Annotated in this window: 85 protein-coding genes, 1 other RNA gene and 1 pseudogene; 27 read left to right on the forward strand and 60 right to left on the reverse strand. The window is 42.1% G+C overall.

Features of this window, described 5'->3' with window-relative positions:
- Nucleotides 1-675 precede the first annotated feature (675 nt).
- The gene (locus tag HUS62_RS13570) at nt 676-2,826 is read left to right on the forward strand and encodes a TonB-dependent receptor domain-containing protein (protein ID WP_175079966.1); all 2,151 of its coding nucleotides are present in this window, start codon (nt 676-678) and stop codon (nt 2,824-2,826) included.
- A 455-nt stretch (nt 2,827-3,281) separates the two neighbouring features.
- Here HUS62_RS13570 and nagP read toward each other — a convergent pair whose 3' ends face one another.
- From nagP to HUS62_RS13595, 5 genes are all read right to left on the reverse strand, one after another.
- Nucleotides 3,282-4,586: an N-acetylglucosamine MFS transporter NagP gene (gene nagP, locus HUS62_RS13575; protein ID WP_269408838.1), complete on the reverse strand. Its 1,305-nt coding sequence runs from the start codon at nt 4,584-4,586 to the stop codon at nt 3,282-3,284.
- Between the two features lie 208 nt (nt 4,587-4,794).
- The gene (locus tag HUS62_RS13580) at nt 4,795-5,961 is read right to left on the reverse strand and encodes an FAD-dependent monooxygenase (RefSeq protein ID WP_175079968.1); all 1,167 of its coding nucleotides are present in this window, start codon (nt 5,959-5,961) and stop codon (nt 4,795-4,797) included.
- Nucleotides 5,958-7,139 (reverse strand): 2-octaprenyl-6-methoxyphenyl hydroxylase, encoded by a 1,182-nt coding sequence (ubiH, locus tag HUS62_RS13585; protein ID WP_175079969.1) that lies wholly within the window; start codon nt 7,137-7,139, stop codon nt 5,958-5,960. Before ubiH ends, HUS62_RS13580 begins: the two co-directional genes overlap by 4 nt.
- 8 nt (nt 7,140-7,147) lie before the next feature.
- Complete coding sequence (gene pepP / locus HUS62_RS13590; RefSeq protein ID WP_058585641.1) at nt 7,148-8,473, reverse strand: Xaa-Pro aminopeptidase; 1,326 nt, start codon at nt 8,471-8,473, stop codon at nt 7,148-7,150.
- Nucleotides 8,474-8,493: 20 nt separating this feature from the next.
- Entirely contained in the window at nt 8,494-9,057 is a 564-nt protein-coding gene (locus HUS62_RS13595; protein WP_175079970.1) for a UPF0149 family protein, read from the reverse strand.
- A 194-nt stretch (nt 9,058-9,251) separates the two neighbouring features.
- On the opposite strand from HUS62_RS13595, the gene ssrS reads away from it, so the two are divergent.
- Nucleotides 9,252-9,435: non-coding RNA, 6S RNA (ssrS, locus tag HUS62_RS13600), on the forward strand.
- A gap of 117 nt (nt 9,436-9,552) precedes the next feature.
- On the opposite strand, the gene HUS62_RS13605 is transcribed toward ssrS, so the two are convergent.
- The 11 genes from HUS62_RS13605 to rppH form a co-directional block, all read right to left on the reverse strand.
- Nucleotides 9,553-10,218, reverse strand: coding sequence for a FlgO family outer membrane protein (locus HUS62_RS13605; protein ID WP_175079971.1), 666 nt, complete (start codon nt 10,216-10,218; stop codon nt 9,553-9,555).
- A 3-nt stretch (nt 10,219-10,221) separates the two neighbouring features.
- Nucleotides 10,222-10,896 carry a FlgO family outer membrane protein gene (locus tag HUS62_RS13610; protein WP_058586441.1) on the reverse strand — a complete coding sequence of 225 codons (675 nt, stop codon included), beginning with the start codon at nt 10,894-10,896 and terminating at the stop codon, nt 10,222-10,224.
- Nucleotides 10,897-10,910: 14 nt separating this feature from the next.
- Nucleotides 10,911-11,504: a FlgO family outer membrane protein gene (locus tag HUS62_RS13615; RefSeq protein ID WP_058586442.1), complete on the reverse strand. Its 594-nt coding sequence runs from the start codon at nt 11,502-11,504 to the stop codon at nt 10,911-10,913.
- A 182-nt stretch (nt 11,505-11,686) separates the two neighbouring features.
- Nucleotides 11,687-12,043 (reverse strand): SPOR domain-containing protein, encoded by a 357-nt coding sequence (locus tag HUS62_RS13620; protein ID WP_175079972.1) that lies wholly within the window; start codon nt 12,041-12,043, stop codon nt 11,687-11,689.
- Nucleotides 12,044-12,183: 140 nt separating this feature from the next.
- Nucleotides 12,184-12,753 (reverse strand): SPOR domain-containing protein, encoded by a 570-nt coding sequence (locus HUS62_RS13625; protein ID WP_175079973.1) that lies wholly within the window; start codon nt 12,751-12,753, stop codon nt 12,184-12,186.
- A gap of 350 nt (nt 12,754-13,103) precedes the next feature.
- A complete protein-coding gene (gene galU / locus HUS62_RS13630; protein WP_175079974.1) occupies nt 13,104-13,985 on the reverse strand; it encodes a UTP--glucose-1-phosphate uridylyltransferase GalU in 882 nt (293 codons plus the stop codon).
- 26 nt (nt 13,986-14,011) lie between these two features.
- A complete protein-coding gene (locus HUS62_RS13635; protein ID WP_175079975.1) occupies nt 14,012-14,863 on the reverse strand; it encodes a thymidylate synthase in 852 nt (283 codons plus the stop codon).
- Between the two features lie 13 nt (nt 14,864-14,876).
- Nucleotides 14,877-15,680, reverse strand: a complete 804-nt coding sequence (gene lgt / locus HUS62_RS13640) for a prolipoprotein diacylglyceryl transferase (protein ID WP_054562237.1) — start codon at nt 15,678-15,680, stop codon at nt 14,877-14,879.
- A 14-nt stretch (nt 15,681-15,694) separates the two neighbouring features.
- The gene (locus HUS62_RS13645; RefSeq protein WP_054554352.1) at nt 15,695-16,504 is read right to left on the reverse strand and encodes a sulfite exporter TauE/SafE family protein; all 810 of its coding nucleotides are present in this window, start codon (nt 16,502-16,504) and stop codon (nt 15,695-15,697) included.
- Nucleotides 16,505-16,842: 338 nt separating this feature from the next.
- Nucleotides 16,843-19,119: a phosphoenolpyruvate--protein phosphotransferase gene (ptsP, locus tag HUS62_RS13650; RefSeq protein WP_062566761.1), complete on the reverse strand. Its 2,277-nt coding sequence runs from the start codon at nt 19,117-19,119 to the stop codon at nt 16,843-16,845.
- Between the two features lie 33 nt (nt 19,120-19,152).
- Nucleotides 19,153-19,671, reverse strand: coding sequence for an RNA pyrophosphohydrolase (gene rppH / locus HUS62_RS13655; protein ID WP_054562240.1), 519 nt, complete (start codon nt 19,669-19,671; stop codon nt 19,153-19,155).
- A 540-nt stretch (nt 19,672-20,211) separates the two neighbouring features.
- Between rppH and mutH the strand changes: the two genes are divergently transcribed.
- Entirely contained in the window at nt 20,212-20,883 is a 672-nt protein-coding gene (mutH, locus tag HUS62_RS13660; RefSeq protein ID WP_175079976.1) for a DNA mismatch repair endonuclease MutH, read from the forward strand.
- Between the two features lie 50 nt (nt 20,884-20,933).
- Here mutH and eno read toward each other — a convergent pair whose 3' ends face one another.
- From eno to rlmD, 5 genes are all read right to left on the reverse strand, one after another.
- On the reverse strand, nt 20,934-22,232 hold the full coding sequence (eno, locus tag HUS62_RS13665; RefSeq protein ID WP_175079977.1) for a phosphopyruvate hydratase: 1,299 nt from the start codon (nt 22,230-22,232) through the stop codon (nt 20,934-20,936).
- A gap of 100 nt (nt 22,233-22,332) precedes the next feature.
- Nucleotides 22,333-23,967: a CTP synthase gene (locus tag HUS62_RS13670; protein WP_054562242.1), complete on the reverse strand. Its 1,635-nt coding sequence runs from the start codon at nt 23,965-23,967 to the stop codon at nt 22,333-22,335.
- A 157-nt stretch (nt 23,968-24,124) separates the two neighbouring features.
- Entirely contained in the window at nt 24,125-24,925 is an 801-nt protein-coding gene (mazG, locus tag HUS62_RS13675; RefSeq protein WP_175079978.1) for a nucleoside triphosphate pyrophosphohydrolase, read from the reverse strand.
- Entirely contained in the window at nt 24,925-27,084 is a 2,160-nt protein-coding gene (relA, locus tag HUS62_RS13680; RefSeq protein WP_055197911.1) for a GTP diphosphokinase, read from the reverse strand. The genes mazG and relA overlap by 1 nt, the downstream gene beginning before the upstream one ends.
- A gap of 7 nt (nt 27,085-27,091) precedes the next feature.
- Nucleotides 27,092-28,417, reverse strand: a complete 1,326-nt coding sequence (gene rlmD, locus HUS62_RS13685) for a 23S rRNA (uracil(1939)-C(5))-methyltransferase RlmD (RefSeq protein ID WP_175079979.1) — start codon at nt 28,415-28,417, stop codon at nt 27,092-27,094.
- Between the two features lie 80 nt (nt 28,418-28,497).
- Here rlmD and barA point away from each other — a divergent pair, with 80 nt between their 5' ends.
- The 3 genes from barA to HUS62_RS13700 are packed head-to-tail and all read left to right on the forward strand — an operon-like array spanning nt 28,498 to nt 32,118.
- Nucleotides 28,498-31,266 (forward strand): two-component sensor histidine kinase BarA, encoded by a 2,769-nt coding sequence (gene barA / locus HUS62_RS13690; RefSeq protein WP_175080013.1) that lies wholly within the window; start codon nt 28,498-28,500, stop codon nt 31,264-31,266.
- 36 nt (nt 31,267-31,302) lie between these two features.
- Nucleotides 31,303-31,779, forward strand: coding sequence for an energy transducer TonB (locus tag HUS62_RS13695; RefSeq protein ID WP_175079980.1), 477 nt, complete (start codon nt 31,303-31,305; stop codon nt 31,777-31,779).
- Between the two features lie 12 nt (nt 31,780-31,791).
- Nucleotides 31,792-32,118, forward strand: coding sequence for a hypothetical protein (locus tag HUS62_RS13700; RefSeq protein WP_175079981.1), 327 nt, complete (start codon nt 31,792-31,794; stop codon nt 32,116-32,118).
- Nucleotides 32,119-32,186: 68 nt separating this feature from the next.
- Here the strand turns inward: HUS62_RS13700 and pdxJ are convergent, their stop codons facing one another.
- From pdxJ to rpoE, 10 genes are all read right to left on the reverse strand, one after another.
- The gene (gene pdxJ, locus HUS62_RS13705) at nt 32,187-32,918 is read right to left on the reverse strand and encodes a pyridoxine 5'-phosphate synthase (RefSeq protein WP_175079982.1); all 732 of its coding nucleotides are present in this window, start codon (nt 32,916-32,918) and stop codon (nt 32,187-32,189) included.
- Nucleotides 32,919-32,961: 43 nt separating this feature from the next.
- Entirely contained in the window at nt 32,962-33,648 is a 687-nt protein-coding gene (gene recO / locus HUS62_RS13710) for a DNA repair protein RecO (RefSeq protein WP_175079983.1), read from the reverse strand.
- Nucleotides 33,649-33,665: 17 nt separating this feature from the next.
- On the reverse strand, nt 33,666-34,598 hold the full coding sequence (gene era, locus HUS62_RS13715; RefSeq protein ID WP_054554338.1) for a GTPase Era: 933 nt from the start codon (nt 34,596-34,598) through the stop codon (nt 33,666-33,668).
- Complete coding sequence (rnc, locus tag HUS62_RS13720; protein ID WP_054554337.1) at nt 34,588-35,265, reverse strand: ribonuclease III; 678 nt, start codon at nt 35,263-35,265, stop codon at nt 34,588-34,590. The genes era and rnc overlap by 11 nt, the downstream gene beginning before the upstream one ends.
- A gap of 2 nt (nt 35,266-35,267) precedes the next feature.
- A complete protein-coding gene (gene lepB / locus HUS62_RS13725; RefSeq protein ID WP_175079984.1) occupies nt 35,268-36,203 on the reverse strand; it encodes a signal peptidase I in 936 nt (311 codons plus the stop codon).
- 26 nt (nt 36,204-36,229) lie between these two features.
- Nucleotides 36,230-38,017 carry a translation elongation factor 4 gene (gene lepA / locus HUS62_RS13730; protein WP_175079985.1) on the reverse strand — a complete coding sequence of 596 codons (1,788 nt, stop codon included), beginning with the start codon at nt 38,015-38,017 and terminating at the stop codon, nt 36,230-36,232.
- Nucleotides 38,018-38,087: 70 nt separating this feature from the next.
- Nucleotides 38,088-38,537 carry a SoxR reducing system RseC family protein gene (locus HUS62_RS13735; RefSeq protein WP_054554334.1) on the reverse strand — a complete coding sequence of 150 codons (450 nt, stop codon included), beginning with the start codon at nt 38,535-38,537 and terminating at the stop codon, nt 38,088-38,090.
- Nucleotides 38,538-38,540: 3 nt separating this feature from the next.
- The gene (locus HUS62_RS13740) at nt 38,541-39,494 is read right to left on the reverse strand and encodes a MucB/RseB C-terminal domain-containing protein (protein WP_054562253.1); all 954 of its coding nucleotides are present in this window, start codon (nt 39,492-39,494) and stop codon (nt 38,541-38,543) included.
- 4 nt (nt 39,495-39,498) lie between these two features.
- A complete protein-coding gene (locus HUS62_RS13745) occupies nt 39,499-40,125 on the reverse strand; it encodes a sigma-E factor negative regulatory protein (protein WP_175079986.1) in 627 nt (208 codons plus the stop codon).
- 1 nt (nt 40,126) lies between these two features.
- A complete protein-coding gene (rpoE, locus tag HUS62_RS13750; protein ID WP_036969086.1) occupies nt 40,127-40,708 on the reverse strand; it encodes an RNA polymerase sigma factor RpoE in 582 nt (193 codons plus the stop codon).
- A gap of 393 nt (nt 40,709-41,101) precedes the next feature.
- Between rpoE and nadB the strand changes: the two genes are divergently transcribed.
- The gene (nadB, locus tag HUS62_RS13755) at nt 41,102-42,724 is read left to right on the forward strand and encodes an L-aspartate oxidase (protein ID WP_054554331.1); all 1,623 of its coding nucleotides are present in this window, start codon (nt 41,102-41,104) and stop codon (nt 42,722-42,724) included.
- On the opposite strand, the gene HUS62_RS23515 is transcribed toward nadB, so the two are convergent.
- Both HUS62_RS23515 and HUS62_RS13760 read right to left on the reverse strand, forming a co-directional pair.
- Complete coding sequence (locus tag HUS62_RS23515; protein ID WP_404936073.1) at nt 42,699-43,106, reverse strand: protein YgfX; 408 nt, start codon at nt 43,104-43,106, stop codon at nt 42,699-42,701. The genes nadB and HUS62_RS23515 overlap by 26 nt on opposite strands.
- Nucleotides 43,099-43,350, reverse strand: a complete 252-nt coding sequence (locus HUS62_RS13760) for a succinate dehydrogenase assembly factor 2 (protein ID WP_054562257.1) — start codon at nt 43,348-43,350, stop codon at nt 43,099-43,101. Before HUS62_RS13760 ends, HUS62_RS23515 begins: the two co-directional genes overlap by 8 nt.
- 120 nt (nt 43,351-43,470) lie before the next feature.
- Between HUS62_RS13760 and ygfZ the strand changes: the two genes are divergently transcribed.
- Both ygfZ and HUS62_RS13770 read left to right on the forward strand, forming a co-directional pair.
- Complete coding sequence (ygfZ, locus tag HUS62_RS13765; protein ID WP_175079987.1) at nt 43,471-44,382, forward strand: tRNA-modifying protein YgfZ; 912 nt, start codon at nt 43,471-43,473, stop codon at nt 44,380-44,382.
- Between the two features lie 12 nt (nt 44,383-44,394).
- Nucleotides 44,395-44,880, forward strand: a complete 486-nt coding sequence (locus tag HUS62_RS13770) for a peptidylprolyl isomerase (protein ID WP_054554327.1) — start codon at nt 44,395-44,397, stop codon at nt 44,878-44,880.
- A gap of 37 nt (nt 44,881-44,917) precedes the next feature.
- Here the strand turns inward: HUS62_RS13770 and HUS62_RS13775 are convergent, their stop codons facing one another.
- The 5 genes from HUS62_RS13775 to HUS62_RS13795 form a co-directional block, all read right to left on the reverse strand.
- Nucleotides 44,918-45,388 carry a hypothetical protein gene (locus HUS62_RS13775; RefSeq protein WP_175079988.1) on the reverse strand — a complete coding sequence of 157 codons (471 nt, stop codon included), beginning with the start codon at nt 45,386-45,388 and terminating at the stop codon, nt 44,918-44,920.
- Nucleotides 45,389-45,402: 14 nt separating this feature from the next.
- Nucleotides 45,403-46,197 (reverse strand): YdiY family protein, encoded by a 795-nt coding sequence (locus tag HUS62_RS13780; protein ID WP_370316364.1) that lies wholly within the window; start codon nt 46,195-46,197, stop codon nt 45,403-45,405.
- A 59-nt stretch (nt 46,198-46,256) separates the two neighbouring features.
- Nucleotides 46,257-46,577, reverse strand: coding sequence for an HI1450 family dsDNA-mimic protein (locus HUS62_RS13785; protein WP_054554325.1), 321 nt, complete (start codon nt 46,575-46,577; stop codon nt 46,257-46,259).
- 118 nt (nt 46,578-46,695) lie between these two features.
- Nucleotides 46,696-49,809, reverse strand: coding sequence for an efflux RND transporter permease subunit (locus HUS62_RS13790; RefSeq protein ID WP_175079989.1), 3,114 nt, complete (start codon nt 49,807-49,809; stop codon nt 46,696-46,698).
- A gap of 9 nt (nt 49,810-49,818) precedes the next feature.
- On the reverse strand, nt 49,819-51,021 hold the full coding sequence (locus HUS62_RS13795) for an efflux RND transporter periplasmic adaptor subunit (RefSeq protein WP_252949105.1): 1,203 nt from the start codon (nt 51,019-51,021) through the stop codon (nt 49,819-49,821).
- A gap of 258 nt (nt 51,022-51,279) precedes the next feature.
- On the opposite strand from HUS62_RS13795, the gene HUS62_RS13800 reads away from it, so the two are divergent.
- The 7 genes from HUS62_RS13800 to HUS62_RS23375 all read left to right on the forward strand — a co-directional run bounded on the left by HUS62_RS13800 (nt 51,280) and on the right by HUS62_RS23375 (nt 57,453).
- The gene (locus HUS62_RS13800; RefSeq protein ID WP_063706431.1) at nt 51,280-52,071 is read left to right on the forward strand and encodes a crotonase/enoyl-CoA hydratase family protein; all 792 of its coding nucleotides are present in this window, start codon (nt 51,280-51,282) and stop codon (nt 52,069-52,071) included.
- A 69-nt stretch (nt 52,072-52,140) separates the two neighbouring features.
- Nucleotides 52,141-52,494, forward strand: a complete 354-nt coding sequence (locus HUS62_RS13805; RefSeq protein ID WP_175079990.1) for a CidA/LrgA family protein — start codon at nt 52,141-52,143, stop codon at nt 52,492-52,494.
- Nucleotides 52,484-53,194, forward strand: coding sequence for an LrgB family protein (locus HUS62_RS13810; protein WP_175079991.1), 711 nt, complete (start codon nt 52,484-52,486; stop codon nt 53,192-53,194). Before HUS62_RS13805 ends, HUS62_RS13810 begins: the two co-directional genes overlap by 11 nt.
- A gap of 33 nt (nt 53,195-53,227) precedes the next feature.
- Complete coding sequence (locus HUS62_RS13815) at nt 53,228-54,067, forward strand: mechanosensitive ion channel family protein (protein ID WP_054562265.1); 840 nt, start codon at nt 53,228-53,230, stop codon at nt 54,065-54,067.
- A gap of 101 nt (nt 54,068-54,168) precedes the next feature.
- Nucleotides 54,169-55,320 carry a PepSY domain-containing protein gene (locus HUS62_RS13820; protein ID WP_175080015.1) on the forward strand — a complete coding sequence of 384 codons (1,152 nt, stop codon included), beginning with the start codon at nt 54,169-54,171 and terminating at the stop codon, nt 55,318-55,320.
- Nucleotides 55,320-55,790 (forward strand): hypothetical protein, encoded by a 471-nt coding sequence (locus tag HUS62_RS13825; RefSeq protein ID WP_175079992.1) that lies wholly within the window; start codon nt 55,320-55,322, stop codon nt 55,788-55,790. The genes HUS62_RS13820 and HUS62_RS13825 overlap by 1 nt, the downstream gene beginning before the upstream one ends.
- 250 nt (nt 55,791-56,040) lie before the next feature.
- Nucleotides 56,041-57,453: a family 43 glycosylhydrolase gene (locus HUS62_RS23375; RefSeq protein WP_175079993.1), complete on the forward strand. Its 1,413-nt coding sequence runs from the start codon at nt 56,041-56,043 to the stop codon at nt 57,451-57,453.
- A gap of 32 nt (nt 57,454-57,485) precedes the next feature.
- Here HUS62_RS23375 and HUS62_RS13835 read toward each other — a convergent pair whose 3' ends face one another.
- Together HUS62_RS13835 and HUS62_RS13840 are read right to left on the reverse strand one after the other, a co-directional pair.
- Nucleotides 57,486-58,235 carry an RIO1 family regulatory kinase/ATPase gene (locus tag HUS62_RS13835; RefSeq protein WP_175079994.1) on the reverse strand — a complete coding sequence of 250 codons (750 nt, stop codon included), beginning with the start codon at nt 58,233-58,235 and terminating at the stop codon, nt 57,486-57,488.
- Between the two features lie 86 nt (nt 58,236-58,321).
- Nucleotides 58,322-58,786 (reverse strand): MarR family winged helix-turn-helix transcriptional regulator, encoded by a 465-nt coding sequence (locus tag HUS62_RS13840; RefSeq protein WP_062566738.1) that lies wholly within the window; start codon nt 58,784-58,786, stop codon nt 58,322-58,324.
- A gap of 127 nt (nt 58,787-58,913) precedes the next feature.
- On the opposite strand from HUS62_RS13840, the gene HUS62_RS13845 reads away from it, so the two are divergent.
- From HUS62_RS13845 to HUS62_RS13855, 3 genes are read left to right on the forward strand one after another with little or no spacing between them, the layout of a single operon-like run.
- A complete protein-coding gene (locus tag HUS62_RS13845) occupies nt 58,914-60,065 on the forward strand; it encodes a hypothetical protein (protein WP_175079995.1) in 1,152 nt (383 codons plus the stop codon).
- A gap of 48 nt (nt 60,066-60,113) precedes the next feature.
- Nucleotides 60,114-61,004 (forward strand): dienelactone hydrolase family protein, encoded by an 891-nt coding sequence (locus HUS62_RS13850; RefSeq protein ID WP_175079996.1) that lies wholly within the window; start codon nt 60,114-60,116, stop codon nt 61,002-61,004.
- Nucleotides 61,005-61,052: 48 nt separating this feature from the next.
- A complete protein-coding gene (locus HUS62_RS13855; RefSeq protein ID WP_054562273.1) occupies nt 61,053-61,268 on the forward strand; it encodes a hypothetical protein in 216 nt (71 codons plus the stop codon).
- Between the two features lie 77 nt (nt 61,269-61,345).
- Here the strand turns inward: HUS62_RS13855 and HUS62_RS13860 are convergent, their stop codons facing one another.
- The 7 genes from HUS62_RS13860 to HUS62_RS13890 form a co-directional block, all read right to left on the reverse strand.
- Nucleotides 61,346-62,053: a TorF family putative porin gene (locus HUS62_RS13860; RefSeq protein ID WP_175079997.1), complete on the reverse strand. Its 708-nt coding sequence runs from the start codon at nt 62,051-62,053 to the stop codon at nt 61,346-61,348.
- 11 nt (nt 62,054-62,064) lie between these two features.
- Complete coding sequence (locus HUS62_RS13865; RefSeq protein ID WP_058586477.1) at nt 62,065-63,282, reverse strand: choline transporter; 1,218 nt, start codon at nt 63,280-63,282, stop codon at nt 62,065-62,067.
- Between the two features lie 130 nt (nt 63,283-63,412).
- On the reverse strand, nt 63,413-65,083 hold the full coding sequence (gene betA / locus HUS62_RS13870; RefSeq protein ID WP_175079998.1) for a choline dehydrogenase: 1,671 nt from the start codon (nt 65,081-65,083) through the stop codon (nt 63,413-63,415).
- Nucleotides 65,083-66,546 carry a betaine-aldehyde dehydrogenase gene (gene betB / locus HUS62_RS13875; protein WP_054554308.1) on the reverse strand — a complete coding sequence of 488 codons (1,464 nt, stop codon included), beginning with the start codon at nt 66,544-66,546 and terminating at the stop codon, nt 65,083-65,085. Before betB ends, betA begins: the two co-directional genes overlap by 1 nt.
- 1 nt (nt 66,547) lies before the next feature.
- Nucleotides 66,548-67,138, reverse strand: a complete 591-nt coding sequence (gene betI / locus HUS62_RS13880) for a transcriptional regulator BetI (protein ID WP_055020667.1) — start codon at nt 67,136-67,138, stop codon at nt 66,548-66,550.
- Between the two features lie 293 nt (nt 67,139-67,431).
- Entirely contained in the window at nt 67,432-67,899 is a 468-nt protein-coding gene (locus tag HUS62_RS13885) for a nuclear transport factor 2 family protein (protein ID WP_175079999.1), read from the reverse strand.
- An 88-nt stretch (nt 67,900-67,987) separates the two neighbouring features.
- Nucleotides 67,988-69,169 carry an MFS transporter gene (locus HUS62_RS13890; protein WP_175080000.1) on the reverse strand — a complete coding sequence of 394 codons (1,182 nt, stop codon included), beginning with the start codon at nt 69,167-69,169 and terminating at the stop codon, nt 67,988-67,990.
- 110 nt (nt 69,170-69,279) lie between these two features.
- On the opposite strand from HUS62_RS13890, the gene HUS62_RS13895 reads away from it, so the two are divergent.
- Both HUS62_RS13895 and HUS62_RS13900 read left to right on the forward strand, forming a co-directional pair.
- The gene (locus HUS62_RS13895; RefSeq protein ID WP_175080001.1) at nt 69,280-70,167 is read left to right on the forward strand and encodes a LysR substrate-binding domain-containing protein; all 888 of its coding nucleotides are present in this window, start codon (nt 69,280-69,282) and stop codon (nt 70,165-70,167) included.
- A 99-nt stretch (nt 70,168-70,266) separates the two neighbouring features.
- A complete protein-coding gene (locus HUS62_RS13900; protein WP_175080002.1) occupies nt 70,267-71,358 on the forward strand; it encodes an alkene reductase in 1,092 nt (363 codons plus the stop codon).
- A 4-nt stretch (nt 71,359-71,362) separates the two neighbouring features.
- Here HUS62_RS13900 and HUS62_RS13905 read toward each other — a convergent pair whose 3' ends face one another.
- Both HUS62_RS13905 and hrpB read right to left on the reverse strand, forming a co-directional pair.
- Nucleotides 71,363-71,800, reverse strand: a complete 438-nt coding sequence (locus HUS62_RS13905; RefSeq protein WP_175080003.1) for an acyltransferase — start codon at nt 71,798-71,800, stop codon at nt 71,363-71,365.
- A 151-nt stretch (nt 71,801-71,951) separates the two neighbouring features.
- Nucleotides 71,952-74,372: an ATP-dependent helicase HrpB gene (hrpB, locus tag HUS62_RS13910; protein WP_175080004.1), complete on the reverse strand. Its 2,421-nt coding sequence runs from the start codon at nt 74,370-74,372 to the stop codon at nt 71,952-71,954.
- Between the two features lie 169 nt (nt 74,373-74,541).
- Here hrpB and HUS62_RS13915 point away from each other — a divergent pair, with 169 nt between their 5' ends.
- Nucleotides 74,542-75,309 carry an ABC transporter substrate-binding protein gene (locus tag HUS62_RS13915; protein WP_252949113.1) on the forward strand — a complete coding sequence of 256 codons (768 nt, stop codon included), beginning with the start codon at nt 74,542-74,544 and terminating at the stop codon, nt 75,307-75,309.
- Nucleotides 75,308-75,424: pseudogene (locus HUS62_RS23135) on the forward strand (CsbD family protein); the annotation flags it as partial. The gene HUS62_RS13915 and the pseudogene HUS62_RS23135, both read left to right, overlap by 2 nt.
- 40 nt (nt 75,425-75,464) lie before the next feature.
- Here HUS62_RS23135 and HUS62_RS23380 read toward each other — a convergent pair.
- The 4 genes from HUS62_RS23380 to metA all read right to left on the reverse strand — a co-directional run bounded on the left by HUS62_RS23380 (nt 75,465) and on the right by metA (nt 81,328).
- A complete protein-coding gene (locus HUS62_RS23380) occupies nt 75,465-76,505 on the reverse strand; it encodes a GGDEF domain-containing protein (RefSeq protein WP_175080005.1) in 1,041 nt (346 codons plus the stop codon).
- 178 nt (nt 76,506-76,683) lie between these two features.
- A complete protein-coding gene (metH, locus tag HUS62_RS13925) occupies nt 76,684-79,314 on the reverse strand; it encodes a methionine synthase (RefSeq protein ID WP_220095032.1) in 2,631 nt (876 codons plus the stop codon).
- 9 nt (nt 79,315-79,323) lie between these two features.
- Nucleotides 79,324-80,391: a homocysteine S-methyltransferase family protein gene (locus HUS62_RS22905; protein ID WP_220095033.1), complete on the reverse strand. Its 1,068-nt coding sequence runs from the start codon at nt 80,389-80,391 to the stop codon at nt 79,324-79,326.
- On the reverse strand, nt 80,381-81,328 hold the full coding sequence (gene metA, locus HUS62_RS13930) for a homoserine O-succinyltransferase (protein WP_062566720.1): 948 nt from the start codon (nt 81,326-81,328) through the stop codon (nt 80,381-80,383). Before metA ends, HUS62_RS22905 begins: the two co-directional genes overlap by 11 nt.
- 199 nt (nt 81,329-81,527) lie before the next feature.
- Here metA and ettA point away from each other — a divergent pair, with 199 nt between their 5' ends.
- The 3 genes from ettA (at nt 81,528) to HUS62_RS13945 (ending at nt 84,644) form a co-directional block, all read left to right on the forward strand.
- A complete protein-coding gene (gene ettA / locus HUS62_RS13935) occupies nt 81,528-83,201 on the forward strand; it encodes an energy-dependent translational throttle protein EttA (RefSeq protein ID WP_054562291.1) in 1,674 nt (557 codons plus the stop codon).
- 115 nt (nt 83,202-83,316) lie between these two features.
- Nucleotides 83,317-83,682 carry a PilZ domain-containing protein gene (locus tag HUS62_RS13940; protein WP_175080006.1) on the forward strand — a complete coding sequence of 122 codons (366 nt, stop codon included), beginning with the start codon at nt 83,317-83,319 and terminating at the stop codon, nt 83,680-83,682.
- 53 nt (nt 83,683-83,735) lie between these two features.
- Entirely contained in the window at nt 83,736-84,644 is a 909-nt protein-coding gene (locus tag HUS62_RS13945) for a histone deacetylase (RefSeq protein ID WP_175080007.1), read from the forward strand.
- An 82-nt stretch (nt 84,645-84,726) separates the two neighbouring features.
- On the opposite strand, the gene cyoE is transcribed toward HUS62_RS13945, so the two are convergent.
- The 6 genes from cyoE to HUS62_RS13975 all read right to left on the reverse strand — a co-directional run bounded on the left by cyoE (nt 84,727) and on the right by HUS62_RS13975 (nt 90,305).
- Entirely contained in the window at nt 84,727-85,611 is an 885-nt protein-coding gene (gene cyoE, locus HUS62_RS13950) for a heme o synthase (RefSeq protein WP_054554292.1), read from the reverse strand.
- 141 nt (nt 85,612-85,752) lie between these two features.
- On the reverse strand, nt 85,753-86,112 hold the full coding sequence (gene cyoD / locus HUS62_RS13955) for a cytochrome o ubiquinol oxidase subunit IV (protein ID WP_175080008.1): 360 nt from the start codon (nt 86,110-86,112) through the stop codon (nt 85,753-85,755).
- Nucleotides 86,112-86,747 carry a cytochrome o ubiquinol oxidase subunit III gene (cyoC, locus tag HUS62_RS13960; protein ID WP_054562296.1) on the reverse strand — a complete coding sequence of 212 codons (636 nt, stop codon included), beginning with the start codon at nt 86,745-86,747 and terminating at the stop codon, nt 86,112-86,114. Before cyoC ends, cyoD begins: the two co-directional genes overlap by 1 nt.
- Complete coding sequence (gene cyoB / locus HUS62_RS13965) at nt 86,744-88,732, reverse strand: cytochrome o ubiquinol oxidase subunit I (protein ID WP_054554289.1); 1,989 nt, start codon at nt 88,730-88,732, stop codon at nt 86,744-86,746. Before cyoB ends, cyoC begins: the two co-directional genes overlap by 4 nt.
- Nucleotides 88,733-88,734: 2 nt before the next feature.
- Entirely contained in the window at nt 88,735-89,649 is a 915-nt protein-coding gene (gene cyoA / locus HUS62_RS13970; RefSeq protein ID WP_175080009.1) for a ubiquinol oxidase subunit II, read from the reverse strand.
- Nucleotides 89,650-89,885: 236 nt separating this feature from the next.
- Nucleotides 89,886-90,305 carry a hypothetical protein gene (locus HUS62_RS13975; RefSeq protein ID WP_175080010.1) on the reverse strand — a complete coding sequence of 140 codons (420 nt, stop codon included), beginning with the start codon at nt 90,303-90,305 and terminating at the stop codon, nt 89,886-89,888.
- Nucleotides 90,306-90,721: 416 nt separating this feature from the next.
- On the opposite strand from HUS62_RS13975, the gene HUS62_RS13980 reads away from it, so the two are divergent.
- Complete coding sequence (locus HUS62_RS13980; protein WP_175080011.1) at nt 90,722-92,077, forward strand: M14 metallopeptidase family protein; 1,356 nt, start codon at nt 90,722-90,724, stop codon at nt 92,075-92,077.
- A 67-nt stretch (nt 92,078-92,144) separates the two neighbouring features.
- Here HUS62_RS13980 and HUS62_RS13985 read toward each other — a convergent pair.
- Nucleotides 92,145-92,804 (reverse strand): transposase (locus HUS62_RS13985; RefSeq protein ID WP_175080012.1); only part of this gene is annotated, 660 nt, incomplete at its 5' end.

The raw sequence follows: 92,804 nt of genomic DNA on the forward strand, positions 1-92,804 counted from the left end.
ATGGACTCCCATAACATTTTGGTCTGCTAACTTAAATGTTAGTCCAACCTTCGGTGGTTGGGGGAGTCCAATTATCTTTAGAGGAAAGTAATTATTAGTTTTATTGGGTTACTCATTCACTTCTCATTGTTTTCTCTTTGTGCAAAAAAAAGTGAAACGTTGGGTTTCGCTCCGCTCTTCCCAACCTACGAGTTAATGAATCAAGCACTGTAAGTCGTCATTTATGGCGACACATAATAGTTAAAATTGACGGGCTAAAGCCCGACCTACATCTTGCTTCTGTGGTTTAGATAAGCATCGCGCGAAATAAATTTCACGCCTACAGGTATGCATTTCACTGAGACTGCGTGCAGGCTGATCTGACTTATAGCTTAAAGCTTCTTTCCCCTTTACTCTTTCTAACTTGCTAACTTTCAATCTGATAGCTGATGGCTCCAAACGTTGGGTTTCGCTTCGCTACCCAACCTACGAGCTGATGGCTCCGACCTGTTAAGTTTTACTTAATACCACTCAAAACCCCTGACTAGTATTACAATACTACTATATTCATTATATTTGATTTATTTCAAAAACTTACAGTTCATACTTGTTTTATTACAAATAGGATTGATTCGCATTATTTTACATGTTTTAATTGCGCCGGTTAAAAAAATCTAAACATATACAGGACACACAATGACACCTAAGTTTATTGTTTCTACGCTTTCGACTGCGGTCGCTTTATCTTTAAGCGCTAATGCTTTTGCAAAAGATGTAACTAAAGAAGAGAAGAACTTCGAGCAAATCACTGTAATTGGCTCTGCATCTGCAATTAACGATATTCCTGGCTCTGCTACTTTTATTGATGAGCAAGAACTAGAAAAGTTTGAATATACTGATATCTCACGTGTTTTAAGTGCTGTACCGGGTGTATATGTACAAGAAGAAGACGGCTACGGCCTTCGCCCTAACATAGGTATGCGTGGTACGGGTACAGGTCGTAACGACAAAATCTCAGTAATGGAAGATGGTGTACTTGTAGCACCAGCACCTTACTCAGCGCCTTCTGCTTACTACTTCCCTACTATGGGTCGTATGGAGTCTATCGAAGTACTTAAAGGTGCAGCTTCTGTAAAGTATGGCCCGCGTACAACAGGCGGTGTTTTAAACTTAGTTTCTCGTAGCTTACCAACTGAAGGGTCTAAAGGTTTACTTAACGCCGAGCTTGGTAGCGATGGTTTCTACAAAGGTCATGCTTACTTCGGTAAAAAGAAAAACAATGCTGCGGGCCTTGTAGAAGTATTTACTTACGGTGCAGATGGCTTTAAAGATTTACCTGTAGGTAGCGACAACACAGGCTTTGAAAAGAATGATTTCTTATTAAAGTTTGGCTTTGACTTTGGTGATAACGAAGCACACAGCCTAGAAATGAAATTAAAGTACTCAGACGAGCGCTCTGACGAAACTTACATGGGCTTAACTGACGCTGATTACCAAGCAAACCCTTACCGTCGTTATGCTGCATCGCAAAACGATGAAATGAACACACAACACAATGCATACCAAATCAACTATGCATACCGCTTTGGTAAAGGTTACGAGCTACTTGCTACAGCTTACCTAAACGATTTCCACCGTAACTGGTACAAAGCAAGCAAAGTAAGCAGCAGCTACCTTGAGCAATACAGCGAGTTTGAAGCAAACCCAACGAGCGAAGGTATTGAAGGTGTTGGCGTAAAAGCGAATAACCGTGATTACCAAGCGAAAGGCTTACAAACTGAATTCCATATCCCAGCGGGCAACCACTACATCACTGTTGGTGCACGTTACCACGAAGATGAAATGGATCGTTTCCAATGGGAAGACAAGTACACGCTTAACCAAGACCTATCAATGACGCTTACAGAAAAAGGTGTTCCAGGTTCAAACAGCAACCGTTTAGATAGCGCAGAAGCGACTACCCTATTCATTCAAGATGAGTGGTCACTTGATGCATTAGTTATTAGCGCAGGTCTTCGCTACGAAGACATCACAATCAAACGTGTTGAATGGGCTAAGTCTGATCCTAACCGTGAAAATGGCTTAACAAAAGATATCAGCAACGACACTGAGATCTTAGTACCATCACTAGGTGCGACTTACACTGTAAGCGATAACCTAACGCTTCTTGCTGGTATTCAAAAAGGTTACGCACCAGCAGCCCCAGGTAATGCGGATCAAGAAGAAGAAGAGAGTGTTAACATTGAGCTAGGTGGTCGTTACGATTACGCGGGTATTCAAGGTGAAGTAATTTACTTTAACTCTGACTACACAAACATGCACGGTAACTGTACTGCGGCTGTAGGTTGTAGCGATGACAACATTGGCGACCAATACAACTACGGTGAAGTATCTGTGTCTGGTTTTGAGCTAAGCGCAGGTAAAGTATTTGCTACTAATGCAGCTTCGTTCCCAGTTCGCTTAACTTACACTTACACGGATTCTGAGTTCGACAACGCGTTTGAATCAGATCTTTGGGGTAGCGTAGAAAAAGGCGATGCAATGCCATACGTGCCTGAAAACCAATTAGCGCTTTCAGTGGGTGCTGAGTTCTCAAGCTTCGTATTCGATACGCAAATGCGTTATGTGTCTGATGCACACGCAGACTTAACTAGCTCAGGTCGCAATGCAATCGACAGCCGCGTTGTATGGGATTTAGCGGCTAAATACCTAATCGACGACAAACAAAGAGTATACCTAACAGTAGACAACCTGTTTGACAAAACCTACGTTGCAAACCGTGCAAATGGTGGTATTCAACCAGGTAAACCACGTACCCTACAACTAGGTTACAGCTACTCGTTCTAATAAAACGACTTAGCGAAATATCAAAAGCCGTGTGATGATAATCCCACGGCTTTTTTGTGGGTGTGAGTTAGCAAGATAGTAGCCGCGATTTAATATCGCGTAATTCAATGGATGCTCACAAAGAGGATAAGAGGCGCTGCGCTTTAGAGGAAAAACTACATAGCTTTATGGTCTTTCTCATTCTTTTCTCATTGTCCTCTCTTTGTGCAAAAAAATAGTGAACCACAGAAAAAACAGTAAATTACGCGGGGTAAACCCGCTGCTACGAATTCGACGTTAAAATCCTCCTACAACTCGCATCTCGCAAACTTTCCCCTTTACTCTATACCCTTGTAACTCGCTAACTTTGAATCTGATAGCTGACGGCTGAAAGCTGTTAGCTTTAGTTTAAGATCAAAAAAGCCGCGGTGATGGGCGTACCGCGGCTTTGCCTAACTTGAAAATAATCTACTGGGTTATTTCCAGCTTCTCATCTTATGGCCTTTTAAGGCATAGAATAAAATGAATACATAACTTGGGATCATAACAACATAAGCGCCTTGTGCGCCTAGGCCTGCTACGTTTCCTAAACCGATTAATAATGGGCCGAGTGCACCACCAGCAATACCCATGATCAATAAGCCTGATGCAGTGCCTGTTAAGCGACCTAAGCCAGCTAAAGCCAGTGGCCAAATTGCAGGCCAAACCATGGCATTAGCAAAGCCTAATAACGCAATGCATAACAATGGGTCTGGTAATTGTGGGCCACCAAATGGCACTAATAATAGGTTTGAAATAATGAACGAGTCATTACTGCCAAGCACCACTAACAACACGGTAATAATACCGGCAATACCCGACATTAATAACGCTGTTTGTTGGCTCATAAAGCGTGGAATAGTCAAAATACCTATCGCGTAACCAATCAACATACACGCCATGGTGTAAGAGGTCATAACTGAGTAATCAGCAACGCCAATTTGTAAAGCGTACGAGCCAATGGTATCTGCTGCAATAACTTCAACAGCAACATATAGCGCAATCCCCACTACACCTAAAACTAAGTGAGGGTGTGCTAGGGTTTCTTTAATTTCACCTTTGCCGTTTGATGTTTCATCTTCATCAAATACTAAATCAGGTAATGGTGCGAATTTCGCAAATGCTGCAAATAACATAATTAAAGCGGCAATCAACACATAAGGCATGATAAGGCTATTTGCCATAATGTCTTTTTGTTCTTGCGATAATTTACCTGCGCCATCAACAACACCGCTTACAACTACAGCGGCAAAAATAACAGGCACGATTACACCCGCAAATTTGTTTAATAAGCCCATGATACACACGCGCACAGCGGCTGATTTTTCAGAGCCCATTTTCACCACATATGGGTTAACAGCGGTTTGTAGCACGGTTTGCCCAACACCTATCATTAACTGTGCGAATAGGAAAATTTCGATCATTTGCAGTTTCGCAGCAGGAATATACATCAGCGCCGATAAAGCCATAATCGCACAGCCAATTGCCATACCATTCTTATAACCAACGCGCTTTATCAGCATAGCCGATGGGATACCGGCAACTGTTACCGCAATATAAAAAGAAGAGATGATAAACGAAGCTTGTAACGGCGAAAGCTCAAGCATTTGCTGCAAAAATGGTGTAATTGCACCATTAAGCCACGTTATACACCCTAAGATAAAAAACATTGAGCCGGCCAATACCATTGGCAGCCAGATGCTTTGTTTTGTGTTGTTGTCACACTCAACCGTTGCTTCCATAATTGTTCTCTTAGTTTGATTATTTTTATTTGGTTGGAATCTAGTATACAACTCAACAAAGCTGTTTAATTTCCATACCAATCACAAAAATTTAATCATACACTAACAAAAATGACAGCGCTATCATTTTACATTCATGTAAGTGCAAAAAAGCCGCAGCTAATTGCTTAGCTGCGGCTTAAACTAAATAGTAACAACTAGTTAGGTGTTATTTACCGATAGCTTCTTTTGCGAACAAATGTTTAATTGGACCAAGGTTGTCTACAAGGCTTAAACCAACACCACGTACAAGCTTTTTCAGTGGGTTAGCGCCTGCAAATAGCTCTTTTAAGCCTTGCATCATGGCAATATGTTTTTGTGCATCAAGCTTACGAGTACGTTCATAATCACGCAGCGTGCGTGCACTTGCAAACTCGCCTTGCTCATTACTTAATAGCTCAATTAAATAAGCGGCGTCTTTTAGGCCAAGGTTCATACCTAAACCAGCTAATGGATGAATGGTATGCGCTGCATCGCCCATTAATACTACTTTGCCCGACACCCACTGCTGGGCATAACGCATCTTAAGTGGAAACGCCATGCGCTCACTTTGCACTTCACATAAACCACATTGGCCATCAAGGGCTGCCATAACCGCTTTATTAAAGTTGTTATCATCAAGCGCTAAAAGTGTGTCGCAATGCTCTGGGCTTGTTGACCAAACAATTGAGTGCGTATGTTTATCTGGCAAGGGTAAAAACGCCAGCGGCCCGGTTGGCAAAAACACTTGGCGTGCTGTGTTGTTATGCTCATCAGCGGTTTTAACCGTGGCAACAATAGCGTGATGGTCATAATCTTTGAAGGTAATTGGCATGTTGAACTGCTTGCGAATAGCCGAGTTAGCCCCATCTGCCGCCACTAATAGTTTAGCAATCACAGGCTCGCCGCTTTCAAGAGTAATAAACACATCAGAGTCGGTTTGATGAATTTGCTGATAGCGGGTTTCGAACAGTAAAGTAGCATTACTTTGCTTTTCAAGTTCGCTAATTAAAGCGTAGCGAATAATGTCGTTTTCGACGATATGACCGAGCTGCGGTAAGTCGAGATCGTTATGATCAAAATGAATCTTACCAAAGCTGTCTTGATCACGTACATCCATCGAGGTATACGGTGTAGCACGTTGTTTAATGATCTCTGGCCATACATTTAAAGACTCGAATAAGCCCTGACTAGCTAAGCTTAATGCGCTCACGCGAAGTGCGTAATCATCACCTGGTAAGGTTTGATTTTTACTCGCGTCAATCACCACAACGCTGATATCTGCTTTTGCTAAACCTAGTGCTAGCGTAAGACCAACACAGCCACCACCGACAATACATACTTGTGCTTGTTTCATATCCGTTTACCTTGCTTAACCTGACCCATAAGCTGTTTTGCCAGCGGGGTTTTTAACGAGGAGAATAAATCCATTGAGAAAAGGCCTATGCTGCGACCCAGCGCGAGCAATCGTGATGAGTTAGAGAACAAACGCACTAGGCTGTCTGTGAGTGTCATCACGGTCGTAATATCTTTACTGCGAGTTTGGCTGTAATAACGGGTAAAGGCGTAATCACCAACGTCGTCTCTATTTGCCATATCACACAGTAGTTGCACATCACGCAGGCCTAAATTAAAGCCCTGCCCTGCAATTGGGTGAATAGCATGCCCTGCATTACCAATTAATACCGTACGGTGGCTGCTCAGTGATTCTGCTTTACCGTACACAAGCGGATAACTTGCACGCATACCCACTTTGCTAAATGCGCCGCCGCAGTAACCAAATGCTTTTTGCAACTCAGCCAAAAAGGCATCGTCTTCAAGCGCCATAGTGTGCTCAATTTGCTCAGGCTCCATACACCACACCAGTGAGTATCGGTTATTACTCATTGGCAACAGTGCCATTGGGCCGTGCTCAGTAAAACGCTCAAAGGCATGATTATGATGACCACCAGCCACTTCGATGTTAGCAATAATCGCCGCTTGCTGATAAGCGCGAGTATTAAACTCAATATTAGCCAGTTTACGGCTTTGCGAATGAGCACCATCGGCAATCACCACAAGCTTCGCGCTTAACTGCTCGCCCGAGCTTAGCGTGATATTGGCAAAGTCGCTTTGGTATTCAAGCTTGGCAACCTTATCAGGGCAAAACAAACTAACATCAGTACGCGTAAGTTGCTGATGAAGGCTGCGCCCAAATGGGTTCACTTCGACCACATAACCAAGGGCATCATGACCATATTCTTGGCAATCAATATGTGTTTTACCAAAATGGCCACGGTCAGATACAGTTACTTTTTTAATCGCTGCTGCAAATGGCGCTTGGCAATCAAACGCATTGATTGATTTTAAGTACTGAACAGACTGCTGAGCCAGCGCAATGCTTCTATCATCAAAGCTTGGGTGATAGTCTGCGCTTACTTCATTTGCTTCAATTACAGCGATTGATAACTGCTTATTGCTCTGTTTTAGGCCTAGGGCACAACTTGCACCCGCCATTCCACCGCCGATAATGACAACATCAAACTGCTTTGCCACGCTTGCTCCTAGCCTTTGTTTGCTTGCATCACTGCTTCAATGTCACTAACGGTTTTAGGAACCGAAATGGTCAGGTTTTCATGGCCATCTTGAGTGACAAGTAAGTTATCTTCGATACGAATACCGATGCCTTTATATTGCTCTGGTGCTTTTGCATCTTCGCTAATATATAAACCCGGTTCGATTGTGAGCACCATGCCCGGCTCAAATACGCGCTCTTTTTCATCAAGCTTATATTCGCCAACATCGTGTACGTCTAACCCTAGCCAGTGACCAAGGCCATGCATGTAAAATGCTTTGCAGGCTTGGTTTGCCATTAGTTCATCAAGCTCACCAGTTAAAATGCCTAAATCAATAAGCCCTTGCGTTAATACCGTTGAGGCCAGTTCATTCGCTTTCGATAAACTACCGCCCGGCTTTACTTGGCTGAATGCTGCTTCTTGAGCTGCTAATACAATGTTGTAAAGCGCCGCTTGTGGTTCGCTAAACTTGCCATTGATTGGGAAAGTACGTGTGATATCTGCCGCATAACCTTCAAGTTCACAGCCAGAATCAATTAACACTAAATCGCCATCTTTTAGCTCAGCGTCATTTTGTGTGTAGTGTAAAATGTTGGCGTTGTCGCCACTGCCGACAATCGTGCCATAAGCAGGATGACGGGCACCATTCATTGCATAATGGTGGTGAAGCTCTGCCTCTAATTGGTATTCAGTTGCGCCAGGTTTGGCAAACTGCATAGCGCGAATATGGCCTTGCGCACTAATTTCGCAAGCTGTGCGCATAATGTTTAATTCTGCGTCAGATTTAAACAACCGCATTTCATGCACTAAACCACGAATATCTTTAATGGTATGCGGTGCTTTATAGCCCTTTTTAGGTGCGCCGCGAAGTGTGTTTAATAAGTCCCAAACCTTTGCATCGAAATTTGCGTAAGTGCCTTGAGCATAAAATAAAATCTGCTGGCCGTTCACCAAATCTAATAATTGTTCATCTAGTTCACTAAGTGGGCAAGTTGCGTCGAATAAGTACTCAGATTTAGCTTTTTCGAAGCCAATTCTTCGGCCATGCCAAATTTCAGCTAGTTTGTCTTTGTTGCGGCAAATAAGCGTACTTGGTGTATCGCTTGACGGGCAAAGCACTAAAACTGCATCTGGTTCGTTAAACCCTGTTAGGTAGAAAAAATCACTGTCTTGACGAAATGCATATTCAGTATCACGGCTACGTGTTACTTCTCCTGCCGCAGGAATAATAGCCACGCTATTTTTATCCATCATCGCAAGCAAGCGCTCGCGGCGGGCTTTAAATTCAGCTTTATCGATTGCAATAGACGACATGCTAAACCTCTGTAATTTGATTAGTGAAGGGTCTTCTTAGAGTTTTTATCTGTAGGTTCTTTACCTAGCTCAGCAAAACATAACAGAGCAGAAACACGCACATACTCAATCACTTCGTGCAGTGCTTGGTTGTCTTCTTCGGTCTCTTCAAACATGGTGTCTAGGCGGGTAATTTCACTAAAATCGCTGATCACTTCTTTCACATCAGCAGATAACTTGCCGTAATCTTTTTGTTTTAAACCAAAACCAAGCATAAAACCCGATACCCAAGATACTAAGCCATTGGCTAAATCGATCAGTGTTTCGTCGTCGCTTGGTAAAAATAGGTCAAATTGAAATTCTTCATCGCTAAAGCTGGCAACAACCTGAGAATACACGTCAGCAAAAAATGCTTTTAAATCTTTATTAAAGGCTAAGCCATCATTGAATACATCGCTTAATAAACCTAAGTATTCGTCGGCTTCGATATTGATGCCACAGGCTAATAAACCACTGATCACACCATGGGCTTCAGCTGGTGCGACAAAAATTTCATTCTTTTCTAATAACAATTGGGCTTGTTGGTAATCAGGTAACGTGCTCATAACTTTTTCTTTGTTCGGCTAAGTAACGCCATGCTACCACTCGATAAATCGCAACTCCAATTAATTGTATGATTGAGGTCAAAAAGCAATCTGAAAAGTAAATAAGCAGTTAAAGGTGGGGAAAAACTACCCGAACGATCCGCTTTTTTTACTTCTATGGTTTAAGGATTGAAACTTGTCTTATATACTGAAGGTGTTCCCTAGGGTGCAGGAGCTTGGTTAAGTCCCTGAGCCGATAAATTTTATGTTAGGGTTTCTGTTCGTCTACTATTGTGCAAGCTCGGCATGTACCGAGAAGCCTACGGTAAACCGCAGATCCCCGCCCTGAAACCTCAAGGTTTCAGGACTGACACCGGGCACCGCATACTTGGGGAACACCCTTTTTTATTTATCAGGCAGCATTGCAGCTTACAGAAAATTATAACGGGCTAAAACTTTGGTTATCAAGAGAATAACCCTCGACTTGATAGTAAGTCGATTTGTTTAGTACTACTGTTAGTTAACACTAGCAGTTGCTGATTTGATTGACTCATTCTTTAGCACAAAATAAGGAATCACTTTTTGTGCGCTGGCAATAACCAGCTTTGAGTTTAAATTAATTACTCGAGCATTCACTTCTACACCATTAGGGCGATATATAAGCGTGCCAGTGAGTACATGGCTGGCAATGCGACGCTCGGCTAACTCTTCTACATCACGCGACATCACAAAATCACCACGTGAGGTCACACTAATGATATCCATCGCTTTAAAATCAACAACGCCAAAGCCAAATTTTTGCAGCTGGTGCATCATTGTTTCCGATAGCTGATTACCAAGTTGAGAGCTATTTTTTAGGCTCGCATCTAAATTAACAAAGCTAGTAATGGCTATTCCTAGCTCGCTTTCTTGTTGCATGGTATCCACTAAATCAAGCGCCATTTGCTCGACATAATTAACAATTGTCTTGTGATGTTGATAAGGCACAAATAAACGATGGTTAGCGTTATCCTGCTGCATATCTTTTTGCTCAAGCGCTTGCAGCATAGCAACGTAATCGACTTGAGTACTCGCTGATGCAGGTGCATTTTGAGCTGTATTTTGCGGCTCTGCTGATTGCTCTGGCAGCAATTGGCAGCCAGATAGTGCGAGCGTTAACGATGCTAAAATAAAACCTTTCATAGCTTACTCACTTGCTTGTTTTAGTGTAATACCATCACTGCGGTTGGTACTATCAAGGGCATCAACCACTGATTGCGGGATAAAACCTTGCGCTGAACCTACAACTGCTTTGCTTGCTAAACCAACAATTCGGGCATTAACGAGCACACCACTTTGATGATTAACCAAAGTACCTGCCAATACATAATTGAAGTTTTGATCTTGGCTTAGCTCTAAATAGTCACGACTGAAAACATAGTCACCAGTTGGCGTGACACGCATATAATCAGTGGTTTTAAAATCAATGACAGGTACACCAAATGCGTGAAGCTCATGAATGAAACTTTCGGCAATTTGATTACCTAGCAAATTCGTTGAGTTGTAATCTGCATCAAGGTATATAAAGCTTGAAACAGCAACCGGCGTGCTATCGCTAACATATTGCAAGTTTTCAACAAGATCCTGCATGATGCCACGCACATAGTGATTAATATTTTTACGCGTTGGTGCTGCTGTAAAGGTGCTGTTATTCATCACCGCCTGATTGGTTTGAAACACACTGTCGTTACTATGTGGCGCGGCGACTTCTCTTTGCGCAGCTAACTGAGGATCATTATCGTGTTGTGTTACATCACCAGTTAACATTGATGAGCAACCAAAGCCAAAAGGCAAACATAAAGTTAAAATTAAACGTTTCATTAAATGAGTTCCTCTTAATATTCGCTTCGATACAACTGGCCATCACGTTGCTGAACTTTTTCAGCGCCCCACATCACATTGATAGGGATCTCGGTGCTTGCTGCTGATACTATTCGCAGATCTTTGGTATTTACCAATCGGGCGTTAACTATGTAGGCATGTTGTTGCCGCGTCAGTGTGCCGGTAATAACAAAGTCAATATTCTGACGTTGACGCAAGGTATTTACATCACGACTAAGAACACTATCGGCCGATTGCTGCAAATTTAAAGTCTTTTCTAATCGATACTCTATGGTATGAAAACCAAGCTGAGTAAATTGCGTTAATAAACTTTCTTGAATTTGCTGACTCAAGCCACTGCCCTGATCTTCTGCTAAATCAGTACCTAAGCCATCAGCCATATAGAAACTGGTCACAGCAATACGTGCATTGCCTTTGTAAGGGCCTTGAATACGGCTCAGCTGACTACTTAGATCAGCAACGTATTGATGCACCGTATAAGGTGCCATCGGCGATTTTGGGGTTTCTCTAGGGGGCGCTTTTTGTGGCTCTTCAGTTAAGCTACAACCCACCAACACTAAAAAAACTGAATAAAATAACAGGCGCATAATTGCCATCCTCACTAAACTTAGTAAGTACAAAGCAATAATTATGCCTAAGTATTATTATAAACGGGATATACCAAGATAATCGTGAAACAAGAGGCTCTGATATATGCTATGAGCTAGTCTTTTTGCTTTAAGGCCTCTTTTAATCTCTAACTGCTGCTGATTGTTATTTAGTTCAAATGCTATAGCATCTGCCCAACAAAATGGGCTGTAACACAAGTTTGCCCTACTTTTTTTACTATCTCACAAAATGCAGTGGCTTGAGTGTAATTTGCAAATGGGCCAGCTCTTAAACCATACAAGGTTACGCCTTTTTGATCACGTTGTTTAAAGCGAAAATCTAGACCATGCAAGATATCAGGATAGTCACGCTTTAGCTCTAATACACGGTGAGCTACTTTATTAGGTGTTAGATATAAACCTAATTGCACTCCAGGCTCTTCAGCTTTATGTACTTCAACAGCTGAACTTTGTGACTGCATTGATGATTGTTGCACTAACTGCTCATTATATACTGGCTGACTTTGTTCTTGGCTCATCATGCATGCTGGTAGAGCAGTGAGGCATATGATTATCAAAAGGTATTTGGAGAAAGTAGAAAAGTGCATGATGACGTCGACTCTAAAAAATAGACTTAAATTCAGCAATAAAAATGCCAGCTGTAGAGCGAAATTTTACACTAAAAATATACTCGGTTGTCAGTGTAATTACCAACCCAGCAATCAATGCCTTGGCGCTTAATCGCCTCACAATCGGCTTTCGCATTTTTTAAATACTTATAACGGCCAAACTTAAGACGATAATAAGTATGCTCATTTACCTGTGCGACTTCAACATTGAGTATCGGTTTACCTTGAAAGATACTTGGAGCACGCCTAACCATTTTTTTAAATGAATAAGCAAGACCTTCTTCAGATTCAACAGATATAAGCTGTAAAGCAAAACTATAACTATGATCAGAAAGCTCAGTATTTGTCGATGACTCTGACACAGAGCTAAGTTCTTTATCTGGGGTCTGCTGAATATTTCCAACTGATTTATAGTTTGTGGTTACTCTGTCAGGGCTCGCTTGTATTTGCACATGATAAGTACTTGGCTGACTGAACGCTTTACTTAAAAGAGAGGAAAAATCTAAGTTTAGAGTTTTATTTTCAAAGATATAAGACAATGAATTATGACTGCAACCGGATACAGCTAGTAACACCACGAGGTATAAACTGTAACGTAAAAGCTTTGAGCAACATTTCATAATCAGGATTCTTTAAAGTACCATTAAAAACAACTTCTCATCCAAAGAAGAACATACTGTTAGTACTTACCTGTACATCAACACTTAAAAAGATAATTTGAGATATAAAACGTAATCACTAACGTATTAACGTTTCGACGGTAACCATTTGTTTTAGTTATTTATTGGAAGAACAACTACACACGAAACAATTAATTTACATTCAATAGTAACAATGTGTTAAGACAAAGGTATATCAGAAAAATCCTTTATTGGATAATAATCGACAATTGGGGGGAACATGTAAATAACAAAAAAGTGCCATATAGGCACTTTTTTTACATAATTTTTAACTAGATGGTTTGCATTACTTATTTAACCAGCGACTTAATGAAGTCTGTTAGCTCACCTTTGAATTCATCACGACGCAGTGCAAATTCAACAATGGCTTTTAAATAACCAATTTTGCTACCGCAGTCATGGCTTTTACCCTTCATTGAGTAAGCATCAACAATTTCTTTTTCCATTAGCATAGCAATGGCATCTGTTAATTGGATTTCATCGCCTGCACCAGCTGGGGTTTTTGCTAGTAATGGCCAAATATTTTTGCTCAATACATAACGACCCACAACGGCAAGATTTGATGGTGCTTGATCAACTGGAGGCTTTTCAACCATATTCAGAATAGCTGCACTTTCACCCTGATTGATTTTTACATCACCTAAGTCGACAACACCGAACTTGTCTACTTCGTTTTGAGGCACAGGCTCAACCATAATTTGGCTTTCACCCGTACTTTCAAAACGCTGGATCATTTCAGCTAAGTTATCTTTTTTAAGGTCGCTTGCTACATCATCGATGATCACATCCGGTAAGATAACAACAAACGGTTCATTGCCTATAATTGGCGCTGCACAGTTAATAGCATGGCCAAGACCTTTCGCTTCACCCTGACGAACTTGAATAATCGTGACATCTTTCGGGCAGATTGATTGTACTTCTGCAAGTAATTGGCGCTTAACACGTTTTTCAAGCGTAGCTTCTAACTCAAAACTGGTATCAAAGTGGTTTTCAATTGAGTTTTTACTTGAATGCGTTACTAAAACAATTTCTTTAATTCCTGCTGAAATTGCTTCATTTACAACGTACTGAATCAACGGGCGGTCAACAATAGGAAGCATTTCTTTAGGAATTGCTTTTGTTGCAGGTAACATACGCGTGCCAAGACCAGCAACTGGGATCACTGCTTTCATTGATTTCTCCTTAAATTTTATTGTTCTTACACTGAAAACGGATACTTAATTGCATCGTGACACTGATAACCTACTACTTCAAAATCGTCTTTTGTAACCCAGGTTTCAATGTCTTCTAGTGATTTAATATTTGGGTTTATTTTTAATTCTGGCGACGCGAAAGGCTCACGCTTAAGCTGCACATCACGCATCAACTCAAGTTGGTTTTCATAAATATGCGCATTCGCTATTTTATGATACGCCTTACCCGGTTTGTGGCCGGTGATTTGTGCAACTATAGCAAGTAACACAAAACATTGAATTTGATTAAAGTTCAAACCCAGCGGCACATCGCAGCTACGTTGGTATGATGTTAAGTATAGAGTATCGCCCAACAAAGAAAAGGTGTGCGTGTGCATACAAGGGCGTAAACAGCCTAACTCAAACTCACCTGGGTTATAAAAAGTGACGATTTCACCGCGATCATCAATCCCTTTTGATAAGTTATCGATAACTTTTTTAAGTTGATCAAGGTGGCTGCCATCCGGACGTTGCCAACTGCGGCCTTGCACACCATACACTCGACCCATATCATCTTCACCACGACGATGTGGGTTTTCTAGCCAAGCTTTGTTTTCGTTTGCGTTAGCATTCCAAGTCATACAGCCGATATCACGAAACTGTGCAGCGCTGTCGTAACCACGTAAATAACCCAGTAACTCCGCTATCGCCGCTTTATAAAAGCTCTTGCGCGTTGTAATTAGCGGAAACTTATTATTTGCCACATCATATTCAAGATCGGCATTAATTACGGTTAAACATTTGGTCCCTGTGCGCTTGTTCTCAACCCACACACCTTCGTCAACAATGCGCTGACATAAATCTAAATACTGTTTCATTAATTTGCTCTTGTTATGCTTTACTTGCCACGCTGTGTTGCGGCTTTTTATAGGCCCATATTAACAAACCAAGGCCACCAATTACCATCGGCAATGACAGTATTTGCCCCATCGAGATAAAGCCTGCGAATAAACCTAAATGAGCATCTGGCTCACGGAAATATTCAACAATAAATCTAAACACGCCATAGCCAAGTAAGAACACCCCAGCAACACTACCCGCTGGACGAGGCTTTTTGATAAACCATTGTAAGATCAAGAACAGCACCAAACCTTCTAAAAAGGCTTCGTATAATTGTGATGGATGACGAGGCTCTGGGCCACCTGATGGGAAAATAAACGCCCAAGGTACATCAGTCACTCGGCCCCATAACTCGCCATTAATAAAGTTACCAATACGCCCTGCTAACAAACCGAGCGGCACCAGTGGCACCACAAAATCGCCCACTTCAAATAGTGATTTTTTACGTGTCCAGGCAAAAATAGCAATGGCTGTAATCACACCTAGCGTACCGCCATGGAACGACATGCCACCTTGGTCAATTCTGAATAAGTACAATGGGTTTTCAATAAAGTAGCTAAACTGATAAAACAATACATAACCAATACGACCACCGAGTATTACCCCGAGCATGCCGTAAAATAATAAGTCACTAACTTGTTCTTTTGTCCAACCTGAGTTTGGTTTTTCTGCTTGACGATTAGCAAGCCACATCGCCAAAGCAAAACCAATTAAATACATTAAACCGTACCAACGTACGCTGAGCGGGCCTACCGAAAAAATAACCGGATCGATATCTGGAAATTGAAGAGCCATAAAAATAAAAACCTTTAACTAAACACCATTTTAAGCGCAATTATGACAAGTAATAGCGCGAATACTTTTTTTATTGTTGCCACAGGCAAGTAATGCGTGGCCTTGGCACCTATTGGCGCAATGAGCGACGAGGTAACCACAATCCCGACTAACGCAGGTAAATACACAAATCCGGCAAATCCATCACTGAAAGATGTTAATTGCCACCCAGCAGATACGTAACCCACTGAGCCGAACAGCGCAATGACAATACCACATGCAGCAGCACAACCAATGGCCTTTTTAATATCAACGGAAAAATAATGCAGTAGCGGCACAATAAGCGCCCCACCACCAATACCAATTAGCCCTGACAGCGCCCCCATTATGGCACATAAAAAGCCAAGAATAGGCCCTGATGGAAGCGGCTTTTCACTGGCGGCTTTTTTACGTGTCGATAACACCATTCTAAGTGCGATAAACACCACGCTACCGGCAAAAACAAAGCGCAGTAGCTGCTCTGGGATAAAGCTTGCTGCAAAGCCACTGATCAATGCGCCAAGGCCAACGCCAGTCATAACCCAAGGAGCAATCTCCCAAGGCACGTTAGCATTACGATGATGAGCAAAGGCTGAAGACGTCGAAGTAAAAATAATGGATGCTAACGAGGTTGCTATCGCGATAACTAATACATGGCTTGGGTCAGCAACATTAAACGACACTAATAACGCACTAAGTACTGGCACGATTATAAGACCGCCACCAATACCTAATAATCCTGCTAAAAATCCAACCACGCTGCCCAAAATTGCGCAGTACACCATTAAAAGTATTACGTCATGCATAGCACACTCATATATTCAATTTGTTATATACATATACTAAACTAATATATATACCCAAACCACCTCAAGATGCGAGTTTCAGTTGGAATTAAAAGCGATTTAGGCAAGGCATTGATTGCAAGTAATAGTGGTTCTATTGTTAAAATCAATAACGCAGTATAAATCGCTTTTAAACCAACCCTTTGGGCGTTTCACAGGCACTTACTCTCATCGTTGTTACTTCTTAAAAGGGACTGCCATTGTTGCAAAGTAACGCCTTGATATTAAGCACCTGTGAAACGCTGAATTCTACATCTTGAGGTGGCTTGGGTATAAGTGCTTCACAGCACAATTTCCCCTCATGATTGACCTTGGCTTGGGGTGTAAAATAGCTCACCGAGTTGATGTTCGATCATAAAGTTACGCGTTAACCTAAGTACATGTTTTGCAGTGGGTTGTAATAAACACTCTGCAAGTAACTTTTCCATATCACTGACATTTAATCGTCTAAGCACAAACTTAATTTTACTAATCGAAGCGTAGTTCATGCTCAAGCTTCGATACCCCATCGCAATAAGCAGTAACGCTCCTTCTGGGTCGCCCCCTAACTCACCACACAAACTAAATGGCAACTCATGTTGCTGACACTCTTGTGCTATTTTTAACAGCACTCTAAGTACACTTGGGTGATAAGGATTAAATAGCTCAGCAACACGGGCATTAGAGCGATCAACTGCCAGCATATACTGGGTTAAATCGTTGCTACCTACAGAGCAAAAATCGACCTTTTGCGACCACTCTTCAAGCATAAATACACTCGAAGGTACTTCTAACATCACGCCGATTTCAGGGCGCTCAATGGCTTGTTCAGGATATTGTTCACTTAACTCAAAGTAGGCTTGTTCGAGCAGTTTTAACGATTCGTCCACTTCTTCTGAGCCACTGATCATCGGCAGCATGATTTTTAAATTACCCAACCCAATGTTGGCTTTTAACATTGCCTTGAGCTGATCTAAAAATAGCTCTGGGTGATCTAAGGTCACTCGAATACCACGCCAACCTAAAAATGGATTTTCTTCTGTTATATTGAAGTAATCTAAAACTTTATCGCCACCAATATCGAGTGTACGCATCACCACAGGGTTGGGGTGATAACTAGTGAGCACTTCGCGATACCAGCTTTCTTGTTCTGACTGTGAAGGAAATTGGCCTTTTTGCATAAACCAGGCTTCGGTGCGATAAAGACCTACCCCATCGCAAAATGGCTTATTGTCATGCTCCGTATTTAATTCAAGACCCGCGTTAAGTAATAAGCTAATGTGTTCGCCATCTTTAGTGATGGCATCTAGGTTTTGCTCTGCTACAAAGCGGTCGTTCAATAAGGCTTCTTGATATTTGAGCTGACTGTATTCCTCTTGCAGCATTTGTGAAGGAGAAATATATAAACGCCCTGCATAGGCATCTAAAATCATTTGCTTGCCTTCAAATTGCAATAACGGCACATCTTCAATGCCCCAAATAGCAGGGATCCCCATAGCACGAGTTAATATAGAAGCATGACTATTTGCCGCACCATTAACACTCACAACCCCAGCGAGGTGCCCTTTAGGTACTTCAGCAAGCATTGCGGGGGTTAATGTACCGGCAATTAAAATAGTGTCTTTAGGGTAAGGTTTTGCCGCATGCTCAGTATTAACTAAGTGATGTAAAACCCGTAAACCAATATCTTTAACATCAACAGCACGCTCTTTAATGTAAGGATCTTGCATGGCATTGAATTGAGTCACCAATTTCTCAATTACAATTTTCAGGGCGCTTTTAGCATTCCAGCCTTGTTGTAATTGCGCTTCAACATTTTGACCAAGACTTTTTGCATCAAGTAACTGCTGATAAACATCAAATACCGCCAGTGCCTCTTGCGGAATAGAGTCGCTCAGAGTCATAGATAAGGTATTAAACTCGTTACGCGTCGCAGCCACAGCTTGGGTAAATAGCTTACGCTGGGTGCTCACATCGTCGTCTTTTTGCAGTTCAATGGAACTGAAGTCAAGTTTAGGGATCACCACAAAGGCTTCACCTATGGCAATACCTGGTGCACTTGATACCCCTTTTAGTACTGAGGTTTGGTGGGAAAACTCATCAACGCGTAATATTTCTTTTATTTCTGCATGAGCTAACTGAGAAGCTAGCTGTGCCGAGAGCGTAATTAAGAATGACTCTTCGTCAGGGCTAAAAACACGGGCTAGTTTTTGTTGAACAACAATAACGCCTAAAACCTTTTTCTGGTGCACGACTGGCACAGATAAGAACGCGTTATAGCCTTCTTCATTGACTTCAGGTGAGAGTTTAAAGCGAGGGTGAGACTTAGCAAAAGCAATATTGATAGGCTCTTCACGCTGAGCAACAAGACCAACGAGACCTTCAGTAAAGCCTATACGAAACTTACCCACTGCATCTGGGTTGAGGCCTTGGGTGGCCATCAATACAAAGTTATCTTGGCTATAATCTGCAAAATAAATCGAGCAGCACTGTGTTTGCATGGCATCTTTTACCATTTGCACAAAACACCCCAGCGCACTATTTAAGTCCGCCTGTTGCGACACTGCCTCAGCAATTGATCTGAGCGTGGCTAACATGATGCTGCTCCTTTGATTTAAATAAGGTTGCCCTTATCGTTTATGTCGCCAATGATCTTTGTGTTGCTCTCGTTTATTAAACGGCATTGCAAACGGAGCAAACTCTTTCATTACTCGACGATATACATCGCGCTTAAACGAAACAACTTGCCTAACCGGATACCAATAACTCACCCATCGCCAATCATCAAACTCGGGGTGATGAGTTTTAAGTAAATCTACATCTTCATCTTTACAACGAAGTTTCAGTAAAAACCATTTTTGTTTTTGCCCAATACACACAGGACTTGAGTCTCTGCGAATTAAACGCTTGGGTAATTTATAGCGTAACCAATGTTTAGAACTTGCGACGATCTCAACGTCTTCAGGAAGCAAGCCCACTTCTTCGTGTAATTCTCTGTACATGGTTTGCTCTGCTGTTTCGCCGTCATCAACACCACCTTGGGGAAATTGCCAAGAGTGCTGACCATAGCGACGAGCCCAAAATACTTGTCCCTGATTATTGCAAATTACAATTCCGACATTGGCACGAAAACCTTCGGCATCAATCACCTTAGTGCCTCATTTGTAAGTCGATTTTTATTGATTGTTCCACATAACCTGCGATACAGCAAACACTTTACACCTAAGCCTAAATTAGATTGGAAATTTATTTTTTAACAAACATGTTTAATCAAGATGTTACGAAGTAATTATTATAAAAATGTGCAGTTTGATTAAAAAAACTATTTACAACCGTATTTTTATCACCTTACCCACAGCTTGTGCATAACTTTTATAAATCATGCCTAAATTGCAAACAAATCCACAATCCACAGTTTAAATATCCACTTTCTCCACAGAAACTGTGGATAAACATGTTTATATATCTGTATTTATACAAACAACTGTTTAATTAATGAAATAGAAACAACATAAAAAAACATTAAATTAATTTAATATCAGTTAGTTACAACCAAACCATCGAAAATAAAACTGATTATTTTTAGCCCACTCTTAACGTGCGCAAAAAACACCCAAACACAAAGATATCCACTAAGGCACGCATTTGCTATCATGAACCGGATAAATAGACAATCAAATAAACGCCTTATGCGACCAATAAAACCCGCTTCTATAAACGAATTAATGCAACGTGTTGATGCTATTGCTGGCCTAACCTTAGGGCAGCTAGCCGAGCAATATAAGTTTAAAACCCCTGACGATTTACTACGTGAAAAAGGCTGGACCGGGCAACTTATCGAATATGTACTTGGTGCAACAGCAGGCTCAAAACCAACACCTGATTTTGAAGAGTTAGGCATTGAGCTAAAAACCCTACCTATTTCATTTAAAGGCAAACCTCTCGAAACAACCTTTGTTTCGGTAACACCGCTATTAAATGTAACCGGAATGACTTGGCAGCAAAGTACGGTTCGTAAAAAGTTGAATCATGTTTTGTGGTTACCGATTTTAGGCGAGCGCGAGATACTACCTTTTCACCGTACCATAGGCAGTGGCTTTTTATGGCAGCCAAGTGCAGAGCAAGATGCCCTTTTACAGCGTGATTGGGAAGAACAAATGGAGCTAATTGCCCTTGGTCGCGTAGATGAAATTTCTGGGCATTTAGGTGATGTAATGCAAATAAGGCCAAAAGCTGCCAATAGCAAAGCGCTGACTGATGCAATTGGCCCGAATGGCCAGATAGTACAAACTTTACCTCGCGGCTTTTATCTAAAAACCAGCTTCACCGGCGAGATCCTAAAACAACAATTTCAGCTATAAAAAAACCTCCCGAAGGAGGTTTTTTAAAGTCTTGATGAAGCTAAGCCAGATTACTGACCTTTAACCTCTTTAAGACCGTTGTAAGGTGCTTTCTCACCTAATACTTCTTCAATGCGAAGTAGTTGGTTGTACTTAGCAATACGGTCAGAACGGCTTAATGAACCCGTTTTGATTTGACCAGCTGCAGTACCTACTGCTAAATCAGCAATTGTCGCATCTTCAGTTTCACCTGAACGGTGTGAGATAACAGCTGTGAAACCAGCATCTTTAGCCATTTTGATAGCAGCAAGCGTTTCAGTTAATGAACCGATTTGGTTGAACTTGATTAGGATTGAGTTAGCAATACCGTTATCAATACCACGCTTTAAGATCTTCGTGTTAGTTACGAAAAGGTCATCACCTACTAATTGTACTTTGTCGCCAATTAGTTGTGTTTGGTGTGCGAAACCATCCCAATCAGACTCATCTAAGCCGTCTTCAATTGAAACAATTGGGTATTGCTCAGTAAGGCCTTTAAGGAAGTGGTTGAATTCTTCAGAAGTGAATTTTTTACCTTCGCCTTTAAGGTCGTAGATATTCGCTTCTTTGTCGTAGAACTCAGATGCCGCACAGTCTAGAGCTAGAGTGATATCTTTACCAAGCTCATAACCTGCATTTGCAACAGCTACCTTGATTGCAGCAAGTGCCGCTTCGTTTGATTCAAGGTTAGGAGCAAAACCACCTTCATCACCTACTGATGTAGAGTGACCTTCAGCTTTAAGTACTTTTGCTAAGCTGTGGAAAACTTCAGCGCCCATACGTAACGCTTCACGGAAGTTTGAAGCACCAACTGGTTGGATCATGAACTCTTGAATATCAACAGAGTTATCAGCGTGCTCACCACCATTGATGATGTTCATCATAGGTAATGGCATTGAGTAAACACCTGGCGTGCCGTTTAGGTCTGCGATGTGCTCATAAAGCTCAACGCCTTTTGAGTTTGCAGCCGCTTTAGCTGTTGCTAAAGACACAGCTAAGATAGCGTTAGCACCTAGTTTTTCTTTGTTTTCAGTACCATCTAAGTCAAGCATTACTTGGTCAACAGCTTTTTGGTCAACTGCGTTTTGGCCTTTAAGCGCTTCAGCGATTTCGTTATTGATATAGCCTACTGCTTTTAAAACACCTTTACCTAGGTAACGTGCTTTATCACCATCACGTAATTCAAGCGCTTCGCGAGTACCTGTTGATGCACCAGATGGTGCTGCAGCACGGCCCCATGAACCATCAGCTAAATGTACATCAGCTTCAACAGTTGGGTTACCACGCGAGTCCATGATTTCGCGACCAATCACTTTTACGATTTCTGACATCTTGATTCCTCTTTTCCCGAAAATGGTGAGTTAGTGCCAGCTTTATTCCTGCTGGCTTTTTAAAACAAATAAGCCGTGCATAAAGCACGGCCTATTTAAATTACGATGACGCTTTTTGGTGAGTGTGTGCAGCTGCAACAAACCCTTCAAATAGCGGGTGACCATCACGTGGTGTTGACGTGAATTCCGGGTGGAATTGCGCGGCAATAAACCAAGGGTGATCTTTATTCTCGATAATTTCGACTAGTTTCTTATCTTCAGATAAACCAGTGAAACTTAAGCCTGCTTTTTCAAGCTGCTCTACAAAGTGGTTATTCACTTCGTAACGGTGACGGTGACGTTCAACAATTTCGTCACTACCGTATACTTCACTTACTTTAGAACCCGGTGTTAAGTGACACTTCTGTGCACCTAAACGCATAGTACCACCTAGGTCAGATTGCTCATCACGGATTTCAACGTTACCGTCAGCATCTTGCCATTCAGTGATTAAACCAACAACTGGGTGTGCTGATTTAGCGTTAAACTCTGTTGAGTTTGCATCTTCAAGGCCAGCAACGTTACGCGCATATTCAATAAGCGCTACTTGCATACCTAAACAAATGCCTAAGTAAGGAACTTTGTTTTCACGTGCATATTTAGCCGCTAAGATCTTACCTTCAACACCACGGCCGCCGAAGCCACCTGGAACTAAGATAGCATCAAGGTGAGAGAGTAACTCAGTACCTTTGCTTTCTAAGTCTTGTGAATCAACGTATTCGATGTTCACAGTTAAACGGTTTTTCAGACCTGCATGCTTTAATGCTTCGTTTACTGATTTATATGCATCTGGTAGTTCGATGTACTTACCAACCATACCAATTGTCACTTCACCTGTTGGGTTAGACTCTTGGTATAACACTTGTTCCCACTCAGATAAATCTGCTTCTGGACACTCAAGATAGAAACGACGACATACGAAGTTATCTAATTCTTGTGACTTAAGTAACGCAGGGATCTTATAGATGCTTTCTACGTCTGGTAATGAAATAACAGCTTTCTCTTCAACGTTAGTGAAAAGTGCGATCTTCGCGCGCTCGTTATTTGGTAATTTACGATCAGAACGACAGATCAAGATATCTGGTTGGATACCAATCGAACGTAATTCTTTTACTGAATGTTGTGTTGGCTTAGTTTTAACTTCACCTGCAGGGCCTAAGAATGGCACTAGCGTTAGGTGGATAAACAATGCGCGCTCACGGCCAATTTCAGTGCCAAGCTGACGAATTGCTTCTAAAAATGGTTGTGACTCGATGTCACCAACTGTACCGCCAATTTCAACGATTGCTACATCGCGACCTTCAGCACCGTCGTATACACGTTGCTTAATGTCGTTTGTGATGTGTGGAATAACCTGAATTGTTGCACCAAGGTACTCACCACGACGCTCACGTCGTAATACATCTTCATAAACACGACCTTGTGTGAAGTTGTTGCGGCTAGTCATCTTGGTACGGATGAAACGCTCATAGTGACCTAAGTCAAGGTCAGTCTCTGCACCGTCTTCAGTTACAAATACTTCACCGTGCTGAATTGGGCTCATAGTGCCTGGGTCAACGTTAATGTAAGGATCCAGCTTTAAAATAGTCACGTTAAGACCACGTGCTTCTAAAATAGCGGCTAATGACGCTGCTGCAATACCCTTACCCAACGAAGAAACAACCCCGCCAGTTACGAAGATAAATTTTGTACTCATGCGAACCCTAGAATATCAGGAATTAAAAGGAATAATATAGAATCAAGACGGGGCGATATTATAGCAAAGGGGCTGCTATCAATCCAGATAAAATTAGCAAATAAGTGCACAAAAAACGAGCTTGGTTACACTGTACCCAAGCTGTATCATAACTTACTTAGTTTGACTGTTTTTTAATGGCTTCCCATGCGTTGTCCATTTCTTCAAGGCTAGCCGTTTCTAAACTTTGGCCACGTTCACCTAAGTAAGCAGCCACTTTTTCAAAGCGTGACGCGAACTTAGCATTGGCACTTCGTAATAATTGCTCAGGATCGCGCTTAATATGACGGGCTACATTCACTGTTGCAAACAGTAAATCACCAAGCTCTTCTGCACTGTGCTCTGAATAAGGGTCGTGAGCCAGCGCTTCTTTTACTTCGTCTACTTCTTCAGCAACTTTATCGAGCGCACCATGATAACTTGGCCAATCAAACCCTAGGCTTGCTACACGCTGTTGAATCTTCTTCGCTTTTGATAACCCCGGCATAGCATTGGGAATATCTTGCCACAGGCTCATTTGTGGTGAAGCTGCTTTTTCTGCTCGCTCTTGTGCTTTAATAGCCTGCCACTGCGCCGAAAGCTCAGCGTCAGTCAGCTCACTTTGTTCTGCAAAGACATGGGGATGACGACGCACTAACTTATCATTAAGCGTATTAGCCACATCGGTAAAATCAAATAAGCCCTGCTCTTTGGCAAGTTGAGCATAAAAGATGACTTGAAACAGTAAATCGCCAAGCTCACTTTTAAGCTCAGTAAGCTCACCTTTTTCAATGCAATCTGCTACTTCGTAAGCTTCTTCAAGGGTATGCGGCACAATCGATTTAAAGTCTTGTTTTAAATCCCACGGGCACCCAGATTCTGGGTCCCGTAGTTTAGCCATAATTGCAAGCGACTGCTCAATTGCCTGTTTATCACCCATTACGAATGACCACGCTTTGCATCATGTACACCTTCGATTTGATGTAACTTAGACAATAAGCGGTTGGTGCTTGATAAGTCATGTACTTCAACCTGCATTGAAAACAGCGCAAGCTGCTTATCTTCAACCGTATTGACGTTCATGTTCAGCACATTCACTTTTTCGTTTGCAAGCACTGAGCTGATATCTCGAATAAGGCCTGAGCGATCGGTCGCTTCAACTTTAATCGTCAATGAGTAAGAGCCATTGACATCGTCTGACCAACTTACTGATATCACCCGCTCAGGATGCTTTTCACGAAGTTTCTCAAACGAATCGCAATCTTCACGGTGAACTGCAATCCCTCGGCCTTGCGTAATGTAGCCAATAATTTCATCGCCCGGCACAGGTCGGCAGCATTTAGCAACATGGCTCATTAAGCTACCTACCCCATCTACAACAATACCATTCTTATCGCCGGTGACACTTTTTGGTTTTTTAAACTTAATTTGTGGCTCGTCATGCTCACGGTCACTAATAAAGTTTAATAACTGGTTTAAGCGAACATCTCCAGCACCTACCGCAACCATAAGGTCGTCAAGGCCTTTAAGGTTAAAGCGCTCAATAGCTGGCGCTAGATCTTTGGTTGTTAAATCTAGTTTTTGCAGCTCAGTTTCGAGTATTTCTTTACCGGCACTTAAGTTTTTATCGCGATCAAGCTGCTTAAACCAATGATGGATTTTAGAGCGTGCTCGTGAAGACTTAATATAACCTAGCGATGGGTTTAACCAATCACGGCTTGGGTTAGGTTGCTTTTGAGTTAAAATTTCAACCTGATCGCCGGTACTTAATTGGTGAGTAAATGGCACAATTTTGCCAAACACTTTTGCGCCAATACAACGATGCCCTACATTTGAGTGAATGTAATAAGCAAAATCAAGTGGTGTTGCACCCAGCGGTAAATCGAAAATATCCCCTTTAGGCGTGAACACATAAACACGGTCTTCTACTACTTGGTTTTTAAGCTCTTCTGCTAGGTCACTGCCATCAACGACTTCTTCTTGCCATTGCAGTAACTTACGTAACCAACTAATTTTTTGCTCGTAGCCTGAACCACGTCCTGGCAATGCACCTTCTTTGTACATCCAGTGTGCAGCAACACCTAGCTCAGCATCTTGGTGCATTTCGCTCGTACGGATTTGAATTTCAACGGTTTTACCTTCTGGGCCAAATACCACGGTATGAATTGACTGATAACCGTTTTGCTTAGGTGTTGCGATGTAATCATCAAATTCTTTATTTAAATGGCGCCAGTTAGTATGCACGATACCTAATGCCGCGTAACAATCTTGCAGGCGCTCTACCACTATGCGCATAGCGCGAATATCAAAAAGCTGGTCGAACTCGTAGTTCTTCTGTGCCATTTTTTTGTAGATGCTGTAGATATGCTTAGGGCGGCCATACACCTCACCTTCAATACCTGCTTCAGCCAAGCGTGCTTTTACTAAAGCAACCATGTTCTCCATGTAAGCTTCACGGGCAAGGCGCTTATCATCCAGCTGTTTGGCGATATTTTTATAGGTATCTGGGTGCAAATAACGGAACGAAAGATCTTCAAGTTCCCATTTAAGCTGACCAATCCCTAAACGATTAGCTAGGGGCGCAAAAATGTCGCGTGTTTCTTTAGCGGCAATGACACGCTCTTCTTCACTGGCATCTTTCACATCACGCAGGTGGCACACTTGCTCTGCAAGTTTAATCACTACGGCGCGCACATCTTCAACCATGGCTAACAGCATACGGCGAATATTATCGATTTGTACTGTGCCTTTTCCTTGATGAGCTAGGGTGCTGATGGTAGCCATTTGGCTTACGCCTGTTAGTAATAACGCAACGTGATTACCTAGCTTTTCGGTGACTGTCTCAATTGAGATTTTTTCGGCTAAAAAATAAGGCGTTAAAAAAGCAGTGGCAAGAGAGTCTGCATCTAAATTTAGCTCAGCTAAAATCTCCACCATTTCAATGGCTGTGTTTTCACGTTTTGCATCATCGCAATGCAGGCACAGTTGGTGGGCCTGCTCTAATAAGGTATGTTTGTCTTCTGTTAGCGCTAACAGCTCGATACGGCTGGCAAAATCACTCGGCTTAGTTAGCTGATGTGACTGTCTAGTGGCTACCATGTGCGCTTTACCTCCTGTGAAATAACGCCATCGTTTCAATATGCCCGGTATGCGGGAACATATTCATTAGCCCAATTTTTTCAATGCTAAAGCCTGCTTGTAAAATAATTGCACTGTCACGGGCTAAAGTAACAGGATCACAAGAGACGTATAAAATCGTTTTAAATTGAGTAAGTGGTAACTGCTCTAAAATAGCCATTGCGCCAGTACGTGATGGATCAAGAACTAACACGTCAAGTTCGGCACTAAACCAAGCAGCTGATTGCATTGATTTTGTTAAATCAAAACAATAAAAATAGGTATTCGACAATGAGTTAGTTTGCGCATTTTGTTTTGCTAATGCAACCGCAGAATCGACCCCTTCAACACCAATAACATATTTAGCATACTTTGCAATCAATAATGAAAAGTTACCAATACCACAAAATAAATCCAATACCTGTTCATGACCTTGTAAATCAAGCCACTGTCTTGCTTGATGTAGCATAGCTTGGTTCACTTGTGGGTTAACTTGAATAAAGTTTTCAAGGCCAAACTCAAAGCGTAAATCATAAGCTGGTATCTGGTAGTACGGCATTGGATGGTCACTGTGATCAATTTCACCACTTTGTGATTGCCACACAACACGCCAGCTATATTCATCACACGCCGCTACGACTATGGCTTTTAACTCTGCATTAATAGCTTTGGTATGCCTAATAACCACAAAGGCCGCATTATCAGCTTCACATAATTGTAAGTGACTAATACTACTCAGACCTGAATGGCTGTTGATAAGAACATCAAAAACTGAAAAAACGTCTTTAAAAGTGCTGCTCAGCACATCACAGCTTTCAATACTCACCAATTGTTTAGAACCCTGAGCTCGATACCCTACGCGCATTTTCTTTGCGGCTTTGTCATGCATTACAGCAATACGCGCAGAGCGACGATAATGGTGCTCTTCACTAAGCAGAGGTGCTTGCCAATTTAAGTCATCAGCTTTAGCAAACTTGCTAAACAGCTGGCTAACCGCAGCTTGCTTCTCAACCAATTGTTGCTCTGCATTAAGGTGCTGTAGCTGACAACCACCACAAACCTGATAATGCTGACAAAAAGGAGTAACCCTATGTGCTGAGGCTGATAGTACTTTTTTACAATCAGCACTGGCAAAACGTGCCTTATCTTCAATCAATAACGCTTTTACTTCTTCACCCGGCAAAGCACCATTAACAAAACAGACTTTATTTCCCTGCTTAGCAACGCCCCGCCCTTGGTGATCCATAGCAGTGACATTGAGGGTTAGCATTTTTTGCGAAACGGATTTCTTTTTGGCTTTGAAAATCTGTGCCATCGGGCAACACCTTAATTATTGATAAAGCGGGAGTAAGTATATACTCTTAAACAACGATAATAATGATAACAACATTCTTTATGACTAAATTTGGCTTACGTGACTCAGTCTTAACCCTTACACTTATACCGACTGTGATCATAGGCTTGTTGCTGGGCGGTTATTTTACAATAAATCGTTACATTGAGCTCGATGAAATTTTGTATCAGCAGGGCGTGACTATTATTGAGCCCCTCGCCATTGCTGTTGAGCAACCATTAATAAAGCGTGATAAAGCCTTATTAACTCGCTTAGTTAGTCATACACATAACAAACACTCCCCTGCTATCCAATCAATTGCTATTTTTGATGAAAACAATGAGTTAGTGATTTTTAGTAAATACCAAAGTGAATTCAAAGAAATTGTCAAAAGCAATGCAAACAGCATGGATGGCATTCAAGTACAAAATTCTGAGCACTATTTAACATTTTCTACTGCCATAATTAATCATAGCCGCCAAGACATGATTTGGAATCATCACAGCTACCAAGCATCGCTAGGCACTGTGGTGATCATGCTCAACAAACAACAAGCCATTATTGGCCAGCAACGGGCATTATTAGTCAGTGGCGTGGTAATTTTACTCGCGCTCATACTTGCCACCGTATTAGCGTTTAGATTAACTCGCATGTTTATTCAGCCTCTTAATAAGTTAGTACTAGCTACCGACAAACTCATTGAAGGTAAAGTAGACACTGGGCTTGATCAAAAAATGTTTGGCGAATTTGAGCTATTACGCACAGGTTTAAATACCATTTCAGAAACCATGGTTGTGCAACGTGATGAGATGCAAAAGCACATAGACCAAGCAACCTCTGATTACCGCGAAACACTCGAACAATACGAAACCCAAAATATTCAGTTGAGTATTGCTAAAAAAGATGCACAAGATGCGAACCGAGTAAAATCAGACTTCTTAGCTAAAATGAGTCACGAATTACGTACGCCTTTAAATGGTGTAATTGGTTTTACGCGCCAGCTTTATAAAACCCCGCTCAATAAGCATCAAAAAGATTATCTAGATACCATTGAACTGTCGGCAAATAGCTTACTTACAATTATCAGTGATATTTTAGACTTTTCGAAATTAGAAGCCGGTGCCATGGAACTTGAGTCAATGCAATTCCAGCTCCGTGACAATATTAATGAAGTTATGACCTTGTTGGCACCAAGTGCCCACGAAAAGCAACTTGAGCTTTCAATATTTATCCATCCGCAAGTACCTGACAATCTAACTGGCGACCCGACCCGCTTTAAACAAATTTTGATAAACCTATTAAGTAATGCCATTAAATTTACTGAAAAAGGCTCAATCAAGGTTGATGTTGGCTATCGCTTATTAGACGAAGAGCGCGCCTCGATTTTGGTGTCTGTCACCGACACCGGTGTGGGTATCCCTATGGATAAACAAGATGCGTTGTTTACACCATTTGGCCAAGCAGACTCTAGTATCACACGTAAATTTGGTGGCACAGGTCTTGGCTTAATCATCACTAAACATATTGTTGAAGCGATGAATGGCCGCATTACCCTAAACTCAGCACCTGGTAATGGTACCTGCTTTACGTTCAATGCCGTATTCAGAACGCCAAGTAACTCAATTACCAGTGACTTACCGACTCAATCACTGATCAATAAACGTATTTTGTATCTTGAGCCTCATGAGCATACCCATCAAGCAACGTTATCGCTACTGCATGAATGGCAAACTCGCGTAACCGCCTGCATGGATGAAGAAAGCTTCTTAAATGAGATCAACAAAGACTTCAGCTACGATATTTGTATTATTGGCCATACCGCTACTATTGACGATATGCAGCAACTCAAGAGTTATGTAAAAGCAGTGCGTCCTGTCACTGATTATTTATACATAATGCTTAATACGGTTTCGCATAATATGCGTGAAGCCTTTGTTGGTAGCGGCGCAGATGCCTGCTTAAGTAAACCGCTTAACCACCGTAAATTATGTGAGGTACTTGCTGCGCCTTACCGTCTTGACCACCCGGTGCATAACATTGAGCAAGGTGATGAAAAATTATTACCACTTAAAGTACTGGTTGTTGACGATAACGATGCCAACCTAAAACTCATTTGCACCTTGCTTGAAGAACAAATTGAGCTCATAGATACCGCACATAATGGCTCACAAGCTTACAGCTTAAGTAAAAGTCATAAATATGACTTGATCTTTATGGACATCCAAATGCCAATTATGGATGGTATTACCGCATGTAAACTTATTCGCGAGTCATCTCTTAATGAAGATACCCCTATCATTGCAGTGACTGCTCACGCCCTCGCAGGTGAAAAAGAGCAACTGCTTAAAGATGGCTTTAAAGGTTACTTAACTAAGCCTATTGATGAGGACATGCTAAAACAAATAATTAGCGATCATAGCCCGCAATCGCCAATTAATCGTGAACGTAGCAAAACTGCCGCAGTTGACTCAGAACCTCCATTTGAAAGTGCCCGCCTCGATTGGCAACTGGCACTTCAACGCGCAGGCGGTAAAGAAGAACTAGCGCTTGAAATGCTTAATATGTTGTTACTCAGCGTGCCTGAAACCTTGCGCCTACTCAATGAAGCTATAGAAAAAGAAGATTGTGAACATGTACTTAGCATAGTGCACAAGTTCCATGGAGCATGTTGTTACACAGGCGTACCAAAACTAAAATCACTTGCCGAAACACTCGAGACAGCTTTAAAAGGCGATTGCGATTTAAATTACATTGAGCCTGAACTATTTGAGCTTGTTGATGAGCTGAATAATTTGTTGAGCGATGCCGGTATGGTTGAGCAACAACGATAAAAGAACACCCAATAAATTATATAAAGGAATATATTAATGAAAAACTCTTTAATACTAGCAGGCAGTTTGTTTGTCTTTGGTTGCGCATCAACCTCAGACAAACCAGTAAAATTAGAGTATGCGGATTTAGCTGTTAGCTATAATGAAATGGAGTCAGCAAAATGGCAACAGCTTGAACGCTTTCCTGCCAGATACCCAAAAAAAGCTGTTATCCAAGCAAAAGAAGGTTGCGCAACTATTGAGTATGTCATTACGCCACAAAATGAGATTAGAGATATTCAGGTAGTTGCCTCAACTAACTCTGTATTTGCCGACGCAGCAAAAGATGTAATCACTAATTGGCACTGGAATGAGCTGGCGAAAAATATTACTGATAAAGCGGTGAAAACCCAAACTCGCTTTGACTTTTGTTTTGACACACCTGAGCAATCTTGCAAAGAGCTAAAACCTAACTATTCATGCCCTAGTTCAGATATTATTTATTCCACGGGTACACGCATAGTGAAGTATTAAAGGGAGCTTGCTTTGTATTTTATCTTACTTATCGTCTTTAGTGCTATTTCACTCACTTGGTTTTTCCTCCGCTATAAAAAACTAAGTATAGAAGCTAATAATTACGTAAAAACCAATTACACAGAGCAGTGGCAAACATACGAAAGCCAAGCCCGTTTGATGAAGGCCAAACCTAACTCAATTGTGTTTCATTCAATTAAGAAAGGCGAATTGTCGGCAATAAATGACAATGTCTTAAAAAGCTTTAAGAAAAAACATCAATATTTAGTGGCCCTACTCTGCCTATCGCCACTGTTATCATCCTACCTCTCAGAATTTATTGTTTATCTGAGTAAATAAAAACGCGATGGATATTATATCCACCGCGTTCAGTATTCAAATTTGCTGGCTCTTATTAAAGGCGTCAGCTAAAGTCTTGCTTCAATCATTAAACGTTTCATATCGCTGACTGCTTTTTCTAAACCATCAATCGCTGCACGGGCAATAATCGCATGACCAATGTTTAACTCATAAATTTCTGGCATTGCCGCAATGGGTTTTACATTGTGATAATGAAGACCATGGCCAGCATTAACGATTAAACCTAGGCTATCAGCATATTGTACGCCGCTACGAATACGCTCAAGCTCAGTGTGAAGCTCTTCGTCATTTTCAGCATCAGCATAAGCACCTGTGTGAATTTCAACGTATGGAGCATTACACGCTTTTGCAGCGTCAAGTTGTGCGTTGTCGGCATCAATGAATAACGAGACCTTAATTCCCGCAGCTGTTAGCTTTTCTGTTGCTGCTTTTACTTTTTCAAAGTTACCAACAACATCAAGGCCACCCTCGGTGGTGAGCTCTTCACGCTTTTCAGGCACTAAACAAACATAAGCAGGTTTAACTTCAAGGGCGATGTTGATCATTTCATCGGTGACTGCAATTTCAAGATTCATACGTGTTTGAATCGTTTTTGCCATCACATATACGTCGCGGTCTTGAATATGACGACGGTCTTCACGCAAATGAATGGTGATACCATCTGCACCAGCATGCTCTGCAACAGCTGCAGCATGCGCAGGATCTGGGTAACTCGTGCCACGCGCTTGGCGTAAAGTGGCAATGTGATCAACGTTTACACCAAGAAGAATATCTTTCATTTTTTTACCTGTTTAAAACAACGATTCAAGGCTGAATAACAGCCTACTTAATAAATAACTCACGGCTTTTTAATGGCTTTTTGCCAAGTAAAGGCTTGAGTAGGTATCGACTTAATTGCTTTGCCATATATAACACATCAGGGGCGCTAAAGTCATGAGCCGCTATGGCATTTAATTGCTTTCCTGAAAAGCCACTATGGGGGTCGTCATGCAGCAAGAAACCGTATTCAGCAAAGTACTGGTAATTTGCTGCATCGTTAATTTCATCACCTTCGGCATCAACAGTAAAATCAACGCCATAACCCAGCATCTCAAGTAACTGAAACTCATAAGAGCGCAGCACAGCTTGTAGGTTTTTAGTGGTTGATAACTCGTCTAGATGCTGTTTATAAAGATGATATACACTTTCCATTGGCTCATTAACAGGTACGATACGATTGGTTAATTCGTTCATATAGAAGCCGCAATAAAGCTCGGTACCCTGCAACATAGTTTGCCGGCCATGGGGTTCAAAACGATTAATGTATTTTAAATCAGACTTGCCGCTATATTGTACGAGCAGAGATTGGAAAGGTTGTAATTGTGCTTTGTGTTTAGTGGCCTGGCGACCACTAACACGGGCCAGCATTCTCAGCTGACCTACGCCTTCTACCAGCATATCGAGCATGACTTGCGAGTCGCTAAATGGACGTCGGTGCAGCAAGTATGCTGTGTAGAATTCGCTATCCATGGCGTGTAAGACTTTACTTAGTCTTCACCATAGCCAAGGCTACGTAGCGCACGCTCATCGTCAGCCCAGCCAGACTTCACTTTTACCCAAAGTTCTAAAAACACTTTGTTATCAAGCATATCTTCAAGGTCTTTACGAGCTTCACGGCCAATAACTTTCAGCTTTTCGCCTTTATTGCCGATCACCATACGCTTTTGTGTTTCACGCTCAACGAGGATCAAACCATTAATTTGCCAGACACCGTTTTCTTGCCATTTAAACTGCTCGATCTCAACGGTGACCGAATATGGTAGCTCATCACCCATAAAGCGCATCAGCTTTTCACGGATCACTTCAGCCGCCATAAAGCGCATTGAACGGTCTGTTACGTAGTCTTCAGGGAAGTAAAACTCACAAAGCGGTAAACGCTTTTTCACTTCATCTTTGATTAAATCAATATTTTTACCCTGCTTCGCAGAGACCGGCATAATAGCCACAAAATCAAATTTACCACCTAAAAACTGCATGTGCGGAAGCACTAAATCACGGTCTTTAACTTGGTCAATTTTATTCATAACTAATAATACTGGACGACCACTCTGACGTACTTTATTTAGTACCATCTCATCGTCTTCGTTCCAGTGTGTGCCTTCAACCACAAAGATGATAAGTTCCACATCGCCAATTGAGCTTGATGCAGCACGGTTCATTAAACGGTTAATAGCGCGTTTTTCTTCGACGTGTAAGCCTGGTGTATCCACATAAACAGCTTGGTATTTACCTTCGGTATGAATACCCATGATACGGTGGCGTGTGGTTTGTGGCTTACGTGAGGTAATAGACACCTTTTGCTCAACAATATAGTTAAGTAAGGTTGATTTACCTACATTTGGGCGGCCAACAATGGCAACCATACCGCAGTGCGTATCTAGCTCTGCAGGTTCTTTGCTAATTAAATCATCAAGATTCATTTTTAAGTATCTTTAAGGCTTTTTCAGCGGCTTTTTGCTCAGCTTTACGACGTGAGCTACCTACTGAGATAATGCTATCCATCCCTTCAACAATACATTCAACCGTGAATGTTTGATTGTGCGCTTGGCCTTTTGTATCAATTACAGTGTAGCCAGGTAACGATAATTTGCGCGCTTGTAAGTATTCTTGAAGTAATGTTTTCGGATCTTTTTGATTTAAGCCCGGCGAAATTGCGTCAAGACGCGACTCGTACCAACTTAAAATTAACTCACCACATTGTTCAATGTTTGAGTCTAAGAACACCGCACCAATAATCGCCTCTACGGCATCAGCAAGGGTTGATTCACGGCGAAAACCACCGCTTTTAAGCTCACCCGGACCCAAGCGTAAGTAATCGCCTAAGCCAAACTCTAGGCCAAACTCAGCCAACGTTTGACCACGAACTAGGGTCGAACGCATGCGGCTTAAATCACCTTCGCGTGCTTTTGGAAATTTAGTGTAAAGTGCATTCGCAATCACAAAGCTCAAAATCGAATCACCTAAAAACTCTAAGCGCTCGTTATGTTGGCCTTTATGACTGCGGTGCGTCATTGCCTGCTCAAGCAAAGCTTGATCAGTAAATGTATAACCTATTTTGTTGTATAACTCTGTTACGTTTTTTTTCATCGTTACTGAATATTACCTAGGCGTTCAAAACGAACACCAGTTGGAACCCAGCCTGGTAAAAAGTCATCTGGGCCATTCTCAAATTCAAAACTCATCCATATAAAGACGGCTTTACCTACCAAGTTTTCTTTAGGTACAAAGCCCCAAAAGCGACTGTCTTGGCTATTATCACGGTTATCACCCATCATGAAATAATGATCGGCAGGAACAACCCACTCGTCTGAGCGTGTACCTGGTTGTTGATAATAACGGCCTTTCATTTCAGGAGCTTGCGGGTTAATTAAAATATTATGATTCACTGTGCTTAGGTTTTCTTCTAAACGCACTAAATTCATCGAACCCTGCTTGAACTCGTCACTATTGAGGATTTCCATATCAATTTTGTTGTATTCATTACACAGCAAATCACCTTGCTGCGTTTCACCTTCGGCACATTTTGGCTGAATATAAAGGTGCTTATTACGGTATACAATTTTATCGCCTGGTAAACCAATCGTACGTTTAATGTAATCCACACGCTCGTCTAATGGGTATTTAAATACCACAATATCACCACGTTCAGGTTCATCAACATCAACTAACTGGCTGCGCCAAATTGGGTCTTTGATGCCATATGAGTACTTCTGTACTAAAATGAAGTCACCCACTAATAGGGTTGGCATCATTGAGCCTGATGGAATTTGAAACGGTTCAAAAATGAAAGAGCGAAAAATAGTGATCGCTGCAATCATCGGAAAAATTGACTTAGCCGTTTCAGTGATACTTGGCTCAGGCGCAATTAATGCAGCGGTTTCTTCGTCTAATTCACCACCTGCTGCGTTTTGAGCAAGGGCAATGCGTTGCTGACGCTTTGGCGCAAACATAAAGTGGTCAATTAACCAAATTAATCCTGAGCCTAGCGTTAACAACACTAAGAAAATAGAAAAGTAACCCGCCATGCATTAATTCCTTTATTTACTTCTAATTATTTACCAACTTTAAGGATAGCTAAGAATGCATCTTGAGGTACTTCAACGTTACCTAGTTGCTTCATTCGCTTTTTACCTTCTTTTTGTTTTTGTAGTAGTTTCTTCTTACGACTCACGTCACCACCGTAACATTTCGCGATTACGTTTTTACGTAATTGCTTAACTGTTGTACGGGCAATAACATGCTGACCAATCGCTGCTTGAATCGCAATATCAAACTGCTGACGTGGAATTAAGTCTTTCAGTGCTTCAGCTAACTGACGACCACGTGATTGTGCAATATCGCGGTGTACAATAATCGCTAACGCATCAACACGCTCACCATTAATTAATACGTCAACACGTACCATGTCTGAAGCTTGGAAATGCTTAAAGTTATAATCAAGCGATGCAAAACCACGGCTTGTTGATTTTAACTTATCGAAGAAGTCCATGACTACTTCAGCCATAGGTAATTCGTATGTCACAGCAACTTGCTTACCATGGTAGCTCATTTTAGTTTGTACACCACGCTTTTCAACACAAAGCGTAATTACGTTACCTAAAAATTCTTGCGGAACTAATATGTTAGCTTCAACAATTGGCTCACGGATTTCAAGAATATTATTCACCGGCGGTAAGTCAGACGGGTTATCTATCTGTTTAGTTCCGTCTTTAGTCTCTACTTCGTAGATTACTGTTGGCGCAGTGGTAATGAGATCAATGTCGTATTCACGCTCAAGACGCTCTTGAATGATTTCCATGTGTAGCATGCCTAAGAAGCCACAACGGAAACCAAAGCCTAGTGCTGTTGAGTTTTCTGGCTCGAAGAATAACGACGCATCGTTCAAGCTTAATTTATCAAGCGCATCACGGAATGACTCATAGTCATCTGATGAAATTGGGAACATACCTGCATAAACCTGCGGTTTAATGCGTTGGAAGCCCGGTAAACGCTCTGGAGCAGAGTTACGTTGTAGAGTGATGGTATCACCTACAGGTGCACCATGGATTTCTTTAATACCCGCAATAACAAAGCCTACTTCACCGGTTTTTAAGATACCCGTGTTGGTTTGTTTTGGTGTGAAAATACCCACTTTATCTGCGATATGAACTTGATCATTCGACATGATCTTAATTTTATCGCCCGCGCGCAATTCACCGTGCTTAATACGTACTAATGATACAACGCCTTGGTATGGGTCAAACCATGAGTCAATGATAAGCGCCTGTAGTGGCTCATCTTTGTCACCTTCTGGTGGCGGAATATCTTTAACAATGATTTCTAATACTTCTTCAATACCAATACCAGTTTTAGCACTACATTGCACAGCATCTAGGGCATCGATACCAATGATGTCTTCAATTTCTTCTGCTACACGAAGTGGATCGGCTTGTGGTAAGTCGATTTTATTTAGAACTGGAATAACTTCTAAGTCCATTTCGATTGCTGTGTAGCAGTTAGCTAAGGTTTGTGCTTCTACACCTTGACCCGCATCAACAACTAAAAGTGCACCTTCACAGGCCGCAAGTGAACGCGATACTTCGTATGTGAAGTCAACGTGTCCTGGCGTGTCGATAAAGTTTAACTGGTATGTTTCGCCGTCTTTAGCTTTATAATTTAGCGTTACACTTTGCGCTTTGATGGTAATACCACGCTCACGCTCAATGTCCATTGAGTCTAACACCTGCTGCTGCATTTCACGGTCTGTTAAACCACCACAAACTTGGATAAGACGGTCAGAGAGAGTCGATTTACCATGGTCAATATGGGCGATGATCGAAAAATTACGGATATGCTTCATAAACTGGATTCTAAACTTCTATATAAAATGGACTAAGTGTATAAAGCGACAATTTTACATTTAATTGGCTTTAATCACCATCTATTTGAGTGAAAGGAATAGTAATTGGGTGAATTTTTATTACTTTAATATCATGCTTAAGGCTCTTAACCCTTGATTTTGCTATCGCATAGCCCGTTAAGCCACCAATCACGGCGGCTAAAATTTGCCAGCCTTCTGCAAGTGAAAAAGCCGAAAATGCGATTAAAGCAAACCCTAAACTAAACAAAAGGGGTAGCATGTAAACAGCCATAGCGTGTTTAACTAAGTGGCTATCATCAAGTGCTAAAGTTACTTTTTGCCCTACTTGGAGCTCTTTTTCGAAGGTATAAGGAAAGGTTTTTTTAGCTGTTCCAAACAACTTTGCAAAAACTTGCGAACCACAACGACCATTACAGCCTGCACAGGCTTGCTTTTGTTCTGCTTCTAAATTCGCTGTCGTGCCTTTAACCGACACGACAGTGAGTGTTTGTTCAATCATGATTTAAAGAGGTCGCGCTACCGACTCAGCTATAGCTTTGGCTGTCATAGCAGGAATATTACCAACAACCGATACATCAAAGCTACCACCATTGTGCACATACACAGTCGTTGCACCTGAGGTTAAAGCGCCGCTTGCGCGCTTACCCGGTAAAGGTCTTTGAATAAAAACAGACACTTCAACAAACCCATCTGAATATAAATAATAGTCAGCAAGTTCATTATTTAAATCAAGTTTATGACGATCAGACTTTAATAACTTAAAGCCATCAGGAAGCCAACCAATTTTCCAATCATTCGCTGCGCTGTCTTCATTATTGGCTAAATCGTTAGTCGCAAGTACTGCTGGAAAATCACGATTTTGCATTTCAACTAACATAGGAGCAGGCTGCTCTGTTACGCTGATATGAGTTAACTGTAACTGCTCAAGCATCTCACCTTTGTGATTCACATAGGCAGATTTGAGTAACAACGAAGACTCAGTATCTAACCAAATCCAGTAGTTATATTTGTATTCATCTTTTGACTCGATACGCACTAACTGTGCTGAGCGCCCTGCAATACGTCCTTTTCCGCCAAGCACAAAATCATAGTGAGCGCTTAGTCGGTTAATATCTTTAAAAAGTACTTCAGGGATTGGCCCGGCAATAGAGTCTGTTTTAACTGAATAAGGCTCTGAATGAGGCTCAAAATAGGTCACTTGATCGTCAACGCGCACCATTTCTAGGCCAGCGCCGTTGAGTAAACTTAGGTGCTCAAGTTCAATATCACCTTGTTTTGCATGTAACCAGCGATAAGGTTCCATAGCTTGGCCTTTTACAACCACAAATGATGCGTCAAAGTTGCGAGTATGAACGGCCGTAGCCATATCATTTAATAAAGTCTTGGCGGGATTTTCGTCGCTGGCAATGGCTGGAGCCGTTAATACCAGCGACAAAATAAAAGTAAAAACTTTCATTTAATTAGTTTTTTTCCTCGTCTGCATTTTCTGCAGTTTGCGATTTTTCTAGCGAATATGCAACACGTGCTTGACGTTGGTGCTCAAGAACTAATGCACCAATACGCTGCTGTTGTAACTCACGTAAACCTTGCTCTGCATTTTCTAATGCAGGTTGCTCTGATGAGTAACTTACAGGAGAAGCCACACCTGTTAATGGTACTGTTTGTAATGTTGGAATGTCACTTTGCGGAGACTCGGTGTTTTGTGGCAATGTTTGTACGCCCACAATCGCAAACATAGCAACACTAGCAGCAATGGCCACTTGTGCAAATGGACGACGCCAATTAAATGCTACCACGTTATCTGTGCCTGTTGCCGCCACGATTTCTTCGCTTTTTGGTGCCGTTGTTTTATTCGCGAAATCTGCGTAAACAGGTTCTTGCTCAAGTGATTCTGCCACTGCATCTGCAATGTCAAAATTAAAAGCGTTGTTATTTGCCTCAGCACGCATTACATCACCAATCATTGCGTAACGACCAAATGTAGATACATCGTCGTTTGTGATCGCTTGATCAGTTAACTGCTGCTCGCCGTCAAGTAACGCGGACAACTGCTCATTATCCAACTTGTTAACGTCTGCTTTTGTCATACTAAGACTCACCTATTAATGGATTCAATTTATTATCAATCGCCTCACGGGCACGGAAAATACGTGAACGTACCGTTCCCACAGGGCAATCCATAACCACGGCTATTTCTTCATAGCTCATACCTTCAATTTCACGAAGGGTAATCGCGGTTTTTAGATCTTCAGGCAAACTATCAATCGTATTAAAAATTACAGCACGTACTTCGTCACTTAATAACAGGTTTTCTGGCGATGCGTTTGAACGCATTGCATCTGCACTGTCATAAAATTCTGCTTCTTCGGCATCAACATCGTTAGCTGGGGGTTTACGACCCTGCGCAACTAAGTAATTTTTAGCACAATTTACGGCGATACGGTACAACCAAGTATAAAAGGCGCTATCACCTCTAAAGTTAGGTAAAGCACGGTAAGCTTTAATAAAAGCTTCTTGTGCGACATCAGCAACATCACCTTGGTTCGATACATAACGTGAAATCAAACCTGCAATTTTATTCTGATATTTTCTAACTAATAGGTTGAAGGCGTTTTTATCTCCTTGCTGGACCCTTTTAACTAGCGCTAAATCCAAATCCTGCTCGCTCATTCGAGCCGGTACTCCTCTGTTTGATTCTTGCTTGCTATTCATATACTCGCCATTGTTTACACAAACTCTGACTGCACCATGAATATAAAAGTTCAGTTTAAAATGATTTTTTTATAAAATAGCACGCAAATAAATTGAGTCATACCAATCTTATTACACGACAACCTCAATAACTGCTTAAGAATCAACGGTTATCTAAATTAAATTCACAATTTAAAACAGCTAACAATAAACTGTTTATGTGACGATAAAACTAATAAGATTGGTATAACGTATTAAAATGACTAATAGTGTTAAAGCAAATATGGTACATATACGTATACCACATAAAAATTTATTTGCTCAAACTTTTGGCACTACTAGCCGAGCATTGTAACCGCAAAGACCACAGACATGAACCAAAATAAACATCACATTACTGATGTCGCTATCATTGGCAGCGGCGCCGCTGGCCTTTCTCTTGCTTTATCGCTTGCTAATCACTGTAAGGTGACAGTACTTAGTAAAGGCGCATTAACTGAAGGTTCTACCTTATATGCTCAAGGTGGTATTGCAGCGGTATTTGATAAAAAGAATGACAGCATTGAATCTCATGTTGAAGACACTCTAGATGCAGGTGGCGGATTATGTGACCGTGATGCGGTTCACTACACAGCAAGCAATGCTAAAAAATGTTTAAAGTGGCTAATTGAGCAAGGCGTACCTTTTGACATGGAGTTCGATTCAAAAGGTAAAGAGCGTTTTCATTTAACTCGCGAAGGTGGTCATAGTCATCGCCGTATTTTACATGCCGCCGATGCAACTGGCCGAGCAGTGCAAACCACCTTAATTAGCCAAGTCCAAGCACACCCTAACATCACTCTGTTAGAAAACTACAATGCCATCGATTTAATCACAGATAAAAGCTTAGCTAAAAAAGGCAAGCATGTTCACGGCTTATACGTCTGGAATTGTGTAGATAAAAAAGTTGAAACTATCGCAGCTAAGTTCGTATCACTGGCAACGGGCGGCGCAAGTAAAGTGTACTTATATACTTCTAACCCTGATGTATCGAGTGGTGATGGTATCGCAATGGCATGGCGTGCAGGGTGCCGTGTTGCCAATATGGAGTTTAACCAATTCCACCCAACAAGTTTGTACCACCCAGAGCTGCAAAACTTTTTGATCACCGAAGCAATGCGCGGTGAAGGTGCTTATTTAAAACGCCCTGATGGCACTCGCTTTATGAAAGACTTTGATGAGCGCGAAGAACTTGCCCCTCGCGATATTGTTGCTCGTGCTATCGATTTTGAAATGAAACGCCTTGGTGCGAACTGTGTGTACCTTGATATTAGTCACAAAGACAAAGATTTTATCATTGAGCACTTCCCAACTATCTACGCAAAATGTTTAAGTGTTGGCCTAGACATTACTAAAGAAGCCATTCCAGTGGTGCCTGCTGCACACTATACCTGCGGCGGTGTCATGACTGACTTTAATGGCCGTACAGATTTAGATAACTTATACGCTGTTGGCGAAGTGGCTTACACTGGTTTACATGGCGCTAATCGTATGGCGAGTAACTCGCTACTCGAATGTATCGTGTTTGCCCATGCTGCCGCGAAAGATATTCTAAGCAAAATCGATGCAAGCCCTGCCCTTGAAGCCTTACCACTTTGGGATGAAAGTCGCGTAACTAACTCAGACGAAGAAATCGTTATTACCCACAACTGGCATGAGCTAAGGTTATTTATGTGGGATTATGTGGGCATCGTACGCTCAACAAAACGTTTAGAACGTGCGCTTCACCGCGTAGAATTACTGCAGCAAGAAATTCACGACTATTACGCAAACTTTAGGGTTACAAATAACTTATTAGAACTTCGAAACCTAGTGCAGGTTGCAGAGCTTATTATTCGCAGCGCCCTTGAGCGTAAAGAAAGCCGTGGTCTTCATTACACAATTGATTACCCTGAGCAAAACGAAAATCCAACGCCGACAATTTTAACTCCTAAGTCGGTTGCTGCACTGCAATAATTGCACGCTTTAAGCGCGAGAAACTTTCTTCATCAACACTGGTTGAGCTTATAATCAGCCAGTGTGATTGATAAAACCCAGCCAACCTCAGCACTACAAAATTAGCAAACACATAACTTTTAGCTGTTATCTGACCTTGAATTTTAAGTTTGTCGTTAACAAACCTGAGATCTGCTTGCTCTAAAATTATAAAACCCTTTTCAGGCTGTGCTTGTTGGACTTTTTTAAAACTAAGAATGGCTAAGCAAAAGCACGCTAAACAAGCCAAAAGTTGAGCGAAAACATGCTGGTAAACAAAGCATAAAGTGATGGCTGTTAAGCAAAAAAAGACCACAAAGGGTTTGTGGTCTGGGGTGTTATTTGTAACGGTAAATCTATACACGAACTCGGTCTAAAATTAACGCGACCATACCGTTAAGCTCTGGGTCTTTACACTCTTCATGACCCATGAACCAGGCGAATAAATCAGGATCATCGCACTCAAGTAAGCGTTGAAAAACGGCTTGCTGTTCTTTTGATAGTGAGTCAAACGCTTCTTCAACGAATGGCATAAATAAAACATCTAGTTCTAACATACCGCGACGGCATGCCCAACGAATACGTTCTTTACTGTGAATTTCAGTCATTTTAAACCTCGTACTTATTTGTCTGCAGTTTACCAAATTGCTATCGAATAAACAGCTATTTAAATTGCTACCCTAACTAAGTTATCATTAGCGCTCATTCATATCGTAAAGAAGGTTTTTATGTCGACTGTTTACGCATGTCCTTTATCTTATTCACTTATCAGCCTAACTGGCAAAGATAAGTTGTCTTACCTTCACGGACAAATTACGCAAGATATCAACAAATTAACTGATGATAACTTCCTTTGGGCTGGCCACTGTAATGCAAAAGGCAAGCTTTGGGGTGTGTTTAGGTTGTTTTCACACCTTGATAGCTATTACCTTGCGGGCTCAAAACCTGAAGTTGAGCAATCACTAGTCGAGTTAAAAAAATATGCGGTATTTTCGCAAGTAGAAATTCAGCAATCTGAAAAACCGCTAATTGGCTTATTAGGCGATGACCTAACAGCGACTTTAGAAACCTTAGCAATTAATTTTGACGACGAGCACAGCGCAGTCGATTTTGCTGGCGGTAAAGCGTTAAAGCTTGCAGATAACCGCGTATTGCTTATGGTCAACGAAGAATTTAGCTTACCTGATAACGTCACAGCTCTTGATGATGACGCGTTATGGCAACAGGCAGCTATTGCCGCAGGCGAGCCGTCATTAAACAGCGACGCTATTGGCGAATACGTACCGCAAATGGTTAACTTGCAAGCGCTTGGCGGTATCAGTTTCAGAAAAGGCTGCTACACAGGACAAGAAACCGTCGCCCGTATGAAATACCTAGGCAAAAATAAACGTGCTATGTATATAGTTTCGGGCAAAGCTGAAGGCTTACTTGATGAGCTTGAGCTCGAAACACAAATGGGCGAAAACTGGCGCCGTGCTGGCAAGCTTATTAGCCAAAGTTTTAATCAACAAACGCAAACCTTAATGGGTCTGGTTGTGCTTCCTAACGACAATGAAGCAGGCCAAGTTTTGCGAGCAAAACACCTCCCTCAGGTAGAGTTATCTATTCAAGCTCTGCCTTACTCTCTCGAAGATGAATAAATAGGAATGACTATGATCGTAGCAGCAAACAAAGTGGTAAAAATGCATTATTCAGTATTGGATAATAACAAAAACACCATCGACAACTCTTTCGATGGCGAGCCACTAGTGTTTATCGTTGGCACGGGTTTCTTAATTCCAGGCCTCGAAAATGCGCTATTAGGTAAAGAAGCGGGCGACACATTCAGCGTAACAGTTGAGCCAGAGCAAGGCTATGGTGAGCGTCACGATGACCTAATGCAAGCAGTGCCAAAATCAATGTTTGAAGGTATGGAAATTGAAGTTGGTATGCAGTTCCGCGCTACGACAGACGCTGGCGACCAATCAGTAATGATCATTGAAATTCAAGACGAAGACGTTATTGTAGATGGTAACCACCCTCTTTCAGGTATTACCCTTCATTTTGATGTTGAAGTACTTGAAGTACGCGATGCAACTGAAGAAGAATTAGCACATGGTCATGTGCACGGTGAAGGTGGTTGTGGTCACAGCCACTAAACCATTACTATAAAAAAAAGCGCCATTGGCGCTTTTTTTATATCTGTTCAGCTGCTTTCTGTGCATCCAGTGCTGGCTCTGGTTCAGCAATATGCTCTCTAAGCGCAGCAAGTAAGCCTTCTTGGTCATTGGTTCCTAAGCGATAGTGCGTGCCATCTTTCATTGCCAATTCTACAGCACTAAATCCAGATACACTGTAAACCCAGCCATCATGCGTGATACGCAGACCAATACCATGTCGAAATGAATTACTTACCGCTCGAACAGATTCAATCTCATCAAAAGTCACTGTTTTACCAAATACCCCCGGACCAAATGCCCAGCTTACTGTTTTATCGCTCACCTTAATCGTTAAGCCATGAAACAAAAAGGCCACCAGCACTAAGATAGCGCTAAACACCATAAGAGGAATATCTGCACCAATTAAGTTCCAAGCTAAGGCAATGAAGGCGCCAATCCAGCCTAAGATAACAAAAATAAAAATAGCGTACTGTTTATGTTGATACATTCTGAAGTATTCTCTTAAAAGCTATAAACAAAGGTTGCACTCAGCTCAGAATCGTACTTGAGCTTATCTTCCTCTGGTTTTGAGTTATAGCGATACATGTAAGTAAATTTGAGTGATACATCACCCATAATTTTGCTGATCAGGGATGTTTCTGACTTTAAACGCGAGTTTAACCCTGACAATGATTGTTCATAACTGACATCTTGATTAAAGCGAGTACGAGCAGAGACTGTACGCTCCCACTGCAGCGCTAAACGAAGCAGGTAACCTGTTTTTGTTTCATCTTCTTCTGTTGCAGTCTCTTGATCAGCCACCGAGCGGTATAAACCCGGCCCCACATCGATATCGACTTTATTCTTGCTGCCTTGGTAAATGCGGTTACCGTAACCCGTCGCTATGGTGCTCTTAAACTCAAGACCACTAAACTTATCTCGCTCGTAGTCACCATAAATGAAAAATGACTCATTTTTCACGTTTAGCTTATAGTTACCTTGGCCCGATACAAAAATACGGTCTGCAGAGACTTCTTCATCACCAGTTTCTTCATTACGGTCACGTTTGTATAAAGTATCGAGCTTAAATTGGTTACGCCACTTTTCGAAATCTTGGTATAGGTTACCTTTAAGTTTGAAGCTGGTTGAGTTGGTATTGCCACGGCTTACCATAAAACCAAACTCCATATCTCCGTACAGCAACTCGCCTTTATGAATTTTATGGATTTCTTCTTCTGATAATTGCCCGTACTCATGAAAGTCTTCAAACGGATCAACAGCAAAAGCCTGCCAACTGCAAACTAGCAGGGCGGGCAAAATAATTCGTTTTATTGAATTAAAACAACTAAAAGTAGAGTCAAACATCGGCTGGAGAGTTATTCGCTATCTTTCCAAAGAATGTGGCAAAACGGTGCATCTTTGTCTCGGCTAATTAAAATTTTCGCAAACAAGATATCTTGATTGTCGAATTCAAGTCCTACTAAGACTTGTACAAACAGCTCAGGTTCAATTTCTAGTGCAACAAAATCTTGCCACTGCTCGTCAGGCTCACCTTCTTCAATAAAGCCAAGCTCTTCTCTGTGCTCGTTAAAATCAGCAATATCTTGCTCGCTTAAATTATCAGGTGCTAACTCTAAAAAGATATCATAAGCCTGATGAGTTACTTCTTCTTCACTGTATAAGCGTGGACCAGCCATTCCTTAAACCTCTGCACATGTGTATCGCTTTGAATCTGGCTATGATAACAAACCTCTTTTGAGTTTTACCAAAAAAAAAGCCAGGTTGCCCTGACTTTTTTGTAATTAATAACAGATTTTACTCAGCACTTGCTGTGCCTTTTATTTTTTCGCGCATTGATTGCACTAACGTATAAAATAGCGGAACAAGTAAGGTGCCAAAAATGGTTGCAGCTAACATCCCGAATAACACGGTAATACCGAGTGATATTCGGCTCCCCGCCCCTGCGCCACTTGCAAACACCAGCGGTAATACGCCAAGTACAAACGATAATGCCGTCATCAATACTGCTCTAAAACGTAATCTTGCCGCGTTAAGAGCCGCTTCAAAAATACTTTTGCCTGCAGCGCGTTCTTCCATAGCAAATTCAACAATCAAAATGGCGGTTTTGGTGGACAGGCCAATCAGTAGCACTAAACCAACCTGTGCATAGATGTTGTTTTCCATGCCAATCACATACAGCGCAAGCATGGCACCAAATAATGCCAGCGGCACCGCTGCAATGACCGAAAACGGAATTGTCCAACTTTCGTATTGCGCAACCAAGAATAGATACACAAATACTACCGCTAAGCCAAACAAGATTGGCGCAGTGTTACCCGCTTCAATCTCTTGTTTAGACTGCCCAGCCCACTCATACACATAGCCTGTTGGTAATTGCTCAGCCAACTCTTGCATTGCTTTAATGGCATCACCACTAGCATACCCCGCCGCAGGTTGTCCGCTAATGCTTGCACTGCGGTATAAATTAAAGTGCGTTAAGCTTGTAGGACCCAGAATTGGCTCAAGTTTAGCTAATGTAGTGAGCGGCACCATTGCTCCCTCATCATTACGTACATAGTAGTGCTGTAAGTCTGCGGGGTTTTGGCGAAAACGGCTTTCCGCCTGCATGATAACGCGGTAAGTACGGCTAAATTGGTTAAAGTCATTAATGTATAACGAGCCTAGCTGCGCCTGCAAGGTTAAGAAAATATCGCTAAGCGCGACCCCTTGAGCTTTTGCCTTATTACGGTCAATTTCAAGGAAATACTGTGGCACATTCGCTCTAAATGTACTGTAAACATTTGATAGCTCTGGGCGTTGGTTCGCTTCATAAATCAGGCCATTTAATACTTGCGCAAGCTCAGCAGGCTCGCGCCCTTCACTGTCTTGTAACCTAAATTCAAAGCCAGCACTTGTACCAAGTCCAGGTATTGAAGGCGGGTTAAAGGCCATGATTTGCGCATCTGGCATTGCCCAAAACAGCCCCATCAAGCGCGTTAGTACCGCACGTAAACCAAGTTCAGGGCTAGTTCGTTCTTCCCAGTCTTTAAGTACTACGATACCAAGCGCATTATTAGAACCCGCACCACCGAGTAATGAAAAACCAGAAACCGCAATAAAATCGGTTGCCGCTGGTTCATTTTTAACAATATCCCCCAGCTTATGCATTACATCTTGGGTACGACCGCTTGCTGCCGCATCAGGTAATTGCACATCAACAAAAAGAAAGCCTTGGTCTTCTGCTGGTACAAAGCCTGTAGGCACCGTTTTTACCAACCAACCTGCAGCAGCAAAAATAACCACTGCAAACAATGCCATTCTCGCTGTACGTTTGAGGATAAAGTTAATCACTTTACCGTAACCATTGGTTGAGCGGGTAATGATGTTTTCAAACGGGGCTAGCCATTTAATCGGCTTCATGGCTTTTTCACTTAACAATAAAGCACACAAAGCAGGGCTTAATGTCAGTGCATTTAAAGATGAAATGAGTACTGCAAATGAAATCGTCACCGAGAATTGTTTATAAAGCTCCCCGGTTATTCCCGGCATAAAGCCTACTGGCACAAACACCGCAAGCAATACTAAGGTCGTTGCCACGATTGGCCCCGATACCTGCTCCATCGCTTTGGTAACCGCTTCTTTAATTGGCAGCTTTTCTTCTTTTAGTATTCGCTCAACGTTTTCAATAACGATAATGGCATCATCTACTACGATACCTATCGCAAGCACTAAACCAAACAAGGTGATTAAGTTGATGGAGTAATCCATCATCATCATAAACGCGAAAGTCCCCACCAAAGATACCGGAATAGCCACCGTTGGAATGAGCGTAGCGCGCCAATTTTGTAAGAATAAAAATACCACTAAAATAACCAAGCCAACCGCTTGGATAAGGGTGACGACCACTTCATCAATCGAGCGATTGATGAACTCTGTGGTGTCATAAGGAATAGAGTACTCAACGCCATCAGGTAGCTGTTTAGCAAGCTCAGCCATACGTGCTTTTACATCGTTGGCAACTTGCGTCGCATTCGCTTCTGTTAGCTGATAAATAACAATAAAGGCAGTGTCTTGCTGGTTTAACTTTGCTGTTGTGCTGTAGCTTGCTGCACCTAATTCAATTCGGGCAATATCGTGCAGGCGCACAAAGTTACCATCTTTGCTCGAGCGAATAATGGTTTGACCAAACTCTTCAGGGGTTTTTAAGCGCCCTTTTGCCTGAATCGAATATTCAAATTGCTGGCTCGGTGCTGAGGGGGCAGCCCCTAGTTTACCTGCTGCTACGATAGTATTTTGCTCTTGCAACGCAGCTTGAACCTCTGACACAGTTAAACCCAATGATGCCATTCGATCTGGGCGCAACCACAAGCGCATTGAATAGGTTTGTTCACCCATAACCTCAGCTGATGCAACCCCATTAATACGGCCAAGAGGCTCGGTTAAGTAGTTGGTTGCATAGTTGCTTAAGAAAATAGCGTCGATATTTTCTTGATTCGAGTATAAGTTGATACCAAGTAACATCGAGCTCGATTTTTTCTTAACCGACACACCTTGGCGTTTAACCTCTTCAGGTAAGCCTGCTTCAGCAAGTGCCACACGGTTTTGCACATTAACTTGGGCAATATCTGTATCTGTGCCGACTTTAAAATAAACAGTTATGTTGGCCGTGCCGTTATTAGACGATGTTGATTCGATATACATCATATCTTCAACGCCATTAACTTGCTCTTCTATGGGCCGGATCACCGACTCTTCGACAATTTGCGCACTTGCACCTGGGTAACTAGCACTAATTTGAACTTGCGGAGGGGTAATTTGCGGATACATATTCACTGGCAGCAAGGCCATTGAAATTAAACCCGCAATGGTAATAACAATCGAAATTACCAAGGCAAACTTTGGGCGAGATATAAAAGTTTTACTGATCATATCTCACTCCTAAGAGTTAGCTTTGCTAGAAATAGTGCCGGTTGTTTCATCGACATTTTTTTCAACTGCTTTCACTTCAGCGCCTTGGCGTACCTTTTGTAAACCTTCAATAATGACTTTTTCACCGGCCTCTAAGCCTGACTCAACCACCCACATCGCATTAATACGTCGACCCAGTTTAACAATCCGCATAGCCACTTTATTTTCATCATCAACAACGAGCACAAACTTACCTTGCTGGTTTTCTTGTACCGCTACTTGAGGAATGAGTGCCAAGTCTTGTTTATTGGTGCTTTCAACGATCAAGGTGACAAATAAGCCCGGCATGACAATGCCATCTGGGTTATCAAAAGCGGCTCTAAGCTCAACCGTGCCTGTATTGCGGTTAATTTTGGTATCAGCAAAATCAAGTACGCCTTTATCAGCGAAGGTCGAATTATTCGGTAAGCGTAAAGTTAAATCGATAGGCACATCACGAGGGTCTTTATCTGACGGTGCTTGATGATTTTGACGATAAGAGATGTAGTCAGCTTCTTCAACCTGAAAACTTACATAAATTGGATCAACATCGGTCAGCTCCGCAAGCTCATTGGATGATGGCCCAACAATATTACCCACGTCATAGTTCACTTTACCAATACGCCCTGCAAACGGCGCACGAATTTCGGTATAACTTAGATTGAGTTTTGCTTTTTCAAGTTCAGCTTCTGCGGCTTTAACAGCTGCAGTGGTTTGCTCAAAATTGGTGGTTAGTTTATCGAGGTCTGATTGTGAAATGAAACCTTGCGCAGCCACATCTTTACCACGTTTTAAATCGCGTTCAGCGGCGCCTGCTGCGGCAATTTTACTTTTTAAATCAGCCTCAGCTTCTGACACAGTCGAGCGGTACTCAGATGGGTCAATACGCAGTAAGAGCTGATCTTTTTCAACCGATGAGCCTTCATTAAAGTGACGTTCAATGAGTTCACCCTCAACACGGGCCCTAATCGCAACCTCTTGGAATGCTTCAGTGCGTGCAACAAATTCTCGGTAATTACCAACTTCTTGTGTAACGACATTAAATACTGATACAGCCGGTGGCGGCGTAGCTTGTTGTTGTGCTTTATCATCTGAACAGCCAACCAATGTGGTTGTTAATGCGACAGAAATTGCAACAAAAGCCAAAGAACGAGATGATTGTTTTGTTATGCGAGCTGTTTTGCGCATCAGCATATATTTACTCCTTGTAGCGCGACTTAAAGCTAAGTCTAGTCGTGTCATGGGATTTTGCGAAAGTATCTAACTAATCACAAAATCAAACTAGCGATGAACTAGCATCTTTGTTTTAAAAATATACACCAATTTGTAACTAAATATATGACAAGGTTACCCATTTTTGGAAAATATAATGATTCCTTGCGACACATCAGCAATTCTTTACTTAGTTGTAATTAACTCGTAAGCTCTAACAAACAGGTCAGAGGAGTTACCATGATAAAACTAGAAATAAAACAACAAGTCGCATGGGTTAGCCTTGCTCGTCCCGAGAAACAAAATGCACTCAGTTTTGCCATGTTTGTCGAGCTTTCAAACGTAATCAAAAAAATTAAACGTGATCGCAGTTTGCGTGCGGTGGTTATCTCTGGCGAAGGCGAACACTTTTGCTCTGGACTGGATGTTGCTGCGGTGATGAAAAAGCCAAGCAATATCATCAAGCTTTTATTCAAGTGGTTACCAGGAAACCAAAACTTAGCGCAAAAAGTAGTGCTAGGTTGGCAAGACTTAAGTATTCCGGTGATTGCAAAAGTGACCGGGCACTGCTTTGGTGGCGGTATGCAAATCGCACTTGGTGCTGATTACCGCATCGTCGATAAAAACGCTAAATTAGCGATCATGGAAGCTCGTTGGGGCTTATGCCCTGATATGGGGGCTAACGTGGTGCTTGCAGGTTTAATGAAGCGTGACCAAGCACTTTGGTTAGCAAGTCATGCAGGGCCTGTCTCTGCTGAAGATGCTAAGGAGTATGGCTTAGTTACACAACTCACTGATGACGTTGATAAACAAACCGATGCTGTACTAGAAACCCTCATGGCGCGTTCGCCAGATACCTTGGCAGCAATTAAACGAATTACTCAGCAAAGCTACCGTTCACAGCAGCGTAAAATTCTCGCTAAAGAAACCTGGAGTCAAATTCGCTTACTGATGAACCCTAATACTAAAAAGGCGATTGCAAAGGCGAAAGGTGCAGAGGATATTCAATTTAATAATGCCAAATCATGGTAAGCTAAAGTCGCATAGTACAACTGACAAGGGTATGATGTAGTTGTACTTTATTCGCAATTATCCTGACTTATGAAATACCTTATCAGTAGTGTCATTATTCTTACCTGCTTAGCCGTTGCCAAGTTTTTAACGGCTTTGCTTGAAAGCTCTTTCCCTGCCCCATTACTCGGTATGGTGTTACTGCTCGTGCTACTATTAACGGGCCTCGTAAAAGAACAACATTTAAAACCAACAGCCAGCCCTTTACTTAATTACATGCCGTTGTTCTTCATCCCTGCAGGGGTTGGCATTATTGAGCACCTAGGTTTAATTTCGCAGAACTGGCCTTTATTACTAACTATTTTTATTGTCGTGCCGCTGAGTAGTGTTGTACTCATAGGCGCTGTTATCGCTTATTTTAAGGGCCGCGAAAATGACAGTTAGTTTATGGTGGCTCTGCGTTCCGTGCATTATTGCGCTTTTCTTAGTACTGCGTTTTTTAAACGCGAAAACCCAGTATGCCACTGCCAAAGCGCTTAGTAATCCTGTGTGCTGGGCAATTATATTAACTGCAGCCTTGTTAGTAGCACTAAAGCTTCCTTATGAGCCTTTTGCCGAGCACAGTAAAGTTTTAAGCTGGTTGCTTGAGCCTGCCATTGTGGCATTGGCTTTACCGCTTTATCAGCAATTTATCCATGTCAAAAAGAACCTGCTGCTAATCCTCATAAGTTGTAGCTTAGGGGTGATCAATGCCACCTTGGTCGCCTCGCTAATATGTTATTTTTTTGCAGCCCCTGCTCAGCTAAGCGCATCCCTAGCAAGTTTATCTGTAACAACACCCATCACCTTGTTAGTAACAGAGTCACTAGGCGGCATCCCTTCTTTAGCAGCAGCCATGGTGATTTTTATTGGCGTACTTGGGGCTATATTTGGTAATTTGATTTTCTGGCTTATCAATATCCGCAATGCCCAAGCAAAAGGTGTTGCCATTGGTACCGCTTGCCATGCCATTGGCACAGCATCACTGATTAGTGATCAGCCAAAAGCAGGTGCCTTTGCCTCTGTGGCGATGGCATTAAGTGCGCTTCTCAGCGCTATAATAGTGCCGATACTCTATCCTGTTATTCAGCATGTTCTGGTATAGTCAGAATTCGCAGTAACCTTGTTAGGAAAACACATGATTGACTCAGAAATTCAGCAAGTCGAAAAATACTACAATCTGATTATGGAATATTTGGTCACCTACAGTATGCAAATTTTAGGTGCCATCTTAATTCTATTTATTGGTTTATGGATTGCGCAAAAAGTATCGAATATGGTTGCTGGCCTCATGCAGCGTCACAATATCGATATCACCCTCACCAACTTTGTCAGTAATGTCATCAAAGTATTGCTGATCATCATGTTCTTGGTTATTGCCCTTGGCAAAATTGGTATAAGCGTGACCCCATTTGTCGCTGCCATTGGTGCAGCATCACTCGGTGCTGGTTTAGCAATGCAAGGCATGCTTTCAAACTACGGTGCGGGCCTTGCCATCATTGCAACAAGGCCATTTGTTGTTGGCGATACTATTGAAGTAAAAGGCGTGAGTGGGCAAGTTAAAACCATTGAGCTTGGTCACACAATTCTGATTAACGAAGAAAAAGTCGAAATCACCATTCCTAACAAACATATTGTTGGTGAAATTTTACATAACTCGTTTAGCTATTCATTAGTTAAAGGTGAAATAGACATCGCTTATGATGCCAATGCAGATCTCGCTATTGAGCTTATCGAAAAAGTGTTAGACGAGCATGAACTAGTTAGTGACTCTCCTCATGCACAAGTCGGTATTGAGCGTTTTGCTGAGAGCGGTGTTACCTTGAGCTATCGCTTTTGGGTGCCAACCACCAAAATTATTGAGACCAAATTAGCGGTGAACCGCAATGTATTTAAAGCAATTCAAGGGGCGGATATCGAAATTCCTTTCCCACAACGAATTGTTACCCTCAATCAAACTAATGATAAAGGCGCTTAATAGCGCCTTTTTTGCAGCTCGTCGACAGAGATTGTGTTTGTTCAAAAGATTGTAGTACAATTTAAATGATAACAATTACTATCATCAATTAACGTCGGGCTATTTTTACCATGAGTAAACGTCTTTGGTTCCAACTACATGGTTGGTTTTCGCTCCCAGTATGGGTGCTATTTTGCTTTATTTGCGTCACAGGTACTGTGTCGGTTATTAGCCATGAGCTTACTTGGCTGACCAACAGTGAAGCACGAGCAAACAACCCAAATGATTTACCAGCACTTGGTGTTGATCAAGTTATTAATAGCGTTGAAAAAGCCTACCCGACTGCCGATGTAATGAGTGTACTTACTTATGAGCCTTACTTGGTTAATGCGGTTATTTTCACTGATACCGACAAACCTTATGCTGTAGCTTACGTCAATCAATACACCGGCGAAGTACAAGCGGTTAATGACACTATCTCATTCATTGAATTTATGCGTACCCTACACGGCTGGCTATTCTTCCCTTGGCAAGAAGGTTACAGCGTAGGTTACTACCTCGTCAGCGCCATGGCTTTTGTCCTTTTAGGTGCACTAGTAACAGGCTTAGTGATTTATAAAAACTTTTGGCGTGCATTTAGCCAGCCAAAACTACGTTTTAATCAAGGTAAAAAAACCTTTCTAAAAGATTTACATACCTTAAGTGGCGTTTGGTCAATTTGGTTTATGGCAGTAATGGCACTAACAGGCCTGTGGTATTTAGTGCAAGCCATCATGTGGCATAACGAAATAGACATAGAAGAGCACGCACCGCTCGTGGCGGTTTCAACTTTACCTGCGGATAAACAAACACCGCCAACCGATTTAAAAGCGGCACTGGCTATTACCAAAGAGAAATACCCAGATTTCAAACCTAGCTATGTGATGCTGCCAGAGCATAACCGTGGCATGTTTAATATCATGGGCAGTGGCGATACTATTTTCTACGATAACTACGCTTACTCAACCTCAATCAATCCTTGGACGGGTGAAATTGCAGCAAGCAAAAGCCCAGAAACCATGTCGGGATTACTCACCCTTTCACATATCGCCGATCCGCTGCATTACGGTAATATTGGCGGTCTGTGGACAAAGGTTATTTGGTTTATCTTTGGTTTAATTTTAAGTGGTATGTCGATCACTGGCTTTATGATGTACGCCGCAAAATTAGTAAATAACAAACCTGTAAAAGCGCGCCAATCAGCGCCAGTAAATAACGTTCAGGAGGCAAACTAATGGCTCGTTTACAAGCAACTTGGTGGCAGCGTAAAAAGTATGTTTTACATGCTGTGGTACTGGCTTTACCTGTATGGTTCATTTATCATTCATTGAACCCTCAGTTTCCTGCACTTTGGCAAGAGCAACAAGCGGGCGAATTTAAAATCGCCCCGATGCCGCTAAATGAAGATGCCCCGTACTCACACCACAATGAGTATGTGAAAGATTTCTTTATCGCCTTTAATCAAGGTGACATAAGCAATGTTCGTCAGGCGTATTTAAACATTGGCCAAGCGCCTTTAGCACTAACAGAGTTTGCTAAAGATGAAGAAGGCATAATGCATGGCACCAATCATGGTCAGCACGCCCACGCGATAGCTCCTAAAACCATCTCAGCAGATGATAAACTGTGGATCACAATACAAACTTGGCAAGGCCAACTGCATACCCTCAAATGGGATATTCCCAGCCAGTTTATTACTCAATAACATCCGAAAAGCCACTCACTGAGTGGCTTTTTTGTATCTCAGCTAAACACTAAAGTCCCTTCCAAAACAGTCAAAGGTAAAATTTTTGTTAATTATTTTACCGATCACCTTTACAAATGTAATAATATAATAAAGTATTATAAATAGTTTTCATTTGCACTAATCCTCTTAAGAGAGTTGGTGTTGATCAAAACTCATCCAAGGAGCAGAACACACAAGGAAAGCTCAATAACAATGATTTGGAGACACAATGATACTTTCAAAAAAAGCCCTAGCTGCACTCAGCTTGGCAACAACACTCATACTGCCCAATGCTTATGCGATTGATAATGGCGTATACACCATTAAATCAAAGTACAGTGCTAAGTTTGTTGAAGTAGCCAGCGCGCAAACCAACGATGGTGCGAATGTTAGTCAATGGGCTGACACGAATCACGACACCCAGCGCTGGTTAATTACTAATATAGGTGGCAGCAACTATTCGGTTATTAACTTAAATAGTGGTAAAGCCCTAGAGGTGTTTGACTTCTCGACTGCCGATGGCGGCAATGTGGTGCAATATGAGTACGCTAATCTTGCCAGCCAACACTGGCAAATTAATGATGAAGGTAGCGGCTATTACAGCTTCATTAACGATCACAGTGGTAAGGCACTCGACCTTTATGCTTTTGATGGCAACGATGGCGCGAATATTAGCCAGTGGAGCTACAACGGCAGCGATGCACAGCAGTGGCAGCTAACCAAGCTTGCTAATGTTGAATCAACCCCTTGGGATCCATCCACAACCAATGGCGCTGCAGATCACTGGCCACTTACTGGTAATTTAGTCACCCACGATCCAACCCTTGGCTATGAAAATGGCACTTGGTGGGTTTTTCAAACAGGCCCTGGTATCTACGGTAAATATTCAAGTAACGGTGTAGATTGGAATGATGCGCAGCCAATTTTCTCAAATGGTTTAAGCTGGTGGAGTAACTATGTACCAGATCATGATGGAATTGATGTCTGGGCGCCTGAATTAAAAAGCTACAATGGTCGTAGCTGGCTTTATTATTCGATTTCGACCTTTGGTTCACGTGTTAGCGCTATTGGCCTTACCTCAGCAAGTAGTGTGGCAGCCGGTGATTGGCGTGATGATGGTTTAGTAATTAACACGACCAATAGCAATAATTATAACGCCATTGACCCCGATCTCGTGGTAGCAAAAGATGGTGCACCTTGGCTTGCCTTTGGCTCATGGAATTCGGGTATTAAACTAACGCGTATTAACCCAATGACCATGAAACCATTTGGTCAAATCTACTCTTTAGCAAGTCGCTCTGGTGGCATCGAAGCACCTACCATAGTGTATCGCCAAGGCTATTACTATTTGTTTGTTTCAGTAGGCAAATGCTGTGATGGCACGAATAGTACTTACCGTATTGCGTATGGTCGCTCTAGTGACATCCGCGGTCCATACCTAGATAAAAATGGCACCGACATGCTAGCTAGCGGCGGGAGCATTCTTGATGCGGGTAATAGCCAATGGGTAGGTCCAGGTGGACAAGACATTTTAAATACCGATGTGATTGTTCGTCATGCTTATGATGCAGGTGATAATGGTACCCCTAAATTGCTCATCAGCACCCTGAATTGGGATGCTAATGGTTGGCCTAAATACTAGTTCTCCCCACTAAGCGCGTGCAAGCGCGCTTTTTACAATCTATCTAATATACTGCGAACAAATTCAGAATTAAGAATCTGAGTTACTGCCCCACTACACCACAAATAGGCACGTTGAATCGGGTAACCTTTAAAAATCCAACGCTTACGCACATGATTAAAGTCGTGCAAATAATCAGCCTTTGCTTGCGGTAACGAGTCTTTGGCTAACTTATGCCATGCTTTATAAACCCCACTCATATCGGCACCACGCATAAAACGCTGTAACCAGCGCGGAAAGCGTGCAAAGCGAATCGCTGACTGAAAATCAATAATGTAAGGCTTGCCGTCTTTTGAACAAATAACATTACCTAAATTACGTAAGTCGAGGTGCACCACGCCGCGGCGATGCATTTTTGCTACCAAACGCTCAAATTCTTTAAAGAACTCACTCGGTAAATGCTGCTGTTGCAAGGCAAGCTGGCGAAGTGGCGTGCCTTCAATAAAGTCATAAGCAATGGCAATCGATGACAAGCGGCAAAAGTTATCAACCACTCCGTCTACGTCTTGCAGGCGTGCCAGCCCCTTGTACTCTTGATTGATAAAAAGCGGCGCGATTGTTTTTCTCACCCACCATGGGCTGTGCTGAAAATCTTTAATAATAAAATCAAATTTCGCGTCTTTGTAACGATAAACAATGGCATTGGCAAAGCGGCCTGTGTGAACAACCGACAAACCTTCTGGGCTAAATTGATGAGCTGGAAATTGAGCGTGAAGCTCTGCAAGCAAAGATGATTCAAACATAACAACCCGGACTTGTTAAAATTAAATGCCTAGGCAACTATATTATCAAAATGCGTCTACAGCGACAATGTACCGCTTAGAGAAATTTATGCTTTTAAATTATGAATTGCTCTAAACAATAAGCTTGCGAGTTGCTCTTGCTCATCATCAGAGAAGCCTGTAAGTGCTTTGCGATAGATATCATTTACAGTGGGTAAAATTTCTGGGTAAAGCTGTTGGCCTTTTTCTGTGAGGCATAAAAGAGTTGAACGGCGATCTTCAACTGACTGCTTTTTTGCAACTAAGCCCTTGTCTTCTAAACGAGAAAGTAACCGACTCATGGCACCGCGGTCATACATCATGTGCTCACAAAGCTCAGCCAAGGTATTTACTTTACCACGCGCAAGTAGCACAACCACAATGTACTGAGCCGAGGTTAGCTCTTTATCCTCTAAAGCATTATCAAGATGAGTCACTAGGTTTGAACGTAAGTAAGAGACTAAGCGACCTAAGTCTTGCACTGGATCTAAATCTTCAATGCAGCACTGGCCAATTGATGCAGGTTCTTTCATATTTCCTCTAAAGCGATGAATAGCAATTCATAGACAGTTAATAGGCAAAATAATTCAATCCTATTAGATTGCTTCAACGGCTATGAATAGTGTAGCGTGAACAAGCTTACTAACTGTCGGGGGCGTTATGCTAACTAAACAACATATTATCAAGTATTTATCTCTTACAATACTGCTACTTCTTTGTTGGCTAGAGCATTATAACCATTTCATTATGCGCTTTATCGACAGCGCCCTTGTGCAATCAACCCTAGTGTACGCTTCATCTCGTACAGTTAATGCTGCTATATCGCTATTGCAATCAGCCGAAGTGGGCATTGGTATTGCGAGTATTCAACCTGCACAACTACTCGACCCAGTCAATGACTTAGCTGAATACATGTCGGATGCTATGCGCCTCGCTATAGGCTCGTTATTTTTACAGCGCATTTTATACACCATTTCTTCTGGGGTTATTTTTAGTGGTGTTTTTACTGTTTCGGTCGTCGCTTACTTTATATGTGAATGGCGTAACTATTTTCCTAACTTACGTCATAAGATTATGGCGAGCTTAATTTTAATTCGCTTTTTAGTGCCTGCTGTGGTGCTTACAACAGGCCTCGTGAGCCAAATATTCTTAGATGAGCAAATAAACCAGCAAAGTGAAATCGTGAGCGAAAAAGTCGAGACGGTGAATAGTAGTGCAAATAACACCTCTGCCCTATCAGCCAAGCTAAAAGCTGAGGTCGATAGTGAAAAACAAACCATCTTCGACAAGCTCTCTCTATTAAATGAGCAGCAGATTAAAAACCACCAGCGAGCCACTGAGCTCAAAGGTGATTTAGCAGAGCTCGAAGCCCAAATAGAAGCGATTCAAGCAACCCGCAGCTTGTCTGAGCGACTGACCTTTACTGAGCTTGAACAAGCAAAGCCATTACTTGATAAAAAGCAGCAATTAACAGCGCAGTTTAATGCGGTACTAAACCAGCAAAGACAGCTGAACCTAGACAAAGATGCCTTAAACGAACAACTAGAAAACCTTAACGCATCACTCAATCAAGACCAATCGTCGCAGGTGAGTAAAATTATCGACACCGTCACCTCTGGCATTAGCAACATGGTGGCAGCCGTCGAAGACTTATTTATCGACTTTTTGAATATCTTGTCACTGCTGATTTTAAAACTGTTATTAATGCCGTTGATTTTTTTATACCTATTTAACAAAGCCTTTAAGGCCATTTGGCAGCGCCGCTTTATGGACGTAGTAATACAAACAAAGCAACTGGCTGTTAATCGCTGATATTTCAGCTAAAGTTATAAACCTAACTCGTTTTTAAAGGATATAAGTATGACTGAGCAACGCCATAACCACATTCCCCAAGAAGCTTTCGATTGGTACGATGAATACGCCCATGGCTTGATGGACCGCCGTACCTTTATGAAAAAGCTGGGTGGCTTAGTCGCCCTTGGTTATTCAATGGCAATGCTAAGTAGCGCTTTACTGCCAAACTACGCATTAGCTGAGCAAGTATCCTTTAATGACCCTGATATTAAAGCCAGTTATAAAACCTTTGATTCGTTTAAAGGTCACGGCGAAGGTAAAGGCTATTTAGTCGAACCCGCTAATTTAACGGGCAAGCTCCCAATAGTATTAGTGATCCATGAAAACAGGGGCTTAAACCCTTATATTAAAGATGTTGCTCGCCGCCTTGCCAAAGCAGGATTTATTGCCTTTGCGCCAGATGCATTACACCCTCTTGGTGGCTACCCTGGCAATGACGATGAAGGCCGCGCCATGCAGCGCTCTATGGATAAACAAAAAATCCAACAAGACTTTATCGCCGCAGCAGAATACATAAAAAGACACCCAAATAGTAACGGCAAACTTGGTGCGGTAGGCTTTTGCTTTGGTGGATATATGGTTAACTACCTAGCAGCAGTTGATAGCAAACTGATTGATGCGGGCGTGCCTTATTACGGCACTCCGGCCGTTAAAGAACTCAGACAAAACATCAAAGCCCCACTACTTGTACACTTAGCCGAGTTTGATAAACGCGTTAATGCAACATGGCCAGAATACGAGAGCGACTTAAAAGCGCATCAAGTGCCTTACACTATGCACATGTATGAGCAAGCAAATCATGGTTTTCATAACGACTCTACATCTCGTTATGATGAAAAACAGGCGGAGCTTTCGTGGCAACGCACATTGGCCTTTTTCAATGAGCAATTGATTTAAACAGAGCAATTTCATACACTCTCGAAAAAATTTTAGGCTAGAAAAGAGATGGAATCGCAAGTCAGTTATCGCTTTGACTCACAGCAAACCGCCAATCGGTTTTTAAACAAGCTTAAACACTGGTCGGTGGCTAAAGTCACTGCGAGTCTTTGCCAAGGTGGTTATGGCGTAAAAATACGCTACGAAGTCGATACCAGTGGTTTTGATTACACTCTTGCAGAGCTTGATGATTTAGCAATGCAACACGAAGGCGAAGAAATTTAATTCTTATATTCTAGGCATAAAAAACGGCTAAACAAGGTTAGCCGTTTCATTTTAAAGCCGAGATTATAACGCTCTACTTATAAATCAAAGCTACGTGAAATAGACGCGACAATTCGCTCATCTGCGGTATCCCAGTCAAGGCTGGTATTTTCGCCAGCAAGCTCAAAATCAAAACCTGCAAAGCTTGTTTGATAGGCTAAACGATAATGGTTGTACGACTTATCATTACCATCCCAAGCAAACTTATTACCATCGAGTGAGTTAGAAATATCAAAGCTGGCACGAATTGCATGATTTGGCGCAATTTCAAAGGTATGGGCAACCATAGAAATCACATGCCCTGCATCGGTACCAAAGTAATCCCAAGCGTACCAGAAGTTAAGTTCTGTGAAACCTAGGCTATTGGTATAGCCAAACTTTGCATAAGTCTCAAAATAATTACCATCGCTTGAGTAATCTTCACCGTGGTAAGAATAATAAGCAATACCATAATCAACACTAAGGGTGTCAGTTAACTCAGCATAGTTACCAAAATACGCATCCCACTCGATGTCTGTGCCATCGCCAAAATCTACATTTGAAGCCCACGTACCTACATACACACCTGAATCTGCAAAGGCATAATCTAAGCTGCCCTGAATCGCTGGGTCATTCATAGTTTGGCTTACACCATTGAAGGTGTAATCTGATGCCAATGTAACCGTAGTCGATAAGTCAGCCATGGCTGATGTCGATAGTAATGCCAATGGCAACGCTGCTGCTAATACTGTTTGTCTTGTTGTCATGTTGGTTTCCCTTAGCTAACTGTTTCTATTTTTGTGTAATCTAATTTATTGTCTTTTGGTGAACCTTCGATATTTTTCACTGTTTTTAACTTGCTGTAGCCAATAAACGCAGCACAGCCGAAAAATAACGCAATAACGAGCGCACCAACCCATTGGATCTGTAAAAAGTCGAACTTAAACAGCAGGGTTAACAATGAAAGCGCCACCACATTTAAGGCAATATAATTAAATTTACCTAAACGTTTCACCGTTAAGTTTAGGTTATCTGTGTATAAACGGATCAAAGAATCAAGTGAGTTGATCACAAACACCACACCAACAAACACCATAGCGATGTTTTTCAGGCCTGCTGTTGCAATACCCGCTTCATGATATTGATACAAAACACTAAACCAGATAGCGATTGGAATAGACGGGAAAATCAACATAGCCGCCAGCACTTGGTAAGTTTTTAAACCACCCACAAAACGTGAGGTAAATTGACCAATCATGATGCTCCAAGCAAACCACCAAAACAGGTAGAAGGCATGGTAATCATTCAGCGGTAATATAAATTCATTGATATTGCCAAAGTAACCGCCGATCAACGCAAGGTTATCAACAAATGCTGATGTTTGTGCATCAGAACCAACAAAGGCACCGAACCACATAAATGCAATTAAAGCGATAAACAACCAAGTAGTAGAAATACTTAAAAAGCGTACATACTTAATGTCTGTGCTCGAATACACAGCAAAACAAATCGCTGCAAACACCATTAAGTAGAATGTCGGAATAATTGACTCACCATCACCAAGTGACGGCAAATACCAAGGTAAATTCGACAGCAGTAAAAATGCAGTAAATGCGCATGTACCAATAATAACGATGTTATTAATTAGTTTTACCCAAGCAATTTCAAAGAACTTTACTTTGGGTTCTATTACACAGAAATAAAAGCACGTAAGGAAATAAAATCCCCAGATCAAGAAGCCCCAATAACCAAATTCAATGGCTAGAGGATTGGCAAACGCATACTCTGGGCTTGCTTTTATGTCTGCATAACCTGCAAACTCTGTCAGTGGAAACATAATCAAGCCAACATCTAGGCCCGATGTAAATAAAATTGCAATGAACGTAAACGTTCTAACCGGTGTGACGCCAACACACCTAACCGTACCCCATTTAAATAAAATAACCGCAATTGCTAACAGGGTAAAAATGATGCCAGCACTAAGCCAAAAGGTCATAGTTTCCCCCCCCAAAATAAGTAATAATACTTCATTGTTTCTCCAGTTTTATTCCTCGCATTAACGCACCACAAACAACTCGTGATGCGCGCCACTGCAAGCCCCACAGCCGAAACTGCGGGTGGCCTTATTAGATCTCCGAACTACGCTGCGTTGATTGCCATTGTTTTTCCATGGCAACATCTGCAGTTGATGCCGATAACACAGGCTTACCTAAAATGTGGTCCGCCGCTTTTTCTGCCACCATAATGGTTGGCGCATTTAAATTACCGTTTGGAACGGTTGGGAAGATAGATGAATCCACAACCCGCAAACCTTCGATACCGTGTACTTGAGTTTGCGAGTTAACCACGGCCATCTCGTCCTCACCCATCTTGCACGAACATGACGGATGGTAAGCACTCTCAACCGCCTGACGAACAAAAGCATCGATTTCTTCATCGCTTTGAACATCTTTACCGGGTTGAATTTCACCATCGCGATACTCATCAAACGCACTTTGCTCAATAATCTCGCGAGTTAGACGTACGCAAGCTCTAAAGCCTTCAATGTCATCTTGATGCTGTAAGTAGTTAAATTGGATCTTAGGCGCAACCTGAGGATCCGCTGACTTAATCGTTACTGCACCACGGCTTTTTGGTTTGTTATGCCCAACATGAACTTGGAAACCATGACCATCAAAGGCACTCTTACCGTCATAACGAATGGCTGCTGGTAAAAAGTGATACTGAATATCTGGCCATTCAACACCCGGTTTTGAGCGAATAAATGCACATGATTCAAAATGGTTAGTCGCCCCTAAACCTGAGCGATTTAATAACCAACGAGCACCAATTAGCCCTTTTGAAACAAGGCCTAATTTGCCGTTTAAAGTAATTGGTTGCTTACACTTATATTGGAAGTAAAACTCCAAGTGATCTTGTAAGTTTTGGCCAACACCTGGTAAGTGATGTTTAACCTCAACACCCGCTTCGCTCAGGATGTCTTTATCACCAATACCCGATAATTGCAGAATATGCGGTGAACCAATTGGGCCCGCACTTAAAATAACGTCTTTTGCTGCAAATGCTTGCTGCTTAGAGCCAGATACTGAATACTCAACGCCCACGGCTTTTTTGCCTTCTAGCAAAACTTTTTCAGCTAAAGCACCGGTGACTAGCGTTAAGTTTTTACGTGACTTAACTGGGTCTAAATACTCACGGCTAGCAGAGCTTCTTACGCCATCTTTAACTGTCATATGCATTGGCCCAAAACCTTCTTGCTGGGCTGCATTGTAGTCATCAGTGTGCGCATAACCTGCTTGTTGGCCCGCTTTGATAAAGGCTTTATAAAGCGGATTAGCCATTTCATTACCGTTATTAACCCCTAATGGGCCGTTATCGCCACGGTAACTGTTACCACCTAAGTAGAATGATTCCGCACGCTTAAAGTACGGTAAACATGCTTGGTAATCCCAACCATTAGCGCCGTGTTGCTGCCATTCATCAAAATCTTTGGCATGACCACGTACATAGACCATGCCGTTAATCGATGATGAGCCACCTAACACCTTACCTCGTGGGCAGTGCATTTGACGGTTATCTAAATATGGCTCTGGCTCGGTATGAAATTGCCATGCATATTTGTCAGTATTCATTGGGATTGATAGCGCGGTAGGCATCTTTATAAAAATACTTTTATCACTACCGCCCGTTTCAAGTAATAACACCTTATTAGAAGGGTCTGCTGATAGTCGGTTTGCCAACACGCAGCCTGCTGAGCCAGCACCGACTATGATGTAATCATAGTTCTGTGTACTCATTAAAATGGACTCTCTATATTGCTCATACCCACATAAATCGATTTAGTTTGGGTATAGTGATCTAAAGTTTCGATACCGTTTTCACGGCCGATACCTGATTGCTTGTAACCACCTACTGGCATTTCTGCAGGTGAATTACCATAGCTGTTTATCCAACAAATACCGGCTTGTAACTGGTGGATCACGCGGTGTGCACGCTGAATATCTTTAGTGAACACGCCTGCGGCTAAGCCTAGGTGGGTATCGTTTGCACGCTGAATAACGTCATCTTCATCATCAAACACCAACACGCTCATTACCGGGCCAAAGATCTCTTCTTTAACTATGGTCATGTCGTCTTTACAGTCGACAAAAACGGTCGGTTCCACAAAGTAGCCGTTTGGCGCAGATGCTGGTGATAGTGCCTTACCGCCGGTTAGTAAGGTTGCGCCTTCTTGAATACCTTTATCGATATAGCCAAGTACAAGCTCTTGGTGTTTTTTAGAGATAAGCGCCCCTAAATTCACCTCAGGATCCATTGGGTCGCCAGCAATAATATTTTGCTCAGTGCGTGTTTTCAGCTCATCAATAAACTGCTGATAAACATTTTTATGTACATAAATGCGCGTACAGTTAGTGCAGATTTCACCTTGCGTATAAAAATTACCTAACATTGCCGCACTAACAGCTTGTGATACATCGGCATCATCAAATACTAATAACGGTGACTTACCGCCAAGCTCCATGGTCACATCTTTAAGTGAACCAGCAGCACTTGCCATTACTTTTTTGCCTGTGCCTACTTCACCAGTGAACGACACTTTTTCAATATTTGGGTTTGCTGTTAACCATTGCCCGACTTCAGCAGCGCCTTGCACAACGTTGAATACGCCAGCAGGTACACCCGCTTCGATGAAAATCTCTGCAAGTTTGATTGCACCAAGTGGTGTTTCTTCAGAAGGTTTGAAAATAACCGCATTACCCGCAGCCAGTGCTGGGCCTGATTTCCAACAAGCAATTTGTAGTGGGTAGTTCCATGCACCAATACCGGCACAGATACCTAAAGGCTCTTTACGTGTGTAGTAAAAGTCATTGCCAACCATTTGTTGCTGACCCACTTGCGCAGGCGCAAGACCAGCAAAATATTCGATAACATCGGCGCCAGTTTCAACATCGACACACTCGGCTTCTTGCCATGGCTTACCCGTATCAAGTACTTCTACTTTTGCCAGTTCATCGTTACGTTCGCGTAAGATTGCCACGGCTTTTAATAAAATACGGCTACGCTCAATTGGCGTCATTGCAGACCATGCTGCAAACCCTTGTTTTGCGCTTTCAATTGCCGCGTTTTGAATAAACTCATCAGCGATTTCAACGTGATAAATCACTTCATCCGTTGCAGGGTTCTTAACTGCAAAGGTATCGCCAGTTTGATTCTTTAAAAAATGGCCATTAATAAAATTTTCGTAAACAGGTGTGGTCATTTTAGGCTCCATACTGTTTTATCAGTGAACGAATGTAGTCTTTAGCTAATCGCTCACAATTTTCGAATTGATCTTGGTCTGACTTACTTAATACGGCTCTTAGCCATAAACCATCGATCATGGCTGCACTTAGCTCAGCAGCTAAATTGGCATCGCTATCGCTCATTAACTGTTTGAATGAGCTTAATAAGTTACTAAATAAACGTTTACTATTTACGTTTTGTAAGCGATGCAACTGGGCGTCGTGCATTGAATGCGCCCAAAAGCTCAACCAAGTTTTGGTGTTGTTGCTTTGCTGCTGAATACGCGAAAAGTTTGCTTCAACGATAAACATTAATCGTTGCTCTGGACTAGTCTGTGGCGTTACTTGATTCAAAAGTGCTTGCTTTAAGCTGGTCAATAAATAACGCACAGTGGCTTCAATTAAGCCCTGCTTACCACCAAAATAATGACTGATAATGCCAGACGATAAGCCTGCCTTTTTACTAATGCTATTTATGGTGGTGCCTTGCAAACCAAGCTCTGCAACCGACTCTATTGTGGCGTCAATTAACTGCTGACGACGAACAGGTTCCATTCCAACTTTCGGCATAATTTTTTATTGATTGAACGTTCAATTAAAATAAAGGTTAAGGTAATGAGCATGGCAATTCAAGGTTGACAAATTGTAAACAACCGCAAAGCTACACACGTAAGTTAAGCTAACCCACTGTTCTTACGTTTATTATCAGAAATATAAAAAAGTTTTAAATTTATTCAAAATAAAGCCTAAAAAGTATGAATTTAAGCTGAAATGCGGAAAAAAGAGAAAATTTATTGCAGGCGTATTATTAATAAAAAAGCGCTTATAAAAGCGCTCATGTTAGGCTAAAAGTTAAGCTAAGCTCATTCGTGGTATTTACGAATAACCGCTATCTTGCCATCTTCTATTTCGAGCACATCCATAATGGTTTGCGTGTATTCAATTTCTTGCTGGTTTTGTGGGTGTATACCTTTAGCGTGATGGGTATAACGCAAGGCAATGGCTGAATCATTAAAAATAAAGGTATCGAGTAAGTTTGCTTGGTATTCGGTGTGCGCACCAAGGTAAAAAGTCATACCTTTACGCATCATTGCTTTGCCATCTGGCTCTCTTGCATCATCTGTTTGATAAGGCAAGTGTTGGTTTGCTACATCGTCAGTTAATAAAGCTAAAAAGGCTTCTAGCTCTTTGTTGGTGGCATTGGGTGCTTGTGTTGCAACCATGGTATTAAAGTACTGCTGTGCTAATGCTGTGAGCTCTGGGTTAACTTGCTTTGCTTGGCTGCTAAATGTGATTAACAGGCAAATAGCTAGAAAATAAAGGTGCTTCATCGTTATTCCTTGTGGTTTTAGTTATTGACTAATAATCAAACTACGAACCTAAAATAACGACAAAGCCCCGAACTATCAATATTTTAGTTTAAGCTGTTTGTGGCTTTGGGATCTCGCGTTTATCTAAATAACCGCTGTATCGTGTTGCAATTAACGCAGCTAAACTGATGATAGCGCCAATCCAAGCAGTGTCTTGCAATGAGTAGTTTTCAACGACAACACCACCTAACACTGAACCTAGCGCAATCCCGATATTAAACGCTGCAATGTTTAACCCTGATGCCACATCGACGGCATTGGGGGTGAACTTTTCGGCAAGTTTAACCACATAGACTTGCAGCCCAGGCACATTACCAAACGCAAATGTCCCCCATACAAGTATGGTCAGTACCGCAGCGACTTTAGATTGCATGGTAAAGGTCAGCAACAAGAGCACAATACTTAAAGCACTAAAGATAATAGTCAGCGCACTAATGGGGCCTTTTTTATCGGCTAACTTACCGCCATAAATATTACCAACAGCAACCGATACCCCATATACCAGCATGATTAAGCTAATAGTGGCTGATGCAAAACCAGTTTGCTGCTCTAAAATAGGCGCTAAATAGGTAAAGGCAGTAAATGTGCCGCCATAACCAAGTATGGTCATCAAGTACACGAGTAAAAGCCTAGGCTGCACCATTACTTTTAGCTGCTCACTCAAAGTCGCCGGTTTACTTTGCTTTAAGTTGCTCGGAATTAAAAACGCGCTACCAACAAGTGCAATTAAGCCCAGTAAAGACACTACTAAAAAGGTCGCTCGCCAACCAAAGTGCTGACCAATCCAAGTCCCTAATGGCACACCGGTTACTAATGCAACCGTTAAACCGGTAAACATAATCGCAATGGCACTAGCTTCTTTATCTTTACTGACAAGCCCAGTAGCGATCGTTGAACCAATTGAGAAAAACACCCCATGGGCAAGGCCTGTTAGAATCCTTGCGGTGATCAAGCTACCATAACTAGGTGCTTGCCAAGCCAGTAAATTACCAATTACAAATAGGCTCATTAAGCTAAGTAATACATGTTTTCGCTTCCAGCGTCCGGTAAGCGCGGTTAATACTGGCGCCCCCACCGCAACCCCTAATGCGTACAAACTAACAAGTAGCCCGGCACTCGGTAACGAAACCGCTAAATCATCAGCGATGGTTGGCACTAAGCCGACAATCACAAACTCAGTGGTGCCTATGGCAAACGCACTGAGAGTTAACGCAAGTAATGCTATTGGCATCACATATCCTCTGTTTAATTTTGAAAGTGCGGCTATTGTGGCTAAAATTAAATTTGCAAAAAATAGCAGTAGTGACAAAATACTTTTGTCAAAAATGAAAAGGTAAAACCATGAGCGTGATCTCCAACACCCAAGATTTAGAAGCATTTATTAGCGTGGTTGATACCGGCGGGTTCTCAAGTGCAGCCAATGCATTAGATGAGCAAGTAGCAAAAATATCACGGGCGGTAACTCGGCTCGAAAAATCCTTAAACGTTACCTTATTCAACCGCACTACAAGACGCATTGAGCTGACCGAAGAAGGTCAGTTATTTTTAGGCTATGCTAGAGAAGCACTCAGTCAGCTTGCACAAGGCGAAGAAGCCTTAAAGCTTCTGCATTGTGCGCCATCAGGAAAATTAAGAGTCGATGCCGCAAGTCCTTTTGTGTTTCACCAATTAGCACCACATTTAAAAGCCTTTAACCAAGCTTATCCTGACATAAAACTTGAGATCACCAGCCACGACAACATTATCGATTTACTTGAGCATAAAACCGATATTGCTATTCGTATTGGCGAACTTGCTGACTCAAACTTGCATGCGCGCACTTTGGGAGTTAGCAAACTACAGCTCGTTGCCAGCCCTGATTATTTAAAAGCGGCACCGCCATTAAACGAGCTAACCGATTTAGTCTCGCAACAACTTATTGGTTTTACCGATGCGCCGCATTTAAATCACTGGCCGCTAACCACGCCTTTAGACCTTAAATTTTCAATCAGTGCATCAAGTGGTGAAACTGTACGCCAGCTTTGTATTCAAGGTCATGGCATTACCTTGTTGTCGGAATTTATGATCAACGAAGATTTAAAAGCAGGCCGTTTAGTAAAAGTGCTTGAAGGCGAGGTACTGAGCCCTAATCGCCGCGAAAAAGTGCATGCGGTGTATTACCAAAACAGCGGTGTGTCATCACGAGTATTAGCGTTTTTAGACTTTATAGCACCAAGGTTAACGCTTTAGTTTTTTGCACTTTTAACAAAAGTGTTTTGTGATTAGTGGCATTAATTTCATAAATGATTTTCGTTATGCTGAAAGCATATTCGCTTTCAAGGAGCCGTAATGAACAAATTATTCGATACCGTACAACTTGCCGGTCATACATTAAAAAACCGCATTGTTATGCCACCGATGACACGCTCTCGCTCATCACAACCGGGTGATATCGCCAATGAGTTAATGTCCGACTACTATGCCCAGCGTGCGAGCGCTGGCTTAATTATCAGCGAAGGCACACAAATATCAGCCCTAGGTAAGGGTTATGCTTGGACACCGGGTATTTACACTGCCGAGCAAATTGCCGGTTGGAAGAAAGTAACCGACAAAGTTCATCAAGCTGGTGGCGTTATGTTCGCTCAGCTTTGGCATGTTGGCCGAGTATCTCACCCAAGTAACACAGGTGGCGAGCAACCAATCGCGCCATCAGCGATTGCAGCTAAAGACGTAAAAGTTTTTATTGATGAAGATGACAAACCTGACTTTGTTGCCACAGCTCAGCCACGCGCAATGAGCCATGACGACATCAAACAGGTTATAAACGAATACCGTCAAGCTGCCCGTAATGCTGCAGATGCAGGGTTTGATGGTATTGAACTTCACGCTGCCAATGGTTATTTAATTAATCAATTTATTGATTCAGAGTCGAACCAACGCACTGATGAATACGGCGGCAGTTTAGAAAACCGCTTACGCTTTTTACAACAAGTGGCACAAGCGGTATGTGATGAAATTGGCGCTGAGCGTGTTGGCGTACGCCTTGCTCCACTCACAACACTCAATGGGACGGTCGATGATAACCCGTTCGAAACCTATATTGGCGCAGCAAAAGTACTCAATGACCTTAACGTTGCTTATCTACACATTGCAGAAGCTGATTGGGATGATGCGCCTTTAATGGAGCAAAGTTTTAAGCAAGCTCTGCGTGAAAACTATGCCGGATTAATGATTTATGCAGGCAAATACACTGGCGAGAAAGCAGAGCAAGCATTAGCCGCAGGCTGGGCTGATTTAATTGGTTTTGGTCGCCCGTTTGTTGCCAACCCAGATCTGCCAGCGCGCATTGAACAAGGCATTGAACTGGCTCAGCACGATCCTGATACCTTATTTGGAGGCGGTGCTAAAGGCTACACAGACTACCCTTTAGCAACGCAGTAACGCGCTAAAAAAGGTGGCTCGTCAACCAATAGCTCAGTACAATAAAGCTGATGTTGGCGAGCGCTCTTAACCACCATGGAGCAGAGCTAAACTGGAGTTGGCTGTACTTGCTTACTAATACCAAAGCGCCCATCACAGTAAACCAAGGAGTAAAAAAGAATAGTGGTTTTAACTTCACTAAACTCACTGCTAAATCGTGCAGCGCACCACTGACAGCAAAAGTAACAACAACCGCACACCAAACCGGCATAATGTCATTGCAAGGCTTCATCACATACCGAGATAAGTAATAGCTCCAGACCGGATTCCAATATCGCCAAAATAAATAAAACGAGCTAGCACCTAGAGAACGTGTCAGCATATTGCGCAAAGAATCTTTATGGCCAAGAGGCACACCTGTGCGTTTTTTAACGTATTGAGCAAGGGTAATAGCTGCAGACACCGACTTTCTCTTTTTTACTAATGACTAATTCAGACTACTAAACAACCAACAAAAGAGAAACCCAAACAAGGCTTGAAATTGTAACGGTTTATGAAGCGTGCAGATCTAAGGCAAGTGATGAAGCTGAGCTAAGCACTCAGCTTCATTAAAATCACATCTTACTTTTTACTTTATTAGTCGCTTGACTAGTTGCGGGGTCGTCTGGCCAAAAATGTTTTGGATAACGCCCTTTCATTTCTTTTTGCACATCGCGGTAACTTGTTTGCCAAAAATTAGCTAAATCTTGAGTTAGCTGTAGTGGCCGCCTCGCTGGTGATAATAGCTCCATTAATAATGGCAGTTTACCTTGGGCCAGCAAAGGCGTGCTGGTCATGCCATACACTTCTTGCATGCGCACACTTAGCTTCGCAGGACCATCTAGCTGATAGGTCACTTTTACATTTGAACCACTTGGCACCGTTAATCGCAAGGGGAGCAATTCATTCAATAAGCTTTGCTGCTGCCAATCAAAACAGCTTTTAATTGCTTCGCTGTAATTGAACTTTTTTAATTGCTCAAGGTTTTTAATATCATCAAGATAAGGTGCAAGCCACTGGTTATCGGCAATTAATTCATCATGATTTAAAAGCGGGAATGACTCTGGTAACAGCTTACTTGCCAAACTCATTCGAATAAGTAACTGCTCACTGTCGGGCTGTTCATTAAATAACGAAAAGCCCTGCTTACTAAATAAGTTTAACCACGCTTTAGTACGCTCGCTCTTATCTAGGGGCTGCTTACTTGGCTGACTCGCTATGGTGATGGCACCCAGCTTTAGCTCATCTTGATGAATAAAACGCCCTGCTTTTTCATCGTATTCGCAGCGAGTTTGCTCAGTAAATAAATGCGAAAGCTCATCTTCAAGCTCACTTGGCATAAAGGCAACAGCAGCAAAAACACGGTTTCCCTTATGGCCGCCCATATGCGCAATGGCAATATAGTCATCGTTATGCCAAAACTCCTCACTTAAATCGGCGCCTGCACCATTGGCAAGTAAATAACCATTACCGCGCTTTTTGGCTAAACGGTCAGGAAAGGCAAGTGCCACCAGCAGCGACAAGTACTCTGTTTTAAGCTCATTAACCGGCTTGAGTTGCAAGCGCGATAGCCAATAATTTAATTGCTGCTTAAATACTGGGTGCGGTTTGCTGTGCTGACTATGCAATGCCAAATTAAGATCCGCTGGCATACTAATGCGGCTTTCAAGCAGTGCAGTTAAATACCCCGCTAATACATAAATACCAGACATGTGCTGCTCTAGTTGCTTTGCCTTAATGAGCATATGCGAGAGGCGAAGATCGGCTCCATAGCTCAGCATTTGGCTACCGAGGGCTGTTAGCTTTTCATTTTCATCAATGGCTTCGAGCATTTTCAAAAGTGCCGTTGCTTGTTTAATCTGCTGGCTACTAGGTGGGTCGAGTAAGCTAAGCTCAGCAAGTGATGCCCCCCACTGCTTTGCCTCTAATAACAACTGACTAATATCACTGGTCAAAATTTCTGGCGCATCATGGCTGTTACGGCGCTCAAAAGTTTGTTTAGAACCTAATCGATACACAACCCCCGGCTCAATTCGCCCAGCACGACCAGCGCGCTGTATGGCTGAAGAACGAGAGATGCTTTGCGTAACAAGCTCTGTAACACCGGTTTTTAAATTGAAATTGGCAGCACGGCGTTTGCCGCTATCTACCACAATGCGTATTCCTTCAATGGTCAAACTGGTTTCAGCTACATTGGTAGTTAATACCACTTTGCGTTTACCATTCTTAGTAGGCGCGATAGCAGCTTGTTGCTCGTTTTTATTTTGCTCACCATACAAGCTAAATACTTCGACGCTATCACCTAAATCATTTAAAGACTGCTGAACGCGCATGATTTCACGCTGCCCTGGCAAAAATACTAAAGCACTGCCCGTTTGCTCACTAAGCGCCTGTTTTATTACTGCAGGTATGTCATCAAGCCAGCGGCTTTCGTCTTTAAGTGGAATATACACTTCATCAATGGGGTAGCTTCGTCCTTGTGATGAAATAATCGGACAGCTGAAAAACTCACTGTAACGTTCGCCATCTAAGGTTGCCGACATCAGTAAGATTTTTAAATCATCGCGAAGTGCAGCCTGTGTTTCGAGGGCAAATGCCAAAGCCGTATCTGCGGCAATTGAGCGCTCGTGAAACTCATCAAAAATAAGTAAGTCTACATCACTAAGCTCTGGGTCATTTTGCAACATACGCGTCAGCATGCCTTCAGTGACAATTTCGAGTTTAGTTGTAGAACTTACTTTTGATTCACCACGAATGCGTAAGCCGACACTGTCACCGACTTTTTCATTTTGCTGGCTTGCCAAATACTGGGCAATATTGCGTGCGGCCAGTCGTCTTGGCTCTAACATAACAATGCGTTTAAAGTGCCCTTCGCGCATTAGGGTAAGAGGCAGCCATGTCGATTTACCCGCTCCCGGTGGCGCTTGCAATAAGGCCATTGGGTTACTCTGTAATGTGGTTAACAGGGATTGATAAATATCTTGAACTGGCAGCACGTTAGGTATCTCTTACTTTCTTTTCGCGCATTGTATCAAAAAACTAAAAATTGCGATGGCTATAGGCTTATTTTCTATCTCGGGCTTTAGAAGTGAAAACATTGCATTCTGCCAGTTTAGACTTATTCTTGATTAAACGACCAAACAAAAATCAGAATAAGGAATTAACTTGTTCAGGATTTACACCCGTATTTTAATCACCTTGCTACTTTTAGTTTTCCCGTTTCAAAAAGCATTTAGTCAGCAAAAAATTACGGTTGCACTTGGCAATACACTACCCCCTTGGGTCATGGTTGAAGACAACACAGGCATTATTCCTGACTTACTTCGTGCAACACTCGGTGTTCACGGTTATCAAATACACTTTGTCTACGTTCCCTATGCAAGGCGGATCCCTTTGTATACTGAGAACTTAGTTGATGTTGTGTCTGATATTAATGAAAAAGTTATCGAAACCCATCAAATGAGCGGTTACTTTTCAGATATTGCTTACAGCTACGAGAACTTTGCTTTTAGTCTGGCCAAGCAAAACCTGCAGCTTAGTTCAATTGCACAATTAAAACACTTTAGTGTTCTTTCATGGCAAGGTGCAAAAGAATTACTCTCACCAGAATATCAAGCAATGGCCAGAGAAAACCCACAATACGCAGAAACCTATGATCAGCTTGCACAAGTACAGCTTTTGTATCGAGAGCGCTACGAAGTGATCCAGATGGACGGTAAAATTTTTGATTATTATCGAGCGTTAATTAATATCAATGATGAAATTGATGTCTCTAAACCTGTGCAACGATTTGCGTTATTTGGCAAAAACCCCAGTGGCTTTTTATTTCGAGACGAAGCCTTAAGAGACCTGTTTAACGAGAACTTGCGTAAACTAAAATCAACTGAAGAATACACGCGGATAATCAATCGCTATACATCTAAGAGCCACTAATTTAGATAAAATTGAAGGTAGCCGTAAAGAGCTGGTTGGTAAACTTCAGCAAAAATACGGTAAATCTAAGGAAGAAGCTGAGCGTGAAGTCAGCGACTTTGAAAAAAGCCATTAATTTGAGCAATCAATAAAGCCGCTAATTGCGGCTTTATTTATCAAGCAGGCTCATGCTTTGCTAAATCGACTTCAGCAACCGTTTGATTTTTACCTTGCGATTTAGCGCGGTAAAGCCGTTTATCAGCAATGTTCAAACAATGATCCATGCTCTCATCAGCAACGCGCACGTACAAGCCAATACTTAAGGTGACATTAAAACGATGCTGGCCGCTCGTAAATGGCTTTTCAGCAAGCTTCTTATGGATTTTTTCAGCGACTTTTCTGGCTCTAAGCTCATACCCTGTTGGGATCACAATTAAAAACTCTTCGCCGCCCCAACGGGAAATAACATCGTCTTCTGTGCACACGTTTTTAAATACATCAGCAAAAAATATCAGCACCTCATCGCCCACTTGATGACCGTAGGTATCGTTGATTTGCTTAAAGTTATCAACATCCATCAGCAAGAACACAGCCCCTTCGCCAAAGCGCTTATCTTGCAAGCATTCAGTTGTGTAGCGACGGTTAGCGAGTTCTGTCATTGCGTCAGTGCGAGCAAGCTTTTGATTAAGCTTAAGTTGCTCCATTAACTGCAAACTGTATTTGTTGCGGTAATATTCGTAGAAGCCAGCCAAAATACATAAAATCGAGAAACACAGCATGACACGTGTAGGAAAGTAATGACTCGGATAACTGTAATAACCAAATTGATCGGTAAAATAGAAAAGCACCGAGATAATAATGGCAAGCAAGATAAGATCGAACGCTCCGCGCTTTAAGCCACGAATAAAAAAGGTCACAGGAGATACGATAAACAGCCATAACGGCCCAGTGCCATTGCTCCCCCCAGAGACAATTAAAAAACACATCATCGAATAGAGGGCGTACAGCATAAGTACTGCGATGGTTTCGTCACGATTTTTAATAACGAAAGGTGAGGCAAACACAAAGCCGCCAATAATCAATAAATAGCTAAGGGCATGGTAACCATCTTGATAGCTGGTGATCGCCATTAAAAACGAGGTAATCGAGCCAATAAATGCAAAAACACGTAAAAATCGTGCTTTATCTTTGTCACTTGCATTCACTGTATCAATCACAATTTCACCTTAGATTTCTTGATCAATCTCAATAACTTTAACACAAATATTTAAAATAGAAGGAATTTGCCAGTATTAAAACAATTAAAAAGAAAAAAGTATGATAAAAAATGAGCATAAAAAACGAGCCATTGGGGGCTCGTTTTTAATTTAAACAAAAGTTAATAACTAAAGGTTATTATTCTGGTTCATAGCCCAAATTAGGCGACAACCAACGCTCAGCTTCTGCAAGAGTCATGTTGGTGCGCTTAGCGTAATCTTCAACCTGATCTTTTTGAATTTGCGCCACAGCGTAGTACTTAGCTTCAGGGTGAGAGAAATACCAACCAGAAACCGCCGCACCCGGCCACATTGCATATGAACTGGTTAGCTTCATGCCGATACGTTGCTCGGTATCAAGTAACTGCCAGATTTTCTTCTTCTCTGTATGTTCAGGACAAGCAGGATAACCTGGCGCTGGGCGAATACCTTGGTAGTTTTCACGAATAAGTTCATCGTTCGATAGATTTTCATCTACCGCATAGCCCCAATACTCTTTACGCACTTGCTCATGCAAATATTCAGCAAATGCCTCAGCCAAACGGTCTGCTACGGCTTTAACCATGATCTTATTATAATCATCTTGCTTAGCATCGAAGGCATCGGAAAGGTCGTCTTCTTCAAGACCACCAGTAACCGCAAAAGCACCAAAGTAATCAGGAGTGCCTTTTGGCGCAATATAATCAGCTAAACAGTAGTTAGCAAAGTCGGTTTTTTCCGTTTGCTGACGTAAATGACAGGATGTAGTTAAAAGCGTTGTACGCGACTCATCGGTGTAAATCTCAATGTCATCTCCTACTCGGTTTGCAGGGAATAAACCAATGACACCTAAAGGTTGCAGCGCACCTGATTGCTCAAGCTCATCAAGCATTGCGTTGGCATCAGCGAATAAGCTTTTAGCCTGTTCACCTACAATTTCATCTTCAAGAATACGTGGGTACTTACCAGCGATTGACCACGTCATGAAATAAGGTGTCCAGTCGATGTACTGTCTTAACGTCGCAATCGAAACATCTTTAAACTCAGTCACACCCAGCTTTTTCGGCACAGGTGGCGTGTAGTTATCCCAATCGAGTTTTACTGCGTTGTCGCGAGCACGCTGTAAAGTAACGGGTTTTGAGCGTGGCTTTTTACGTGCTTGTTGTTCACGTACTTTTTCATACTCAGCCTTGGTTTTCTCTAAAAATGCCGGCTTTAACTCTTTCGACAATAAATTAGAAACCACACCCACAGCGCGGCTGGCGTTATTGACGTAAACCACACCTTTATCATACTGAGGCTCAATTTTAACCGCAGTATGCGCTTTAGAGGTTGTTGCACCACCAATCAGTAACGGTAATTCAAAACCACGACGGGTCATTTCTTTCGCAACATGCACCATTTCATCAAGTGATGGGGTAATCAGCCCTGATAAACCAATAATGTCAGCTTTTTCGTCAATGGCGGTTTGCAAAATTTTCTCTGCTGGCACCATCACACCAAGGTCGATAACCTCGTAGTTATTACATTGCAGTACCACGCCTACAATATTCTTACCAATGTCGTGTACGTCGCCCTTAACGGTTGCCATAACCACTTTACCATTGGTTGCGCCCTCTTCTTTTTCAGCTTCAATGAAAGGGTCAAGATAGGCAACGGCGCGCTTCATCACACGAGCTGACTTAACAACCTGAGGTAAGAACATTTTACCCGCACCGAATAAGTCACCTACTACGTTCATGCCGTCCATAAGCGGGCCTTCGATCACTTCGATAGGCTTAGCTTTGCTCTTGCGGCACTCTTCGGTATCTTCGTCGATGTACTCGGTAATGCCTTTTACTAACGCATGTTCAAGGCGCTTTTCAACAGGCCAAGTACGCCACTCTAAATCTTCTACTTTCTCTGCTTGCGCCATACCTGAGTATTTTGGTGCAAGTTCAACAAGTCGCTCACCAGCACCTGGGTCGGTATTGAGGATCACATCTTCTACAGCTTTACGCAGCTCTTCAGGGATATCGTCGTAAACCGCTAATTGACCCGCATTAACAATGCCCATGTCCATACCCGCTTTAATCGCGTGGTATAAAAACACAGAGTGAATAGCTTCACGAACTGGGTTATTACCACGGAACGAGAACGACACATTCGATACACCGCCCGACACTTTACAGTGCGGTAAGCCTTGCTTAATTCGACGCGTACCTTCGATAAACTCAACAGCGTAGTTATCGTGCTCTTCAATGCCCGTTGCGACGGCAAAAATGTTCGGGTCAAAAATAATGTCTTCTGGCGGAAAGCCAATATCATCAACGAGTATTTTGTAACTACGCTGACAAATCTCGAACTTACGATCAGCAGTTTCAGCTTGCCCGGTTTCATCAAACGCCATTACAACCGCAGCAGCACCAAAGCGTTTAATTAACTTAGCTTGGCGGATGAACGGCTCTTCACCTTCTTTAAGTGAAATTGAGTTAACAATGGCCTTACCTTGAATACACTTTAAGCCTGCTTCAATCACGTCCCATTTAGATGAGTCGACCATGATAGGTACTTTTGAGATATCAGGCTCTGAGGCAATTAAGTTTAAAAACTTTACCATCGCCGCTTTCGAGTCCAACATGGCTTCATCCATGTTGATATCAATTACTTGCGCGCCATTTTCTACTTGTTCACGGGCAACATCGAGAGCGGTCTCGTAATCTTCTTCCATGATCAAGCGCTTAAACTTAGCCGAGCCTGTTACATTGGTACGCTCACCGACGTTAGTAAATACAGCAATTTGGTCAGTCATGTCGGTTTCCTAGTTTAAGTTACACGCTTCAAGGCCCGATAAGCGCATACGCACTTCAAGCTCAGGTAATTGGCGAGGTTTAACACCTTCAAGGCCTTTCGCAAACGCCTTAATATGAGCCGGTGTGGTGCCACAACAACCACCTACAATATTGATAAAGCCAGACTTGCCCCAATCAATAATTTCTTGGGCCATTTCAGGAGCTTCTAAATCATATTCGCCAAACTCGTTCGGTAAACCTGCATTTGGATGCACCGAGGTAAAGGTTTCACAAACGCGCGATAACTCTTCAACATACTGGCGCAGTAAGTCAGGGCCAAGGGCGCAGTTAAGGCCGATTGATAGCGGTTTAATATGGCGAATTGAGTTATAAAATGCTTCTGTGGTTTGCCCTGATAAAGTTCGGCCAGAGGCATCGGTAATGGTGCCTGAGATCATCACAGGTAAACTACGACCAGCTAGTTCGAATGCTTCTTCCACAGCAAACGAAGCCGCTTTTGCATTAAGGGTATCAAAGATGGTTTCTATTAAAATAAGGTCAGCACCACCTTCCATTAATGCCAGTGTTGACTCAACATACGCAGCCACCAGCTTATCAAAGTTGATATTACGATAACCTGGGTCATTTACATCTGGTGAAATAGAACAGGTTTTTGACGTTGGCCCAAGCACACCGGCTACATAACGCGGTTTGCTAGGATCTTTTGCTTCAAGTTCATCACACACGCTGCGTGCAAGCTTCGCTGACTCGAGGTTGATTTCGCGGCTAAGGCTCGCCATATCGTAATCTTCCATCGAAATAGTCGTGGCATTAAAGGTATTCGTTTCGATGATATCAGCACCGGCTTCTAAGTAAGCACGGTGAATATCAGCAATGATTTTTGGCTGAGTTAGGCTTAATAAATCGTTATTGCCTTTAATAAGTACATGCCAATCTTTAAAGCGCTCACCGCGATAATCCTGTTCTTCTAACTTATATTCTTGGATCATGGTGCCCATCGCGCCATCGAGGATTAAAATTCGCTGTTTTAGCGCCTCGGTTAATTGTTCGCGTTTATTCACTGCATTACTCGGCATAGTTGTTAGTCCTTACATCTTGGCTAACTAAGTTAATATCATACGGTGTAGTTTGGTACACATAATAGTTTAACCAATTCGAAAACAATAAAAAGGCATGGCTTTGCCACGTTTTCGACGGTTCGTTGTCTGGGTTATCGTCAGGGAAGTAATTTTCTGGCTTAGGTGCATCCGCTGATTTTTCTTGGTCGCGTAAATACTCCCCTTTTAAGGTATGAGCATCGTACTCTGGATGGCCAGTAATATACACTTGGCTACCTGATTTATTTTTAATTAAGTAGGCACCTACTCGCTCTGATCCGGCTAACACCACCAGCTCTTCGCAGGCATTGATCTTATCGATATCAATATGACCATAACGAGAATGTGGCACTAAAAAGGTATCATCAAAGCCACGCGTTAGCGCTGCGTGGTCAAAATAGCTTTTATGGGTAAATACGCCACTGAGTTTGTTTGGTTTCAGATCACGTTTAAGGCCATAGTGATGATAAAGCCCAGCATGGGCCGCCCAACACGAAAACAGCGTAGACGTCACATGCTGCTCCGCCCAATCTAAAATAACTTTTAGTTCGTCCCAGTAAGCAACTTCGTCATATTCTAAATGAGCAAGCGGCGCGCCCGTTATGATCATGGCATCGTAGTTATTATCTTTCACTTCTGAAAAATAACGATAAAACGTATCCATGTGCTGCTCAGAGTTACTACTGGTGCGATGGGTATCTAAGCGCAACAGCTCAACATTAACTTGCAGCGGTGAGTTTGCTAACAAGCGAATAAACTGCACTTCGGTTTCAACTTTGTTTGGCATTAAGTTTAAGATGGCCAAACGCATTGGGCGGATTTCTTGCGTTTTAGCACGACTTTTTGGCATTACAAACACGTTTTCTTGACGTAACTTTGCAATGGCAGGCAATTCATCTTTTACTGTAATGGGCATAGCTGGCTCCGAGCATACTTATCTGACTGCTAATTATGAACGGATAGTTAGAAATTTCAACCTCTAGATGTTTAGATGTCCAAATGAATTTTATTTGTTTGAAAGCAAAGCCCATAAAAGCCTGTTTCGTTGACGTATACGCGACAGAGCCTCTACAATATACGCTGTTAATTTTTCTTATAAATTGAAGGCTCCTTTCATGGTGTTACCAGATAAGTTTATATTCTCGATGAGTCGAGTTTCTAAGGTTGTGCCACCTAAGCGCACTATCTTAAAAGATATTTCTTTACACTTTTTCCCAGGCGCAAAAATTGGTGTGCTAGGTCTAAACGGTGCAGGTAAATCAACGTTACTTCGCATTATGGCTGGTGTTGACCAAGACTTTGAAGGTGAAGCTCGCCCTCAACCAGGCACTAAAATCGGTTACTTACCGCAAGAACCTGTACTAGACGAAAGCAAAACAGTTCGCGAAACAGTAGAAGAAGCAGTAAGCGAAGTTAAAAACGCACTAAACCGCCTTGATGAAGTATACAACGAGTATGCAATGGACGGTGCTGACTTTGATGCACTTGCGAAAGAGCAAGGCGAACTTGAAGCTATCATCCAAGCACACGATGGTCACAATATTGACAACGTGTTAGAGCGTGCAGCTGATGCATTACGCCTTCCACCTTGGGATGCAAAAATTGAACACCTTTCGGGTGGTGAGCGTCGCCGTGTTGCGATCTGTCGTTTACTACTTGAAAAACCAGATATGCTTATTCTTGACGAACCAACCAACCACTTAGACGCTGAGTCAGTTGCTTGGTTAGAGCGCTTCTTACACGACTACGAAGGTACCGTGGTTGCTGTAACCCACGACCGTTACTTCTTAGATAACGTAGCAGGTTGGATTTTAGAGCTTGACCGTGGTGAAGGTATTCCTTGGGAAGGTAACTACTCATCGTGGCTTGAGCAAAAAGATTTACGTTTACAACAAGAACAGAAATCTGAAAAAGCACGTCAAAAATCAATCGCACAAGAACTTGAATGGGTACGTTCAAACCCGAAAGGCCGTCAAGCTAAGTCTAAAGCACGTATGGCACAGTTCTCTGAGCTTCAGCAAAACGATTATCAAAAGCGTAACGAAACAAATGAACTATTCATTCCACCGGGTCCACGCTTAGGTGACCAAGTTATCGAAGTGAAAGGCCTGAAGAAGAGCTTTGGCGACCGTGTATTAATCGATGACTTAAACTTTGCAATGCCGAAAGGCGCTATCGTAGGTATTATCGGCGCCAATGGTGCGGGTAAATCAACGCTATTCAAAATGTTAAGTGGTGAAGAAACGCCTGATAGCGGTGAGATCATTGTTGGTGACACAGTTGAGCTTGCAACGGTTGATCAGTTCCGTGGCGACATGGACGAAAGCAACACTGTTTTCCAAGAAATCTCTAACGGCCAAGACGTATTAAAAATTGGTAACTTTGAATTCCCAAGCCGTGCCTATGTTGGCCGCTTTAACTTCAAAGGTAACGACCAACAAAAATTCGTTAAAGACCTATCAGGTGGTGAGCGCAACCGTTTACACCTAGCTAAGTTACTAAAAGCAGGTGGCAACGTATTACTACTGGATGAGCCAACCAATGACCTAGACGTTGAAACACTACGTGCACTGGAGAACGCTATTTTAGAGTTCCCTGGCTGTGTAATGTGTATCTCGCATGACCGTTGGTTCCTTGACCGTATTGCTACACATATTCTTGATTACCGTGACGAAGGCCAAATTAACTTCTTCGATGGTAACTACACAGAATACGAAGAGTGGTTGAAGAAAACCTTAGGCGCCGAAGCAGCACAACCTAAGCGTATCAAATACAAAAAAATTGGCTAATTAGCTGATACTCAAAAAGCCCCTACTTAGGGGCTTTTTTGTTGCAGTAAGCTTTACTATCACTCACTCCATTATGATCTATACTTATTAGATCACTAAAGTTGGAGATACAGCTATGAATGAACGCAGAGAGTTTTCGCGGGTATTATTTTCTTGCCCTGCGATACTTCGCATTGAAGGTAACGACTATCACTGTCAGTTACTTGATCTATCTTTGCAAGGTGCGCTTATTACTAAAAGTGATTCATTTTTAGTGCCTATTCATAGTAAAGCTGACTTAATCTTTACCCTGCCAGAGTCATCAATCGAGATTAAAATGCAAGTGGAGCTATGCCATGTTGAGCATCAGCATGCAGGCCTTCGCTGCGAACATATCGATATTGATAGTATTACTCACTTAAAACGGTTGATTGAGCTCAATCTGGGTGATGAAGCATTATTACATCGCGAATTAGCTCATTTAATTCACGCACCAGAGTAAACTTTTGTCGGTAGATTCGTTATGCTGTAGCAAATTCAGCTATTCAATGAGCTATGCAGTTAAATCCCCACTTACCCTTGGTGTATCACCCAAATTACTCGTTTAGTTTCGATCCTAACCATCGCTTTGTGATGAGTAAGTTTGCTTATTTATATGAGCATGTACAAAACCTTGGATTAATAAATGACAACCTAACTCAACCGATGCTTGGCAGCCCTGAGCCCCTTGAATTAGTGCACTGCGAAAACTATATCCACGACCTTTGGCACAACCGCTTAGATGAAAAAGCGATGCGCCGTATTGGCTTACCTTGGTCAAAAGAGCTGATGGCACGTACCTTTACTGCGCCTCTAGGCACCTTACAAACAGCACGTTTAGCACTTAAACATGGCATTGCTTGTCACTTAGCGGGTGGCACTCACCATGCCCATACTGATTTTGGCTCAGGCTATTGCATGGTAAACGACCTCGCTTTTACCAGCGAAACTCTGATAAAAAGTGGTGAAGTAACCAATATACTGATTTTTGATTTAGATGTTCATCAAGGTGATGGTACTGCAGCAATGCTGGCGCATCAGCCCTATGCTTATACCTGCTCTATTCACTGTGAAAAGAATTTTCCGTTTCGAAAGTCAGCCAGCGATTTAGACATAGGTTTAGCTCCGAATGTCGCTGATAGTGAATACCTAAGCGTTGTTGACGATACGCTGAGTTATTTATTAAACACCCTAAACCCAGATTTAGTGCTTTATGATGCAGGTGTAGATGTATGGCAGCAAGATGGTTTAGGGAAACTCGATATAAGCTGGCAAGGGATAGCGCAACGCGACTATTTAGTACTCAAGCGTTGTCTTGAGCACAATGTACCTGTCGCAACAGTAATTGGTGGTGGTTATGATAAAGACCATCGCCGTTTAGCGGCTCGTCATGGCATTGTGGTAGAGCAAGCTGCTCGATTTTAAAAAACGAAAAAGAAAAAAGGCCCGGTGGAGAAAAAACCGGGCCTTTGCTACTGTAACATTGGGATATGTTAGCAACTTTTTTCTAAGTTAAAACAAGTAGCTGTGGAGCTACCGAATGGTAATCTAAAGCCATCGCTATGCTCAAAACCGTGATGTTTACAATTGAAAAAGCAAACACTTGGCGCGCCCAGCCGCTTACGTCAATATTGCGACGATAGCCACGAAGCGCCATTAGCAACCACCAAAAACTCGTTGTACAGGCTACAGCCATAAAGGCTAAACCTGTATAACCACTAATGGTTAATAACATCACAACCAACGCATACACGGCGATATATAAAACAATGTGATGCTTTGCCTTCTCGATCCCCTGCGCTACTGGTAACACAGGAATTCTGGCCGCTTGGTAGTCGTTATAACGAAAGATTGCAATTGCATATGAATGAGGCATTTGCCAGAGACTAAACATAACCAATAAAATCACAGCACCAGCATCAAACTGCCCAGTTACGGCACAATAACCCACTACAGGTGGTACTGCGCCAGATAAACTTCCTACAAAGGTGCCGTACACAGAACGACGTTTCATATATAAGCTGTACACACCGACGTAGATGACGTAACCAAAAGTAGCAAATAAGAGTGCCACTACGTTGGTATACACAGCTAATAACCCGAAACCAATAACACCAAGCACTATGCCATGTGCCATAGCCGCCTTTGCTGACATTTCGCCAGTCACTGTGACGCGTTTGCGAGTGCGCGCCATAGCAACATCAATATCACGATCAATTACGTTATTGATCGCGCATCCTGATGCCACTACTAAAGATAACCCTAGTAAGGTTGCGATCATTAACCATGGGTCAATATCACCGCGAGAGGCTAGCAAGAATCCCCCCGCGACAGAGATCAAATTGCCCATGATAATGCCAGGTTTAGTGACATTTAAATAACGTCGAAACACTTCCTCGACTCCTCTAATTTTCAGCACAAACGCAATATTACGAAAGAAACTAGTTAGTAACAGACTGTGAGAACTGGAGACACAACCTCAGACTAACCAGCTCCTCTCGTAAATCTTTTACCAATTACCAAGTAATTGTTATTAGTACATCATCATGGCGTTCGATTCGTAGATGATCCACACCGACAAACCAACCACCATTACAATGATTAAAGCACTAAAGATAAACGACAATGAACTTGCCTTGCCGTCTTCAGTTTTGAAGTTTAGGTGTAAGAAATATTTCAAATGCACCCAAATTTGCACAATCGCCATGCTCACGATGCACCATGCAGTGGTCGTTTTAGAAAACGAACCACTCATCACTGCCCAAAATGGAATAGCCGTTAAAACCACTGACAATACAAAACCAATTAAATAGTCTTTAACGCTGCCATGTGATTGTTCATTTTGTGCATGAACTTCTAAGTTATTCATTACATGTGATTCACTGTGGCTCATTACATTGCTCCCATTAAATAAACAACGGTAAATACACAGATCCACACCACATCTAAGAAGTGCCAGAATAGGCTTAAACAACTTAGGCGTGTCACTGTTTGTGGGTTTAAACCACGGCGCACAACTTCAATCATCAGGACAGTCATCCAAATAAGACCGGCTGTTACGTGAAGACCGTGTAAGCCCACTAAAGAGAAGAACGATGTTAAAAAGGCACTTTGCTGAGGGCCATTACCATGCGCAATTAGGTGATGGAATTCGTACACTTCCATACCAATAAACACTGCACCAAAGGCAAAGGTAACCAGCAACCAAGTTAATGTAGCCGCCTTTTTCTGCCCGTGAGCAGAAATCATCGCAAAACCAAAAGTGATACTACTGAGTAGTAGAGCTGCAGTTTCAACCGCAACAAAATCAAGTTCAAAAATGTCTTTACCCGACACTCCGCCAGCAGTGTTCATGAACAATACTGCGTAGGTTGCAAAGAATGATGCAAACAACAGGCAGTCGGTCATAAGGTATAGCCAGAAACCAAATACGGTGTTACCACCTGTATCGTGGTGCTCATGGTCATGTGCATCGACATGACCGTGTGCGCCGTTTAAGGTGTCGAGTCCTGCAGAAATGGTACTCATGCATTCACCTCCTTCGTAGCGGCTGTATTGTGAGCCGTTTCTAGTTCAACAATTTCATCTGGTTGCACGTAGTAATCAACATCGCTGGTATAACAACGCTTGATGAACACCACGATAGCACCCAGTAAACCAAAGGCTGCAAGCCACCAAATGTGCCAGATCATGGCAAAACAGAAGGTTGTTAAAGCTGCGCTCATTAATACACCTGCCGATGTATTTTTTGGCATATGAATTGGGCTATAAGAGGCTTCTTGCTTGTAAGCTAAGCCTTTCTCTTTCATGTCTGTCCACGCATCAATGTCATCAACATGAGGGATTTTCGCAAAGTTGTAGTACTGCGGAGGTGAAGCCGATGCCCACTCAAGAGTATGACCATTCCACGGATCGCCCGTTGTATCATCAAGTTGCTCGCGGTTTTTGAAGCTCACTACAAGTTGCACAACTTGGAACAAGATACCGAACATAATGATCACCGCACCGCCAGCTGCAATGTATAACCAAATGTTCCAATCAGGGTTGTTTGTGTGGTTTAAGCGACGTGTCATACCTAAGAAACCAAGTACGTATAACGGCATAAATGCCACGAAGAAACCAATTAACCAGCACCAGAAAGATCGTCTGCCCCAGCTCTCGTCAAGTTTGAAGCCCATTGCTTTAGGGAACCAAAACGCAAAACCAGCTAAATAACCAAATACCGCACCGCCAATGATGGTGTTATGGAAGTGAGCGATTAAGAATAAGCTGTTATGTAATACGTAGTCAGCACCAGGAATAGCAAGTAACACGCCGGTCATACCACCGATAGTGAACGTCACCATAAAACCTAAAGTCCAAAGGACAGGCACAGTAATACGTAAACGACCACGATACATAGTGAATAACCAGTTAAACAACTTAACCCCGGTCGGTACCGCGATAACCATGGTCATTACACCAAAGAAGGCATTAACGTTAGCGCTTGAGCCCATAGTAAAGAAGTGGTGAAGCCAAACGATGAAACCTAAAATTGAAATTGCACCACTTGCGTAAACCATCGACTTATAACCAAACAGGCGTTTACCAGCAAACGTTGAGATAACTTCTGAGAAAATACCAAACGCAGGTAAGATCAGAATGTAAACTTCAGGGTGACCCCATGCCCAGAATAAGTTGATGTACATCATCGCGTTACCACCTAATTCATTCGTGAAGAAGTGGAAATCGAGATAACGATCAAGCGTTAACATAGCCAGTACAGCAGTTAAAATTGGGAACGATGCTGCAATTAAGATATTTGCCCACGTACATGCCCAAGTAAAAATAGGCATTTTCATTAATGTCATGCCTGGTGCACGCATTTTAAATACAGTCGCTAAGAAGTTTACCGATGTTAATAAGGTACCCAAGCCGGATATCTGCAAGGCCCATATATAATAGTCGACCCCGACACCTGGACTGAATGACAACTCTGACAACGGTGGATATGCCACCCAACCCGTTTTCGCAAACTCACCAAAGAATAATGAGATATTAATTAGGATTGCGCCGCCAGCAGTTAACCAAAAGCTAAGGTTATTTAAGAATGGGAATGCAACATCACGGGCACCAATTTGTAGCGGTAAGATGATGTTCATTAAACCAATCATAAACGGCATCGCCATAAAGATGATCATGATCACCCCGTGTGCCGTAAAGATTTGGTCATAGTGCTCTGGTGGTAAGTAACCACTTGCACCGCCGGTAGCCATTGCTAATTGCAGTCGCATCATAATGGCATCCGCGAAACCACGGAAAAGCATGATAAGCGCAAGAATGATGTACATGACACCTAAACGCTTATGGTCAATTGAGGTGATCCAGTCGTGCCAAATCACGCCCCACTTTTTATATTTTGTTACTAAGCCTGCCACTAACAGACCTAAGACAGCAACAACCGTCATGGTAACCATGATAATTGGTTCATGAAACGGGATTGCGTCTAATGTTAATTTACCTAACAACGACATGATTATTCCTCGTCCTCGCTGTGCTTCTTATGAGCTGAGTGCTCTGGCATAGCGTGTTGCATTGCACCGTGAGAGCCATGCGCTTGCATATATTTCATTACGATTGAATGGAACATATCTTTATCTACGCTGGCATAGTATTTAACTGGGTCGTACTCACTTGGTTTTGCAAGTTCAACATAGCTTTGCTTAGTCAATGCAGAACCGGTATTTTTTACTTTGTTTACCCAAGCATCGAAATCAGCTTCTGTGGCTGTTGCAATGGCATCGAACTTCATACCAGTGAAACCTGCACCACTGTAGTTAGCAGAAAAGCCTTTAAAAGTACCCGGCTCATCAGCGATTAAGTGAAGCTTTGTTTCCATACCGGCCATTGAGTAAATTTGGCTACCAAGCTGTGGAATGAAAAACGAGTTCATGGTGCTTTCTGAGGTGATCTTGTACTGCACTGGCACTTTGGCAGGAAAAACAAGCTCATTCACTGTGGCGATGCCTTGCTCTGGATAAATGAATAGCCATTTCCAGTTCAAAGAAACAACCTCAACAGTAAGGTGCTTACCTTTACCCTCAAGTGGTTTATATGGGTCAAGTTGTTGCGTTGACTGCCACGTGATCACACCTAAAATCGCAACGATGATGATAGGAATGGTCCAAACTACAGCTTCAATCTTATTAGAGTGCGCCCACTTTGGAGCGTAAATTTCTTGATCTCGTCCATCACGGTATTTCCATGCAAAATAAATTGTCATGGCAATAACTGGAATTACGACAATCAGCATTAACACCGTAGCTACGATAATTAAATACTTCTCGTCGACACCAATTTGACCTTTTGGATCGAGTACCCCGCCTTTACAGCCAGACAAAGCCAGCACTAAAGACGCTAGAGCAATATTACAAAGGTTTCGAATTGACAAAGGAATATCCTACAACCTAAAAGTTAACACTTGTCGAAATAAGAACACGACGCTTTTCTGCAACAGATGCTACAGATATCCCTCGGCTGAATAACGAGCACGACAAAAAGGCACGCTAAAAAGAGAGGGATTTTAGGTTGGCTGACTGAAATTTGGGCGTAAAAAGCCCACTAGGTGCTTAGTAAAGACAACTTAGTAAACGACTAAAATGGCTGAACTTAAGCAACAAAGCTTATTTACAGACAACCACTTACACGAGGAGGAGCACGACAGCCATGAGCGCTGTGTACTACTAAAGACTTTATCGTTTCACGCGCAGCGAAGGCCGCTTTACGTAAAATGACACCTGCACGACGCGCAGGGAAGAAATGGAAGACCAACCAGCATAAACCAATAAGTAATTGGCAAGACACCACAGGGTAAGCTAAAAAACTCAACACATTAAGCAACGGTGTTTCGTATAAAGCACCTTCGCTTAATAAGTTTCTTAGCCCTTGAGCATCTTCTAATGTACCGTTGATTAGCATCGCTGAATTAATCAGCAACAAGGCTAAAACTGACATTAGCTCTTTACCAGCAAAAAGCGCACGCGCAGCCAATTGCAATCTAGCTAAGCTAGACTGTTTGACACCTTGTGACTGATTAATTGCTCGCAAAACTCACGCCTTTTTATCGCTTTTACTGCATTAGAGGTAAGTGGCTTACCCTATATTTTAATGCGGTAACATGATCTTCATCAATAAAGTTTCAGTAATTACTGAAATTTCGATGTGGAGTATAACAAAGTCAACAGACGGTACAAGTAGAATTTAACAGCACACGGTTAAGTATTATTTAGCCATTTGATAACAAACTGTAAAAAAAATCAAATCATTAAAGCTAAGTAATTAAAAGTAATACTGTATTTTATATAGCGAAAAGCAATGAAGAAAAAGAAAATAGCATAAAAATAGCGATTTAAAGCATACTTAGTCAGTAGCAATCGAAGCTTTATTACTGAACAAGGATTAGCCAAACCATTAAAAATATAATATTCTAAAGAATACCAAAATAAAGAATAAAAGAGATAATTATGCGTCAATATGCACTTGCCACAGCCCTTTTAGTATTAAGTAACACGACATTTGCAAGTACGATTGAAGACACAGCTGTAGCAGGCTTAGATAAACCTGCGATTTACTACGCCGATATAGAGCCCCACCTACAAAACGCAGCAAAACACCCAAGCGTTACACTAAAACAAATCGGCACCTCTTTCCAAGGACAGGCACTTAACTCTCTTAAAATCGGCACAGGCCCAATCAAAGTGATGATGTGGAGCCAAATGCACGGCGACGAAAACACAGCTACTGCCGCACTAATGGATTTTTTAAGCTTTATAACTGCCGATGAAAACGCACAATGGCTAGAAAAATGGCAACAGAAAATAACCCTTCTCATTATCCCTATGGTGAACCCGGATGGCGCTGCTGTTCAAACCCGCCATAATGCACAAGGTATTGATTTAAATCGTGATGCAAAAGCTCTTCTCACAAAAGAAGGGCAAATACTCATGGCTGCGGCAGATGCATTCAAACCTGACTTTGGCTTTAACTTACATGATCAGAATGCCTATTACGGTGCTGGTAAAATGGGAAAACAAGCCACCATTTCAGTGCTAGCACCCGCCTATAATGAAGCAAGAGAAATAAATAAAAGTCGTGGTGAGGCTATGCAGTTTATTGCCCACTTAGCCAAAACGGTTGAAACCATGATCCCAGGGCACTTGGGGAAGTACAACGACAGTTACTCTTACCGTAGTTTTGGTGATACTTTTTCAGAAAAAGGTATCCGAACTATATTAATTGAATCAGGTGCTTACCCAAACGACCCAAACCGACAAATAGCCCGTAAAGTTAACCGTGTTTTATATAAAAAGACCATTGATTCAATAACTTCACAGGAATGGAAAAGCGCTAAAATGGCCCAGTACCACGCTATTCCATTTAATGCTAAAGACAATTGGGTAGACTTACTAATAGACGATGTAACAGTAAAGAGTGAACTTGGTGATTACCAGATAGATATTGCAATAAACAACAAAGGACAGTCACCCATTATTAAAGAGTTGGGGGATATAAGCAGTATCCGCCAAGGTTACACCAGTTTAGATGCAAGCAGCCTGAACTTTAAGGTAGGTAACAGCTTTGTTTTAAATGAGTCGTTAACGCTTACCGTAAATAAATATAAAGAGCTTTTAATACAAGGATATAGTTGCTTTTCTGGCGATATTAATATGCTAGAAAACGCCACAAATTGGCCAGTTTACGCATGCAAAAGTGTATTTACATCAATACCTTCACTTCATGCACCTGCCGCCTTTTTCTTACAAGCAAATGGCAAAAATAAGTACGCAGTTTTAGGGGCCAAGCTAATTAATTTGGATTAAACACGATTTAAAAGGACAAGTTAGCTGCAAGAGTTTGCAAAAAATAAAAGTCGAGAGAAATTTAAGATTAACTAGCAAGTAATAACTTACAGCTTGCTAGGTTACTTCGTCGCTTACGAGCAGTTTTAATGCAATAACTTTCAATAGCACCCACTCGACCTGCAGCTCCACGAAATAAGTTTTCAAATTGAGTTGTTAGTGTTAACCATTTTTCCGGTTCGAAATTCAGCCTTTCAAGAATAGGAGGTAAATGATGTTCTATAAATCCGGGCTTATTAGTACAAATACAACGCCCTGTTTGCTCCACTAGTAACAGGTATGACTTTAACTCAAAAGGTATTCCCTTTGATTTATACTTACTCATACCACCAATAAAACGAGCTAGTACCTTAGGTTGCTTTGACTCCTTCGCACTCTGGAATCGCTTTTTAAAACTGGTATAGTCCGATTGCTCCGGCGTGCTCGCAGCTTTAGCACGAACAGGGTTTAAATCAACATAGGCCATACATGCTAAAAGCGCCGACTCATCAAGTAATGCTTGGCTTTTAAAGCGCCCTTCCCAAAAGTGACCCGTACACTCGTCTTCTTTATTTGCACGCCTGGCAATATATTCATTAAGCATTCGCATAAACCAACTAATGCTAGAAAGGCGTGCCCTGTACTCTGTAACCTCTTTCTTTAAGAAGACTTGTTGGCCGTCACTTAAAGGCTGACCATGAAGGAACTT

The sequence above is a fragment of the Pseudoalteromonas sp. 0303 genome (assembly GCF_013349995.1).
GTDB lineage: Bacteria > Pseudomonadota > Gammaproteobacteria > Enterobacterales > Alteromonadaceae > Pseudoalteromonas.

Bases quoted from the DNA above. Each gene is read 5' to 3' on its own strand.
- HUS62_RS13570 (WP_175079966.1), top strand. From the start codon at position 676: ATGACACCTAAGTTTATTGTTTCTACGCTTTCGACTGCGGTCGCTTTA.
- nagP (WP_269408838.1), bottom strand. From the start codon at position 4,586: ATGGAAGCAACGGTTGAGTGTGACAACAACACAAAACAAAGCATCTGG.
- HUS62_RS13580 (WP_175079968.1), bottom strand. From the start codon at position 5,961: ATGAAACAAGCACAAGTATGTATTGTCGGTGGTGGCTGTGTTGGTCTT.
- pepP (WP_058585641.1), bottom strand. From the start codon at position 8,473: ATGTCGTCTATTGCAATCGATAAAGCTGAATTTAAAGCCCGCCGCGAG.
- HUS62_RS13595 (WP_175079970.1), bottom strand. From the start codon at position 9,057: ATGAGCACGTTACCTGATTACCAACAAGCCCAATTGTTATTAGAAAAG.
- HUS62_RS13605 (WP_175079971.1), bottom strand. From the start codon at position 10,218: ATGAAAGGTTTTATTTTAGCATCGTTAACGCTCGCACTATCTGGCTGC.
- HUS62_RS13610 (WP_058586441.1), bottom strand. From the start codon at position 10,896: ATGAAACGTTTAATTTTAACTTTATGTTTGCCTTTTGGCTTTGGTTGC.
- HUS62_RS13615 (WP_058586442.1), bottom strand. From the start codon at position 11,504: ATGCGCCTGTTATTTTATTCAGTTTTTTTAGTGTTGGTGGGTTGTAGC.
- HUS62_RS13620 (WP_175079972.1), bottom strand. From the start codon at position 12,043: ATGAGCCAAGAACAAAGTCAGCCAGTATATAATGAGCAGTTAGTGCAA.
- HUS62_RS13625 (WP_175079973.1), bottom strand. From the start codon at position 12,753: ATGAAATGTTGCTCAAAGCTTTTACGTTACAGTTTATACCTCGTGGTG.
- galU (WP_175079974.1), bottom strand. From the start codon at position 13,985: ATGAAAGCAGTGATCCCAGTTGCTGGTCTTGGCACGCGTATGTTACCT.
- HUS62_RS13635 (WP_175079975.1), bottom strand. From the start codon at position 14,863: ATGAAACAGTATTTAGATTTATGTCAGCGCATTGTTGACGAAGGTGTG.
- lgt (WP_054562237.1), bottom strand. From the start codon at position 15,680: ATGGCTCTTCAATTTCCAGATATCGATCCGGTTATTTTTTCGGTAGGC.
- HUS62_RS13645 (WP_054554352.1), bottom strand. From the start codon at position 16,504: ATGCATGACGTAATACTTTTAATGGTGTACTGCGCAATTTTGGGCAGC.
- ptsP (WP_062566761.1), bottom strand. From the start codon at position 19,119: ATGTTAGCCACGCTCAGATCAATTGCTGAGGCAGTGTCGCAACAGGCG.
- mutH (WP_175079976.1), top strand. From the start codon at position 20,212: ATGCGACCAATAAAACCCGCTTCTATAAACGAATTAATGCAACGTGTT.
- eno (WP_175079977.1), bottom strand. From the start codon at position 22,232: ATGTCAGAAATCGTAAAAGTGATTGGTCGCGAAATCATGGACTCGCGT.
- HUS62_RS13670 (WP_054562242.1), bottom strand. From the start codon at position 23,967: ATGAGTACAAAATTTATCTTCGTAACTGGCGGGGTTGTTTCTTCGTTG.
- mazG (WP_175079978.1), bottom strand. From the start codon at position 24,925: ATGGGTGATAAACAGGCAATTGAGCAGTCGCTTGCAATTATGGCTAAA.
- relA (WP_055197911.1), bottom strand. From the start codon at position 27,084: ATGGTAGCCACTAGACAGTCACATCAGCTAACTAAGCCGAGTGATTTT.
- rlmD (WP_175079979.1), bottom strand. From the start codon at position 28,417: ATGGCACAGATTTTCAAAGCCAAAAAGAAATCCGTTTCGCAAAAAATG.
- barA (WP_175080013.1), top strand. From the start codon at position 28,498: ATGACTAAATTTGGCTTACGTGACTCAGTCTTAACCCTTACACTTATA.
- HUS62_RS13695 (WP_175079980.1), top strand. From the start codon at position 31,303: ATGAAAAACTCTTTAATACTAGCAGGCAGTTTGTTTGTCTTTGGTTGC.
- pdxJ (WP_175079982.1), bottom strand. From the start codon at position 32,918: ATGAAAGATATTCTTCTTGGTGTAAACGTTGATCACATTGCCACTTTA.
- recO (WP_175079983.1), bottom strand. From the start codon at position 33,648: ATGGATAGCGAATTCTACACAGCATACTTGCTGCACCGACGTCCATTT.
- era (WP_054554338.1), bottom strand. From the start codon at position 34,598: ATGAATCTTGATGATTTAATTAGCAAAGAACCTGCAGAGCTAGATACG.
- rnc (WP_054554337.1), bottom strand. From the start codon at position 35,265: ATGAAAAAAAACGTAACAGAGTTATACAACAAAATAGGTTATACATTT.
- lepB (WP_175079984.1), bottom strand. From the start codon at position 36,203: ATGGCGGGTTACTTTTCTATTTTCTTAGTGTTGTTAACGCTAGGCTCA.
- lepA (WP_175079985.1), bottom strand. From the start codon at position 38,017: ATGAAGCATATCCGTAATTTTTCGATCATCGCCCATATTGACCATGGT.
- HUS62_RS13735 (WP_054554334.1), bottom strand. From the start codon at position 38,537: ATGATTGAACAAACACTCACTGTCGTGTCGGTTAAAGGCACGACAGCG.
- HUS62_RS13740 (WP_054562253.1), bottom strand. From the start codon at position 39,494: ATGAAAGTTTTTACTTTTATTTTGTCGCTGGTATTAACGGCTCCAGCC.
- HUS62_RS13745 (WP_175079986.1), bottom strand. From the start codon at position 40,125: ATGACAAAAGCAGACGTTAACAAGTTGGATAATGAGCAGTTGTCCGCG.
- rpoE (WP_036969086.1), bottom strand. From the start codon at position 40,708: ATGAGCGAGCAGGATTTGGATTTAGCGCTAGTTAAAAGGGTCCAGCAA.
- nadB (WP_054554331.1), top strand. From the start codon at position 41,102: ATGAACCAAAATAAACATCACATTACTGATGTCGCTATCATTGGCAGC.
- HUS62_RS13760 (WP_054562257.1), bottom strand. From the start codon at position 43,350: ATGACTGAAATTCACAGTAAAGAACGTATTCGTTGGGCATGCCGTCGC.
- ygfZ (WP_175079987.1), top strand. From the start codon at position 43,471: ATGTCGACTGTTTACGCATGTCCTTTATCTTATTCACTTATCAGCCTA.
- HUS62_RS13770 (WP_054554327.1), top strand. From the start codon at position 44,395: ATGATCGTAGCAGCAAACAAAGTGGTAAAAATGCATTATTCAGTATTG.
- HUS62_RS13775 (WP_175079988.1), bottom strand. From the start codon at position 45,388: ATGTATCAACATAAACAGTACGCTATTTTTATTTTTGTTATCTTAGGC.
- HUS62_RS13785 (WP_054554325.1), bottom strand. From the start codon at position 46,577: ATGGCTGGTCCACGCTTATACAGTGAAGAAGAAGTAACTCATCAGGCT.
- HUS62_RS13790 (WP_175079989.1), bottom strand. From the start codon at position 49,809: ATGATCAGTAAAACTTTTATATCTCGCCCAAAGTTTGCCTTGGTAATT.
- HUS62_RS13795 (WP_252949105.1), bottom strand. From the start codon at position 51,021: ATGCTGATGCGCAAAACAGCTCGCATAACAAAACAATCATCTCGTTCT.
- HUS62_RS13800 (WP_063706431.1), top strand. From the start codon at position 51,280: ATGATAAAACTAGAAATAAAACAACAAGTCGCATGGGTTAGCCTTGCT.
- HUS62_RS13805 (WP_175079990.1), top strand. From the start codon at position 52,141: ATGAAATACCTTATCAGTAGTGTCATTATTCTTACCTGCTTAGCCGTT.
- HUS62_RS13810 (WP_175079991.1), top strand. From the start codon at position 52,484: ATGACAGTTAGTTTATGGTGGCTCTGCGTTCCGTGCATTATTGCGCTT.
- HUS62_RS13815 (WP_054562265.1), top strand. From the start codon at position 53,228: ATGATTGACTCAGAAATTCAGCAAGTCGAAAAATACTACAATCTGATT.
- HUS62_RS13825 (WP_175079992.1), top strand. From the start codon at position 55,320: ATGGCTCGTTTACAAGCAACTTGGTGGCAGCGTAAAAAGTATGTTTTA.
- HUS62_RS23375 (WP_175079993.1), top strand. From the start codon at position 56,041: ATGATACTTTCAAAAAAAGCCCTAGCTGCACTCAGCTTGGCAACAACA.
- HUS62_RS13835 (WP_175079994.1), bottom strand. From the start codon at position 58,235: ATGTTTGAATCATCTTTGCTTGCAGAGCTTCACGCTCAATTTCCAGCT.
- HUS62_RS13840 (WP_062566738.1), bottom strand. From the start codon at position 58,786: ATGAAAGAACCTGCATCAATTGGCCAGTGCTGCATTGAAGATTTAGAT.
- HUS62_RS13845 (WP_175079995.1), top strand. From the start codon at position 58,914: ATGCTAACTAAACAACATATTATCAAGTATTTATCTCTTACAATACTG.
- HUS62_RS13850 (WP_175079996.1), top strand. From the start codon at position 60,114: ATGACTGAGCAACGCCATAACCACATTCCCCAAGAAGCTTTCGATTGG.
- HUS62_RS13855 (WP_054562273.1), top strand. From the start codon at position 61,053: ATGGAATCGCAAGTCAGTTATCGCTTTGACTCACAGCAAACCGCCAAT.
- HUS62_RS13860 (WP_175079997.1), bottom strand. From the start codon at position 62,053: ATGACAACAAGACAAACAGTATTAGCAGCAGCGTTGCCATTGGCATTA.
- HUS62_RS13865 (WP_058586477.1), bottom strand. From the start codon at position 63,282: ATGACCTTTTGGCTTAGTGCTGGCATCATTTTTACCCTGTTAGCAATT.
- betA (WP_175079998.1), bottom strand. From the start codon at position 65,083: ATGAGTACACAGAACTATGATTACATCATAGTCGGTGCTGGCTCAGCA.
- betB (WP_054554308.1), bottom strand. From the start codon at position 66,546: ATGACCACACCTGTTTACGAAAATTTTATTAATGGCCATTTTTTAAAG.
- betI (WP_055020667.1), bottom strand. From the start codon at position 67,138: ATGCCGAAAGTTGGAATGGAACCTGTTCGTCGTCAGCAGTTAATTGAC.
- HUS62_RS13885 (WP_175079999.1), bottom strand. From the start codon at position 67,899: ATGAAGCACCTTTATTTTCTAGCTATTTGCCTGTTAATCACATTTAGC.
- HUS62_RS13890 (WP_175080000.1), bottom strand. From the start codon at position 69,169: ATGCCAATAGCATTACTTGCGTTAACTCTCAGTGCGTTTGCCATAGGC.
- HUS62_RS13895 (WP_175080001.1), top strand. From the start codon at position 69,280: ATGAGCGTGATCTCCAACACCCAAGATTTAGAAGCATTTATTAGCGTG.
- HUS62_RS13900 (WP_175080002.1), top strand. From the start codon at position 70,267: ATGAACAAATTATTCGATACCGTACAACTTGCCGGTCATACATTAAAA.
- metH (WP_220095032.1), bottom strand. From the start codon at position 79,314: ATGACTGACCAAATTGCTGTATTTACTAACGTCGGTGAGCGTACCAAT.
- HUS62_RS22905 (WP_220095033.1), bottom strand. From the start codon at position 80,391: ATGCCGAGTAATGCAGTGAATAAACGCGAACAATTAACCGAGGCGCTA.
- metA (WP_062566720.1), bottom strand. From the start codon at position 81,328: ATGCCCATTACAGTAAAAGATGAATTGCCTGCCATTGCAAAGTTACGT.
- ettA (WP_054562291.1), top strand. From the start codon at position 81,528: ATGGTGTTACCAGATAAGTTTATATTCTCGATGAGTCGAGTTTCTAAG.
- HUS62_RS13940 (WP_175080006.1), top strand. From the start codon at position 83,317: ATGAATGAACGCAGAGAGTTTTCGCGGGTATTATTTTCTTGCCCTGCG.
- HUS62_RS13945 (WP_175080007.1), top strand. From the start codon at position 83,736: ATGCAGTTAAATCCCCACTTACCCTTGGTGTATCACCCAAATTACTCG.
- cyoD (WP_175080008.1), bottom strand. From the start codon at position 86,112: ATGAGCCACAGTGAATCACATGTAATGAATAACTTAGAAGTTCATGCA.
- cyoC (WP_054562296.1), bottom strand. From the start codon at position 86,747: ATGAGTACCATTTCTGCAGGACTCGACACCTTAAACGGCGCACACGGT.
- cyoB (WP_054554289.1), bottom strand. From the start codon at position 88,732: ATGTCGTTGTTAGGTAAATTAACATTAGACGCAATCCCGTTTCATGAA.
- HUS62_RS13980 (WP_175080011.1), top strand. From the start codon at position 90,722: ATGCGTCAATATGCACTTGCCACAGCCCTTTTAGTATTAAGTAACACG.